107 protein-coding genes and 1 pseudogene (1 of these 108 running past the window's edge) are annotated in these 115,343 nt (G+C 36.1%); 44 read left to right on the top strand and 64 right to left on the bottom strand.

Annotation, left to right across the window (positions count from 1 at the left end):
* Positions 1 to 13: 13 nt before the first annotated feature.
* The 4 genes from HMPREF9456_RS11760 to HMPREF9456_RS11745 are packed head-to-tail and all read right to left on the bottom strand — an operon-like array spanning position 14 to position 1,789.
* Positions 14 to 247 carry a hypothetical protein gene (locus HMPREF9456_RS11760; RefSeq protein WP_006843759.1) on the bottom strand — a complete coding sequence of 78 codons (234 nt, stop codon included), beginning with the start codon at positions 245 to 247 and terminating at the stop codon, positions 14 to 16.
* Positions 234 to 494 (bottom strand): hypothetical protein, encoded by a 261-nt coding sequence (locus tag HMPREF9456_RS11755; protein ID WP_006843758.1) that lies wholly within the window; start codon positions 492 to 494, stop codon positions 234 to 236. Before HMPREF9456_RS11755 ends, HMPREF9456_RS11760 begins: the two co-directional genes overlap by 14 nt.
* Positions 495 to 530: 36 nt before the next feature.
* Positions 531 to 1,532 (bottom strand): hypothetical protein, encoded by a 1,002-nt coding sequence (locus HMPREF9456_RS11750; RefSeq protein ID WP_006843757.1) that lies wholly within the window; start codon positions 1,530 to 1,532, stop codon positions 531 to 533.
* Positions 1,533 to 1,552: 20 nt separating this feature from the next.
* Positions 1,553 to 1,789 carry a hypothetical protein gene (locus HMPREF9456_RS11745; RefSeq protein WP_006843756.1) on the bottom strand — a complete coding sequence of 79 codons (237 nt, stop codon included), beginning with the start codon at positions 1,787 to 1,789 and terminating at the stop codon, positions 1,553 to 1,555.
* 458 nt (positions 1,790 to 2,247) lie between these two features.
* Between HMPREF9456_RS11745 and HMPREF9456_RS11740 the strand changes: the two genes are divergently transcribed.
* From HMPREF9456_RS11740 to HMPREF9456_RS11710, 7 genes are all read left to right on the top strand, one after another.
* Positions 2,248 to 2,535 (top strand): helix-turn-helix domain-containing protein, encoded by a 288-nt coding sequence (locus HMPREF9456_RS11740; RefSeq protein WP_006843755.1) that lies wholly within the window; start codon positions 2,248 to 2,250, stop codon positions 2,533 to 2,535.
* A complete protein-coding gene (locus HMPREF9456_RS11735; protein ID WP_006843754.1) occupies positions 2,528 to 2,824 on the top strand; it encodes a helix-turn-helix domain-containing protein in 297 nt (98 codons plus the stop codon). Before HMPREF9456_RS11740 ends, HMPREF9456_RS11735 begins: the two co-directional genes overlap by 8 nt.
* 334 nt (positions 2,825 to 3,158) lie before the next feature.
* Positions 3,159 to 3,812 (top strand): hypothetical protein, encoded by a 654-nt coding sequence (locus HMPREF9456_RS11730; protein WP_006843753.1) that lies wholly within the window; start codon positions 3,159 to 3,161, stop codon positions 3,810 to 3,812.
* A gap of 1 nt (position 3,813) precedes the next feature.
* Complete coding sequence (locus HMPREF9456_RS11725; RefSeq protein WP_006843752.1) at positions 3,814 to 4,212, top strand: hypothetical protein; 399 nt, start codon at positions 3,814 to 3,816, stop codon at positions 4,210 to 4,212.
* A gap of 3 nt (positions 4,213 to 4,215) precedes the next feature.
* Positions 4,216 to 4,491, top strand: a complete 276-nt coding sequence (locus tag HMPREF9456_RS11720; protein ID WP_006843751.1) for a hypothetical protein — start codon at positions 4,216 to 4,218, stop codon at positions 4,489 to 4,491.
* Positions 4,492 to 4,554: 63 nt separating this feature from the next.
* Positions 4,555 to 7,572: an HsdM family class I SAM-dependent methyltransferase gene (locus HMPREF9456_RS11715; RefSeq protein ID WP_006843750.1), complete on the top strand. Its 3,018-nt coding sequence runs from the start codon at positions 4,555 to 4,557 to the stop codon at positions 7,570 to 7,572.
* Complete coding sequence (locus tag HMPREF9456_RS11710) at positions 7,572 to 8,276, top strand: hypothetical protein (RefSeq protein WP_006843749.1); 705 nt, start codon at positions 7,572 to 7,574, stop codon at positions 8,274 to 8,276. Before HMPREF9456_RS11715 ends, HMPREF9456_RS11710 begins: the two co-directional genes overlap by 1 nt.
* Before the next feature lie 126 nt (positions 8,277 to 8,402).
* On the opposite strand, the gene HMPREF9456_RS11705 is transcribed toward HMPREF9456_RS11710, so the two are convergent.
* From HMPREF9456_RS11705 to HMPREF9456_RS11695, 3 genes are read right to left on the bottom strand one after another with little or no spacing between them, the layout of a single operon-like run.
* The gene (locus HMPREF9456_RS11705; protein ID WP_006843748.1) at positions 8,403 to 8,759 is read right to left on the bottom strand and encodes a virulence RhuM family protein; all 357 of its coding nucleotides are present in this window, start codon (positions 8,757 to 8,759) and stop codon (positions 8,403 to 8,405) included.
* Positions 8,756 to 9,976, bottom strand: a complete 1,221-nt coding sequence (locus HMPREF9456_RS11700) for a site-specific integrase (RefSeq protein WP_006843747.1) — start codon at positions 9,974 to 9,976, stop codon at positions 8,756 to 8,758. The genes HMPREF9456_RS11705 and HMPREF9456_RS11700 overlap by 4 nt, the downstream gene beginning before the upstream one ends.
* A gap of 11 nt (positions 9,977 to 9,987) precedes the next feature.
* A complete protein-coding gene (locus HMPREF9456_RS11695; RefSeq protein ID WP_006843746.1) occupies positions 9,988 to 11,217 on the bottom strand; it encodes a site-specific integrase in 1,230 nt (409 codons plus the stop codon).
* 298 nt (positions 11,218 to 11,515) lie between these two features.
* On the opposite strand from HMPREF9456_RS11695, the pseudogene HMPREF9456_RS17070 reads away from it, so the two are divergent.
* A pseudogene (locus HMPREF9456_RS17070) lies at positions 11,516 to 11,725 on the top strand (tyrosine-type recombinase/integrase); the annotation flags it as partial.
* Between the two features lie 51 nt (positions 11,726 to 11,776).
* Complete coding sequence (locus HMPREF9456_RS11685; RefSeq protein ID WP_006843745.1) at positions 11,777 to 12,280, top strand: ORF6N domain-containing protein; 504 nt, start codon at positions 11,777 to 11,779, stop codon at positions 12,278 to 12,280.
* A gap of 49 nt (positions 12,281 to 12,329) precedes the next feature.
* Here the strand turns inward: HMPREF9456_RS11685 and HMPREF9456_RS11680 are convergent, their stop codons facing one another.
* From HMPREF9456_RS11680 to HMPREF9456_RS11665, 4 genes are all read right to left on the bottom strand, one after another.
* Positions 12,330 to 12,719, bottom strand: coding sequence for a DUF1398 domain-containing protein (locus HMPREF9456_RS11680; RefSeq protein ID WP_006843744.1), 390 nt, complete (start codon positions 12,717 to 12,719; stop codon positions 12,330 to 12,332).
* 93 nt (positions 12,720 to 12,812) lie between these two features.
* A complete protein-coding gene (locus tag HMPREF9456_RS11675) occupies positions 12,813 to 13,175 on the bottom strand; it encodes an MmcQ/YjbR family DNA-binding protein (protein ID WP_006843743.1) in 363 nt (120 codons plus the stop codon).
* A gap of 49 nt (positions 13,176 to 13,224) precedes the next feature.
* Positions 13,225 to 13,794 (bottom strand): type 1 glutamine amidotransferase family protein, encoded by a 570-nt coding sequence (locus HMPREF9456_RS11670; RefSeq protein WP_006843742.1) that lies wholly within the window; start codon positions 13,792 to 13,794, stop codon positions 13,225 to 13,227.
* 74 nt (positions 13,795 to 13,868) lie between these two features.
* A complete protein-coding gene (locus tag HMPREF9456_RS11665; RefSeq protein ID WP_006843741.1) occupies positions 13,869 to 14,582 on the bottom strand; it encodes an alpha/beta hydrolase in 714 nt (237 codons plus the stop codon).
* A gap of 169 nt (positions 14,583 to 14,751) precedes the next feature.
* On the opposite strand from HMPREF9456_RS11665, the gene HMPREF9456_RS11660 reads away from it, so the two are divergent.
* From HMPREF9456_RS11660 to HMPREF9456_RS11650, 3 genes are all read left to right on the top strand, one after another.
* Complete coding sequence (locus HMPREF9456_RS11660) at positions 14,752 to 15,042, top strand: hypothetical protein (protein WP_006843740.1); 291 nt, start codon at positions 14,752 to 14,754, stop codon at positions 15,040 to 15,042.
* Between the two features lie 107 nt (positions 15,043 to 15,149).
* On the top strand, positions 15,150 to 17,111 hold the full coding sequence (locus tag HMPREF9456_RS11655; RefSeq protein ID WP_006843739.1) for an AAA family ATPase: 1,962 nt from the start codon (positions 15,150 to 15,152) through the stop codon (positions 17,109 to 17,111).
* Positions 17,098 to 18,189 (top strand): HNH endonuclease family protein, encoded by a 1,092-nt coding sequence (locus HMPREF9456_RS11650; RefSeq protein ID WP_006843738.1) that lies wholly within the window; start codon positions 17,098 to 17,100, stop codon positions 18,187 to 18,189. The genes HMPREF9456_RS11655 and HMPREF9456_RS11650 overlap by 14 nt, the downstream gene beginning before the upstream one ends.
* A gap of 102 nt (positions 18,190 to 18,291) precedes the next feature.
* On the opposite strand, the gene HMPREF9456_RS11645 is transcribed toward HMPREF9456_RS11650, so the two are convergent.
* From HMPREF9456_RS11645 to HMPREF9456_RS11600, 10 genes are all read right to left on the bottom strand, one after another.
* Complete coding sequence (locus HMPREF9456_RS11645; protein WP_006843737.1) at positions 18,292 to 18,504, bottom strand: DUF3873 family protein; 213 nt, start codon at positions 18,502 to 18,504, stop codon at positions 18,292 to 18,294.
* A 6-nt stretch (positions 18,505 to 18,510) separates the two neighbouring features.
* Complete coding sequence (locus tag HMPREF9456_RS11640; protein ID WP_006843736.1) at positions 18,511 to 18,993, bottom strand: alpha/beta hydrolase; 483 nt, start codon at positions 18,991 to 18,993, stop codon at positions 18,511 to 18,513.
* Between the two features lie 17 nt (positions 18,994 to 19,010).
* On the bottom strand, positions 19,011 to 19,775 hold the full coding sequence (locus HMPREF9456_RS11635; RefSeq protein ID WP_006843735.1) for a DNA alkylation repair protein: 765 nt from the start codon (positions 19,773 to 19,775) through the stop codon (positions 19,011 to 19,013).
* Positions 19,776 to 19,809: 34 nt separating this feature from the next.
* A complete protein-coding gene (locus HMPREF9456_RS11630; protein WP_006843734.1) occupies positions 19,810 to 20,661 on the bottom strand; it encodes a GNAT family N-acetyltransferase in 852 nt (283 codons plus the stop codon).
* A gap of 53 nt (positions 20,662 to 20,714) precedes the next feature.
* A complete protein-coding gene (locus tag HMPREF9456_RS11625) occupies positions 20,715 to 21,248 on the bottom strand; it encodes a GNAT family N-acetyltransferase (RefSeq protein ID WP_006843733.1) in 534 nt (177 codons plus the stop codon).
* A gap of 4 nt (positions 21,249 to 21,252) precedes the next feature.
* Positions 21,253 to 21,639 carry a YybH family protein gene (locus HMPREF9456_RS11620; protein ID WP_006843732.1) on the bottom strand — a complete coding sequence of 129 codons (387 nt, stop codon included), beginning with the start codon at positions 21,637 to 21,639 and terminating at the stop codon, positions 21,253 to 21,255.
* A complete protein-coding gene (locus HMPREF9456_RS11615; protein ID WP_006843731.1) occupies positions 21,636 to 22,082 on the bottom strand; it encodes a GNAT family N-acetyltransferase in 447 nt (148 codons plus the stop codon). The genes HMPREF9456_RS11620 and HMPREF9456_RS11615 overlap by 4 nt, the downstream gene beginning before the upstream one ends.
* Positions 22,083 to 22,165: 83 nt before the next feature.
* Entirely contained in the window at positions 22,166 to 22,663 is a 498-nt protein-coding gene (locus tag HMPREF9456_RS11610) for a DUF7000 family protein (RefSeq protein ID WP_006843730.1), read from the bottom strand.
* A gap of 16 nt (positions 22,664 to 22,679) precedes the next feature.
* Positions 22,680 to 23,024 carry a DUF3795 domain-containing protein gene (locus HMPREF9456_RS11605; protein WP_006843729.1) on the bottom strand — a complete coding sequence of 115 codons (345 nt, stop codon included), beginning with the start codon at positions 23,022 to 23,024 and terminating at the stop codon, positions 22,680 to 22,682.
* Positions 23,025 to 23,127: 103 nt separating this feature from the next.
* The gene (locus tag HMPREF9456_RS11600; RefSeq protein WP_006843728.1) at positions 23,128 to 23,607 is read right to left on the bottom strand and encodes a GNAT family N-acetyltransferase; all 480 of its coding nucleotides are present in this window, start codon (positions 23,605 to 23,607) and stop codon (positions 23,128 to 23,130) included.
* Positions 23,608 to 23,803: 196 nt separating this feature from the next.
* Between HMPREF9456_RS11600 and HMPREF9456_RS17235 the strand changes: the two genes are divergently transcribed.
* Together HMPREF9456_RS17235 and HMPREF9456_RS11595 are read left to right on the top strand one after the other, a co-directional pair.
* Complete coding sequence (locus HMPREF9456_RS17235) at positions 23,804 to 23,983, top strand: hypothetical protein (RefSeq protein WP_147591750.1); 180 nt, start codon at positions 23,804 to 23,806, stop codon at positions 23,981 to 23,983.
* A 35-nt stretch (positions 23,984 to 24,018) separates the two neighbouring features.
* On the top strand, positions 24,019 to 24,546 hold the full coding sequence (locus HMPREF9456_RS11595; RefSeq protein ID WP_006843727.1) for an antirestriction protein ArdA: 528 nt from the start codon (positions 24,019 to 24,021) through the stop codon (positions 24,544 to 24,546).
* Between the two features lie 135 nt (positions 24,547 to 24,681).
* Here the strand turns inward: HMPREF9456_RS11595 and HMPREF9456_RS11590 are convergent, their stop codons facing one another.
* From HMPREF9456_RS11590 to HMPREF9456_RS11520, 15 genes are all read right to left on the bottom strand, one after another.
* Entirely contained in the window at positions 24,682 to 25,932 is a 1,251-nt protein-coding gene (locus tag HMPREF9456_RS11590) for a reverse transcriptase domain-containing protein (RefSeq protein WP_006843726.1), read from the bottom strand.
* Between the two features lie 85 nt (positions 25,933 to 26,017).
* Positions 26,018 to 26,452 (bottom strand): DUF3872 domain-containing protein, encoded by a 435-nt coding sequence (locus HMPREF9456_RS11585; RefSeq protein WP_006843724.1) that lies wholly within the window; start codon positions 26,450 to 26,452, stop codon positions 26,018 to 26,020.
* A 7-nt stretch (positions 26,453 to 26,459) separates the two neighbouring features.
* On the bottom strand, positions 26,460 to 26,996 hold the full coding sequence (locus HMPREF9456_RS11580) for a conjugal transfer protein TraO (RefSeq protein WP_035329848.1): 537 nt from the start codon (positions 26,994 to 26,996) through the stop codon (positions 26,460 to 26,462).
* A 106-nt stretch (positions 26,997 to 27,102) separates the two neighbouring features.
* Positions 27,103 to 28,017 carry a conjugative transposon protein TraN gene (gene traN, locus HMPREF9456_RS11575; RefSeq protein ID WP_006843722.1) on the bottom strand — a complete coding sequence of 305 codons (915 nt, stop codon included), beginning with the start codon at positions 28,015 to 28,017 and terminating at the stop codon, positions 27,103 to 27,105.
* 106 nt (positions 28,018 to 28,123) lie between these two features.
* The gene (gene traM / locus HMPREF9456_RS11570) at positions 28,124 to 29,449 is read right to left on the bottom strand and encodes a conjugative transposon protein TraM (protein WP_006843721.1); all 1,326 of its coding nucleotides are present in this window, start codon (positions 29,447 to 29,449) and stop codon (positions 28,124 to 28,126) included.
* Positions 29,418 to 29,708, bottom strand: coding sequence for a TraL conjugative transposon family protein (locus HMPREF9456_RS11565; protein WP_006843720.1), 291 nt, complete (start codon positions 29,706 to 29,708; stop codon positions 29,418 to 29,420). Before HMPREF9456_RS11565 ends, traM begins: the two co-directional genes overlap by 32 nt.
* 3 nt (positions 29,709 to 29,711) lie before the next feature.
* Positions 29,712 to 30,335 carry a conjugative transposon protein TraK gene (traK, locus tag HMPREF9456_RS11560; RefSeq protein ID WP_006843719.1) on the bottom strand — a complete coding sequence of 208 codons (624 nt, stop codon included), beginning with the start codon at positions 30,333 to 30,335 and terminating at the stop codon, positions 29,712 to 29,714.
* Between the two features lie 9 nt (positions 30,336 to 30,344).
* Entirely contained in the window at positions 30,345 to 31,355 is a 1,011-nt protein-coding gene (gene traJ, locus HMPREF9456_RS11555; protein ID WP_006843718.1) for a conjugative transposon protein TraJ, read from the bottom strand.
* A 2-nt stretch (positions 31,356 to 31,357) separates the two neighbouring features.
* Complete coding sequence (locus tag HMPREF9456_RS11550) at positions 31,358 to 31,987, bottom strand: DUF4141 domain-containing protein (protein ID WP_006843717.1); 630 nt, start codon at positions 31,985 to 31,987, stop codon at positions 31,358 to 31,360.
* 21 nt (positions 31,988 to 32,008) lie between these two features.
* Positions 32,009 to 34,504 (bottom strand): TraG family conjugative transposon ATPase, encoded by a 2,496-nt coding sequence (locus HMPREF9456_RS11545; protein WP_006843716.1) that lies wholly within the window; start codon positions 34,502 to 34,504, stop codon positions 32,009 to 32,011.
* Positions 34,467 to 34,826 carry a DUF4133 domain-containing protein gene (locus HMPREF9456_RS11540; protein ID WP_006843715.1) on the bottom strand — a complete coding sequence of 120 codons (360 nt, stop codon included), beginning with the start codon at positions 34,824 to 34,826 and terminating at the stop codon, positions 34,467 to 34,469. Before HMPREF9456_RS11540 ends, HMPREF9456_RS11545 begins: the two co-directional genes overlap by 38 nt.
* A 3-nt stretch (positions 34,827 to 34,829) precedes the next feature.
* A complete protein-coding gene (locus HMPREF9456_RS11535; protein WP_006843714.1) occupies positions 34,830 to 35,126 on the bottom strand; it encodes a DUF4134 domain-containing protein in 297 nt (98 codons plus the stop codon).
* 159 nt (positions 35,127 to 35,285) lie between these two features.
* Positions 35,286 to 35,921 (bottom strand): hypothetical protein, encoded by a 636-nt coding sequence (locus HMPREF9456_RS11530; protein WP_006843713.1) that lies wholly within the window; start codon positions 35,919 to 35,921, stop codon positions 35,286 to 35,288.
* 1 nt (position 35,922) lies between these two features.
* A complete protein-coding gene (locus HMPREF9456_RS11525; protein ID WP_006843712.1) occupies positions 35,923 to 36,327 on the bottom strand; it encodes a DUF3408 domain-containing protein in 405 nt (134 codons plus the stop codon).
* Between the two features lies 1 nt (position 36,328).
* A complete protein-coding gene (locus HMPREF9456_RS11520; RefSeq protein ID WP_006843711.1) occupies positions 36,329 to 37,090 on the bottom strand; it encodes a ParA family protein in 762 nt (253 codons plus the stop codon).
* Between the two features lie 521 nt (positions 37,091 to 37,611).
* On the opposite strand from HMPREF9456_RS11520, the gene mobA reads away from it, so the two are divergent.
* From mobA to HMPREF9456_RS11465, 11 genes are all read left to right on the top strand, one after another.
* Entirely contained in the window at positions 37,612 to 38,049 is a 438-nt protein-coding gene (mobA, locus tag HMPREF9456_RS11515) for a conjugal transfer protein MobA (RefSeq protein ID WP_026177145.1), read from the top strand.
* On the top strand, positions 38,034 to 39,290 hold the full coding sequence (gene mobB, locus HMPREF9456_RS11510; RefSeq protein WP_006843709.1) for a conjugal transfer protein MobB: 1,257 nt from the start codon (positions 38,034 to 38,036) through the stop codon (positions 39,288 to 39,290). Before mobA ends, mobB begins: the two co-directional genes overlap by 16 nt.
* 10 nt (positions 39,291 to 39,300) lie before the next feature.
* On the top strand, positions 39,301 to 41,310 hold the full coding sequence (mobC, locus tag HMPREF9456_RS11505) for a conjugal transfer protein MobC (RefSeq protein WP_006843708.1): 2,010 nt from the start codon (positions 39,301 to 39,303) through the stop codon (positions 41,308 to 41,310).
* A gap of 83 nt (positions 41,311 to 41,393) precedes the next feature.
* Positions 41,394 to 41,609 carry a helix-turn-helix transcriptional regulator gene (locus HMPREF9456_RS11500; RefSeq protein WP_006843707.1) on the top strand — a complete coding sequence of 72 codons (216 nt, stop codon included), beginning with the start codon at positions 41,394 to 41,396 and terminating at the stop codon, positions 41,607 to 41,609.
* Positions 41,610 to 41,613: 4 nt separating this feature from the next.
* The gene (locus HMPREF9456_RS11495; RefSeq protein ID WP_006843706.1) at positions 41,614 to 42,654 is read left to right on the top strand and encodes a DNA cytosine methyltransferase; all 1,041 of its coding nucleotides are present in this window, start codon (positions 41,614 to 41,616) and stop codon (positions 42,652 to 42,654) included.
* Between the two features lie 10 nt (positions 42,655 to 42,664).
* Positions 42,665 to 45,610: an ATP-binding protein gene (locus HMPREF9456_RS11490; protein WP_006843705.1), complete on the top strand. Its 2,946-nt coding sequence runs from the start codon at positions 42,665 to 42,667 to the stop codon at positions 45,608 to 45,610.
* 2 nt (positions 45,611 to 45,612) lie between these two features.
* Positions 45,613 to 47,247 (top strand): response regulator receiver domain, encoded by a 1,635-nt coding sequence (locus tag HMPREF9456_RS11485; protein ID WP_006843704.1) that lies wholly within the window; start codon positions 45,613 to 45,615, stop codon positions 47,245 to 47,247.
* Positions 47,248 to 47,253: 6 nt separating this feature from the next.
* Positions 47,254 to 48,009, top strand: a complete 756-nt coding sequence (locus HMPREF9456_RS11480; RefSeq protein WP_006843703.1) for an HNH endonuclease — start codon at positions 47,254 to 47,256, stop codon at positions 48,007 to 48,009.
* A 2-nt stretch (positions 48,010 to 48,011) separates the two neighbouring features.
* Positions 48,012 to 48,428, top strand: a complete 417-nt coding sequence (locus tag HMPREF9456_RS11475; RefSeq protein WP_006843702.1) for a very short patch repair endonuclease — start codon at positions 48,012 to 48,014, stop codon at positions 48,426 to 48,428.
* 120 nt (positions 48,429 to 48,548) lie between these two features.
* Complete coding sequence (locus HMPREF9456_RS11470; protein WP_006843701.1) at positions 48,549 to 49,988, top strand: DUF3945 domain-containing protein; 1,440 nt, start codon at positions 48,549 to 48,551, stop codon at positions 49,986 to 49,988.
* Between the two features lie 119 nt (positions 49,989 to 50,107).
* Entirely contained in the window at positions 50,108 to 50,644 is a 537-nt protein-coding gene (locus HMPREF9456_RS11465; protein WP_006843700.1) for a hypothetical protein, read from the top strand.
* 4 nt (positions 50,645 to 50,648) lie between these two features.
* Here the strand turns inward: HMPREF9456_RS11465 and HMPREF9456_RS11460 are convergent, their stop codons facing one another.
* The 6 genes from HMPREF9456_RS11460 to HMPREF9456_RS11435 all read right to left on the bottom strand — a co-directional run bounded on the left by HMPREF9456_RS11460 (position 50,649) and on the right by HMPREF9456_RS11435 (position 57,459).
* Positions 50,649 to 50,927, bottom strand: coding sequence for a helix-turn-helix domain-containing protein (locus HMPREF9456_RS11460; protein WP_006843699.1), 279 nt, complete (start codon positions 50,925 to 50,927; stop codon positions 50,649 to 50,651).
* A 9-nt stretch (positions 50,928 to 50,936) separates the two neighbouring features.
* Complete coding sequence (locus HMPREF9456_RS11455) at positions 50,937 to 52,961, bottom strand: bifunctional DNA primase/helicase (RefSeq protein ID WP_006843698.1); 2,025 nt, start codon at positions 52,959 to 52,961, stop codon at positions 50,937 to 50,939.
* On the bottom strand, positions 52,924 to 53,283 hold the full coding sequence (locus HMPREF9456_RS11450) for a helix-turn-helix domain-containing protein (RefSeq protein WP_006843697.1): 360 nt from the start codon (positions 53,281 to 53,283) through the stop codon (positions 52,924 to 52,926). The genes HMPREF9456_RS11455 and HMPREF9456_RS11450 overlap by 38 nt, the downstream gene beginning before the upstream one ends.
* 245 nt (positions 53,284 to 53,528) lie before the next feature.
* Positions 53,529 to 54,059, bottom strand: a complete 531-nt coding sequence (locus HMPREF9456_RS11445) for a dihydrofolate reductase family protein (protein WP_006843696.1) — start codon at positions 54,057 to 54,059, stop codon at positions 53,529 to 53,531.
* Positions 54,060 to 54,319: 260 nt separating this feature from the next.
* Complete coding sequence (locus tag HMPREF9456_RS11440) at positions 54,320 to 55,159, bottom strand: RteC domain-containing protein (protein ID WP_006843695.1); 840 nt, start codon at positions 55,157 to 55,159, stop codon at positions 54,320 to 54,322.
* Positions 55,156 to 57,459: an ATP-binding cassette domain-containing protein gene (locus HMPREF9456_RS11435; RefSeq protein ID WP_006843694.1), complete on the bottom strand. Its 2,304-nt coding sequence runs from the start codon at positions 57,457 to 57,459 to the stop codon at positions 55,156 to 55,158. Before HMPREF9456_RS11435 ends, HMPREF9456_RS11440 begins: the two co-directional genes overlap by 4 nt.
* 53 nt (positions 57,460 to 57,512) lie before the next feature.
* On the opposite strand from HMPREF9456_RS11435, the gene HMPREF9456_RS11430 reads away from it, so the two are divergent.
* The 4 genes from HMPREF9456_RS11430 (at position 57,513) to HMPREF9456_RS11415 (ending at position 60,103) form a co-directional block, all read left to right on the top strand.
* Positions 57,513 to 57,938: a MarR family winged helix-turn-helix transcriptional regulator gene (locus HMPREF9456_RS11430; RefSeq protein ID WP_006843693.1), complete on the top strand. Its 426-nt coding sequence runs from the start codon at positions 57,513 to 57,515 to the stop codon at positions 57,936 to 57,938.
* Between the two features lie 85 nt (positions 57,939 to 58,023).
* A complete protein-coding gene (locus HMPREF9456_RS11425; protein ID WP_006843692.1) occupies positions 58,024 to 58,560 on the top strand; it encodes a dihydrofolate reductase family protein in 537 nt (178 codons plus the stop codon).
* A 144-nt stretch (positions 58,561 to 58,704) separates the two neighbouring features.
* The gene (locus HMPREF9456_RS11420) at positions 58,705 to 59,022 is read left to right on the top strand and encodes a helix-turn-helix domain-containing protein (protein WP_006843691.1); all 318 of its coding nucleotides are present in this window, start codon (positions 58,705 to 58,707) and stop codon (positions 59,020 to 59,022) included.
* A complete protein-coding gene (locus HMPREF9456_RS11415) occupies positions 59,015 to 60,103 on the top strand; it encodes a type II toxin-antitoxin system HipA family toxin (protein WP_006843690.1) in 1,089 nt (362 codons plus the stop codon). Before HMPREF9456_RS11420 ends, HMPREF9456_RS11415 begins: the two co-directional genes overlap by 8 nt.
* Before the next feature lie 428 nt (positions 60,104 to 60,531).
* Here the strand turns inward: HMPREF9456_RS11415 and HMPREF9456_RS11410 are convergent, their stop codons facing one another.
* On the bottom strand, positions 60,532 to 60,867 hold the full coding sequence (locus HMPREF9456_RS11410; protein ID WP_006843689.1) for a hypothetical protein: 336 nt from the start codon (positions 60,865 to 60,867) through the stop codon (positions 60,532 to 60,534).
* A gap of 264 nt (positions 60,868 to 61,131) precedes the next feature.
* Here HMPREF9456_RS11410 and HMPREF9456_RS11405 point away from each other — a divergent pair, with 264 nt between their 5' ends.
* Complete coding sequence (locus tag HMPREF9456_RS11405; RefSeq protein ID WP_006843688.1) at positions 61,132 to 63,510, top strand: hybrid sensor histidine kinase/response regulator; 2,379 nt, start codon at positions 61,132 to 61,134, stop codon at positions 63,508 to 63,510.
* Here the strand turns inward: HMPREF9456_RS11405 and HMPREF9456_RS11400 are convergent.
* From HMPREF9456_RS11400 to HMPREF9456_RS11390, 3 genes are all read right to left on the bottom strand, one after another.
* The gene (locus HMPREF9456_RS11400) at positions 63,507 to 64,817 is read right to left on the bottom strand and encodes a sigma-54-dependent transcriptional regulator (protein WP_006843687.1); all 1,311 of its coding nucleotides are present in this window, start codon (positions 64,815 to 64,817) and stop codon (positions 63,507 to 63,509) included. The two genes, HMPREF9456_RS11405 and HMPREF9456_RS11400, sit on opposite strands and share 4 nt — an antisense overlap.
* Positions 64,818 to 65,049: 232 nt before the next feature.
* Entirely contained in the window at positions 65,050 to 66,168 is a 1,119-nt protein-coding gene (locus HMPREF9456_RS11395) for an ABC transporter permease (RefSeq protein ID WP_006843686.1), read from the bottom strand.
* A gap of 23 nt (positions 66,169 to 66,191) precedes the next feature.
* Positions 66,192 to 66,932 carry an ABC transporter ATP-binding protein gene (locus tag HMPREF9456_RS11390; RefSeq protein ID WP_006843685.1) on the bottom strand — a complete coding sequence of 247 codons (741 nt, stop codon included), beginning with the start codon at positions 66,930 to 66,932 and terminating at the stop codon, positions 66,192 to 66,194.
* A gap of 428 nt (positions 66,933 to 67,360) precedes the next feature.
* On the opposite strand from HMPREF9456_RS11390, the gene HMPREF9456_RS11385 reads away from it, so the two are divergent.
* The 11 genes from HMPREF9456_RS11385 (at position 67,361) to HMPREF9456_RS11335 (ending at position 82,004) form a co-directional block, all read left to right on the top strand.
* Entirely contained in the window at positions 67,361 to 68,404 is a 1,044-nt protein-coding gene (locus HMPREF9456_RS11385; protein WP_006843684.1) for a linear amide C-N hydrolase, read from the top strand.
* A gap of 464 nt (positions 68,405 to 68,868) precedes the next feature.
* Positions 68,869 to 69,423 (top strand): RNA polymerase sigma-70 factor, encoded by a 555-nt coding sequence (locus HMPREF9456_RS11380; RefSeq protein WP_006843682.1) that lies wholly within the window; start codon positions 68,869 to 68,871, stop codon positions 69,421 to 69,423.
* 138 nt (positions 69,424 to 69,561) lie between these two features.
* Positions 69,562 to 70,575: a FecR family protein gene (locus tag HMPREF9456_RS11375; RefSeq protein ID WP_006843681.1), complete on the top strand. Its 1,014-nt coding sequence runs from the start codon at positions 69,562 to 69,564 to the stop codon at positions 70,573 to 70,575.
* Between the two features lie 11 nt (positions 70,576 to 70,586).
* On the top strand, positions 70,587 to 71,675 hold the full coding sequence (locus HMPREF9456_RS11370; RefSeq protein ID WP_006843680.1) for a DUF3575 domain-containing protein: 1,089 nt from the start codon (positions 70,587 to 70,589) through the stop codon (positions 71,673 to 71,675).
* A gap of 119 nt (positions 71,676 to 71,794) precedes the next feature.
* Positions 71,795 to 73,273: a DUF3868 domain-containing protein gene (locus HMPREF9456_RS11365; RefSeq protein ID WP_006843679.1), complete on the top strand. Its 1,479-nt coding sequence runs from the start codon at positions 71,795 to 71,797 to the stop codon at positions 73,271 to 73,273.
* 236 nt (positions 73,274 to 73,509) lie between these two features.
* Positions 73,510 to 74,781, top strand: a complete 1,272-nt coding sequence (locus HMPREF9456_RS11360) for an Mfa1 family fimbria major subunit (RefSeq protein ID WP_006843678.1) — start codon at positions 73,510 to 73,512, stop codon at positions 74,779 to 74,781.
* 105 nt (positions 74,782 to 74,886) lie between these two features.
* Complete coding sequence (locus HMPREF9456_RS11355; protein ID WP_006843677.1) at positions 74,887 to 75,828, top strand: FimB/Mfa2 family fimbrial subunit; 942 nt, start codon at positions 74,887 to 74,889, stop codon at positions 75,826 to 75,828.
* 29 nt (positions 75,829 to 75,857) lie between these two features.
* On the top strand, positions 75,858 to 78,545 hold the full coding sequence (locus HMPREF9456_RS11350; RefSeq protein ID WP_006843676.1) for an FISUMP domain-containing protein: 2,688 nt from the start codon (positions 75,858 to 75,860) through the stop codon (positions 78,543 to 78,545).
* A 122-nt stretch (positions 78,546 to 78,667) separates the two neighbouring features.
* The gene (locus tag HMPREF9456_RS11345) at positions 78,668 to 79,510 is read left to right on the top strand and encodes a peroxiredoxin family protein (RefSeq protein WP_006843675.1); all 843 of its coding nucleotides are present in this window, start codon (positions 78,668 to 78,670) and stop codon (positions 79,508 to 79,510) included.
* Positions 79,511 to 79,557: 47 nt separating this feature from the next.
* Positions 79,558 to 80,685, top strand: a complete 1,128-nt coding sequence (locus HMPREF9456_RS11340; protein ID WP_006843674.1) for a clostripain-related cysteine peptidase — start codon at positions 79,558 to 79,560, stop codon at positions 80,683 to 80,685.
* A 290-nt stretch (positions 80,686 to 80,975) separates the two neighbouring features.
* Positions 80,976 to 82,004, top strand: coding sequence for a DUF5106 domain-containing protein (locus tag HMPREF9456_RS11335; RefSeq protein WP_006843673.1), 1,029 nt, complete (start codon positions 80,976 to 80,978; stop codon positions 82,002 to 82,004).
* Between the two features lie 10 nt (positions 82,005 to 82,014).
* On the opposite strand, the gene HMPREF9456_RS11330 is transcribed toward HMPREF9456_RS11335, so the two are convergent.
* From HMPREF9456_RS11330 to HMPREF9456_RS11300, 7 genes are all read right to left on the bottom strand, one after another.
* Positions 82,015 to 83,559 (bottom strand): M20/M25/M40 family metallo-hydrolase, encoded by a 1,545-nt coding sequence (locus HMPREF9456_RS11330; RefSeq protein WP_006843672.1) that lies wholly within the window; start codon positions 83,557 to 83,559, stop codon positions 82,015 to 82,017.
* 31 nt (positions 83,560 to 83,590) lie between these two features.
* Positions 83,591 to 84,781: an ABC transporter permease gene (locus HMPREF9456_RS11325; RefSeq protein ID WP_006843671.1), complete on the bottom strand. Its 1,191-nt coding sequence runs from the start codon at positions 84,779 to 84,781 to the stop codon at positions 83,591 to 83,593.
* Between the two features lies 1 nt (position 84,782).
* A complete protein-coding gene (locus HMPREF9456_RS11320; RefSeq protein WP_006843670.1) occupies positions 84,783 to 85,967 on the bottom strand; it encodes an ABC transporter permease in 1,185 nt (394 codons plus the stop codon).
* Between the two features lie 8 nt (positions 85,968 to 85,975).
* Complete coding sequence (locus HMPREF9456_RS11315) at positions 85,976 to 86,965, bottom strand: HlyD family secretion protein (RefSeq protein WP_006843669.1); 990 nt, start codon at positions 86,963 to 86,965, stop codon at positions 85,976 to 85,978.
* Positions 86,966 to 86,995: 30 nt separating this feature from the next.
* Positions 86,996 to 88,468, bottom strand: coding sequence for a TolC family protein (locus HMPREF9456_RS11310; protein ID WP_006843668.1), 1,473 nt, complete (start codon positions 88,466 to 88,468; stop codon positions 86,996 to 86,998).
* 484 nt (positions 88,469 to 88,952) lie between these two features.
* Positions 88,953 to 89,717, bottom strand: a complete 765-nt coding sequence (locus HMPREF9456_RS11305) for a porin family protein (protein ID WP_006843667.1) — start codon at positions 89,715 to 89,717, stop codon at positions 88,953 to 88,955.
* Positions 89,718 to 89,728: 11 nt separating this feature from the next.
* Positions 89,729 to 90,832, bottom strand: a complete 1,104-nt coding sequence (locus HMPREF9456_RS11300) for a PCMD domain-containing protein (protein WP_006843666.1) — start codon at positions 90,830 to 90,832, stop codon at positions 89,729 to 89,731.
* Positions 90,833 to 91,112: 280 nt separating this feature from the next.
* Here HMPREF9456_RS11300 and HMPREF9456_RS11295 point away from each other — a divergent pair, with 280 nt between their 5' ends.
* Positions 91,113 to 91,802, top strand: coding sequence for a response regulator transcription factor (locus tag HMPREF9456_RS11295; protein ID WP_006843665.1), 690 nt, complete (start codon positions 91,113 to 91,115; stop codon positions 91,800 to 91,802).
* Entirely contained in the window at positions 91,799 to 93,139 is a 1,341-nt protein-coding gene (locus HMPREF9456_RS11290; RefSeq protein WP_006843664.1) for a HAMP domain-containing sensor histidine kinase, read from the top strand. The genes HMPREF9456_RS11295 and HMPREF9456_RS11290 overlap by 4 nt, the downstream gene beginning before the upstream one ends.
* A 5-nt stretch (positions 93,140 to 93,144) precedes the next feature.
* Here the strand turns inward: HMPREF9456_RS11290 and HMPREF9456_RS11285 are convergent, their stop codons facing one another.
* From HMPREF9456_RS11285 to HMPREF9456_RS11275, 3 genes are all read right to left on the bottom strand, one after another.
* Positions 93,145 to 94,311, bottom strand: a complete 1,167-nt coding sequence (locus HMPREF9456_RS11285) for a BamA/TamA family outer membrane protein (protein ID WP_006843663.1) — start codon at positions 94,309 to 94,311, stop codon at positions 93,145 to 93,147.
* Between the two features lie 292 nt (positions 94,312 to 94,603).
* Positions 94,604 to 96,679, bottom strand: coding sequence for a RagB/SusD family nutrient uptake outer membrane protein (locus HMPREF9456_RS11280; protein ID WP_006843662.1), 2,076 nt, complete (start codon positions 96,677 to 96,679; stop codon positions 94,604 to 94,606).
* A gap of 19 nt (positions 96,680 to 96,698) precedes the next feature.
* Positions 96,699 to 99,890, bottom strand: coding sequence for a SusC/RagA family TonB-linked outer membrane protein (locus HMPREF9456_RS11275; RefSeq protein WP_006843661.1), 3,192 nt, complete (start codon positions 99,888 to 99,890; stop codon positions 96,699 to 96,701).
* 782 nt (positions 99,891 to 100,672) lie between these two features.
* Between HMPREF9456_RS11275 and HMPREF9456_RS11270 the strand changes: the two genes are divergently transcribed.
* Entirely contained in the window at positions 100,673 to 104,680 is a 4,008-nt protein-coding gene (locus HMPREF9456_RS11270; RefSeq protein ID WP_006843660.1) for a two-component regulator propeller domain-containing protein, read from the top strand.
* Between the two features lie 322 nt (positions 104,681 to 105,002).
* On the opposite strand, the gene HMPREF9456_RS11265 is transcribed toward HMPREF9456_RS11270, so the two are convergent.
* The 8 genes from HMPREF9456_RS11265 to HMPREF9456_RS11230 all read right to left on the bottom strand — a co-directional run.
* Positions 105,003 to 105,842, bottom strand: coding sequence for an SDR family oxidoreductase (locus HMPREF9456_RS11265; RefSeq protein WP_006843659.1), 840 nt, complete (start codon positions 105,840 to 105,842; stop codon positions 105,003 to 105,005).
* Complete coding sequence (gene uxuA, locus HMPREF9456_RS11260; protein ID WP_006843658.1) at positions 105,839 to 107,011, bottom strand: mannonate dehydratase; 1,173 nt, start codon at positions 107,009 to 107,011, stop codon at positions 105,839 to 105,841. Before uxuA ends, HMPREF9456_RS11265 begins: the two co-directional genes overlap by 4 nt.
* 7 nt (positions 107,012 to 107,018) lie before the next feature.
* Positions 107,019 to 109,049 (bottom strand): alpha-glucuronidase, encoded by a 2,031-nt coding sequence (locus HMPREF9456_RS11255; protein WP_006843657.1) that lies wholly within the window; start codon positions 109,047 to 109,049, stop codon positions 107,019 to 107,021.
* Between the two features lie 103 nt (positions 109,050 to 109,152).
* Positions 109,153 to 110,127, bottom strand: coding sequence for a glycoside hydrolase family 43 protein (locus HMPREF9456_RS11250; protein ID WP_006843656.1), 975 nt, complete (start codon positions 110,125 to 110,127; stop codon positions 109,153 to 109,155).
* A 21-nt stretch (positions 110,128 to 110,148) separates the two neighbouring features.
* A complete protein-coding gene (locus tag HMPREF9456_RS11245; RefSeq protein WP_006843655.1) occupies positions 110,149 to 111,300 on the bottom strand; it encodes an endo-1,4-beta-xylanase in 1,152 nt (383 codons plus the stop codon).
* A 25-nt stretch (positions 111,301 to 111,325) separates the two neighbouring features.
* A complete protein-coding gene (locus tag HMPREF9456_RS11240; protein ID WP_006843654.1) occupies positions 111,326 to 112,738 on the bottom strand; it encodes an MFS transporter in 1,413 nt (470 codons plus the stop codon).
* Between the two features lie 12 nt (positions 112,739 to 112,750).
* Positions 112,751 to 114,682 (bottom strand): sialate O-acetylesterase, encoded by a 1,932-nt coding sequence (locus tag HMPREF9456_RS11235; protein ID WP_006843653.1) that lies wholly within the window; start codon positions 114,680 to 114,682, stop codon positions 112,751 to 112,753.
* Positions 114,683 to 114,693: 11 nt separating this feature from the next.
* On the bottom strand, positions 114,694 to 115,343 hold the 3' portion of the coding sequence (locus tag HMPREF9456_RS11230; protein ID WP_006843652.1) for a glycosyl hydrolase 115 family protein. The gene runs 1,870 nt beyond the window's last position; 650 of the gene's 2,520 nt are visible here — the last part of the coding sequence; the start codon falls outside the window, past its right edge; it ends in the stop codon at positions 114,694 to 114,696.

Raw genomic sequence — 115,343 nt, 5'->3', positions numbered from 1 at the left:
CCTTGTGAATACTTTATTTCTTTGGCTCTATGGGAGTGAATATAAAAATTGAAGGCTTGTAAGGTCTGTTATATATATCGGTACTGCTTTTCAGTTTTCGGCTTAATACCTTGACTATAATAGCATCATTCGGTAATTTATTTGTTCTACCAATCGAATACAAAGCACTTAACCTAATATCAACTTTATAAACTTTGCTCTTATAGTTTATTTGTTCGGGGAGGTTTGCTCTTTTAAATGTTTTCATCTTCTTGAGTGATTATATGTTCTTTAGGTATATTTATTCCATAGTTTTGAGCATCCATTTTTAATGATCGTGCTACTTGGGGGTAGTTGGTATCAATCCAATCAAATTCGTCAACAAAATTGTATCTGTCATCTATTCCCATTGCCGTCTCATTGGTCACTAAAACACCTTTAGGGATTGCTATTTTGCCATAATTTCTGAAATTGATTGTTACAGATTCGGCTGTCACTTTTCTATTCTTTTTCATTATATCCTATATTTTGTAGTTATAGTTTTCTGATAATTAATTCAATCCAAAGTAGTACGCTAAGCGTTGCTCCTGCGACTTTGAAAATATCCATCCTGCTAACCTTTTTTCGTTAAAGGTCAGTCTGCTGTTAAACTTTCCTCCCATTGCTTTGAGTTCGTCTTTGATGGCTCTTGTTTCTCCAAATACCGCTACTGCTTTCTCTGAATACTCTACGACTGTACAATTGGCTTTGCTTGTGCCGTTCTTGTCGCTTGGTGGCGGTGGCGTTGTGTCATCGGTCTTTTTGATGCGGATGTTATCTTCATTCCCTGCGGTGTAGGCAAATTCCTTTATCATACCCTCACGGCTGTACATAGAGACTTTTTCAATTATCCATCCATGATACTTGCTCTCTCCTAAATAGTACCCTGCACCCATTGAATACTTTTCCCGATGTTCATAATCTGCGTTGTACTCCGCTAAATAGGCTGTTTCCTCGAAGTTGGATGCATGTTTACGCATTTCAGAAAAGATGTCTCTTTTGTGAGTAGAAAAGCCTAAAATGACAGTCCGTGTTGTTCTTGATGCAAAATAATCGGTTTGGCTGTCACTCTCATCTTGTTTCAATCTTGCTACGATAACGCCCAAAGCATTTTCGGGAAGTATCTCGGCAAAGCGTTTGCTCCCGATTACCTTAATTTCCTCTACTCGTATACGTTCTTTTTCTTTCTCGTCCGCTTCTTCTTTGGCTTTGGCTTGTGCTTCTTGCAGAAGTATTGCTACTTCAAAGCTGTCCATAAATTGAGGGTTGTCGCTGTCGTAATAGAATCCAATGCCAAACTTCTCTTTCAATGGTCGGATAATATCGGCTGTATGAAAATCTTTTGTCGTTAGGTTTATCAATTTGTAAGTGGTACCCCATTGATTTTTTGTAATGTCGTACACTACATAGCTGTGATAGCTATACCCCTCCATTTGGATAACTTGGTTAATATCTACCACTTGCACCGCTTTGTCTATTTCTTTGTTCGCACCTAATAAAAATACCTTTGTCATAACTTTTGTGTATTAAGGGATTATAAATAAGTAAGCATTAGATAAATAAGGGTAATTACAGCACCCAACATCAGCAGGCACGAAAGAATACCCCGAAGCACATCATAGAAGAGATACAAGCCCACCAAAGCCCAAATAAACCCTGCTCCCCATAAAGAGTAACCCACGATAATTAAGACTATTTTCAAAACCCAACCTATGCTAATTGGAAGGTAGAAGGATCGCTGTTTCTTATTTTTTTCTGCTGTTAGTTTCATAATTTCTGACCTTTTTTTTAACGCTATGCCGTATCGGAGCCGGTGAGGAGTATTCGAGTTTCAGTAGCTTAAAAAAGGGTAGTGTTTAGCTGTGCAAGGTTTTGACGAATAAATACGCTCGCCAGGATAGAAGAAGAAGGGAAAGAGGAAGATTTTTCGCCAAACCCTTTAGGGCTTGACCTTGCTGTCAGCGTGAAGAACACGGAATACCTTTGCGACTGAAATCGAATACTCACTAGGCTCTGATGACATTTCGCTTAAAGGGGAAGAAATTATGAAACAGGTAGAAAAAATCCCGGTTACTCTTTCCTGAAGCTATCGAAAGAGTATAAAATGTTTTTAGGCATAGACAAGTATAGACTAAAGCTACCAGCCTATAAATTACTTATGTGTGCTGTAATTTAATGACTTATATTTGCTCCCCCGTAATCATAGTATGAACAAAAAAGTAAATTACTATGGAGATAATGTATATAGAAGCTCGAACATTCGAGGCGATGATGACGCAGTTTGAGCTGTTCGCTCATAAAGTGAATAAGCTATGTGAGGAACATACCAGTAAAGGACTTGAAGATTGGTTAGATAACCAAGACGTGTGTCAAATGCTCAACATATCTAAGTGTACCCTTCAAGGCTATCGAGACAATGGTATGTTGCCCTATACCAAGATTAGTCGGAAACTCTATTATAGAGTAAAAGATGTGAAAAAACTTATTCAAGAATTAGAAATACAACAGCATGGATAATGACATTTTAACGAAGAGGAACGAACGGGTAAAGAAGTTTTTTACTTTGCTCGACAAGATGTTGGATAGAATTGAAATTGTCCTGACCTCCAACAAACCATCGCTCTTCGGAGAACGATTTTTGACTGATATAGAGATGGCTAAGAAATTGAAAATAAGCAGAAGGACATTACAGCTCTATCGTACTGAGGGTAAAATCCCTTACTTTCAATTTGGAGGTAAAACCCTGTATCGGGAATCCGATATTCAGAAGATATTGGATAGAAACTATGTTCAAGAACTGAAATAATGGTTATTGGTTACAACAGAAAACAGGCTTCGAGTTTACTTCGAAGCCTGTTTTCTGTTGCTTATGATGCCCTGCATTAGTTGAGCGTTACATTTTGCAATGGTAACAAAAGTATAGTTGTTATATCGTTTCTGACTGAATTCCCAATAGGCTTGATTCATTTTCCTAAGAATTGAAAATCTGAGTGGATAAGGTTTTAAAAATAGATTTTTTATAAAAAAAAGTTTATGTTATCTTTATCGTAGTTATTCAACTTATGTCAAGTGGGTATGAAAAAAGGTCATTTAATGCTCACATATATCATAGATTGAAAACAATTTATTCAGAATAACTCATGGATGATTTAAGTGTCAATTTAAAAGCATTTTATTTTTCTCCGCAATTTTGGTGGAAAACTTTTGAGCGTGCAATTAATTTAACTGATGCTTTCGGGGAAGAGATAGACTCGAGCTTCAGTTTCAAAAAATGGATACAAACAGGTACTGTAGAACACGACAGTATTTCAATAAACCTAGAACATGATTATAAAACAGATAAGGAGTATACTGAAGCAATAAAAAATGATTATTTCTTCGAGATTATTGGGGTAAATCATTTTGGTCATCAAGTGTCTGCTAAATCATATGAAGACCTATTAGAGAAACATCAAATTAAGGAAGAGATTCCCTTGAAATACTCTTTTAGAATCTATGATTTGAATCAATTTATCTCTATGTATGTTCAACAATGGCTAGTTTTTGATTCTTATTACCATTGGGTTAAATGGCAATTATATTTCGATTTTATTATTTCAAAATTAAATACGCCATCTAAGGAACTCTTTTTGTATATGTGGACTCTTATTTTCAATGAAGTTGAATTTGAACACAATTTATTTAAAGATGTTAATCAGTACAAAATGTTTCGAGATAAATTAGATGATATTAAAAAAGAATCCTCTTATGTTGAAAATGAAATTATAAAAATCAGAAAAAAGAAGAAGAAATAACATGATAGGCGATTATGATTCTGAAACATACAAGATTCTATCAAATTTATTAGGAATTAGATTTGCTAAATATTTAAAATATAGCGGTATCGAGCTTAGAAATATTTATTTAGTGAAAAGTTTAAATTCCAATATTGAATTTTATTTAGTAGAAATCAATGATATTCAAATTCGATTTAGAAAACCAAGTGATTTTATTGCTCATTTCATAAGATTATTAAAGAGTAATATAGAATATTACGATAAAAGATATAAGGAACTTACATCAAGACAAGTTGATGAGTTTACAGATGAAGTTGCATTTGAAATGGAATATAAAAAAGTCGATTGTTATAAAATGAATCAGACTGAATTATTGAAGATTATGCAAGTTCATTACGAAAAATTAAAAGAGAAATAAATTATGAGCCTTTTACAAAAAGTAGAGTCTGTATTATTCCACTTTGGATTTCAAGAATGTAGAAAAAGCAACTTGAATTTCTTAAAATTAGCAGATGATGATTATCTAATAATGAAAGTATTTGAAAAGTATGAAAACTCAGATTTATTCCATGCAAAATTCAGAGCAGGAAGCAACCCTTGCAATTCTGAGCCTTATTGGGAAGAGACTGTAAGACTTGGTTTTACTCCAGAATTGGATGTACAAATAATAAGAGACTTTATCGAAAAATATAAATAATTCATCCAGTAGATAGTATATTATGAATAACTTGTCTTATACATTTAATAATAACTTAGTATAATGAGTGAAGACTCTAACATAGTATTTCACTCAGCCTTAGGTAAATTAGGAATGTCTAGTGATACATCTGGTTTGCGTTTAGTTTCTCAGAGAGCGGACGAAAATGATCCAGATTTATTTCTAGCATTGGAACAAGCTTTTGAATTTGAGGCTACGGCTGTCTATTTTCGATTTTATAATGACAATCGTCCCCCTAAACCCCTGATTTATATTTATGATGAATCCGAACAAAATATTAATAATAATGAAGCAGATATTCATCATAAGTTATGGAATGCAGGAATTGTTCCCTTTTGCTTTATAATTAGAGCATCTCAAATTTTAATATATAACTGTGGGAAAAAGCCAGAATGGGATACAGATGGAAATGATTTTATTACATCACCACATGATTTTATTGACTTGTTAGATGATATACAAAAGAAACTAGACATATATAATGTTCGTCAATTTGACTCTGGTTTATTCTGGGATTCTAATGAAGGTAAGCAATTTAAATATGAAGAAGGGGCCTACGAACAATTGCTATCACAACTAAAAAACGTCAAGTCAAATATTATCTCTCGTGTAGGAAATGAAAATGCTGCACTAGTTAAACGAATCTTAATGATGCTGATACTTATAAAGTATCTTGAGGAGAGAAAAGATGAAGATGGTAATGGAGCACTAAACCCGAATGAATTTTACAAAGCATATAATCCTGATGATCCAACATTGGAAGGTGTTTTGGAGAATGTTGATACATTCGTTAATGTCCTAAAAGAGCTTTCTAGTAAAGAACATTTTAATGGGCAAATTTTCCTTTTAGATGACAATGAATTATCAGCACTAAAAGAAAAAGTAGATCTTACTCTTTTTCAACATTTTGTTAAAGGAGATGTTTCATTTTTCACAGAAGGTAACCAAGGGATAGGACAAATGAGCCTTTGGCGGTTATACCAATTTAATTATCTTCCGATTGAGTTAATTAGTCATATATATGAAGATTTTTTAGCCGATGAAAATGGTCAGAAAAAGAAGGGGGTAGTCTATACCCCTCCATATTTAGTTCAATTCCTTATTGATCAATGTATGCCATTGAAAGATCCTAAACAAAATTTTAAGATTTTAGATCCTGCTTGCGGTTCTGGAATTTTTCTTGTCGGAGCTTTTAAAAGGATGATTCAATGGTGGAGGGTTCAAAATAATTGGAAGAAGCCTAAAAAAGAAAATATTCAGGAACTTAAAGACTTGTTACAAAAGAATATTTTTGGCTGCGATTTAGAAGATGAAGCTGTTACATTATCGTATTTTAGTCTAGGTCTTGCTTTGTTAGATTCTTTGTCACCTCGAGAAATATGGAGAAATGTACACTTTGATGATCTTATTGGTTATAATTTATATCAAGGAGATTTCTTTAAGACATTACATGAAGGGAAGATAAAGTCTGATTTTCATCTCATAATTGGTAACCCGCCCTTTAACTCAGAATTTACCGATTGGGCCAATCTCGTAGATAAAAAAGAAAAAGAGAATAATACTGAACGTCCTGACATACCAGATAATCAAATAGCATTATTATTCTTAGAGCAATCTATCAAATTATTAAGAGTGGGAGGGAATTGTTGCCTAATATTACCTTCCGGTCCTGTTTTATATAATACCAATACACACGACTTTCGGAAATATTTATTTGAGCAATATTATATCAAAGGATTTTTTGACTTCACGTCATTAAGAGCTAAGTTATTTATAGGAAGTAGCTCTAGTGCTAAACCTGCTGTAGTTACTGTATTCGCTGAAAGGGCAGATCATAAAGAAAGGTCTTGTGTTCATAGTATTTTTAGACGAACAAAAGCTTCTGGGGAAAAAATAGACTTCGAAATAGATCATTACGATATACATAAAGTATCTTATAAATCGGCGATTAACCTACCTAGTGTATGGCAAGCTAATTTTATGGGTGGGGGAAGACTTCATCAGTTATTAAATAAGATAACAGATGTTAATATTCAAACGGTCGGAAAATACCTGAATGAAAGAGTTGAGAACAATAATTGGAAGGTTGCAGAAGGTTGGATAGAAGCACCAAACTCAAAAAACATTAGAAGGGTGAAACACCTTTCTTCAAAAGATCGTAAAACAGAAGACGAAATACAGGAGTTTGTAGCTTTAGAAGCTAAATACAAAGCTGGTTGGATTACAGGATATAATTATGTTGAAACAGATGGTTTTACCGAGAATGGTCTTAAATCTATAAAAACCTGTAACATCAAATATTTTTATAGGTCAACGAAAACTAACAAAGAGGTTTTTCAACCTCCTCATTTATTAATTAAAGAAAGTGTAACTGGTAGATCTATTCCGGTAATTTATAGTGATCAATACTTGACCTTTAAAGATAAAATATTTGGAGTCCATTCACCTGAAAGTGACATTGCGGATTTGCAAAAGCTTGGAAATTATCTAAAAGATGAAAATTGTGTCTCTTTGATGTGGTTACTAAGCGGTCAAGTTTTAACTTCGAGAGAGGGTGTTCCTTTGAAAGGAGATATTTTAAATTTGCCATATCCTCAAATACCTCTAGATAATATAGAAGAAAAACTATTAAATGATATAGTTGATTATTACTCTGATTTTAGAAAAGCAGGAGAAAATAGTGTTGTACTAGACTCACTATTTGCAGAAGAAGAGCTAGTCGTCTTTGGAAAATATTATTGTGATATCCTTAATTCCGTTTATGAAAATTTCCAACCCTTCTCTCCAATTATAGGAAAAGAATTTATTGCATATCCATTTGTTTTAGGAGATAAACCTGAAATAGATATACCCTCGTCTATAGAAGAAATTGAATCTAAGCTTAAGAGACTAATAGATAAAAAACAAGGATATAATTTATGGATAAAGAGAATTGTGAAGGTATATCATAAGAATGTTATTTTCTTGTATAAACCTAATCAAAGGAGATACTGGCTACCTTCAATTGCTGTGAGAGATGCTGATGAAACATTTGTTGATCTATTTAGACAGGGAAAATAATGAGAGAGATAAATAATACATTTGGCACATTGAGCAGTGCTCCTGATAATACAATAATCAATAAAATCTATAGTTATTTATCAACGACACTAATTGGTTTTAGAGGGGAAAAGGATGATAATGAAAATGCAATAACGAACAAACTCTGTAAAACTCTAAATTCGAAAAAACCATCCGAATATCCATTCTACTTTCACCATCAAAACATAGAAGATGATAAAGAGAATACATCAACAGATTTTGCTGTATTTGGGACTTATGCATACGCTCAAGAAAATAATATTGAAGATGATTCCCCCTCACTAATTAAATTTGAAGCTAAAAGGCTAAACTCTAAGCTACCTAAAAAAAGGGAGAAAGAATATGTTTGTGGCCAATATCTAAACAATAAATGTGTGACAAATTCAGGAGGTATCGAACGTTTTAAGAATGGACGTCATGGTAAAGATGTTGTTCATGCTGGAATTATTGGATATATCCAAACAGACTCTCCGAAGTATTGGATTCAAAAAGTAAATAATTGGATACAGGAGCAAATTGAGAATGCAAGTGATGATAGACTAACTTGGCTACAAAATGACTTACTTATCATTAATAGCGAAAATGAGACTTTGACTAGCTATTCTTCTATTTCATATCGAGTATATGATGATAATATCCAATTGAAACATTTTTGGATCGATTTTTCAAAACAACAGAACTAGAATATTATTCTAATACTTTCATCAAGTCAATAGTTAGAAGGGCAAACAATTGAGTTTGTATTTAATTAAACAAACAAAAAAGTTCAGCCCTTTAAAATTAAGTTATATTTTATTTACCTTATTGATTTAGTTCAACAACGCCTTCTGCGAAGGTAGTACTAGTGTAGTTGCTATATCATTTTTCATCACCTTATTGAGAATCCATCTACGAAAAGCATAAGTTTTAGGCGATTGCACCCGAAAAGCAATAGCGATTATCATATCCAAACCGTAATAATCGGAGAAGATTTTGGCTCCTTTAACTGTTCCACTCATCGACTGATCCCCTATACAAATACCTAATTCCTCAATAGAACGAATATTCTTCTTTGCCACTTGATAGAAAATTTCAAAAAGTTCGGCAATCTCTGCAATACCCATTCTAACATTTCTTGGAACATGTACAGCTCCATTATCATTTATCTTGATTTTTGTACTTTTCATAGCTCTATCGGTTGAGATGCTTTATTCTTAATTACTTTTCTTCGTTCCATTAGCTTGTCCATATCCTCCGATATTTTATCATCAGTTACTTTCGAGTAAATCTGTGTACTCGAAATATTGGTATGTCCCATCATTTTGCTAATACTCTCAATGGGAATACCAGCCGATAGCATAAGGGTTCCGAACGAATGTCGGCTCATATGGTAGCTGAGATTCTCCTTGATTCCTAAAGCAAAGCCGATCTCATGAACTTCAAACCAAATCTGATCCCGACTTGGTAATGGAAAAATAGGCGCAGTATTATCGATTGTATTGTAAAGCATCAATATTTGTTCTGCTATCGGATGTAGAGGAATAAATGCTTCAACCTTTGTTTTAGCCCTGCTACTTCGGATATATAATTTACCTTCCGCTGTTTTACCTATATTCTGAGGATAGAGGTTATGCACATCAACAAAAGCAAGTCCGGTAAAGGCTGAAAAGATAAATGCTCTGCGAGCCAACTCTTGTCGTTCATAGGGCATTGGAGTCTCCATGATTTTTTTCAGTTCATTTCGGGTAATATGCCGTAATTTAGGAGGATTTTTCTTCTCATACTCCACATCCTCAATTGGACTACTTCTTAACACTTCCTGATCAACTGCAATATAAACCAACCTGTTCAGCCAGCATAGACAGTGATTCACATGGGTTGTAGCATAGCCTAAATCCTTTTTCAGAAAACTTTTGAACGATTCCCCAAACTCTTCCGTAATATCAGAAAAGGCAATATCATCCATCCCCCGTGAAAGGACAAAATCACGCAGGTTGCTCTGGGTTGTTTTTGATTGTCGATAGGTGGATGTTGAATTAATCTCCAGTGAGCGTTTTCTTAGTCGTTCACGCTCCGCTTCACCTGCCTGTAAAAGAGAAGTGGATACAGTATTTACTCCTAAAACTATATTTTTGAGTAATTCTGCACTGACAACCCCTTGTTCTTTAAGAGTCTCTTCATAGGTCTGTTCGATACGTTCCCGAAGTTTATCCAATTTATGATTGGTCGCCCCGTCTCGTACTTTTCCTTTCTTGCTGTTCCAATCGTTCGGTTCACAATAGATTCCGGTTGTCAAAACTGTCTGTTTATTATCAACCGTGATACGGCACAGAATAGGAGTAGTGCCGTCGGTTTTTATTTTACTGCGGTTGATGTAGAATAATATTTTAAATGTACTTCGCATGATCGTTGATATTATAGGGTTAATACTAAATCTTTTGTTGTCTCAATATACTTATCCATATCCTCAAAGAGCTTTTTAGGGGTCACACGGGCATAAATTTGTGTTGTTTTTATGTCGCTGTGACCGAGCATCTTTGATACTGTTTCGATGGGTACACCTGCTTCGAGTGTAATCAGACTGGCAAAGGAATGACGGCTCATGTGATAGTGGAGACGCCCTTTGACATCTGCAAGAATCCGTATGCCTTGCATATTTCTTTTAATCGTTCCGTTATGTATCATTGGAAAAAGTGTTTCCCTATTATCGTCCCGATATTTATCAATCAGGGCAATGGCTTCCGGTAACAATTTGATACGGGCAAGTTGTCCGTTTTTGCCCCGCTTGTATTTGAGCCACCATGCACCATCATCATCTGTTGATAAATTATCTTTGGTGACGGATACCGTATCAATGTAGGCAGTGCCCGTGTAGCAGGAAAACAGGAACATATCGCGTGTAATAACATGTGATCGGCGACGTTCAGGTATTTCTAAATCCCGAATTTTCTCAAAATCTACCCGACTTAGGGTTTTAGGGGTACTTTCTTTTTGTTTGGGTAGCTTGTAATAAGCAAAATAGTTTTTATCCGAGTTACCTTCTTTGAAAGCTATCTTGCAAACTTTCTTTAGGATTGCTAGATAGTGTCGTAAGGTATCAAGTGCAAGTCCTTTATCGTCCAATACAAAAGATTGGAAGTCCCGGATAAACTGTTCGCTTAACTGACCGAAAGCCAAATCGGAAGCATTAAACTTTTCCTTGATAAATTCGGCTACAACTCGTTTTGTATAGAGATGATTGGGAAGTGTTCTTGGGGAACGATCAATGCCAATACGCTCTTTAACGCTTTCGATATGTTTATCGAATTGTTGTAACAAAGTTGTTTGGGCAGACATTGCTCCTTGAAATAAGTTCTTGATGGCTTGGGCATCGAAAAGTTGTTTCCGGTCAATGAGTGTGTCGTAGGCTTCGTTGATGGAAAGCATCAACTTATCCAACTGAGCGTTGGTCGTTATGGCTTCTTTACTTTTTCCATTCAACCGACTTTCACGCGGATTCCATAGCGAAAATGTACAAGAAAGTTTACAACTGAATTGTACCATCGACTTGCCGACAGTAATACGTCCCATTATCGGAGTTTTACCCGATTTGTCAGGACTACTCTTTTTGAGGTAGAGTAATACCTTGAATTTTTCTGTTTTCATACACTTATATTTTTATTGTCCTTTGCCGTTGCAAAACAACGGCAAAGTTACCTGTTATATAAGTGCTCTTTAGTGCGTAATGATAAGCAAATCAATACATAATAAGTTCATTTGTTCGCATCTTGTTACCTGTTTTAATTTAGTAACTGAGCGGTTAACGACTTAGTAACTGAAGTCTGTCTAAGATTTGCTTAGATTCCAATTTTACGAACCTCCTAAATCTAAGCAAATATGCTAATTTAAAGACTGTTACCTGTTGAAGTATTGTGATTTGCGTATATCCCTTTTCTTGTGTTTTTTTCACCTTGCCCGCCACACGTTTGCGACAACCACTACCCTTGCCAAAGGCGTACCAATTGAAACCGTATCAAAGATGCTGGGACATACCAATATCGAAACCACCCAGATTTACGCCCGCATAACCAACAGCAAGATTAGCGAAGATATGAAAGGACTTTCCGAAAGATTTACCGGAATCGAGAAGATATATAAGGAAGTTGCCCTTTAGGTAACGAACAGGTAACGATTTTAGAAGTAAAACATTAGAAATAAATAATATATGGAATTGCAACTCATTCAGAACAAGATTTATCGGATTCGGGGATTACATGTAATTCTTGACAAAGATTTGGCAGAGCTATACGAAGTAACAACTTCCAATCTGAATAAAGCTGTTAAACGAAATATCGGTCGGTTTCCTGACGATTTTATGTTCCAGTTGAATAACCAAGAGTTTAACTTGATATTCCAAAATGGAACATCAAGTTGGGGTGGTACTCGCAAACTGCCCTATGCTTTTACGGAACATGGTGTTGCCATGCTTGCCGGACTGCTTAACAGCCAGAAAGCTATTGAAATGAATATTCAGATCGTACGGGCATTCGTTGCTCTTCGCCAGTATGCTTTGGGATATGCTGAACTGAATCAGAAACTTGAAACATTTATGGTTGAAACAAATTTGCAGTTCAATGATATTTATCAGGCTCTTACTGAACTTGCTGCAAAGAAAGAAGAAGAAAACAAACCAAGAAAGCCTATCGGGTATAGAACTTCAAGCGAGTAAAGAAAAATACTCTGGTGAACCGGTCACAAAAATGACTGGTTCGCCAAAGTTAATGAGGTATATTTTCTTTTAGAATTTCATTTCCTGCTTTGTCGAAATAGATACAAGTCATTGCATTGAGATTAACCACCCATTTTTCAATTCCTGTTTCAGCACAATGAGTGCAGAATGTATAATAATCGGTTTTCCCTTGCTGGTGAATTTTCAAACAAGAGATGAATTTATCCTTATCAACATTGTCAGCAATCGACAGCTCGGAATACTGAGGTTTTGAGGATGTTTTATAGTCATCTTTTCCAAAATATTCGGTGTGGCTATCTTTTACCCATGTTTCGAAAGAGACAACTCCCATTTGCTTTATTTCCTGGATGTATTTGGGAAAATCAGCACCGGACTTCACTTTTTTGTGTGCTTTCTCTATTTGTTCTACTGTAAACATATTTTTTCGGCTTTGTAGTTATTGCTTTAAGCTAAAACAGCCTTGCGAAATAATTGTTCAGCAAATCTTACTCCTATTTCTAAATCAAAAATATTACAATAAACGATACTCTTCCTGTTTCTTTTTGGGAAGTTTTTTTATCACTTCATCTGCTGAATGCTGAATCAATTCTTTGATCAACTCATCAGGCACATCGCTTTCTAATGTAATCCAGTTCCACATAAGAGTTACGAATTTGTCCGGATTTATTCCGTGGTAGCTTTCTCGTAATTCGACTGATCTCTCAGGGTCACATTTCAAGTATGCCTTGAAAATACTATCTTCCGGTTCAATCAAGAGGTATGCAAACACCTTGCTCACAACTTTAAAAACAAGTATCTTCTTGGTTTGTAAGGAAAACTGTTCTTCAGAACCCTTTATGGATAGGCAATATTCGCGAAACTCTTCAATGTTCATAACATCAACAGGTATTCAAAAATAATATACTTCTTTTCTAGATATTCCATTATTCGCTCCAAATACCATTTTTGAACAACTGATACCACTTTTCGATCAGAACAGGATCATAAGAAAGAGCCTTGAATATTTCTTTTGCGAACTCAATAGGAGCAGTACCATTTGCAGTGATGATATGCTGATCTGAATAAGCCTTTTCGTGCTGATAAAGATGTTCACCTGTATAATTTGGAGCGACCATTTTCAAATATTGAAGGTCGTTGCTCGTATGCTTTACATTGTCCAAAAAGCCATTCCGTGCTAAAAATATAGTAGCTCCACAAATTGCTGCAATAGTTATCTTTTTATCATGCACTTGCTTTATAAATGGTAACATATAGTCCAATCCTCCATCCCAAGTAAATCCTCCGGGAAGAATCAAGATATCAATATCTTCTATTTTTATGTCTTTTAGTGAGTATTCGGGTGTGACCTGTAAATAGCTTGCTGATCTGACCGAATTCCCGTCAGCACTAAAGGTTTTTATCTTGAGCTCTTCATTTTTTGCTATTTCAGGAGTTAAATAACCCAGTTCCCAATCTGAATAGCCATCGAAAAGAAATATGTACACATTCTTCATTTTTTCTAATTTTTGAGATTCAATACAAAAGTAACCCTATTGAATGACAACAGTATGTCAGTAGTATTATATTATTACAGATACTTATTCAACCATTCTTCAAAAAAACTTAGTTGCTTCTCTGTACAAAAATAATGTTCGGCATTCTCCAATATGCTAAGATCAGCTTTATATCTTTCAGAAAAATTTTCGACAACATTTCTTGCTGATACTATATCTTTTGAGCCATATAGTATATTGATCGAGGAATTCCAATTGAAATTTATAGGATGTTGTTTTACAAAGGTATAATAATTCCAATCCAATGTTTTTCCTATCGGTAACGGTATTTTTTGTTCTTCTTTCAGTCTTTGTTCGCTTATCTGAAATCCTGACATCATATTTTGTATTATATGTTCCATACTCACGACAGGAGAAAGAAATAGCGTTTTTTGAATCACACATTCACGAAAAGCCAACAAACTGAAATAAGCACCTATACTACAAGCAAATAAAGATATTTCGGCACTCAGTGATTTTGCATAAGAATAAATTGTTTGAAGATCGGATATGCAATTTATAGGATTACATTCATAATTATCATTTTTGCGTTCTCCATGTTCCGGCAAATCAAAACTTAAAACGCAATAACCTTTTGGGATTGCACTTTTAGCAAGCAAGGCTATAACGTTATCTTCTTTGTTTGACAAATCTCCATGAACAGCAATTATAATTCTATTAGAAGAATCTCCCCAAAGAATTGCAGGAATTTTGATATTATTATTGAAAACAATTGTATGTTTTTTCATTTAACAAAAATAATTCTTTATTTTTTCATTGCTTCTGCCCTTAAATCGGCAGGCATTTTTTCAATGGCATAGCGAAAAGCTGTTCGAGGCATTACTGATTTTTTCGACATCACATAGTTGAACACCGCGTTTAAATGCTTCTTTCGGATTTCAGGATCGGCTTTCTTTGATGCTGCGATGGGCTGAATCCAAGTTGCCGGATGAAACAAAAACGACAGTTGTCTTTTATAAAGATATAACATCTATATCTCCTTTTGAGGCTCGTGTTGAGGTGTTGTTACAGTGTGGCGAACTCTACATCTTTTCCACAACAGACAGTATTAAAACACATATAAATACACATATAAATACACATAGCGACGGCAAAAGCGTAAAATCAGAAAAGCCGACTACGGCACAAGATGTTGCAGGGAATATCTGGGACGGATTGGAGAAAACGCTGGTATCCGGGAAGAAATAGAACTGAATAAGCGAGGGCTGATAACTTATTGAGAAACATCTGTCAAGCAATTTTGTCAGGTGTTTTTTTATGGGTATTTTTGCGAAAAAATTAATTAAGCTCTCAATATGAATACAGACGGTAACATATCTTCTCCTCGTGGACGTTATATGCGGATTATCGGGTTAGATTTGAGGATGATGGATAGAACGGTAGGCAAAACATTACAACCAGGATGGTATCCTTTTGGAGATTACCCAGAACCAAAGAATGGATATGTAAATTTATCGCCATTATCTAAGAGGATTTTAGGGCTATACCGTACAAAAACGACACTACCAAATATTAATGTGAGCTGTATTGTGGGTAGAAATGGTTCTGGAAAGAGTTCGCTACTCGATATTATGTATCGAATTTTAAACAACTTATCATATAAACTCGTCTCAGAGAAAGATACACCTATTAAGCCTGAATTACAGTATGCTTATGGCGTACATGCTGACCTGTATTATGAGAGTGACGGAAAACTTTATGCAATTACTTGTGATGAGGAGCAGATGACATTCTATAGAGAATCACATCAGGGTGTGATGAAACCTATTCTAATTTCATCAGGTCATTTCGATGAAATTTTGAGTAAGTTTTTCTACACGATAGGTATCAACTACAGTATTTATGCTTTTAATAAGTATGACTACAAAAGTTACGAACCGAATGAGTTCATAGATGGAGAGTGGTTGGATGGAGTGTTTCATAAGAATGATGGCTATTTAGCACCGCTGACATTGGTGCCTTTTCGTGAAAATGGTATCATTGATGTCAGAAGAGAAAATAATTTGGCACAACAGCGAATCACGGCATTATCAATTTTAGGAATGTCAAAACATAAACAATTTCCAACAGGATACTATCCAAAGACGCTAAGCTATAAAATCAATCTCAATTACAAAGTAGAGAAGCTTGAACGGTTCATCAAGTCGAACCCTCAGTTTAATGCTGAAATGCTGAAATCAATTATTCATCAATTGGAATCGAAATGGGAAAAGCATGTGGGTGATAAACTGGAAGAATTGTATATTGAAAACTCCGATGAATATCAACTGGTATTGTTTTATTTAGCTTATAAAACTTTAAAAATATGCCTAACTTATAATGATTATTTTGAAATTCTTGATGTGAACAAACTGAAACAAATATGTGACAGTGGTTCAGACGCATTCACAGAGTACCAGCAAAAATTTCTTCCTGAAATAGCGGAAAAGATTATTAAAAAAGTACGAGAGCACCCAGACGATCACATCACTTTGAAAATTTTCCAATGTCTTCATTTTATAAATAAAGGTGATAGCCAACTAAAAGGAAAGATAGAGGTCAAAGATTTTATCCAACAATATCAGCCAAAGACTTATGATGATGTAGTGAAACATCTTTATCCACCGTTTTTTGAAACAGACATCTTATTTAGACGAGTTCGTGGACATAAATTGCGTAGTACAGATAGTAGTTGGAATGAAATGATGAATGACTCACAATTTAATTTGTCGAAGATGAGTAGTGGAGAAAAGCAGATGCTTTATGCAATGAGTTATGTTCTCTATCACTTGAAAAACTTACAGAGTGTAAATGCGGATAATTATAGAGTACCATATCATCATATCAATCTGGTTTTTGATGAAGCTGAACTTTATTATCACCCCGATTATCAGCGACGCTTTGTCTCAATGCTCATTGAGAGTCTACACTGGGCAAAAATTGATCGACGAAAGATACGCAGTATCAATATCCTTATCGCGACACACTCACCGTTTGTGTTGACAGACATCCTGACAGAACATACATTATATCTTAAGGAAGGTAAGCGACAAATCGTAAAAGAGCAAACGTTTGGTGGCAACTATTATGATATGTTACGTACAAGTTTCTTTTTTGATAAAACAGCTATTGGCGACGTTTCTGCAAAGGCGGTGAGAAAATGGATTAAAGATAAGAATGAAACAGGTCAAACACCTGAACAAGAAATAATGAATATGGTGGGCGATCCATTTGTGGCTCGTTATCTTGAAAATACAGAGGACGATGTACAGGATTGATACTATAACCGACGATATGCTCGAAGAGCATTTCAATAGATATGCTCCAGAGACGAGACGTCTTATGCTCGAATTACGTGATGGCACAATTTCAATACCAGGAATATTTGGAAGGACAAGACAAATATTGATAAGTTATAAAGTAATTGCAGGAAGCCCAACTTGGCTATTCCTTGATAAATATTCACAAGATGCTAATCTACGAAAGCTACTCTGCGGATCTTGGGATGAATTACTGGAAGTGATAAGGGATGTGGAGAATTGGATTCCTAACTTGGAATGGCAGTATAAAGCGACAAAAGCAAAATATGAAAATAGAGAATATCAAATAGGTGGATTAGATACAGATAGACGTATACTTATTGACCATTTCAATGAAATTATGCGTTGGCTATTTGTGGATAACATGTACGAAACTAATCCGGACACCACTTATTTGGATAAACTGCAATTCATTGAAGAACTCGGTCTGAAGATATGTCCGTATTGTGGGCGACAACATGTCAATGTCGCACACCTTCCGGGATATAGAGTTTCAAAGCCAAACATTGATCATTTCTTACCAAAAAGTTTATATCCGTTTCTTGCAATATCTTTCAGAAACTTAGTCCCCTGTTGTTCTGTTTGCAATGTAGTAGAAAATAAAGGGAATTATGACCCAATAAAACCCACTTTGGGGTTATGTAACCCATATGTATTTGACAATGAAAGTGTTAAATTTTCAGGAACGTTCAATGGCTCTAATGAAATGGACGAGAATTGTTATGACGTGGATATTATATGCAATCCAATAACATTAGATGAAGGTTATAAAAAAGTGTTGAAATTGTTGCCATTTTATCGACAAGAGAGATTAAAAGTGCGAGATATGTACAACAACTTTACCAGATACACCGAAATGTATAAGACTTTTCTTAAAAATCTTGGCGCAAGACAGGTCATTTTAAATAATTTACCTCAAATGGTAATTGGGCATCCATTAGACAATAGAGCCTCAGATAGGGAATACTATAAATTTAGACATGACGTGTTTATGCAATTAGTGAGTATATATGGAATGACTGGGGAGTTGGATTAGCTATTATAGATTTCAGATGAAATTAATCGGCTTTTTGTTACTTTTTCTTCCGCTCAGTTACCGGCTCATGGAAAATAGTAACGGGGGAAAATCGCCCACCAGTTAGTCCGTTTTCATTGATAGCCACTCGTCCCGTTCTTTTCGGCATTCATCCAATGATTTGGCAACCGTAGAAAACAGTTCTCCGTCCGTGTGGCGATAGTCGTATTGGTAATATTCCGTACCTCTGAATGCTCCTGCAATAAATGTTGTGTAATTCTCTTTGCCTTGCTCGCATACTGAGCAACCGTTTTTAGTGATTGAATTTGTTTTCATTGTTACTTAGTTATGTGTTGGTAACGGTATTTTTTGTTCTTCTTTCAGTCTTTGTTCGCTTATCTGAAATCCTGACATCATATTTTGTATTATATGTTCCATACTCACGACAGGAGAAAGAAATAGCGTTTTTTGAATCACACATTCATGAAAAGCCAACAAACTGAAATAAGCACCCATACTACAAGCAAATAAAGATATTTCGGCACTCAGTGATTTTGCATAAGAATAAATTGTTTGAAGATCGGATATGCAATTTATAGGATTACATTCATAATTATCATTTTTGCGTTCTCCATGTTCCGGCAAATCAAAACTTAAAACGCAATAACCTTTTAGGATTGCACTTTTAGCAAGCAAGGCTATAACGTTATCTTCTTTGTTTGACAAATCTCCATGAACAGCAATTATAATTCTATTAGAAGAATCTCCCCAAAGAATTGCAGGAATTTTGATATTATTATTGAAAACAATTGTATGTTTTTTCATTTAACAAAAATAAGTCTTTATTTTTTCATTGCTTCTGCCCTTAAATCGGCAGGCATTTTTTCAATGGCATAGCGAAAAGCTGTACGAGGCATAACTGATTTTTTAGACATCACATAGTTGAACACTGCGTTTAAATGCTTCTTTCGGATTTCAGGATCGGCTTTCTTTGATGCTGCGGTGGACTCACTCATACTTGCGGCTTTCAACACCCAGCCATATCCTTTCTGTACCAGATCGTCTTTGTCGAGCAGAAGAATATCTGCTATTTCAAAAACATCTTTCAGAAACATACCCTTGCGGGCAGGAATAATCAGTGTTACAGCAGCGGCACGCCTAACTAATCGTTTTTCAGATTTAGCCCACTTCTTTAGTTCCGAAATATATTCGGGATACATCATTACAAACTCACCGATAGTATGATTGCATAAGGTATCTGTGTCAGCCCAGTTAGTAAGATAATCGTATACCCAATGTTCAAAGATTTTAAAATCGGCAGGCTCAAATTGTTTGTGCAACGATTCTGCCCACGTACAAGCAATAACAGCTTCTTCCAGATAACCCGATTTCCACAACTCTTCGCACAAATCGAATATCTTCTGTTTGGGAAGATGTTTTATTTGTTGAAGACCATATTTGCCGATCTTGCTCACTTCTCCCATCCTAACACCATGTACTTTAGGAGCTTCACCGGGTTTATGATAGCGGTCAGATCCTGCTTTTGTCTTCTCATCTGCACTATCGATAAGTGCTTGGCGAATATCTGATATTATTTGGTTAGCCATTTGCTCATTTTAAAATTGATTAGACAAACTAATTTTATATTTTTCTTATCATCTCAAATTGCATTCCTTTCATTTCGATGTTCTTTGCTTTCAGAAAACTGCATATAGAATCACATAAGATATCAGTATTGATGATTTTGAGAATTGGGTTCTTATTCAATTTTACCATCTCATTCAATAAAAGAGAAGCAACACCTTTTCTTCTGAACTGTTTGTTAACTGCAATTTGGGTAACATCGCCTGATATAGGTTCGAAAACACAATACCCTACAAGTTGTTCATTAGTAAACACGCCTAAGCAAATAAAATCATTGGCTGCCCGTTGTATCGATTCGAGGCTATTTTGCCACGAAGGATAGAAATCACCGAAAGATGAAAGAGGATTCAATTGTTCGATGCTTATAAACTTAACTGAATAATAATTGGCAAATTCTTTTTCAGAGATATTGATATCTTCATTTTTTTGCATGGAATAATTGAATTCCCGAGATACTTCAAATCCTAGTTTTTTATAAACAGAAACAGCTTTAGTATTATGCTGCAATACTTCCAACAGATATTGTTTAATACCTGCTTCTTGTAGAAACGGAATAGAATATTCAAAGATTTGCGTAGCTAAACCTTGCCCCCGGTATTGGCTCAGCGTTCCGGTTCCCGTATCGTATGATGTGTATAATCCATTGAAGTGACCGATTCCGTTAAGGGTAAAAGCTACTATTTTATCTCTATCAAACGCAGCAAAAGAGAGATCCTTATTAAAGCCCCTTCTTTTTAGCATGGTTCGGAGTTGTTCTTTATTCAATTGTATTTCATAATCTGCAAACGCCTGATTGAAAGCATTGAAAATGATATCGAAGTCTGTTTTGCTCAGAGATTTTATTTCCATGTATTCAATTCTTTTTTTACATAAGTTTATAGTTTGAAAATTTCATTTTCTACTTATTGATTTAATATTCTTTTCCGATAATCACCATCTCCTTTTTTCTTGAACCCATTGCTGATTAATGCCTTTATAGAGATAATATTTTCTTCGGAAGGGTCTGCTGCGATTTCACGTCCGCCTAATGCTACAATTTTTTCTTCCAGTATTTGAATAATCATTTTACCAATACCTTTATTCAAATACTCCTCCTCACCAATCAGGTAGCCAATTTCATAAGTATGATTTTGTTCCGTTACATTCCCATACAGACTTTCAAAATCGTGCCCTTCTTCCTCCAAATCTTTCAAGAAGAAGCAATCGGCATAAAGACAATATCCAATTTTTACATCATTGTGATAAACAATAAAATGCGATAGAAAATCATAATCACCATTTTTATTATTCACTTCATCCAGCCAAGCATCTCTATTTTCCTCGCCATCCGGACACAACCATTTGTATATATATTCCTTATTCAACCATTTCTCAAACAACTGTATATCATGGCTTTGGGTGGGTTTTATTGCAATTTTATTTTTCGATATTATCATAAATTTATTTGTGGGGTTGATAGAAAGACCAATGAGTATGTATGATTTTCCACTGATTCGATTTTTCTAATCTATAAACCTCTGTACAGCTCATTTTGAAGACCATATCATCTCTATGGGCTTCATAGTTGTATGTCAAAACAGCAATCTCTGATGATAGTTGTACAACAGGATTTATCATTTTGAACAAATCGATCTTAACTTTTCCTCTGATAGTGTTGTAGTAATCCTCCAACGATTTTTTACCTTCAAGTTTATTCTCGAAGGCTGGATCGATATAAACAACATCATCTGCCGATAGGTCTATAAAACCATCAGGGTTTCCATTATTCCACAGTTCTAAAGCCTGTTTTTCTAATGCGATAATCGCATCTTTAATATTTTTATTCATTTCAAATCCTTTTTTAGATAAACCATATCAACCAATTGAACACCTTCTTCAAACATCGGATGATCATAATTATCTGTAAAGAAATTCTTGATTCGGTGAGAGGGTTCAAATCCGCATTTTTGATAAAAAGACAAAATCGAAGGGACATCACCTGTACCCAGAATCATCATTTCATATTTCTCTTTGTAGTGGTTGGTGATATAACGCACGAGTGCGACTCCATATCCTTGTCTCTGACATTGCGGGTAAACTGCTATATTTTTGAGTTCGCAAGTGGTACTATTTTCTTGTGTTACCACACAAACAGCTTTTAAATCATCGTCATACAACGCATACACTTCACCACGGTTCAAATAACGATCTATCATAGTCTCCGACTCGTCGCCCAAAAGCAATAAATCGAGAAATTGTTTTTTATTTTCTGTAATATTTCTTATTTCCATAACTACATATTCAAATATTTCTGCTGTTTCTTTTTAGGAAGTTCTTTTATTACTTCGTCTACTGAATGTAGAATCTAAATAATTTACATTGGATGATTTTTAAGAAAATCAATTATTTCTTCTGAATAATAAGCTACCTCTTTTTCTATTTTTGCTGTCAAAGTATCTAAATCATCAAAGTCCGGATTTTCTACCAACACCACTTCGAGTTCTGAATATTTAGGCTTTGATGCTTGTTTTTCGTTCCATTTTGTTTGCTTCAGTAAGTCCCAATATTTTGATTGAACTTCAGTATTTTGTCCCATCAACCAAAGCTCGAAACGCATCTTTTCATGATTCAAAACAATCCCGAATCGTAGCTTTCTCTCCCTCAAAAAGTCGTTGAAAAAATAGAAATATGTATAATCCATATAACCCTGAAAAACATTACCAAAGACAAAATCTTTTGATTGTACTTTGGATAAATGGGTTTTCAAGCTTAGCACATATTTAATCAAGCCTGTATAAGCTTTTTGAATATCTCCTTTTTCAAGTTGCTCTTTATAGATGGCAACATAATCTGCCAGTGATTTCATTATCATATAAAATAATTTGCTTTCAAGTAGTTTTCAAAGATCGAAGATTCTCTTTCGCGTTGGGAGCATGTTGGAAAATAGGAGCAACTATTTGGCAGTTATCTAATTCTTTACAGTCGCCACAGGTATTAAATCTTTTTTCTAACACACATTTACGAATTTCACACATATTGCTGCAATACACAGTTTTCACTCCCTCTGTACGACAACCCAAACAATTTATCATTTCTGACGTGATTGGAGCGTTGTTCAAAACGCTCCATTTTCGGGCAGTTTCTTCTCTTAGTTGATTGTCATTATTGACTGTGGCTATACGGGCATCGCAACTCTCGCAATCCAGTCCACAACAGGCTATTAATTGTTTCATGTTATTTCAATTAAATTTTAAAAATACGAATAAATCCTAAACATTTTAACATTGAAGCATTTGCAATTATAATATCCCTAATCTTCTGATCTATCATAATTCACTATTCAAGTAGAGTTTTGCTCATTTTATAATTGGTGAGATACAATTTATTTGCTTTTCGTTTTTGCTCTTCATCAACCCGAAAACCTTGCTTTTCAAAAAAAGGCTTTGCAGTGATACTTACTTCCGATGTTATTTTTTCGGCTCCTTGTTCCTGTGCATATTTTTCAAGATACTGATAGAGTAAAGTAGCTATTCCCTGATGCTGAAAGTCTGCATGTACAAATAAGGTATGCATATAACCTGCCTCATTAACAGAACCGAAGCCAACAATAACCCCTTCTCTATTTTCTGCCAACACATAATGTTGTTCTTCTAAAAGTTGATGCCAATTAGTCGTATTGTCAGCACAAGAAGCCCAATCTTCTGCTTCGTCTGATGTATAGTCCTTCCTGTTTATGCTCAGAATGGTGTTTTTGTACAATTTATTAAGTTCCGGAATATCGACAATTTGTACTTTGCGTATATTAAATTCACTCATATCAAACTCTTTATTACAAATTCCATCTTTCAATGGAACAACCCTGATACGACATTTCTATCATTGTCGCCGCTTGTTTCTCTTAACAAAGATACATTCATCTGTGGAATAATCTGTCAATCCTTCAAACACATTTAACTGAAGTTCTTCTATATACGTACTATTGCGCTATAATCAGCTTCTTCAATCCATGACTTTGGGAATATTCATAACGGGTCGTGTGTATTCATTGGCAAAGGTGTTTACGGGTCTGTACGGGCTTTCAAGTTCGGAGTCTGCGATTGCTTCTGAAAATCTTCCTGCTGTACTTCGTCCAGAGCGTATTTCCTTCACAAAACTTGACATCCCTAAACCCTACACCCTGAGTCGCCCATGAAAACAATCGACCGAAAGGTCATAAAAATTTGAGTCATGGAAAATTTATCAGAAGCAAGAATTTATGTAGGCACTTACGCCAAGTATAACGAAGGTTCAATCTTCGGAGAATGGATGGATTTAGCGGATTATTCCGACAGTGAAGAATTCTATGATGCTTGTAAAGTATTGCACAGCGACGAGGAAGATCCTGAACTAATGTTCCAAGACTGGGAAAATATCCCATCAGGGCTTATTGGAGAAAGCTGGCTTTCTGAAAATATTTTTGAAGTAATAGAAGCTGTTTCCGATTTGAGTGAAACGCAACAAAACGCATTTTCTGTATGGCTTAACCATACGAGCAGCGATATCGCTTCCGAAAACATTAACGACCTTATTCAATCTTTTGAAGATGATTATCAAGGCGAATACAAAGACGAAGAAGATTACGCTTACGAACTTGTTGAAGATTGCTACGATTTACCTGATTTCGCAAAGACATATTTCGATTATGAAAAATTCGCTCGTGATCTTTTCATGACCGATTACTGGTTTGAAGATGGTTTCGTCTTCAGAATTAATTAATTGCTAATTGGGCGGGGCAACCCGCCCCAAACTATACAAAATGGTTGATGTAGTTACCTGTTGTTTCCTTTTGTGAATTGTGAAAAAGAAAGTCACATTGAAACCGAACTTAATCAGATTAATCAAAGTATTACTTTAAGCAGAAAATTTCTTTTTTCTTCTAATAAATTTAGGCAAAAGGTTAGATAAATCTAAGTTTCTCCAAAAACTATTTGCACCTCTATCATATTGTCGATTTCTAATTTTATTAGCCATTTTTTTACATTGTTTTGGAGCATTATACCTTTCTCCAAATTTCTTCTTTAGTTGAGACTTTAAATATGAATCTATATCTTCAAAATATCTTTCAATATCTAAATAAGAATAAATTGCAATCCATTTTTCAATTTCTTTATAGATATTAGTATATAAATCATGGTTTAGCACTCCATCTTTCATTAACTTTTTAATCCGACCTTTTAAATGACCGACTGTTTCTCTTGAGGGATATATATTAATCCCATCATATTTTATTGAGAGAAATGATATTTCTTTTTCCTCTGGATTAATTATTGCTGTTTTTCCATTATTTAATTCTAAAGGATGAATCTTGAGAGAATAGTTATCTTTTAAATAGCTACAGATTAATTTGTAAACCTTTTCGGCATCCTCTTTTGATTTAATGATTATAATAAAATCATCAGCATATCTAATCATCGAATAACCAGAATCTTTAATAAAAGAATCAAATTGTGTCAAATAAACATTAGAAAGCAATGGAGATAAAGGGTTCCCTTGCGGAATTCCATTACCTACATTTTTAAACAGTTTTCGATACTCTTTTTTTAATCGCCCTAATTTGGGGTTTAATGAATTTCTAATTAATTCATTAATTGAATCGTCTTTTAAGTTGGGAAATACAAGTTTATTTAACAATCTATCTTTATTTACTTCCTCAAAAAAGTTTATAATATCAGCCTTTAGTATCACATTGCCTTTTTGATAAGAGGATTTCATTTTAAGAGTTGCTTCTCTAACACCTTTTCCTTTTTGATATGCAAAACTTACATCTGCGCTTTTTTTTAGTAAAACTGCTAATTCTGATTCTAATAAGATAGATATTGCCTTTAAAACAACTCTGTCTCTAATTTCAGGTATTTGTAATGGTCTATATTCTCCACTATCTTTTTTTATTGCAGCTGCTTTATAAGGCGAAAATTGGAAGTTACCATTTTTAAGTTCTTCACACAATTCAAGCAAATTCGATTCTAAGTTTTGTTTAAAATCGTCAATAGTCAAACCTGATAGTCCACAAGAATCCTCATTTTCTTTTCTTAAGAGACTCCATGCCTTATTTAGAGTATCTGGAGATGCTAATTGTTCTAGTAGTGTTTTTTCTGTACTCAATATCTTTTTTTCTTGCAAAAATACTCATAAAAAAAGACCTAAAAAAGCTTTTCAGGTCTTTCTTAAAATATTCATTTAAAAACATTTACTTCTCTTTTTTATTCTCATTATTGAAAGCAAACGTTAGCTGTACCACCTGCCCGAAGCTGTCTTCAATATATACGTCTATTTGTTGCTGGTCGGCAGATTCGGACGTATAGTATAGGCGGAAAGTTTCACTCGGAAGCGGATACAGATCGTTAGGCTTAAAAACTGTATCGTCTGCCATTTTCAGTATTCCTTTTCCGTCAGGTTGGAAATACCTGATCTGATACTTTGCTTCCTGATAGTATCCTTCCCGATGCAGCTGGAACCGGATTTCAGCCGTTTCGCCTACTTTGATTTTCTTTTGCACAGGCATGGTCGTAACCGTAAATGGATAAGCCTGCTGAACATCCAGCTTGTCATCACAAGAAAACACCAGCAGCATTGCTCCCAGCAAGTACACCCCCATGATTGTTATTCTTAACATCTTTTTCATACTGTTTCTAATTTATAATGAATTTTAGACCTATTCCGAATTGTGTATGGAACTTTCCGATGGATGAGCCGAACAGCATCCGTTCACGAGCATTAACCAGTAATATAATTCTGTCTGCTATGAATGTTTCCAGTTCCAATGTTGCTGCACCGCCATATATGAACCCGTCTTTATTTCGCAAGGTAGAACCGTCATACAGTAATTTTTCTCCCCAGTTGCTTGTTTCGTATCCGGCAAGCGCCGACAATCCGAACGACAAGAAGAATGTTTTTCTGCGGTCAGAAAGAAAATTTACATAATACCCGCCTTCACCCGTAAATTGTGCAACAGGAATATTTTTATCCTTATAGGAAAGAGATTTATTCAGGTATTCTGCTCCGAATACCCATCGGTTCTGATTCTTGGTGTAAGTTGATACTGCTGCCCCAAAATGATGCGTTGAAGCTAGCTTTAAACCATCCACTGTTCCGCCAGTCAGTTGAAATCCCCTTTGTCCGGGAATATATCGTTGTGCGTGTACTTGGTCTGTGAAGACCAGGAACATGACTAACGAAAAAAAGAATGTAATAATTTGCTTGCATAAATTTCTACCACTCGGCAGAATACAAAACTTGTTTTGCTTCTGCTCTCTCTTTTTCGAAATTTTCATATTACTTGATTTTAAGTTCATTGATTACTTTGGCGTTCACTATATCCAAATTTTCTACACGGATATTCTGGTGACGACCACCGTTCTTTTCTACAAGTTCTATTTCAAGTATTTTATCGTCAGGAATCGTAAACTTTGGCAACGTGTAGACTGTGCGCATAGTCTCTTTTCCTTTGATTTCGATTACTTCATTAAAACTGCGCACAGGGTAAAGCACCTGTTCCTGAATAGCTGTACGTTTGGCTAGCTGTTTATCGACAATCTTAAACCGTATAAAATCGGTATTGAATGGAACATTGGAAGAGTTTTTCACTTGTGTATGAACATATAGCATCCCATTATGCGTATAAATACCCTTGACTAAAAACTGAATCCCGAATCGTTTGCATCCCAAATGATGAATTTCTCGGTCGTTGTTTTTATAGATGGATTGCATTATCAGCTTTACCAATAAAGGAGATTCATTGCCCAACTCTCGAAAATAGATATTCATGCGGGTATGTGAATAATCTGTGATGCTTGTTTCTTCGTTTTCCAGAAAGTCTTTCATTTCAATATTGAGTAAATCAGGTTCCTGGGCATATTTCGCATTGAAGGAATAAAAGCTGCCATCTTCGCAGATAACCGAGAAATTGGTTTCTCCGGGAAAGCCTTCTGTTGCTGACTTGACACGGATTACGTTTTCTGCACCATCTGCTTTTCCTGCTATCAGATGGCTTGAACCCAAGTCTACATATTTGACTGCTGACGGGAAGATGATATGTACTGTTTTGGCAAACGTTACCTGAACCCCGTAAGGAATTACCATTTGTGCATAAGGAAGCTTTTGGGTAACTCCCTGAAATAAGTCGTTGCTTTGTGCTTTAACTGTTATCACACTGATAAAAAGTGTGGATAGAAAAAATAACTTTTTCATTATAAATTGATTTGAATGCCGCTCAGAGTAGATAATTCTTTACGGCAGATTAATAACTGAGAATTTTTGTGGTGGGTCGCAGACCATTTTATTACTTTGGTTAAGTTTATTGTTTGGTATACAATAGTATTTGATAGTTCGCTTTCAGCTTGACTTGTACGGTACGCAATTTCTTTGACAGGTATTGCGAACTACCTTGCAGTACGCTTCTTGTCAAATCCGATACGATGGCTGCCCCTGCATTCTGATTCACGGTAAAGCTTGAACCAAGCCCTGCACCGATGTTTGCCATGCCTTCGTTTAGTGCCTGCATTTCAAGTGAGGACGGAACAAACAGCCCCTTTTGTCCGTCCGAATCGTATACTGCCAGCTCCACTGGAATGATATTGCCTTCGTACTCCATTGAAGTGATGCTAATATCCAAACGCTCACCCTGAACTCGTACAGTTCCTGTAATAAGATTGTTTTTTGGAACAATGATGTTTCCTGCTTGTAAAGGTTCTAACAGGCGAATGCGTACATTCTGCCCATCCATTACTGATTGATCTTCATGGATACAAGCAAGGATAGTGTTCTTTCCCATTGAAAGACCTGTCCCCACCGCCGTATTGAATCCGAAATTACGTGGCTGACTGAATGCTGCTATAAATTTCGCATCGCTTGACGGTGTTTGCAATCCGGAGACTGCCGATTCTGTTACAGTTTTTACAGGCAAAGCCTGAACTTTTCCCTGTATGGGGGCAGATGGTGTTATCTGTTTTATTCCCTGTTGCTGTCCTCCGTTCATGTATTTTGCTGCCAGCTCATAGGATTTTTCAAGCAGTGCCAATTGATCATTTGCTGTATTCTGAGTATTATCCCTTTCAAGCAAACGGGCTTCCAGTTCTTCGATCTTTCTTGCCAGTTCTTCCTTCTCCGGATCGTCTTTAGGTGTTTCATAAAAACTCCCCAACTGACGGTTTATATCCTGATAAGCATAAGCCGAAGACTGCACATAAGAACTGCGGGATGAAGAACTACCGTAATGATTTCTATTGGATGTTGCTGATTGCTCTTCTGGTAAATTGGTGCTCAGGCTCAAGTTGTCCGAAGCCTTATTGTCTTCACCTAAAATAAAACCGAAGTCTTGGAGTGAGCGCATCCGCTCTTCCTGCTTGGAACGCATTTGTTCCTGTTCGTAAGCTGTTTTCTTATCCCCGATAATACCATCTTCCTTCGGCAATGGTATATCTGCATTAAAACCGCCTATTTCATCGGGTTTTACTTCATCATTTGATGAAGGTGCGAATATCAGCCACATACAACCAATAAAGGCAAGTATCATTATCGGAAAGATGATTAGTTTCTTACGTTTTTGTAACTCTTGCGGAGTAAGTTGTTTATTCTCCTTTTCTTCCTGTTTATTCAAATTCTGATTCTGTTCCATGTCCATGTAGTTGATTATGGTTAATACTGTCCTTACGTTGGATTTCCAGACGCTCAATGTGTCTTATCTCCATAAATTCCTTTTCGGCACTCTTTTTACCGATGTTATATATGGACGAAACAGTCCAATAGATAGAAAGGATACTGCCTCCGACGATGAAGGTTATGATAAGGATCATCCTTGCATCTTCCGACAGGCATCCGCAAGCGTAGCGCAGCTTGTCGTTCAGCCAGTTCTTCAAATTCATTAATTTCTTCTTGATCATGGCTTATCGTTTCAATACCTGTAAATCTTTGTTTTCCGTAATCTCGAAAGCTTCAATAGTAAAGCCATGCGGGTTGTTATCGCTCCTTACGGAGTTCAGCAATCGGCATCGGGTAATAAGGCTTCGTTCGGTTACGCTGCTTTCCCGAACAATCATTTGACGGGCGAAAGTTTCTACCAGATAAGGATATCGCTCGAAGTTGCATACAACACTGTCTACCTGTACCGCCTGATTGATATTGCCGGAAATGATCCGGTTGTAGTATCCTTTCTCAGCTAAATCCTTATAGTAGTTGAAAGCACTTTTATCCGCCAGAAAAAACGAGCGTTGTATGTTCGATTCAATGGCGTTCTTATCTGGCGACAGAGTAAAGAAGAGTTCATGGAAACGTTTTACGTGTTCCTTTGCTTCTACCGGACGGTTCTGCGACAGATCTTGCGATAGAGCAAGAATCAGCGATTTACCACCATCGAGAACGTAAATCTTTTCACGTTGTTTTTCGGCAAAACTGTACGAACTCCAAAGGGCATAAGCAACAATTCCGGCACACAGGCAGACAAACACAATTCCAAACAGGCGTATTTGCCTAAAGCTGGTTTCTATATTTTTTAATGACTTAAATTCCATGTTCTGCGATTATTTTTTAATTAGTTTTCCTGAGATGTTTCCGGTTGCTGCTCCTGCTGTTGCACCCGCAAGGTTTCCACCCATTCCGGCAGTTTTGTTAATATTCCGGCTCATACCGCCCAATCCGCCAGCCTGAATAATCCAGTTGGCTACGGTCGGAATTGTGAAATAGCCTACAATCCCAATTATCATAAAAATGATATAAACCGTATTGGAACTGTCGGGAATAAAATTAGGATCGTCCAACAGCTGAATGTCTCTTTCGAGCATCAAGACCTGAATACGGGCAAGGATGGAACTGAATAAATCCGATACGGGGAGCCACAAGTATACGCTTATGTAGCGTGTTATCCACTGCGTAAGGGTTGATTGAAAGCCATCATAGACCGATATTGCAAAAGCAATCGGGCCCAATATGGCCAGCACAATCAGAAAGAACGTCCGTATCGTATCAATAACAAGCCCAGCAGCCTGAAAGAGTATTTCCAACAACTCCCGAAACCAGTCTCGAACAGCTTTTTTCATATTATACACGCCCCTCTCCACATACATTCCCATCATGGTTACCATATCGGAAGGCGACCATCCCAGTTCGTCCAGTTGTTTATCGAACTCTTCATTGGAAACAAGAAATGCAGTTTCCGGATTCCGAAGCATGGCTTCATATTCCTTTCTGTCTTTCTGTTCCTGATATTTGTTCATATCGAAAGTTTGCCCTTCAAGTAAATTATGTGTGCCTTTCACTACGGGTGACATCACGCTGTTGATCGTTCCCAGCACTAAAGTCGGAAAGAACATAATACACAACCCGATGGCAAAAGGACGCAGAAGCGGATATACATCTATTGGTTCAGCTCTCGATAATGCCTGCCATACCTTGGATGCGATATAAAACAACGCACCCAGTCCGGCCACACCTTTAGCTACCCCTGTCATGCTACTGCACAAAGGCATCATATCCACATAGAGGTTTTTCAGTATCTCATGCAAATTCCCCCAATCAACGGCTAACAAGGTCATAGTTACCAGTATCTATCGTTAGCATTTCCGTAAAGAGCCATCACCCGCTCTGTATCATTGATTTTCTTTGCCCGCAGGTACGAAACGGAGATGTTTTTACGGGTATAGTAGGAAACCAGATTCCGGTAATTCAAAACTGCATTATAAGCTTTATCTATCCGTTCCATACGTTCGGCATCACTCATGGAAAGTCCGTTTATATTGACTACGTTCTTAAGTTCCATAAGAACATCTGAACTTTCATTCAACAGCTTGGAATAACCAAAGCCAATGGCATTGAGTTCTTCCGGTCGGAAGTTCTTATCAGACAACATAAGTTGGAAATTTGTAACATATATATCTGTAATATCACCCAATAGAAGCACGGTTTTTTGTACCTTCCTGGCATCCTTCACCAGATTGTTTACAGCTTTCAGGGCATCGTAGTATTGCTTTCCCTGTTCGTATAGTTTCTTCGTTTCCCTGAAGGTGTCCAGCGTATTATTCACCGTTTTGGATGTCTGTGCAATCTCCTTCGTTGTATTTACAATACCTTGTGCCAGATTGGTCGGATCAACTACTGTCCATTGTGCGTTTGCTTGACCTGCAAAAAGGCAAAGCAGCAGCACTGACATCATTATTTTTGTTTTCATTACTTTGGTTTTTAATTGATACTAATTTGGGCTACGCTTGCTTTCAGCAAGCTGCTTAATGGCAAGTTCGATGTTACCATCCAGTTTTTCGGTAAGTTGGAACAATTCAAGCTTTTCGCTTTCTTCCGTTGTATAGGTGTAATACTCTTCCAAACTCACTTCAGTAGCATATACAGCGGATTGCACCCCGCCAAGACCGATCCACACTTCTTTGTAGTTTCGTCCCGGATGGTTTGCCATATTGATGGAAAGCACCTGAGACTTTTCCTTTTCGGTTAATCCCAAGAGTGCCTGAATACTGTCGAACTTATTCATGTATTTGCGCTGGTCTAACAGGATCTTGCAGTCGGAGTTGTTGATGATGGATTCCTTTACTATAGGTGAAGAAATTATGTCTTCGACTTCCTGTGTAACCACAATTGCTTCACCAAAGAACTTACGCACAGTTTTGAACAGGTATTTGATGTATTCTGCCATCCCTTCTTTGGCAATGGCTTTCCATGCTTCTTCAATCAGGATTAATTTTCGGATCCCCTTCAATCGGCGCATCTTGTTGATAAACACTTCCATAATAATGATAGTGACGATGGGAAACAGGATTTTGTGGTCTTTAATATTGTCCAACTCAAATACGATAAATCGTTTGGAAAGCAAATCAAGCTGCTTATCCGAGTTCAACAGGTAATCGTACTCTCCGCCACGATAGTAGGGTTCAAGGACATTCAGAAAGTTCGCCACGTCAAAGTCCTTTTCACGAACTTGTTTGGCTTCCAACACTTCCCGATACTCTCCGCTTACATATTCATAGAAGGTATTGAACGAAGGTTCTATCCCTACTTTCAGCTTCTCAATGTAAAGGCTTACAGCATTGGAAAGGGCAACTTCTTCTGCTCGTGTGGGCGGTTCGTTATCCCGCTTCCATAGAGTAAGAATAAGCGTTTTGATGGATTCCCGTTTTTCAATATCAAAAACATTATCATCGGTATAGAAAGGATTGAAAGCAATAGGATTTTGCTCGGTATAGGTGAAATAAACCCCATCAGCACCTTGTGTTTTGAGATTAATCATTTCACATAAACCCAAGTAGCTGTTTCCCGTATCCACAAGCAGTACATGGCTTCCCTGTTCGTAATACTGGCGTACCATGTGGTTGGTGAAAAAGGATTTTCCCGAACCCGAAGGCCCTAAGATGAACTTATTGCGGTTCGTGATAATCCCACGCTTCATGGGCAGGTCGGAAATATCCACATGAAGCGGTTTCCCGGTCAATCTATCCACCATCTTGATTCCGAACGGAGATGGCGAAGAATGATAATTAGTTTCTTCCGTAAAGAAACACAATGCCTGTTCGATGAATGTGAAGAAGGATTCTTCCGCAGGAAAATCACCCGCATTACCCGGAATGGCTGCCCAAAACAAAGTGGGTGTATCCACGGTATTGTGGCGTGGTTTGCATTCCATCAAAGCAAGCTGGCTTCCTACATCATTTTTGATATGCTTGAGTTCTTCCTTGTCATCAGCCCATGCCATTACGTTACAATGGCAGCGAACAGAAGTTAATCCCTGACTGTGCGCTTCGTTCAAATACTCTTCAATCCACTCCTTGTTCACCTGATTGGCTCTACTGTATCGGGACAGAGAGTGCATATTACGGGCTTGCTTCTCAAACTTTTTCAAGTTATCGGCATGATCGTCTATGAAAATATACTGGTTGTACACATGGTTGCAACTCAATAGTACTCCTACAGGTGCAGCAAATGACAATCGACAGTCACTACGGTCTGTCGATAGTTTTTCATATCGGGAATCAGTGGCAATCTTTCCGGGCAGATCTTCTACATCTGAAAGTGTATGCAGGCACAAAATATTATCACCTATACGCATTTCTTCCGCATTGAGTTGGATATCCTTCAGCGTCGTGGTATCACTTTGTGAAAGGGAAAAATACTTTTCCACAATGCCCGCTTTATCTGGCATTCCGGTAATATCTTCTGACGTCAGACGGGTAAGGGTAATAAAACCCGAATCATTCATAATCCGCTCAAACTGCCCGACCAATTCCAAAAACTTTGTCACTGCTTCTTTATCCTGAATCTCTTTCGGAACAATAAAGCCTTTACAAAGCGTATTGAAATTACTCTGCATCCTTGCCCGTTCCTTTGTCGTTTTCGTCAGGAACAGGTAACAGGTATGGTTCAGGAATGGTCGTTCGTTGAAATGCCGTTCAAAGCTACGACTCAGAAAACTTAAATTGTCCTTTTGAATTTCAGGTGTGTAGTTTTCTTTAATAAACCAGTCCTGTTTGTGGATGATAGAATAATCAGGCAACACTTTAATTGCTTTATGCCATGTCGAATGTATCGCTTCGTACTCAACGCCCGTAACAGTAAACAGTTCGGGTAACTGTACACAAAATGCTACCGTAATATCGGCATCTTTGCTGATGATACAATCGTGTTCAGCTGCAAGCAAAGGAAATTTACTCTCCAGTGTCGCTGCTTTCATTATATTTCTCATGCGCTTTTCTTTTATAAGTGAATAGTCGATGTATTGACCTGCGGTTAATGATATAGCGGGGATGGTTTCTGCGGGCTTGCAACTTCATCAAACCGTATGTCCCATATTTATCGTTAAGCATGAATGTCAGGTATACCAGCGTGGATGCGGATACCGCTCCAAACCCGATACAAATCCACTGGTTGATACCAGCCATGTACATGACTACAAATAACACGAACACGGAAAGTAAACCTCCTGCGAATATGAAGAGATACTGACTCCGCAAACCCTTAAATTCTACAGCTCTGCCAATACCTCTGTTTACTGTATAGTCCGCCATAGCTTACAAAAAGAATGAACGCAGGATGGTTGCAGCAACAATCAGGAAGATGCAAGCCCCAAACCAGCTTGCTGCCGTTTTGCCTGTATCTGGATCACCGGATGAAAATTTGTTGTAAACTTTGATACCGCCAATCAATCCCACAACAGCACCAATGGCATATATCAACTTGGTAGCGGGATCGAAATACGATGTTACCATATTGGTAGCTTCAGTAATACCGCCCACACCATTACCCTGTGCGAATACAGAAGTAGCAGCTAAAATGATGGCTGCCGAAAGAAATATTTTCTTTTTCATTATAAACTGATTGTAAAAGTGCCGGAAGGGGTTGGATAGTCCCCGTTCCGGCGGATTAATAATTGAGATTTTTTGTGGTCGGGTCAAGCCCTCTTTTTTATTTTGATAAGTGTAGCTAACCGTACTCTTTTTGCTTCATATATCTTATGTTTAAAGGTCTTACATATAATCATTCATATCGAACGTCGATAAATCTTCGTGGGTAGTTTCCGCAGGCGGAGCAATGAATACATAATCGTACTTTTTAAGCATTTCGGCCACACGCAGCCTGCCCCCGTTAATCTGTTCTATCACCGTATCGTACAAGTTTGTTTGCTCCATAACCGAAAAGGTTTGCACAGCTTTTCGTTCTTCCTCTTCAGCTACATTTGCCGTATGTACAACCTGTACCGCCTGCGCCATTTCTTCAAAGGAGATACCCTGTGCCGATTGAAGTTCTTCATCCATAAAGCAGATAATTTCTTCCTCTTCCGGTTCTTCATTTTCCACATCATCTTCATACTCCATATCAAATTCCACATCCATCGGTTGCGGGGTATCCTCATTGTTTAACTGATCAAAATTAGTGGCATTACTAATCGGTTTAGAAATCTGTCTTTCAAAGGCTTCAGATGACTTTAGTTGTCCTAAACGAAAGCCTGATTTACCTATAATACTTCTGGAATTTGCATTTCTTTCCGGTTCGGGAGGGTTGGTTTTATTTTCCTTCTTTTTGCTATTAAAAAGACTGTTCCGATATTTCCATATCAGTACGATGTAGTACAAGACAATGCCTGCAATGATTAGCTTCCACATATTAAATAGGGTTTTCAAATGTTTGGCGGTACAAATCATTTATTTCGTCCTGAAACTGGTCGAAATGGCGAAGGATGATAGTTTCCACATAACTGCTGACGGTTGCCTTGCGCTCACCTATGGTCGATACTATCTTTATCAATTTTTCGTGTGTGGAACGGCTTACATAAATGGGTTGACGGTCGGGTAATTCCATTTTCTGAAAGTATATTTCCTTGTAATCTCCTGTTGCATTTTTCTTCTTTCGGGACGGCTGCCTGACTTCGGTTTGTGGTACAACTTCCGCAGGTACTTCTGGTTTTTCCTGAACTGTTTCTTCTTTTGGCGGAACTTTCACGGGCAAGCCCTGTGAAATGATTTCCTTCATAAAATCTTCGTCCACCTGTACTTTTTCCTGTTTTGCCATATCAGTATAGTTTTATGATGTATCCTAATTCGGCAATCAACTCTTCGAGATTGCTGCCTTTAATCATTCGCTTGTCTGCGGGGAAGAGTGTGGAACGGAAGATGCTTTGCCGTTCGTTCGAAAGTTCCTTCTTATACCTTTTCGTATCGGGTATAAAGGTTTTCATCAGTGGTAATTCCAACTCTTTGATTGTCTTTTCGTAGATTTCGTACAGGTCGGTCTTTTCCCTGCCATCCACCTGATTCCAAAACAGGTGTAGTTCTTTCAAACGGTAGGATTCATTCTTTACCAGCAAACTGTTTACGGTCATGGCAAAGGACAGGCTGCTTTCCAATACCACATGGTCGGCAGTAATCGGTGTGAAGATGTAATCCATAGAGGCCAACGAGTTGATAATGCCTTCACTGTTTACTGTTCCGGGCAAATCAAAAAATACCACATCCATGTCCGTATCCGATTGCTGGAACTCTTCGGCAGTCTGTATAGCTGCTTCAGGTGTGCTGCACAGTACCGGATAAGCCTTTTTACCGAGTGCTTTAAACTGCTTATAGGCAAGCAGCTTATATCTTTTATCACAGTTCACCTGTTCGCCATCCCGCTTACGCATGGCACTGATGCTGTGTTGCGGGTAGTCGCAATCGACCACTGCCACATTGTAACCTTTCAAATAGTACAGGTAACTTGCCACCAGTACCGTAAAAGTTGTTTTTCCCACTCCGCCCTTTTGGGTAGAGAATGCTACATACAAGGTTTCTTTCTTCATTTCTTTACGTATTGATTGTTTTACTTCGTTACTGACTGACATATTGATATATTGATTTCAGTATGTCTTGATTTCAGGAAATCAGTAAGAAGGTATTTACTTATCCACATAAGTATGGACAGGTTTATTCATTGACTTCAATACCGATTTCGATGGCAAATAAATGGAGAAAAAACATCCGTTTTTGAAAATGGCTTCATATGACTTTATATGGCTTCGCTTGTCCTGTAAAAATCTATGGTACAGTATAATTAATCCCCGTTACTTTGCATCAGTAATTACCTGAACCGATAAAAAAGGCTCCGGTAAATATGTTTTCTGGAGTTCATTCACTTTAAGAAAAACTGCAATCCGTCCTCAGACGGATTTTATTTGCGCCATGCAAATAGCAAGGTGTGTTCAGCGCAGCTTGAAATTCTTTCAGCAGCTCTGAACCCTTGCCCTTGCAGGGAGCAATTTTCTCAGAACTCGAAAAATTGTGGATGTACTCCGAAGTCGTAAACCCTTTAAAAAGTAATGGTATGGAAAAGGAAAAATCGAACGTACCACAGTCAGGTGGCAAAGGACGGAAGCCGAAAGAAGACCCTGCGGTATTTCGCTATTCGGTCAGTTTCAATGCCATCGACCATGCCCGTTTTTTGGCTCTTTTCGAGCAATCCGGGATGCGGACGAAGGCACATTTTATCATCGCACGAATCTTTGGTGATTCATTTAAAGTGATAAAAATTGACAAGGCTACGGTGGATTATTATACACGGCTGACCAATTTTTACGCCCAATTCAGGGCAACCGGAGTGAATTATAATCAAATTGTAAAGGCTCTGAATACCAATTTCACGGAGAAAAAAGCAATGGCTTTTCTCTATAAATTGGAAAAAGCAACGCTGGAACTGGTGGAATTAAACCGGAAAGTAATAGAATTAACACGGGATTTTGAACAGCGATGGTTGCAAAAATAAACGTGGGAAGTTCGCTTTTCGGAGCGTTGGCATATAACCAAAGTAAGGTGGATGAAGAGCATGGCAAGGTGCTTTTCAGCAACCGTATGTTTGAAAGTGAGGATGGAAACTTCAATATCCATCGTTGCATGGAATGTTTTCAGATGCAGCTTCCACAAGACATCAAGACTGAAAAACCGATTATCCACATATCTCTGAATCCGCATCCCGATGATAAGCTGACTGACGAACAGCTTTCGCAAATTGCACAGGAGTATATGGAGAAGTTGGGTTATGGTAATCAGCCTTACATGGTTTATAAACATGAAGACATCGACCGCCATCACCTGCATATCGTATCGCTGCGGGTGGACGAGAATGGCAGAAAGTTGAACGATAAGTTTGAATACCGCCGGAGCAAGGACATCACACGGGAACTGGAACAAAAGTATAGTCTGCATCCTGCCGAAAAGCAACAGCAGAAAGAGCAATACCGATTCCAAAAGGTGGATTATGCTGCGGGCGATGTGAAACGTCAGCTTTCTAATACGCTAAAGGGACTGATTAATACGTACCAGTTTCAAAGCATCGGGGAACTCAAGTCCTTACTGTCAATTCATAATGTACACGCAGAAGAAGTAAAAGGTGAAGTAAGGGGAAAGCCTTTTCACGGTATGGTGTATTCAGCTACCAACAATAACGGAGAGAAACAGGGCAATCCCTTCAAGTCTTCACGGCTGGGAAAATCGGTTGGTGTGGAAACCATCAAGCGAAAAACGGAACAGGCTTCTACGAAGTGGAAAGACGGGAAATTAAAGTCCGTTATCAGCAAAAAAGTAACGGATGCCATGAAGCCCAGTATTTCCCGTGTCGATTTTGAAAAGAATCTGAATAAGAAAGCAGTGGAAGTCTTTTTCAGGCAGAATGCGGAAGGCCGGATATACGGAGTAACATTCATCGACCATGAACATAAAGCAGTTTTGAACGGCTCCCGTTTAGGGAAAGAGTTTTCTGCCAATGTATTCAATGACTTGTTTAGAGAATCCCATGCAAGCGATGGATACGCAAAACAAGTGGTTATCCAAAAAGAACCGTTCTTACCTTCGGCAGAACCATTCGTGCCGTCCGAGTCGCAATCTAATAGTGATGGAAGTTCCATTGAAAGTCTGTTTAGCATTATTCCAGATGGTAGTGATGCTTACCATGAGAACGATCAAGTTCCATATCCTAAGAAGAAAAAGAAAAAACGAAGAAAATTATAAAAGTACAGTTATGTCACAAGAAGATGATTTAAGAGGACTGGCCAAAGTCATGGACTTTATGCGAGCCATCAGTATTTTATTCGTGGTAATCCACATCTATTGGTTTTGTTACCAGTCGTTTGTAAACTGGGGAGTCAATATCGGCGTAGTCGATAAAATCCTGTTGAACTTCCAACGAACAGCTGGATTGTTCAATCATATAATTTATACAAAGATTTTTGCCGTGATATTCCTTGCTCTATCCTGTTTGGGAACAAAGGGAGTAAAGGAAGAGACGATAACATGGAGTAAAATTTGTATGTTGTTAATTGCGGGATTTATCCTGTTTTTTATGAACTGGTGGCTGTTGGATCTGCGTTTATCGCTTGCTGCTATTACTGCTTTTTATATTTCATCACTTGCGATAGGTTACCTGTGCCTGTTGGTGGCAGGTGTGTGGATGTCACGCCTGCTGAAAAACAACCTGATGGAAGATGTGTTCAATCTGGAAAATGAATCGTTCATGCAGGAAACCCGCCTGATGGAAAATGAATATTCAATAAACCTGCCGACCCGTTTCTGGTATAGAAAGAAACAACACAACGGATGGATAAACGTAGTAAATCCCTTCAGGGCTACAATCGTGTTGGGAACACCCGGTTCGGGAAAATCGTATGCAGTGGTAAATAACTATATCAAACAACAAATTGAAAAGGGTTTTTCCATGTACATCTATGATTACAAATTCCCCGATCTGTCGGAAATTGCGTATAACCATCTGCTAAACCATTCGGATGCTTACAAGGTAAAACCAACTTTCTATGTTATCAACTTTGACGATCCTCGAAAGAGTCATCGATGCAATCCTATCAATCCTGCTTCTATGACGGATATTTCTGACGCCTATGAATCGGCTTATACCATTATGCTGAATCTGAACCGTAGCTGGATAAGCAAGCAGGGCGACTTTTTTGTAGAATCGCCCATTATTTTGCTGGCTGCCATCATTTGGTTTCTCAAGATATACAAGAACGGGCAATATTGCACTTTTCCGCACGCAATTGAATTTCTGAATAAGAAGTATGCAGATACTTTCACCATACTCACCTCATATCTGGAGCTTGAAAACTATTTGAGTCCTTTTATGGATGCGTGGGAAGGCGGAGCACAAGACCAGCTACAAGGGCAAATTGCTTCGGCGAAGATTCCGCTTTCAAGAATGATTTCTCCTGCTCTGTACTGGGTAATGACAGGTGATGATTTTACACTGGACATTAACAATCCGAACGAACCGAAGATACTTTGTGTTGGAAACAATCCCGACCGTCAGAATATCTATTCGGCAGCACTGGGATTGTACAACAGTCGTATTGTGAAGTTGATTAACAAAAAGGGACAGTTAAAAAGTTCGGTTATCATTGACGAGCTCCCAACCATTTACTTTCGGGGACTGGATAATCTGATAGCTACCGCCCGTTCCAATAAAGTAGCAGTTTGTTTAGGATTTCAGGATTACAGTCAGCTAACAAGGGACTATGGGGATAAAGAAAGCAAAGTGATACAAAATACGGTCGGAAATATCTTTTCTGGTCAGGTAGTCGGAGAAACAGCCAAAGCGTTGTCAGACCGTTTCGGTAAAGTGTTACAGAAACGCCAGTCCATAACAATTAACCGTCAGGACAAATCAACTTCCATCAGTACACAGATGGACAGCCTTATCCCTGCCAGCAAAATATCAAACCTTACTCAAGGGATGTTTGTAGGAGCTGTCAGCGATAACTTTGATGAACGTATCGAACAGAAGATTTTCCATTGCGAAATAGTGGTTGATAATGATAAGGTAAAGCGTGAAACTGCCTGCTATGGAAAGATACCGGAGATTATCGACTTTCGGGATGTGGATGGTAATGACCTGATGAAAGAACAGATTCAACTTAACTATGACAAAGTAAAGCAGGATATAAAACAGATTGTGATTGACGAAATAGAGCGTATTAAGAATGACCCAGAGCTACAATTTCTGGTAAAAGATAAAGAATAAATATCTTAGTGTTGATAAGTTAGCTATATTGCGTTTGTATTTATGAAAAGGAAACAATAAATTTGCACACAAGAACAATATATATGTCAGAGAGAGCAATTAATCGAATAAAGGTTATTCTTGCAGAGAAAAGATTAACAAATAAATGGCTGGCTGCACAATTGGGAAAAACAGAATCGACTATTTCCAGATGGTGTACTAATGAGAAACAGCCAAACATCGAAACATTTATCGATATAGCAGGTATTCTTGATGTTGATGTTAAAGATTTATTTGTATCAACAAAAATAAAGGAATAGTATAATGAAAAAAAAATATAAAGCAATTGATTTCTTTTGTGGTGGTGGAGGTATGACGTGTGGTCTTCGCTTAGCAGGTATTGAGGTTGTAGCTGGAGTTGATTTTGATAAAGATGCGAAGGAAACTTATGAATATAATAATATCGGTTCAAAATTTATTTATTCTGATGTAACTCAATTACCAAGTGATTATTTTGAAAAGCATTTAAATATTAATAAAAATGATGATCATTTAATACTTGTAGGTTGTAGTCCTTGTCAATATTATAGTATAATTAACACAAAAAAAGAAAAATCTCAGAAATCCAAAGATTTATTATTAGATTTCAGTCGCTTCATTGATTACTATAATCCTGGTTATGTGTTAGTAGAAAATGTACCTGGATTGATGACAAGAAAAGATAGCGTATTACCTGAATTTTTGGAATTTCTTCAAAATAAAGGTTATACATATATTGAACAAAAAATAATAGATATGAGTTATTATGGCGTACCTCAATCTCGTAAACGCTTTTCTCTTATTGCATCAAGAGTAAAACCCATATCACTCCCTCCAAAAGAGGAAAAACAGGCTTTATTGATAGATTACATTTCCCCAGAAAAAGGTTTTCCTGTAATCCCTGCTGGACATAAAGATGTTTCGGATTTCAATCACACAACCGCTGGACTAAATCAAATCAATTTAAAAAGACTTGCAAAAACGGACAAAGATGGAGGAACACGTATGGGATGGAAAAATGATCCGGAGTTACAATTAGCATGCTATATTGGAAAGGATAATTGTTTTAAAGATGTTTATGGTAGATTGTCTTGGAAAAAACCATCATCAACAATTACAACAAAGTTTTTTAATATTTCTAATGGTCGTTTTGCTCATCCAGAACAAGATAGAGCAATATCTTTGAGAGAAGGAGCAACATTGCAAACATTTCCTGAAAATTATATTTTCAAAACAATAAGTATGCAATCAACAGCCAAACTTATAGGCAATGCTGTACCTCCTGAATATGCACGCCGATTAGGAGATGTTATTATAAATACTTAATTAGAAAGATATGCCTCAATTTAGAGCGAAAGCTAGAGCAATAGATTTACTAGGGAAAGGTCAAATTTCAGACTTACCAACTGCAATATCTGAGTTGTGGAAGAACGGATATGATGCTTATGGAGATAAACTGGAAGCATATCTATATATAGAGAATGTTAACAATGTCAAATCTCCGTTCTTTGTATTGTCAGACGATGGAAAAGGTATGTCGAGAGAAGATATACTTGAAAAATGGATTGTTTTAGGTACTGACTCAAAGTCAAGAAATGAACTAGAAGAAAAGGGAGAGGAAACATTATGGAAGGAACCTCGAATAAGAATGGGAGAAAAAGGAATTGGACGTCTATCTGTAGCATATCTCGGCAGTCCAATGCTAATGCTTACAAAAAAAGTTGGACACCCATTGCAGGTTTTATTTATTGACTGGCGTATTCTGGAAAACTATAATTTGTATATTGAAGACATAAATATACCGCTAAGAGCAATTAATCCAGACAGTAATTTTGATGTAGTTTTTAATGAATTAAAAGAAGAGTTTATTGCCAATTTCCTTAAAAAAAAGAATGAAGGTATAAATGAAGGGAATTTAATTAACTCATGGGTAGAACAAAAAGATCTAGCATTAAATATAATTTCGGACATTAAGAATATTCAACTTCCAGACTTCTTTTCTCAAGAATTTGTTACTTCTATTACAGGCACTTCGACAAATATTCATGGCACCAAGTTTGTTGTATTTAAACCAGATGAACAACTGATTATATTGTCTAAATATAACCAAAAAGATTTATATCCAGAGTATGATGCAACGGTGCAGGAAATCAGAAGTAGCTTAAATGGTTTATTTAATGTATTTAAAGAAGAAAATATAGGAGTTTCTACAAAGTTTGTTATTGTAGATGAGAAGGGAGAACGAGATTTAATTTCTAGTCGAGAATTTTTCACACCACATGATTTCAATTTGAGCGATCACTTAATTTATGGAGGTTTTGATGAAGATGGTACATTCTCGGGGAAAATAAAAATATACAATAAGGAAGTTGATCATTCTTTTCGTGCTGTTAGAAAACCAGGCAAAACTCCTTATGGTAAATTTAAGATAAAACTTGGGGTTATAGTTGGTATACCATCCGAATCTTTGCTGACTGAGGAGTTATATAAAGTTTATGATGAAAGGCTAAATTTATTTGGAGGGCTGTATATTTATAGAGACGGATTTAGAGTCCTCCCATATGGGAGGACTGAAACAGATTTCTTACGATTTGAAAACCGAAGATCTAAACACGCAGGAAAGTATTTCTTTAGTCACCGTAGAATGTTTGGCTATATCGAAATATCGCGAGAAAACAATAAAAAGTTAACTGATAAAGCCGGACGAGAAGGTTTTATAAACAATGTTGCTTATAGAGAGTTCAAAGCAGACTTAGAGGCTTTTTTTATTGATCTTGCTAATATGTATTTCGGAACACATGCAGAATCTGATATTAAAAGAACACAGAAAGATGAAATAGAAGAAGCTGCTAAAAATAAACAAGCTGAGCATGAAAAAGAAAAAGAACTAAGGAAACAATATGCTAAGAAACTAAAAGAATATCCTAAGCAGTTATCAGATATAGAAAATGAATTCAGTGTGTTACTAAATCAATTGTTGGATAAACAAGCCGAATCTGATTTGTTGTTTAATGACATCGATCTAATCCTGAAAAAAATTGAAGAATGTAAAGCTAAAATTAGACGTTTGGCTCTGAGTAAACCTATTCGATTTGCTTTAACTGAGAGTCAACAAAAATCTCTTTATAACTACAATAGATATTATGAGAAAGTGATTGAAGAACGAGTAACATCCTCTCAAGAAATAATAGATAAAGCAAGAAATCAATTAAAGGATTATGAGTTATATAAAGAATTTGAAGCTAAATACAGTCAATATCGATCTTTTATATCGAATGTATTTGATGAATCCATTGAGAAAATATCTGGATCAGTTGATAAAATAAAATCAAAAATTCTTGAAGAAAAAAATGATATATATATTGCCGAATTAGACGAAAAATATACAGCTATAAAACCAACATCTTATAATCGAGACGATATTCTACAAAGTTTGAATTTACTTGAGAATATATATAATGATTTAATGAAAAAGGCAAATGAAAGAATTATTCCTTTTTTTAATCATTTAGATCGATTGAGTTTGGATGTAGACGAAGAAGCTCTTACTGGCTATTATAAAATACGTTATGAAGATATAGAAAAACAATGGCAACAAACTAAAGAGTTAGCTCAGATGGGAATTGCTGTTGAAATAATAGACCATCAGTTTAATGCTCTTTACTCACAGGTTGCCTATGCAATTACTCAAATTAACGATCATTTACCAACAGATGAAAAAGCACAGAGAAATTACTTATCATTAAAAACTGCGTTTGAGCATTTGGAAGATAAATACAAATTGATGTCCCCTTTGTATAGAACTACAGGTAAGGTGCGCAAAAATATTGTAGGATCGGAAATCACTACTTATCTTAAATTATTCTTTAATAGTCAACTAAAAGATCGTAATATTACATTAAATTCTTCATTGGCATTTGAACATGCTTCATTCTTTACATATGAATCTATTTTACTACCGGCTTTCGTTAATGTTGTACATAATGCGATTTACTGGCTTACGCCCGTAGAAAATCGCAGAATATACTTAGATTATGTTGATAACTCCAAAATTTTAATTCTTAACTCGGGAGTATCGATTGAAGATTTTTATCTGAATGAAATATTTAATCTTTTTTATTCTAAAAAGCCTAATGGTAGAGGAATAGGTCTTTTTTTAGCCAAAGAAACTCTCAACAGTGTTGGATACGATATGTATGCTACAAATGAACTTGAATATAACAAATTGAATGGTGCTTGTTTTGTTATTGATACAAATTTTTCAAAAACTCAAGATAATTAAATATGGAAGCTTTATCATTTCAAAATGTTGCTCAATCTATCATCAATGAATCAATAAAGTCGGCTATTTTTATTGATGATATGATACCTGGTTTATTTAGCTCCGAAGAAGATAAAGAAGCCATTTGTCAACCTATGTATGAATCTTTTCAGGCTAATCAATGTTCTCTTGATTTTTTTAAATTCACAAAAGATTGGGCTACAAAAAGCAAGTTAATCTTTGAAAGAAAAGATCTGGTTGTGCTAGATTGGGAGCTTGAAAATGAAGTTCCAAAGTATAGGTCTACACTTGAAATAATCGATGGCGCAGTTAGGACAGATAATTTGCACTTTGTTTGTATCTATTCTTTAACACCTAATGCGACTCAGGAAATACATTATAAAATATTAGCCTACTATTGTGGGAATGAAAAGACAAAGGCAATTGCTGATATTACAAGTTTCAAAGAATATGTTGAAAATGAATTAGGTGAAAACACTGATGATATCTTACCTAGATTAAAAGACCTACTTAAAAGAAGAACATTAGGAGCTATAGATAACAAATTGTTTAATACTGAATTCTCTAACTTATTTGGGAAAAATCAAGGGAAAGTACGTGCCTATATAAATAATATTTTTTCTAGTAACAAGGTATTCGACTCTATTATAAGATTTGGATTTGCTCTAAATGAAGAATATTGTTATAGAAGTGAATTTAAAAGCACATATATAGTGTACGATACAAATAGTAATTATTTACAAATAAATAACACTCTCTTTGCAGTATTTGAGAAAAGTAAAAGCAATGCAGATGATTTATATAGTCACTTTTGCCAGGCAATAATAAATTCCAAAGAAAATTTCCTAACTCTTATGAGTTTGGAAATAAGAAATAAAGTTTCTGAAAGATCCTCTTTCATTGGAAAGGAATTAAGTAAAATAAAAGAAAAGGCTTTTTTTCACCATATGGATACTATTGAACCTGAGACTGCTTTTGATGAATATCTTATCGAATTGTGGAAAAATTACAATACGGATTTCCTCTATACTGATAAACCTATGATATTTAACACTCTCAGTGATTATAAAAAAACAAAAGGGACTGAAGATGATGTTGACAATAATGATTTGGCTAAATTAAACTATCATTATAATATACATCATAGTCGTTCTTCTGATAGAAATATTTCATTTGGAGATATGTTTAAAATAGATAAAGAAGGAAACAATGAATATGTATTATGTATTACACCGCACTGTGACTGTTTAAGACCTGACAAAATAAATGGGTTGTATTATTTTGTCAAGGGACATAAAACTTCAATTGACAGAGGATTATCTGACTCAGATAGTGGTTATTTTTCTTTTATTAGAGAAAAAGACGATATTGTTTGTGTTGAATGGACTACTAAACCATTTACTCTATATCTATGTGAAAATCAAAGAAATATATCCAAAGTCAATTCTATAGTATTTGGTGCTGATATCTACGATTTTTTGTTTGTTGGAACAATTAAAGAAAATTACACACAACGAGTAACAAATAAAGCTTTCTCAAATCCGATTAGAGTCGGTATCTCCTTTGTTCGAAGAGAGACGGATGATTCTTGTGAAAAATATATTAAACGTATCTGCCCTCATTTAAAAGAAGACTAAATAAATATGTTTATTATAGAGAAAGAGTATACAAAGAATGACATCTATAACTTGCTAAATGTTCCACTTGAAAGTCAAAAAGGTTCATGGGATACAGGATATCGGAGTTATAATGGAGATATTTATATATTTGCGAACATAGGTACGGCTGGTCGTACTGGTGTTAATCATGGTAATTATTGGGATAAAGACAAATTAGTCTGGTTTGGGAAAGCGACTTCGCATAAAGAACAAAAACTTATTAAAATGATGATATCAAGTGAGGTTAATGTTCACATGTTTTTCAGAAATAATTCGTCAAATGCATTTACATATAAAGGATTAGGACATGCTTTATTATTTGAAGGGGAAAAACCAATAAAAATTGTATGGACTTTTTTAGATCTTACTAAGAAACCTTCTGAACAGAAATTACCAATTTTCGGATTAGATGAGATATATCAGGTTTACAAAGAAGGAAAGAAATCAAAGTCTGAAGTATATTTATATCAAAGAAGTTTATCTGCTAGGAAAAAGTGTATTGAAATATATGGGTGTATTTGCAGTGTTTGTGGATTTGATTTTGAGAAAACATATGGTTTAATAGGACAGGGATTCATTCATATTCACCATATTAATCAGTTATCAGAAATAAAAAATGAATATATTATTGATCCAGAAAAAGATTTAGTACCTATTTGTCCTAACTGCCATTCAATGTTACACAAGCGAAATCCGTCATATACTATTGAAGAGCTAAAATCTCTTATAAACAAAAGTTGAATATGTCAGATATCTATTCAAAATCAAAACGTTCTGATATTATGTCTAAAATCTCAGGAAGAGAAACTATGCCAGAGATTTTAGTACGAAAGTTTTTGTTTTCAAGAGGTTTTCGATTTAGAAAAAATGTAAAAGAACTACCTGGAAAACCTGATATTGTACTCCCTAAATATAAGACTGTTATATTTGTTCATGGATGTTTTTGGCATGGGCATTCATGCAAAAGGGGTAGGTTACCTGAAGCAAATCATGTGTTTTGGCAAGAAAAAATCACAAAAAACATAGAACGAGACTTTCGCAATATAAATGAATTAAATGAAAAAGGATGGAATGTTATTGTCATTTGGCAATGTGAAATAAAAAACAAAGTAAACATAAATAATCGTTTGGATAGATTGATTGAAGAAATCAAAAAATAAGGTCATCTAGCGCCAATCTAAGACATCTGCTGTCACTCGCATGAAAAACGGGTGGCAGTTTTTTTATACTCCATACCTTTAATTTGACAATCAAATATTTACTCATTTAAAATCAAAATCATGGATGTAAATGCAAACAAATCCACTTCAGATGAACAGATGATGGACATTCTTCTTGTCTTAGACAAGGATAAAAAAACAATCAGTGCTGTAAAGGGTATTGACGAAAACGGAGAATTGCAAACCGTTCCGCCCAAACAGGAAAACAACAACCAGTTCCTAAAAGTGGACAAACAAGGCAATGCCTTTGAAAATTTCTTAAAGAATTTCTTTAATCAATTAAAAGACCCTACACGCTTCACTTTCTTTAAAGTTGCTCCCGAAGAAGCGGAAAAGACCGTCAAAGTCATTCAGGAAAACATCAATAATCCTACGCCTGTTGCTGACGAAATGCTGGACAAGCTGCGTGTTGAACTCAAAGAGCTTAAACCCGAAGTTCACAAAGAATCTGTGGAACAGAAAACCTCTGATGCCAACAAGTATTTTATCGACCCCAACAAAATCAATTGGGACGAACTGAAAAACTTAGGCATCACCAAAGAACAGCTTGAAAAATCGAAAGCCTTAGAACCTATGCTTCGTGGTTACAAGTCGCCTTCTACATTCCCGATTGAAGCCAATTTTGGTGTAATTATTATGAAGACAGATGCAAGGCTTTCGTTCCGTCCCGACAACGATGGTAACATTGTATTGGCTATTCATGGTATCCGCAAAGTTCCCGAACTTGACCGTCCGTTCTTTGGTCATCAGTTTACGGATGAAGACAAAAAGAATCTGTTGGGAAATGGAAACATGGGACGGATTGTCGATATTAAAAACTACTGCACAGGAGAACTTATACCTTCTTTCGTCAGTATCGACAAGCAAACAAACGAACTGGTTTCGATGAAGGCTTCTTCGCTCAAACTACCTGATGAAATAAAAGGGGTAAAGTTAGATGAGAAACAGAAAGCAACCTTGATAGAAGGGAAAGCCGTGTGGCTTGAAAACATGATTTCGGCTAAGGAGAAACCTTTTTCTGCTTTGGTTCAAGTCAATGCTGAGAAACGTAGCCTAGAATTTATCTTTCCAAAAGAAACACAGCAACAAGAAGTGTGTATTCCCAAAAACCTTGCAGGTGTGGAACTATCCGAAAAACAGCAGGCTGATTTGCAGGCAGATAAAACAATCTATGTAAAGGGGATGAAAGATGGTCAGGGAGAAGAATACAATGCCTACATAAAAGTAAATCACGAAAAAGGCAAACTGGATTTTTACAAATTCAATCCTGACAAGGCTAAAGAGAAAGCCAAAGAAGTTACCCCTACCAGCGAACACAAAACACAAGTCGCAGTTAATTCTGAAGGTAAGACCAACGAAGCCACGAAGCACATGCAAGAACCTTTAAAGCCCAAACAGGATAAGCCTACAGAAGACCAAATGAAAAAACAGGAAGAGAAGCAAGAGCAAAAAGTCGGAACTGACAAACCTAAGAAATCCCAAGGTCGCAAGATAAAATAAATCAGTATCTTTACCACAGAAAATCTCATTATAAATAGATTTTACGCTATCTGAAATTGAGATTTTTTGTGGTTGGCACCTAGTGGGTACATTGGATGCATTTTTAACACTTTACATATATGGATAAATTATTACATAAGTTATTCTTAGATTCAATAGATACCTTTTTCAAAAATGATATTGATAACATATTATCAGATGTTAATGAAAGGAATCTATGCGCAAGATTGTCTATTTACTTGGAAAGTATGGCAAAAAAGAATAAGATAAATGGCTATTATGCCGATGCAGAATACAATAGAAATCAAGGCAAAGTTAAAACTATATTAGATGAGAATATGGAGGTTGTTACTGTGAATTGTGATGTAATATTACATAGTAGAGGAAATAATACTCTGCAAGATAATCTCATTGCAATTGAAATGAAGAAGTCAAGTAGACCTCAAGAAGAGAAAATCAATGATCGTAAAAGATTAAGAGCTTTAACAAAAGATAGTTATGATAACATTTGGTCTTATGATGGAATGGCTTTACCAGAACATGTTTGTCGTTATATATGGGGATACTATATTGAACTTGATATAAAATCACGGAATTGCATGTTTGAGCAATATAAAAAAGGTGAAAAAGTAACCGAATGGCAAATTAATTTTTAATTTTTCAAAACCGTTCCCTTATCAACTTATGTACATCCGAAGCCTTATAGTAACACCTGCCATCATCCAATTTGATATAAGGTAAAATGCCTTTGGTACGGTAACGCTGCAAAGTACGTAGGCTCACTTTAAGTAAAAACATCAAATCCTGATTATCCAAAAGCTGTTCTCCATCCAAGCAATTACGCTGGGTATTCAGTCGTTCAACTTTTTTGTCTAACATATCGAACCTATCCATCATGCGTTCCATCCAAGCTTCAAAATTTTCTCTATCTATATTCATAACTGCTGATTATATATGTCCTTTGATAAAATAGCTTTGGTTTGATGGGTCTTTGATGATAATATCTTTTTCCCGCATAAACCGGATATAACTTTTTGCTGTACGTTCCTTCACATCCATAATTTGTTGAATTTGCTCACATAAGTCGATGTAAGTAATAAAAGTCTGTTGTTCGAAAATCTCACGGGCAACGCTTACCAGTTCTTTTTCCTTTCGTTTCTCTTTTTCTTCACGGGGCTTTTCACCAATATACAGATGCATACCAGCATCCTTATTCCATGAAAACTGCATTAATGGAACATCCAACGGGCTACCTTCACGAACTTTCAGTGCTTTCACTACGGATACAGTTGGATCATTATCTAACTCTATAGAAAGTATGGCCGCAGCTTTACGTTGCAATTCCGAACCAAGATGTCCCCGTAACTTCAACCCGTTAGGCACGTAGTGAAGTACACAGATAATACAAGTTTGATAAATACCTGCTAATCGGTAAAGCTCATCTACTACACGCAAACTTTCAGCTTCATCATTGGCAGAATGCACTAAGTCGGCAATACCGTCAATAACCACCAATTGTATTCCACCATACTGGTAGTAGAATTTATCCATACTTTGTACGATGGCTTGTAGACGTTCTTTTCGAGACATCCCTGTCAGGCAAAAGGCTTTTAACTCTTCAGGTTTATCTCCCTGTTTTGCTCGTTTAATAAGGTTTGTAACATTTTTAAACAGTTGTACTTCCGATTGTTCGGTATCATAAAGCAACACGGCTTTTCGCTTGATATTCTCACATACATTGATGCCTAGCGTATCAATCTGGATATCTTTTTGACGAATTGAACCTGCTAACAATGCAGCCACATAATTACTTTTACCAGTTCCTTCACCACCAGTGACACACAAGATATTTCCTTGAGTTCCCAACGGCACATCTCCGGCAGAGATGATTTCTTGTGCCTTTTCCGGAGGGTTACTAAAGTCTATTTCGCATGATTTGAGCATAGTCATGGTATCGCTATATAGAGTATCCAAAAACTCAAGAAACAATTTCAAAAAGTCTTTACGACTGTTCCCAATCCTAAAATAATCAGATATATCTTTCTCTTCTTTTATTCCTGAAAGTGGCAATAATAGACGTTTTGCAGTATATTCAGCCAACTGTTTTTCGTGCTTTCGGGAACTTTCAAGTCCTGTTTTATCCACATCATAAAGCAGGACAATATGCTTAAAGCGGAAGGTTAATTTGTAGATAATATTTGCAGGGATGTTTACGGTTTCACTATTGAAACAAATAGCATGAAATCCTTTGGCAGCAAGAGAAAGAACATCTTTCTCACCACCAGTGATAAACAACGTATCCCCTTTTGCGGGTAACTGTTCCAGACCAAAACAGTAGTTGTCCCCAATATCTCCGCCATACAGGAAACGAAGTTGGGAAAAAGGACGATACAGTTTAATGAACCGCTTACCTTTGTATCCGAATATAGGTTCATCTTGGGAAGAAGTAAGCGTATATGGCTTGCCTTCCTGAGTCTCGCTTTGAAATGATTTTACAGAACATACTTTGTACTGAAACAACAACTCCGGACTGATTCCATATTGTTGCCAGAAAAAGAGCTCTTTTGCCGTAAAATTTTGCTCTCGGAATGAATATGTTTTGGACTTCTTTTCCTGTTGATTTGGGAAAGTTTTTACAGGAGGAATATGTGCCGATGCATCTTCTGATATACCCAGCGACAAGTCACGATTTATGATTTTCAGTATTTCAACAAAATCGTTAGCATTGTTGCAATCCAGACCTCTTAATTGTCCAACAAAAAAGAAGCAATCACCACTGTATTGGTCATTGCCGAAGTCTTTCAACTTATAGATACAGCCCTTTCGGTCAAAATAAATATTACAGGATGCTTTTTTATCTTCGTATAGCGGATTGAAGAAATTTCGACCAACACGCCACTGACAGGTAATGTAATGTTTGAAAACATTCAGACCATTACTTGTTCTTTCTAAGATTTCTTCTTTCCTTAACATAGAGTTTGTGATTTGTTACCAGATCATTTAAACATTCCGAATTGCTTCTTATAAGCCGCTCTTCCAGCATTCGCTTTATCTCGCCGATTTTATAGAAATAGCGACCACGAATATTGGAATAGGCAATTGTTCCCGACACCCGAAGTCGTTGCAGTGTCTTATCGCTTATTTTCAGGAATGTGCAAACTTCATAACTATCCACCCATATTTCATCCTCATTAATATTATCTTCTTCCTGCTTATTGAGGATATAGTTTGCAATAGCATTTATTTTAGCTTCCAGCTCTTTGAACGCTTTTGACTCTATCGTAATGACATCCATAATTGTAACTATTTGATATGCTTTGCAAAGATCAGAAGTAATGAAATGCTGAATTCACAAGGTCTTCCCAAGTTGGGGATTTTTTTTTTGCAACGAAGAATAAGTGGTTGATTATATGACTGCAAAAGAGAATTGGTTATCTAAAGAAGTGTATGGCTGATGGATAAATAGCTTTGAATAGAGCCATAAAAACAAAAATCCCAAGTTGGGTGCAACTTGGGAACATCGGTAAAATATCTAATTCTCTATTTTCTTGTATACTTTACTTGTACAACTCCGTTTTCATAGCTTGTACATTCTTTCAAATCCCATTTTGATTCCTGTTGATTAGCGGGGAACAAAGGAATGCCATTTCCAAGCATAACAGGTACTGTCGTGATTATAATTTCATCAATCAGGTTGTTACTTAAGAATAGCGATATGATTTCTCCACCTCCTACAAGCCAGATATCTTTGTCTTGCTTTTTCTTCAGTTCTGATACAGTTTCAATAGTATCATCCGAAATAAAACAGATATTGTCTTTTTGAGGGTTTATTGAATTTCGTGTTATCACATAGGACATCTTACTTTCGTAGGGATAAATTACATCCATATTCAAAATATCCCGATAGGTTTTTCCTCCCATAATTACGCTATCAACAGACTCTAAAAAATCAGTGTATCCATAATTTAAATCAGGGGTAATTGGATATTCCATCAACCAATCCAAATCTCCATCAGCACGAGCAATATAACCATCGATGGATGCTGCTATATATAATTTAATTTTTCTCATTGATGCGATGTTTATATATAATAAAAAAAGTGTGGAACTCGCATTGCTCCGCAACGAGGTACTGGTATACCCGAAGAACGAAACAAGCAAGCCCACACCATACTTTCGTATAGCATGAACATTGCACATTTCGTCTCGTTCTTCTAAAAATTACCAGTTTTCGTTGCGAGACGTTCAGTGAACGTTATGTTATATTCTTAAGGAGAATTACCTCCTGATATATTTTTATTCTTCATGCAAAGATAATTGTTTTCATTGAATTACTTGCTATCCGCCTCATTCATACGATTGATGAGAGCGTTTATCAATTTGTTGAGATAAACTGTACGATCTCCTTTTCGACCTCTAATCTCTAAATAAACATGATATAAATCGCTCAGGTCTACATTGAACATTTTCTCAAATAATGAGGCTAATGTTTTCAGTTCTATATTTCCAGAATTGACACTCTCTGCCGAATGAATAGAGTATATCAATTCAACAAGTGCCACTTTTTTGTCTGTCCACTTTTCTTTAGAGAATAGTCCAAGGGTTTGATTATTATCAAACTGATGCTTCAAATTCAATAGTCTGCAATTCAGATAAGCTGCCAGCATATCATTTGCCAGTAGTTTAGCAACCTTGAAATCAAAGTTGGTAGAGAATAGCGGATCACGCTCAAAATAGAAACTTTCCAGATTCAATTCCATTTCATTTCTCCCTCTCAGAAAATAGTATTCATCCAGTATGGTTTTTCCTGACCGATAATATTGAATGAAATCCGCATTCTTACTACAGAACAGATTAATATGGTCATGCTCTTTTTCAAAGTATGACTGTACTGTGCTATAATTGGATACAGGCAAATTTAGTTCGATCTGATATATTTTCCGGAGATAGATTAACTTGGAAAATAGCTTTGGTTTAGTCTCCTTGAAAAATCTAATTTCTTCAAGTTTTGAAGGAAAAGTATAAGCTGAAACTTCTTTTTTGAGTTTAAGGAATCCTTCTTCCAACAGCAATACTATTTGAGGTACATCTTTTATCACATCAGATATCTCCAATTCTTTTTCTTGAATTAGAGTATTAAGATCTTCCGATATCTGATGTATGTGATTCATTCTTTATATTGTGTAAAGCTATTTTTCAGGTATGTATTCAAATACTTGCCTGTTATTGATTTCCCACAGTTGATTATATCAGCAACTTTCCCATCAAAGACGATTTTGCCTTCATTTTTTTCAGTGACACCAATGTCGATTATCCAGTCGGCTCGGCTAATTACATGAAGATTATGCTCTATGACGATCAACGTGCATCCTTTGTCAAGCAAGCGGTTAAACAATCTCATCAACCTATCTGTATCCGAAGGGTGAAGTCCAGTTGTCGGCTCATCAAACACATAAATTTCTCCTTCTGTTTCCAACGCAGTTGCCAGCTTCACACGTTGGCATTCTCCGCCTGAAAATGTATTCAGCGGTTGCCCCAGTGTAATATAATCCAGACCAACTTCCGATAATCTTTCAAAAGCCGGTTGCAGTTCGCTTCCTTCAAAGAAGGTGGTTGCTTCTGAAACCGTTAACGATAAAATTTCGCTGATGTTCTTGCCTTGAATCATATACTTTAACACTTCCTGTTTAAATCCGCTTCCGTTGCACTGTTCACATGGAGTTACCACATCATCCATAAAAGCAAGGTCGGTATGAATTTCACCCAATCCCTTGCATTGCGGACATGCACCTTCGGAGTTGGAGCTGAAAAGTGAGGGCGAGACTTTATTCTCAGTAGCAAAAAGATTGCGTATGCTGTTCATGATACCTGTATAAGTAGCAATATTGGAACGCCTCTTGCCCTGAAGTGCCGTTTGGTCGATTAGTTTAATGTCGGGATATTTTTCCACAAGCAATTCATCTATCAGTGTGCTTTTTCCCGAACCAGCAACACCTGTGACAACCGTCATAACACCTTTCGGTATCTTTACGCTGATATTATGAAGGTTGTGAAGACTGACATTCGCCAAGTCTAAATGCCCTCTGTGTTGTCGTGGAGCTGTGTTTAGCGCCGTTTTTGTTGATAAATACTTTCCTGTTAATGTGCCTGATTTTTTCAGCCCTGCACAATCACCCTGAAACGTTATTTCCCCACCTGATTTCCCTGCACCCGGCCCAATATCAACAATATGGTCAGCAATGGAAATCACATCGGGATCATGCTCGACAATCAAAATAGTATTGCCTTTGTCCCGAAGATTTAGCAGCAGCTTATTCAATCGGTCAACATCCGCCGGATGAAGTCCTACACTTGGTTCATCAAATATGTAGGTGATATCCGTAAGGCTGCTACCCAAATGGCGAACCATCTTGATGCGTTGTGACTCTCCACCCGAAAGCGTAGATGTTTCCCTGTCAAGACTTAAATAGTCCAAACCAATATCTGACAAATGCTGCAATTGTGACGATAATGCTGTAACTATCGGAGTTGATACCGGAGTTCTTTCTATTCTGTCCATAAATTTAAGAAGTTCTTTTACAGGCATAGCACAGCAATCGGCAATATTCATTCCGAGTATCCGACATTTCAATACTTTCTGATTCAACCTTGCTCCATTACATTTCGGGCAAGTACGTTTCTGAATAATATTTTCAAGTTCTTCCTTGTAGTTTTCGTCAGCTGACTTTGAATTTCGTTTTAAAAAAGTACGTTCCAAGCGAGGTATTACGCCTTCATATTTTGAGGTCTTATGCCATTCGGGAGCTGGATTCTCCAATTTAAGGCTCTTTACATAAAGAAGATTATTCCACTCTTCTTCGGTATAGTCTTTAAGCTTCTTATCATTATCGAAAAGTCCCGAATGTACATAACGTGTCCAACGCCATCCACCCGGCTCAAAGGTCGGAAAGCGAATTGCTCCTTCATTCAGTGAAAGATTCCTGTCAAAGAGTTTTGCAACATTTATATCGTTTACTTTTCCTAATCCTTCACACTCACTGCACATACCTTGCGGATTGTTGAACGAAAAAATATTGGAATAACCCACAAATGGTTTTCCTATTCGGGAGAAGAGCAAGCGGAGCAATGGGTTTATATCGGTTATCGTTCCTACAGTTGAGCGGGCATTCCCTCCGATACGCTTCTGATCTACAATAATAGCCACTGATAAATTTCTCAACTCATCCACATCCGGCTTACCATAATGTGGCAGCTGATTGCGGATATAGCTGCTGAACGTATCGTTGAGCTGACGGCTTGATTCGGCAGCTATCGTATCAAATACGAGAGAAGATTTACCTGAACCTGACACCCCTGTAAAGACAGTTATTTTTCTTTTGGGAATAGCCAACGAAATATTCTTCAAGTTGTTTTCCCTTGCGCCTGATACAAATATTTGACTCTTATCTTCCGGGTTTGAAAAAATATCCATATCTTTGAAGTTAACATGATTAATGATTAACAAAGTTAACCAATATAATTGAAATGGAAAAGTCTTTTGAAGAAATATATACCGATTTTCAATGTGCCATGATTGCTTGGTTCAACAAGTTTTATATGGTTGATGGTATCACTGCTACTCAATACTATATCATGGATATTCTGCGTATGAGTGGTGAAGCGTTGACGACTACCGAGATAGCTCAAAAGATGCACGTATCAAAAGCAGCTATTTCCCGACAAGTGAAAAAGTTGCTTGAGGTTGGGCTGTTGGAACAAAAAAGAGTAGATGAAGATCGAAGAAATGTAAAACACATTATCACGTCTCAAGGCGCAAAATTCATGTCAAATGCGGATAACTATAGGCATTCGATGATTGATATAATTAAATCAGCTTTGACCGAAGACGAACTGAATAATTTTTCGTTCCTATGCGAAAAGATCGTTACGAAAACTAAAACGACTGCATAGAGCAAATATTTAAAGAAATTAAACTCAAATGAAAGTCAATAGTTTGTAAAGAATAAAACGGAATAAAAACTAAAATACTACTGATATGAGCAAAATAGTACTGTATATAGCAACTACTTTAGATAACTTTATTGCCAGAAAAGATGGAAGTTTAGACTGGCTATACGCACTGCCAAACCCAGATAATATAGATCATGGATATAATGATTTTTTGAAAACTATAGGGACAATAATAATGGGAAAAAGAACTTATAATGAGATTATTGGTTTTGGTGTTGATTGGCCTTATACAGGAGTTAATTCTTATGTAGTAACAAGTGATGATAAATTCAAAGTCTCTAGTCCGGATACATATGTTTTGAATGGAAATCTTAACAATTTAATTTTGGAATTAAAAGAGAAATCAGAAAAAGATATTTGGCTAATTGGTGGCGGACAACTTATAACCTATTTTCTAAACAACAATCTATTAGACAGAATGATTCTGACTATAATACCAGCAATAATTGGTGGAGGAATATCGTTGTTTCCTAACAATCCTAAAGAAACGGAATGGGTACTGTCAAATGTAGAACAGTTCAAAACCGGAGTTGTAAATCTAACTTATGACAAAAAATATTAATCTGACAATTTTAGCATAAACTACAATATCTATTCATGATGCCATAATTATTTGATTGCTTGAAAATAAAGATATTTATCAGAATATTCGTATCTTTGTAATTGTGGAAAATAACACAATAAATATAATTAAGATTATTTAATTATGGATATTAACACAATTATAAATAATTCTCCTGATACAATTCAAAGAGGAATAGCAGATCGGGTTAAGGAAAGACGATTAGAATTAAATCTAACGCAGAAGGCTTTTGCCAAACGTGCAGGAGTTGGATATGACGCTTTCCGTAAATTTGAAAACACAGGAGAGATAACACTTCGTAATCTTATTTTATGTGCAATAGCATTGGATGATGCAGAGGCTTTTACAGAACTATTCAATAAAAAATCATATCAGAGTATTGACGACTTATTAAAGACTCAGGAAACGAAGAAAAGAAAGAGAGGATCACGCAATGAATGAGGTAAAGGTTATTGAGGTTTTTATGAACGATACAAAAGTCGGACGAATCGCATTGACACCCGATTCTCTTTGTGCATTTGAATATGATGCTGCTTATTTAGTATCCGGCAGTTCTATTTCACCATTCAATCTTCCTCTCAAAAAAGAAGTATTTATAGCCAAACGGACACCTTTTGATGGAGGCTTTGGCGTATTTGATGATAGTCTGCCTGATGGTTGGGGCAATCTAATTTTGGACAGGTACTTAAAAAGTAAAGGCATTAATCCGCATAAGCTCACCTTACTTCAAAGATTAGCTTTAATAGGCAGCACGGGACGAGGTGCTTTGGAGTATCGACCAGATTACAGTGAATCGGCATTAGATGAGATAATCAATTTTGACAACCTGGCGACTGAAGCAGAGAAAATTCTTACAACCGATTATGAAGGAGACTCCCTTGATACACTGTATAAATATGGAGGATCTTCTGGTGGAGCAAGACCCAAAGTCTTTGTAAAGAGTGGTGGTAAAGAGTGGCTGGTCAAGTTTAAGGCGACAATGGATCCCGCTAATGTAGGAGAAATAGAATACCAATATTCTTTGCTTGCTCAGAAGTGTGGCATTAAAATGCCGGAAACAAGACTGTTTGAAGGAAAGTATTTCGGTGTAGAACGATTCGACAGGACATCGCATGGAAAGATCCATACCGTAAGTGCGGCAGGATTGTTGAATGCAGATTATCGTGTACCATGTCTCGATTACGGAGACCTGCTGCAATTATGCCATATCCTGACCAAAAATATGGAAGAGGTTTATGACTTATTCCGTCAGATGGTATTTAATGTTGTTATTAAAAATCGGGATGACCATGCCAAAAATTTCTCATTCCAATTGATTAATGGGGAATGGAAGCTATCTCCGGCTTATGACCTTTTGCCGAGCAGTGGATTTAACGGATTTCATACCACAACCATTAACAATAATGGCGAACCGACAACGGATGATATGATGACAGTTGCTTTGAAAGTTGGTCTTAACAAACAGCGGTCAACTGAAATAATAGAAGAGATAAATACGATTGTCAGAGAAACCCGGATTTAAATTAGTGCAAGGTGCAAGTCTATCTATATATAGATGCTTGCACCTTGCACTAAACATAAAATATTAATAATCAAGAATATTGTTCTCTCAAAAATAGTTAGTATATTTGAACCTAAGATATATGCAGACAAGCATAGGTCAGAAGTAGACAAAATGGGCGTTTTTTGATGTGTCTAATTCGTTACCTATAGCAAATTTATAGCTTTAATTTATTGACTGGCAGTCATATATAGAGATTGGTTCACTTCCCTCTCTCTCCGCATAATAAGATGAGGAATAAATAAAGATCCTGGAATTCAATAAATTTCAGGATCTTTATTTTCTGTAATATATCAAAAAAGGTTAATTCGGGGGCTGAGAAATAATAGGAAATACTTTTGGTATTTCCTATTATTTACTAAAATTGTCAGATGTAGGTTGGGGGCGATTTATTTAGCAGTAGCTTCTACGTATTCCTTACCTTCTTCATCCAAGATAACAACTTTAATGCTTTCTTCTGATTTTGAAGATAGGGTTACTTTAGTAAGTTTCTTATCTGCGTTGTAGGCAAGAGCTGTAACATTATAAGATTCGGTGTATCCTTGTATTGCAGCTTGTACTTTCTCATTCAAATCTTCGAACTTCACGTCTACATATCCATCATCGTTTGTTTGATTGATAGCAACAACTGCATTATTTTCACTAGAGAAACTTTGTACATTTGCAAAAGCTGATGTTCCAAAAACTATCGCAATGGCTAACATCATAAATTTCATTGTTTTCATGTCTTCTAATTTTTAAATTACTATTAATTAGGTATATAATGTGTAATCTTCAGTTACACTATATAGTTTGCAATAGCTATGCCAAAACAAAGAGGAATATCTTTTGTTTTTGTAATGTGTTTATATATAGCTGTATACTGTGGTTTTCTTTTAGTGAAGAAGAATAATCGAACTGTGGAATTGTGGAAAATTTCTACAATCTAAGTTGTAGAAAACTAAATAGAATCATTATTTGTTCGTTTTATATATAGAAAAGACTAAGGAATGGTAGAAACTCCCGAGAAAAATATAAGATTCAAAGCTGTGTTGATATATTTAATCGTAGCTCTTATTTGTTGCGGAATGCTCATTTATATATATAAACTTAGAGACGATATTGATGATCAAAAAAGAAGTGTTTTGCAATACTATAAGGAGTTGTCACTTGTAAACAAGCTGGTTGATTCTGTAAACGCATCGCAATTGGAAGTGAACCTTTATGTGTCATCGAAACAAGTAAAACATTATAAACTTTTCAATGAAAGGCTAGATATTGTTCGACATTTAATGGATTCTCTAAGTCATATAAATCCACTACATGATGAGAAGCTACAGCAGATCAATAATCTTTTGGTACAGAAAGGTGTGATTGTATCAAATTTGAATAAGCAGTTTAGCAATAAAAACCCAATCGAATCAATAAATCAAGTGTTGAGGGATATTGATCCTGTTATCAAGAAAGATACAGTTTTAGTTACTGCTACCATACAAGATACTATAATCTATTCGGGCCCTAAAAAAGGTTTTTGGAAAAAACTGGGTGAATTATTTTCATCATCAAAAGGATCAGATACTGTAACTTCTATTACTACTGCCAGATTGGATACATTGACCATGCCCAAGAATGATACACTTCATATAGTATCAGAAGTCACAGAAATAGCAGAGCAAGCTAAAGATGATTATGTAAAACGCATTATTTCAATCGAAAATAATTTAAGTAATCTGATTGTAGCAGATCAAGAAATATCTTCTGAGATTACAACATTACTTATTGGTTTGTATAACCAGACCGTACAGACAAGACTTGATGAAATTCAGAAAAGCGAACAACTTATACGTGATAATAATACTTATTCTATAATAAGCAGTATTGTTTCTCTTATCCTCATTTTTATATTCATATTGCTTATAATAAGTGATGTAAATAAGAGTTATAGGTTGCGAAAGAATCTAGAGCAGGCAAACCAAAGAATCAAACAGATTATGGATAGCCGTCATAAGTTATTACTGTCTATCTCTCATGATATTAAAACGCCTCTTAACTCTATCCTCGGAACATTAGAATTAAAGAAATCAAGCAATGATTTTCTTGCTGATGATATCCGTATGATGAAGGATTCGGGAGAATATATTCTTGCACTTTTAGGAAATTTATTAGAATTTTCGAGTATTGAACAAGGTACTTCGAATATATCGAATCGTGTCTTCAATTTACATGACCTGTGTCAGCAGATAGTCGATATGTTTATTCCTTTAGCCAATAAAAAGGATCTAACATTGTCTTATTCATTTGAATTCGATGAGAATTTGACATTGTCATCTGATTCTCTAAAAATCAAACAAATACTAATAAATATCTTATCCAATTCGATTAAGTATACATCTGAAGGCTCCGTTCAATTTGATGTAAAATATTCTAACTCGATATTATATTGCATTATAGAAGATACGGGCGTAGGTATTCCTGAAAATCAGGTTAAAGATATATTTCTACCATTTAGCCGGATAGATCAAAATTCACATTTATCCGAAGGTTCGGGTTTCGGGCTATATGTAGTTAAAGGCTTAGTTGATTTATTTCAAGGGAATATAAAAGTTTCTTCAGAAGAAGGGAAAGGAACAAGAACGGAAATATCTATTCCTGTAAGCGAGGTCTTTGTAAAGGATAGTTTCATTCCTAAGAGAATATTAATGGTAGACGACGATATGTCTTATCTGATTATTATTCGTAATCTGTTGTTAAGCCTAGGGCATATACCATCTACTTGTAATAATATAGATGAATTTGACGCGATACTAGCTGAAATTGATCAATATGATGAAATCTTGACGGATATGGAAATGGAGACTTTTAATGGTATTGATGTTTTAAATAGGATAAAATACAATGGTATAAATATACCGGTTACAATAGTTACGGCCCGAGAAGATGTGGATTATGACGACTTTATAAGGATGGGTTTTAAAGCCTATGTTAAGAAGCCTATATCCACGAATGATCTTAAATTGTTGTTTGGAGGGCAAATAAAAGATGAAGTGAAGGCAGCTTTTAGTTCACTTAATAAAATTCTGGAAGAAGATTCAGATGCTTTACATGAGGTTCTGGTATCTTTTGTTCAATCAACAACAGAAAACGTAAATAGACTTAAACAGGCTCTCCTCAATAGTGATTTTAATACGACTCAGTTTATTGGTCATAAAATGCAGCCGATGTTTACACAACTTGGGGCTGTTGATAAGTTAGATATATTGAAGAAATTAGATGCACATCGTTTAGATGCTACTTTAATGTATCCTGAGTGGGAGAGTGACGTTCTCGAACTTATTGAATATGCCGAGCAGATAATGACTGATGTTCAAAATTATTTGCATTCTCATTAAATATCCATACCATATTGATGCATTTTATTGTAAAGGGTTTTTCTATCAATATTGAGTAGGTTTGCTGCTTTCGTTTTATTTCCCTTTGTTATTTTCAGGGCTTTGAGAATTTGCACCCGTTCATCTATTGGCAATAAGATTTGCTCTGTTTGCTTCGGAATTTGGATAAACTCAGGTAAGAGATCTGGAGTAATTTCTGTTCCTTTTGTAAACAATACTGTTCTACGTATTACATTCCTTAATTCTCGAAGATTTCCGGGCCAGTGGTATTCTCTTAGCATCGACATACATTCTTCCGAAAACCCCTCCACCTTTCGTTCCAATTCTTTATTGGCATCAGTTAAGAAACTATTTGCAAAAAGAACAATATCATCTTTTCGCTCGCGCAAGGGTGGAACTATGAGTGTAAATTCATTTAATCTATGGTACAGATCTTCTCGGAAACGTCCTTCGGTGATAGCTGTTTCCAAATTTTCATTCGTTGCAACTATCATTCTTACATCTACTTTTATGTCTGTGGCAGAACCCACCGGGCGTATTTTTCGCTCCTGTATGGCTCTTAATAACTGAACCTGAACCTCATAAGATAAGTTTCCGACTTCATCAAGAAAAACAGTACCTCCTTCTGCTTGTTCAAATACTCCCTTCTTGTCTGCAATAGCAGAGGTAAATGATCCTTTAAGATGTCCAAATAATTCACTCGGGGCTAATTCTTTTGATAGGCTACCACAATCCACAGCTATAAACTGAGCTTGTTTTCTTTGACTGTAATCATGTATCATTTTAGCCGTATATTCCTTTCCTGTTCCGCTTTCTCCTCTTATAAGTACAGACAAATGTGTTGGTGCTACGAGTTGTATATGCTCATACATTTGTTTAGATAAAGCACTGGTGCCATAAACGATACGTGTAGTAGAAAGGATTTCCTTTGGTATTTGAGTTGGAGTGTGATTTAGAGCTTCGTCTATTTTTGATTTTAGGACTTCCGGGTTTATGGGTTTTTCCATATAATCAAAAGCTCCTAGTTTAATAGCCGAGACAGCACTTTGAACTTCTCCGTAGCTCGTCATAACAATAACAGGAGTATTAATTTTCTTTTCTCTGATCCAAGTCAGTAACATTATACCATCTCCATCAGGAAGTCTTAGATCTGTGATAATTAACGAGAAATCAACCTTTAATAAATCTTTTTTAGCTTCTTCTACAGTCGATCTAACCAATGGGTCAAATCCATTTCTATTAAACCATTTTTTTAGGACAATTCCGAATGTATTGTCATCTTCAATAATTAAAACTTTGGAAGCCATTATTCTTATCAGTTAGAGGGATATTCTCTCAAAATTATTTGTTTTTATTTTCAGACGAAAAGCTTTTATTCATAATTAACACTAATGAATAAAATGCTATTAAATCCACTGTTAAATCAAAGTTGTATAAAACAGCATATAGTTAAAGGGTATCAATACCCCTTTAACTATATTATTAGATTAATATTAATTATAGGTTTCTGTAAATGAGGTTTATATATGAATGTGTGAATCAATTCCATTTAAAGAGTTTCATACCTATAACGAAACAGATAATTCCAAGAGCCGATAAAGAACAAGTCGGATAGATCACTTCCATCCATCCTGCTCCCTCATTAAAAATACTGCGAATTCCATCGGTTAGTGCCGTTAGAGGAAGTAACTTAATTGTACTGATGCTCCATTCCGGGAAATTATGGTAACTAAAGAAGATACCAGATAACAACATCATAGGCATTTGTACAGCATTAATCCATCCAGTACCTACCTCCGTTTTAGTAGTACGGGATGCAACTAAGATGGCAATTCCAGTAAATGCAAGGTTGCCGGCCAAAAATAAAACAATCAACGCTCCGATGTTTCCTTGGATATGAATGTCGAATATTAGCCATGCAAAAAACAGAAGAATCAGAGACTCAACTACATTCATGAGAATACGCACAAACATCAATGCAAACAAGAAATTCGATTTCTTCATTGGTGTCGCAACCATCCGTCTTAACAATTTCTGAGATCTTCGTTCGATAATTGTATAACTAACTCCCCACATGATAGAGCTCATGAGCCCGAAAGCAATTAGCCCCGGTATGAGGAAGTCAATGTAACGAACACCCAGTAATGTCAATGGTTGAATATTGGTGTTTTCAGCATTCATGCTTGAATCGGGTGATTTTACCAATGCCGAAAGTTTCATATATGCTAATTGAGACTGAGAGTTGAGCGGGTCGAAATGATAAATGGCTTTTCCTAACGAATCTGTAACAATCACATCTGCTTCACCCCTCTTTAAGGAGATGATAGCCGAATCCCAGTTGCTTTGAGAGAACTTAAATACGGTATTACCCAGTTCTTTGTTGCTAATTTTCCAATTTAGGACGTTCCCTTCTTTACTCTGTCCATTTTTTCCATAAATATTGAGAAGTGAATCTAATTCGGTTTTATTCTTCTCAACAAGTATAACATTAAATTTTGATTCTGTTTGTTGTGTAAAAGCCAAACCCAATCCAATGGAGATGAGTACAGGAAAGATCATACCCCAAAAAAGAACTTCCGGTTCACGGATTGTTAATAGGAATTGGGTCTTGAAGAGTTGATATAGTTGATTTGTTCTGATTGATTCTTTTATTGACATAATTGAAAGTATATAAGTGTTATTTACAATACAACATTTCCGTTCTCTCGAAGAGCTTTACCTGTGAGGTTGATAAATAATTCGTCGAGGTTACGGGAATTTTCATCCAACAATTCTTCAAGTTTTCCCTCTTTTAATATTTTTCCTTCATCAATAATGATTATATGGTCACAAAGAGATTCAGCCTCTTCCATATAGTGTGTTGTCAGGATAAGAGTGGTTTCCCCTTTGTCTTTTAATTCTTTCAGAATATTCCAAAGATCAAGTCGTGAATGAGGATCGAGTCCGGTAGTAGGTTCGTCCAAAAAAAGAATCTGCGGTGTATTTAGCAGTGCTACTCCTAAAGCAAGCCGCTGCCGCTGTCCTCCGGAGAGTGTTCCCACCATAGATTTTCGTTTACTTTCCAGCCCGGTGAGCTCGATAATTTCATTTGCTCGTTTCTCGCCAAGTCGGAAGAAACTGGCAAACAAGCATAATGTTTCAAAGACAGTAAGCTTGTCTGAAAAGCGTGTCTCTTGCAACGATAGACCTATTATTGCCCGAAGTTCCTTTTCATTCTTATGCCAATTTTTACCCTGCAACAGAATCTCTCCCGAATCAGGCTTTTTTAAACCCTCCATCATCTCAACCATTGTTGTCTTTCCTGCTCCGTTAGGTCCAAGCAAAGCCACAAATTTTCCGGGTTGTATTCCAAAAGAGATACCTCTTACGGCATGTACATCCTTAAATGACTTATATACGTCTTTTACTTCTATCTGATACATTATTCTAATTTATTTACCTGCCTATTTATTATTAAGTGATAAAAGTAATAACGAATTTCATCACTACAAAGTTTTGGTATCTGGTAATCTATTTTGCTTATGGCTCTGAAATCATCTTTATAGCCATATTAAAGTTAACGATAGTTGATGCTAATTGTTTGTTATTGTATGTTTCAGTAAGAATATTTGGGAGGTACTGTATTTGTGATATTCAATACCGCTTTAGAAGCTGCTACGAATAATCAAATTTTTATCTCTAAAGAATATTGTTAGAAAAAGATTAGAGCCCTACTCTTTAATTCTAATATTTTTATAATGATCTGTTTGATATGTATTTATGTCGTAGTATCTACCTTTGCAGTATCAAAATTAGAAAACAATATTATAAAATCAAAAATAGTTTAAATCACAATTAAAAAATTAAAGAAATGAAAAGAATTTATTTATTTATCGTAGGCTTTATCTGTTTGGTAACAATACCGAAAGCGAATGCATGTACACGTGTCGTTTATACCGGAGATAATGGAATGGTAGTAACCGGTCGTACAATGGACTGGAAAACGGAAATGCATAGTAATATATGGGTTTTCCCTAGAGGGATGGAAAGAAGTGGAGAGACTGGAAGCAATTCTTTAAAATGGACCTCTAAATATGGTAGTGTAGTAACATCTGCTTTTGAAATAGCCAGTACCGATGGTATGAATGAGAAGGGTTTAGTTGCAAATTTGTTATGGTTGAACGAGTCTGTATATCCGGCATGGGATAAGAGCAAGCCGGGACTAACTATAGCTGCTTGGGTGCAATATATGCTCGACAACTTTGCTTCCGTGGATGAAGCTGTTTCTTTTGTAGGTAAAAATTCTTTTCAGGTAGTTTCTGATAAGATGCCTGATGGTTCGAGATTGGCAACATTACACCTTGCTATTTCTGATGCTACAGGCGATAGCGCTATTTTCGAATATATAGATGGAAAGCTTAATATCTACCATAGCAAGGACTATAATGTAATGACCAATTCTCCAACTTATGATAAACAGTTGGCCTTGAATAACTATTGGAAATCTATTGGTGGATTGACTTTTCTTCCGGGTACTAATCGTGCTGCCGATCGTTTTGCGAGAGCAAGCTTCTATATCGATGCACTTCCTAAAATAGGAGATGAGAAATTAGCTGTGGCCAGCGTTTTCAGTGTTATTCGTAATGCCTCTGTTCCTTATGGTATTTCTACACCCGATAGCCCTGAAATTTCTACGACACAATGGAGAACTGTATCGGATAGTAAGAATCTGACTTATTTCTTTGAATCGAGTTTGACTCCGAATACATTCTGGGTAAATCTTCAAGATATGAACTTGTCTAAAGGTGCTCCTGTACTTAAATTATCTTTAGCAAACGGTGAAACTTACAATGGAAATACAATAAATAACTTCAAGGTTTCACAGCCGTTCAAATTTCTGGGTGTGAATGATTAAGAAATAAAGATTGAAAAGCCCATTGAAGAAATGGGCTTTTCATTTGTATTCTGCATGTAGTTTATTTCAATGAATTTTGGTCTTTATCCAATAAATATATTACCCGCCTTTTGGCTCTGATTTATACTGATTTAGCATTAGATGTTATATTGCTTTATTCTCGAGCCGTTTTTATCATAAAGTGCAATATTCTTATCTCTCTTAAGAAAATTAGATTTGCACTTGTTCTAAAAGGGTTTACGCTACCAAATACCGATATTATTTTTTCGGTATATAACTGTATAGATTTTTTCTCTTCGGAAAAAGTCATGGGGGGCTTATTCCATTTTATACCGACAATCGGACATTAAGAAGTGTAAAATATTTATTCATAGACCGTGCGTTGCTACTATCTTATTCGTTTGCTCTTATTGAGGAGTATTTATGATAAATCAATTAATTTCTATAAATAATCTAATTATTCTTTGGAGAATCAGATAACATACAAACTATTGGAAGCTTTACAAAAAGGGAACCATAAAGCATTTGAAACTATATTTCTGAAGTATTTTCCGAAAGTAAAGTATTACATAAATGGCTTTGTCAAGTCTGTAGACGTTGCAGAAGAACTAACTCAGAATGTATTTGTCAAAGTTTGGGAGAATCATGATTCGTTTACGATAACTTCTAAGGGTGTTAAAGGCTTTGATTCATATATATACACGATTGCCTATCGACAAACGATCGATTACATCCGAGGTAAACAGATTCGCGAATCATTTTATAATGAACGAATAGTATTACCCTTAGACATAGTAAACGCTGAGGATGAGTATATAGCAAAGGAAACGATGTTGTTGGTAGAAATGGAGATAGAAAATATGCCTGAAAAGCAGCGAACTATATATAAGATGAGCAGGACTCAAGGGATACCGAACGATAGGATAGCCGAACAGCTAGAGATAAGTAAAAGAACAGTCGAAAATCAATTGAGTTTAGCAATGAAAAAAATTAGAAATGTTCTATCATTTTTCTTTTAAAAAATAATTTTACAATGATCATATTATTAGAATATTATGTAACGAAAGAGAGAAAATTACTTTTTTGACCGTGCGTAGATACAAGCTAGATCGTTTTTAATACAGAACGTGAAAGTAAAGCTCAACAAAAAATAGAAAATGGATAATACACCAACTAAGCTATATTATAAGCTTATAAGCCGGTTCTTTGAGAATAGATACTCCGAGAAGTTGGAAGATAAGATACATGCATGGCTGGTTAATCCTGACAATTCTGAAGAAAAGCAAAAAGCTATGCACAGGCTCTGGGATTCATTAGATAACCAGGAAGATTTATCTTCTAAACAAGAATATGAAAAGATTACAAAAAAACTAGGTTTTAACAAGAAGAAAAGAATAAGCCAACGCCCTTATTACTGGCTTCGTGTAGCAGTAGTGTTTTTACCTTTAGTCCTATTGATAGGAATATATAATTTGACGAATGGTGTGCAGAAAGAGAAAGATAATCAGATGGTTGTCGTTGATGTCCCTTATGGCAAACATGAAAAGGTAGGGCTAGCTTGTGGTTCGCAGATATGGGTAAAATCGGGGAGTAGAATTAAATATAATGAAAATTCGAATGACAGCGCAAGAATTATTAATCTGGAAGGGCAAGCTTATTTATCAGTAACAAGGCAGAAGGACATACCATTTATAGTACGCACAAAATATCTAGATGTAAAGGTCCTTGGAACCCAATTTAATGTATCGGCATATCCTGACGACCAATCAACTGTTGTAACACTAAATAAGGGTTCGATTGCTATCCGAACTATTGACAATAAGGAATTTAAATTAAAACCGAATCAGCAGTTTGTATTAAATAACACAACCAAAGAAGGGTTCATACGTGATCTGGATATAAATGTAGTTAAAGATATTGCGGATTGGACGAATGGGAAGATTGTATTTAATAATGAAACACTAAAAGCAATTGCCTTAACGCTTAAACGAGAGTTTGATATTGATGTAGAAATTGATAAAGATGTCGATCTCAACAGAAGTTATACGGTAACGATAGAGCAATCGGATAATTTAACTGAAATAATAGAGATATTCAGATGCTTGGATAATAGCTTATCCTATAAAATAGAAAATAATAAGGTATATATAAGTAATAATAAGACAGAATAACCAACTAAAAAATGCAATTATATAAGAAAATGTATCCACTAATGTATGGATATAGGCTTTACATGCTCAAAACGATATTTTTTTTACTTTGTCTATATACATTGCCAACGCTATCAGCACAGGAGAATGGTCTGACAGTTGTAGGGCAAAATATTTCGGTGAGTGAAATTCTATCTCAGATAGAATCTCAAACAAAATATTCTTTTGCTTTTGTAAACTCCAACTTTAACACAAACCGCAAGATAACAATTAGACTGCATGACGCTGATCTGAAAGCTGTTTTAGATCAGTTGTTGGCAGATACGGACTATACTTATACTATACGGAAGAATCTTATTTTTTTATCTCCGACCAAAACTGCGAAAAGAAAAGAAAACCTTGTTCACATAAATGATACTAAAGAAAGTCCGACTTTATCTGTTGAAGTGGACAAAGAGTTGAATGAAGAAATAAAAGTGATACCTCTTGATCTTTCATTATTACCTGAGAGCAAGAATGTGACTTTGAAATCGATAACCTCCGCAAAAGATTCTTTGGATTTGAACAAAACGGTTGATCTTCTGAATAATATGACAGATTGGAGACCAACTCAGGCGAAGACTCCTCTATGGGCCGTAAAAAGTAACTTGTTGTTTGATATGACTAGCTCGATTGCTTTTGGGACAGAGGTTAAAGTAGGAGAGAGATACAGCCTAGACGTGTCTTTTAGTTACAATCCATGGGAGTTTAATGTTAACAAGAATATGAAACATATACTTGTACAGCCTGAGATGCGGTATTGGTTATGTGAACCTTTCAATGGTCACTTCTTCGGATTACATGCTGTTTATGCTCATTATAATTTGACGGGGATTCCATTCTCAGATTATATGAAAAACAGTCGTTTGCAAGGAGACTTATATGGAGTTGGATTTAGTTACGGATATCAATGGAGTATGTCTAAACGTTGGTCGCTCGAAGGGAATTTTGGAGTGGGCTATTTACATGCTGATTATGATCGATATGCTTGCAAGAGTTGTAAAAAGTTTTTAGGCACCGAGAGCAAAAACTTCTTTGCACCCACTAAGGCTTCATTATCTGTGATTTATTTTATTAAGTAAGAGTTTGCATTAATCAAGGGTCAATAAAAATCAGCAGACATACCTCTACGTATGTTTGACTAATAAAACATAACAAATATATATCTAAAGCCTCTAATGAAAGGCTTAAGTAAAATCATATGAAACGAATATTAATATTTATACTATTTACAATCATTGTATTAAGTGTTTCTGCAAAGGAATATCCGGGACGAATTATTTTTATAAGTAACGAGGTAAAAGAAGTCAATGATAGTCTTCATGTATACTTTAAAGTAAATATTCGTGCAGGTGCTGTCAATGATTGTACTGCGATGTATTTAACACCTCAGTTGCTCTCGAATGGATCAGTTATGGCGTTTCCTTATGTGCTTATTTCCGGAAATAAGAAATACAATCTAATCGAAAGATGGAAGTCTTTAAATAAAGATAAGGTTGAAAATATTATTCCCTATACAACTATTATCATTAATCAGTTTACAGATACATTGCTTACTTATGATTTCAAAGTTCCGTATGAGATGTGGATGGATAGTGCACATTTGGTAATCAAGCAAGAACTAACAGGGTGTAGAAATGAAAATCACTTCTTTACTTTTATGATGAACAATAAGGTAAAAGTACAATCTCACACTCCTTATCAGGTAAATCCTTTAGTCTCTTATATAGAGCCAAAAACTGAATCTAAAATACTTAAGATACAGGGCGAGGCGTATCTTGATTTTCAGGTAGGAAAATCTGTTATTCTTCCGCAATATAGGCATAATCAGAAGGAATTAGAAAAAATAGATGCTTTGGTGAAAAGTATTATTAATGATTCTGATTTAAGAATCAAAAGCTTACTTATAGAAGGTTATGCTTCTCCGGACGGTTCTTATGCTGCGAATGATCGTTTATCTTACACACGAGCAATAGCCTTGAAAAACTATATGAAAGATAAATTTGGTTTTTCGGAAAGCTCCTTTCGAGTAAGTAATATTGCTGAAGATTGGGATAGGCTTAAACAGCTGATACTTCAATCAAATATTGCATACAAGAATGAAATAATAGAGATTATAGATAATGCAGATATTTCTGACGGATACAAATCTGAACTGACAAAACTAGCGAACGGTGTTCCTTATAGACAAATGTCGGACGAATTATTTCCTCAGTTGAGGCGTGTTGAATATAATATAAATGTGGCGGTTAAAGATTATACACTTGATCAGGCCAAAAGTTTATTTCGAAAAAAAGACTCACAACTCAATCAACTCGAACTTTATGAAATAGCTCAAAGCTATGGTGAAGGGAGTAAAGAATTTGTAGAGATATTAGCTGATACTATTCCGAAGTATTATCCCGGCGATCAAACGGCAAATAATAATGCAGGTGCTGCTCTTATTTTAATAAATGAATTGTCTCTAGCCAAAAGAAATCTGTTAAATGCAGGCGCTAATCCATCCTCTTTAAATAATCTTGGCGTCATCTTTTTGAAAGAAGGAGACTTGGATAAGGCTGAAGACTTATTCAAGAGAGCTTTAATGGGAGGGGTTACAGAAGCAAATCACAATCTGAATGAGTTACAGATGAAACTAGAAGATAATCTCAAAGCGGAACGATATAATAAGTATAAATGAGCGGTTTTGTTAATGTGTTGATAATCATTAGAAAAGTATTAGAATTCTAGCTGCTAATTCTAACTTTTTTATAATGAGGTATATAAAATGATCCTCATCTGATATACCTAGCTTTGTACTATAAATTAAAGTGATTGATAATCTCGATTCAGAAAAACCGAAAAAGATTTATTCGATAAATGATTTATAAAGAGAGAATCCATAAATAATTAATTAATTCAAAAACAATTTAAAAAATGAAAGTATTTTTCAACTATTTAATTGCAACTTCAGCTCTGATAGCTGGTTTTTCAAGTTGCTCCAATGATGATGACCTAACAGGTAAGGGTGGAAATCCCACTCCTAATGGTAAAGCTACAACTTTTACTCTTTCGATAGCTCAACCAAAAACTTATGCAGTAGATATGAATGCTACTGCGGATGAAAATAAGATGACCTCAGTAGATGTTTTTATCTTTAACGATAGCGATGTCCTTGAAAAACGGGAGCGTTTGGCTAGTTCAGACTTTTCTTCGTCTACAGATAATGAGTACACAGCTAACAGGACAATTGCGACAACAGTAGGAGCAAAAAAAATCTATGTGGGTGTTAACTTATCCGACGAATTAGCAAGAGATGTTGCAAGTAGAGGCTTGACAGCAATATATCAAGTTTCAAGCGCAAATGATTTAATGAATCCTGCAAACGGTTTTGCTATGTTCAGTAAAGTTGCGTCAAACCCTACTTTTGTAGAGGAAACTGATGCTACTGCTGCTACAGCAAATAAAGTATCAGCAACTGTATCTCGTTTATTAGCAAAGGTAGCCGTAGAAAAAGGCGCAGGATTGCAATATAATGTATTGGGAGGAACCGTATCCGATTTACAGTTCTCATTAAGTAACATTACTAAGTTGTATTATATGCTTCCTAGTGCTTCAACATTTAGTCCAATCAATACGCTAGCAGATTTTTATAAAGAAAATAGTTATAAAGCTGTAAATGCAAATGGTACAGCAATTAAAACAGCAAATGTATCGTATGCTTTGGAAAATGCATCTGCTCAGAGCCTTGAAGGATATTCAACTTATGCTTCTATCCGTGCTAAATTCTTACCAAGTAAAGTCGTGAAATTAGCTATAGCCGGAGATGGTGCTAGCGGATTGGTTAGTGAAACAGCTCCGGTTAATCCCCAAACATTCTATGTTGTATCAAATGCCGGTGTTAAATATTATTTTATAGATCAAACAGATGCTGCTGCTTACGATGCTACAATAAATGGGATCACTCCAACTATGAGTACCTATCAAGACGGATATTGTTTTTACAAGGCCTATTTGAATCCGGCACACAATTATAATATTTTCCGTAACAATCTTTACAAAGTAAATATTACTGCAATTAATGGCTTAGGACAAAGTGGAGACAATATAGATAACCCGGGTCATGAAATCTCTAAACCAACTAATATTACAGTTGATATAGTGGTTGAGCCTTGGGCAGAAAATACTCAGGATAGTGAAATTTTATAATTCTAACATTAAAAGAAAATAGTTAATACCGGTATCGCAAAGCAATGATACTTTGCGATACGGATTAACTTAATAAAAAGATTCTCTTATTGATAAATATTTATAATGAAACACTTGAAATATATACCGCTATTATTTCTGATTCTGTTAGTTTCAATACAATTTTCTTGTATTGACCAGAAGCTGGAAGATTGTCTTCCCGAAAATAAAGATATACGTGTATATTTTGAATACACACCTCGAATCTACTCAGGCACTATTCTGGATACAAAAGAAGTAAAGGATGTAAAGCTTTATATATTTGATAAAGATGGCAACTTTATACAAGAAAAGCATGATGCTCAACCATCCTTTGGGACAGATTATTACATGACTATTTCTCTTCAGCCAGGTACATACACTTTTGTTTCATGGATAAACTTAGAAGATCCATATAAACAAAACAGCTACTCGAATTTAGATGAAAGACGAGTATATATTGAAAAAGATAAAGATGATACTGTGCGAGTAAATCCCCCGGCATTATTTCATGCCTACCGAACATCGTTAGATGTAAGAGATGAGCAAGATCAGAGAGTAGGATTATCTCTTACAAGAAATACAAATACAATAAATATTAAGACGAAAAATTTCGTACCAAACAGTAACGATTACAGGCTCATAATATCAGCTCGTAACGGTATTTATAAATTTGACAACTCATTCGCTTCCGATACGGAAGAGGTTCATTATACAAGTTCTCTGCTAATTGGTGGAGATCAACAATTGTCAGGTTCTCAGAATATACTCAGATTGAGTAAAGACCGTAAAGATCCTATCCTGAAAATTCTAAGTCCTATTACCAGCCAGATTGTCTATCAGGCCAACCTGATGACTCTTATAGAAAAAGTGAATGAAGGTGGAGAGGTGATAGATATCGAAAATACACATACATATGACATTCTATTGACATTTGCTCGTCCTTATGTTCCCGGGCAATCCAATATGGATATAACGGTTACCATCAATGGATGGGTAGTAAATATGGATAATACAGAATTACAATAACTCATAATAATATAGAAAACAGATAATCGATGAAGCAAATATTCTTTTATATACTACCATTACTTTTGGTACTAATCGGCTGTCGTGACGATTATGAAGAAGGAGATCACTTTCCTGTTTCTAAAGAAGGTAAAGTACAAGTACCATTTAGCATAAGTATGCCGGCTCAATTGCCTAAAACCTACGCATTGGATGAAAACGATGAAAATGAAGTTAGATCTATTGACATATTGGCTTTTAAAGTAAATGGCAATGACGAAACCTTTGCTTATCGAGCACAAGCCGATCAAGGTTCGATAGTCGATGATGGAGTTAATAATAAGAAAAAGTTTGTTGTTACTCTCTTTAAAGATGGCTCTCAGACATACCGGTTCGTTACTTTGGCTAATGCTAAAGATGAGTTGGATAATACTTTTGCCGGAGGTATTACAGTTGGTACGTCGAAAGAGGCCATAATGCAACAATTGCAACTTACAGATATAAACAAATGGAATGTAAATAATGGAACTGCCGGATATTTACCGATTCCTATGTGGGGAGAAACCCCCAATAGTATAATAATTCAAGATAATACTACAATTACAGACTTGAAGTTATTACGAATGGTTGCCAAAATTAATGTCAAAATAGACCCTTCAATAAGCGAGAATAGTTTTGCTTTATCAAGTGTGTCTTTATACAACTATTATAGCGCGGGAAGGATTGTTCCTGATGCGGTAAATCTTGTGACAGGTAGCAGCTCAACCGTAGAAAAGCCCACGGTAATAGGTACGACAACTAAAGGACCTATCGACTATGAAGGCTCTAGTATAGTTACGAACAATAGTATTATTAATAACATATATACTTTCGAATCTACAGTACCGAAGACAGCTTCTGAAGTGAACCTGAGTAAAGTAACAACTTTAGTGCTAGGAGGCAAGTATAACGGTTCTACCGAGGTTAGTTATTACCGTGTTGATATCGTTAGTGGAAAGACTTATTTAGATATACTACGAAACCACCTATACACAATTAATATAACCAAAGTGAAATCGGCGGGGTATCGTACCAAAGAAGATGCATTCAACTCTCGTCCTATCAATATTGAGGCAGAGGTTGTTGTTTGGGACGAAGCTGCTATCGGCAATATTGAATTCGACGGACAGTTTATGCTTGCAGTTTCTCAAGGAAAGTTTGATTTTACAAAAAGTGCTTATACTACATTTAGTGATGATAATACAGTAAGCATTAAGACAGACTACAAAAGTAATGATGGTAGTGTACAGGGGTGGAAAGTAACTTCTATCATCGATGATAGTGGTAATCCTATAAACGATTGGTTAAAAACTTCGGTGAATAAAGGTGACGCTAATGTTACTACTGATATGCAACTGATTCTAACAGAAAATAATTCGGGGGCAAATCGACTGGGATATATTACTATCAGTGCCGGAAGACTCGCGTATAAAATTGAAGTGAGGCAAAGTATGGTTCCTCCACTCGAACTGAGATTGAAGAATTTGAACGGTGAAGAAATCAATGAGCTTATATTTGAAAGTCAAACTGCAGGTATAATTCCTGCTAGTCAACAATTTGTAGCTTCATGGATGCCTATTGATAGGGAGTGTAGTTTAACTTATTTAGGCTTGGCTGGAAAGCCTTTTAGCTTTGGATCAGGTTCTGATACTCCCGGATTGAATGGTGTACTTAATACTTCTGCTGGAGGCACAGGAAAACAAACCTTTACGATTTTTCCTGCAGCTTTGACTCAGGCCGAAATAGATGCGAGTCCTCTTATAGAGAAAGCTTCTAAAATTGACTTTACTCTATCTAATGGTGCGGGCTTCACTACCAAAACGATCTATTTACGCCAAATACGTTATGGGTTACAATCTGTGCTAAACCAATATTATATCTTAGATAATTCACAACAAAGTATGAGGATAAAGTCGAATAGCTTATGGAAAATCAGAAGCGTTAGCGACGCTCAATCTTTGTTAGTATCATTTGATATGAACCAAAATGGAGGCTACAACGTGGCAGATGGCGATCTTTTATTATTTACATTAAGGAAACCGCTTGCTGAGGCCGATCTTTCCTCAGAAATAATATTTACATTTTTTGATCCGGCGGGCAAATATCAGGATGTGCAAGTGAAGATTAAGCCTGTAGCTTGTGGTATAAATGGTGTAGCTGTGCCTCTGAAAATAGGTAATAACAATTATTTAACTCATATGTATGGAGATAAGTGTTGGATGGTTGAAAATTCTAGAGAAGGAATCCCTATTACCTATAAATATGAGGGAACCGTTTCAGGAGGTAGTACGAGTTCTGCTTATGTAACTTATAGACCTACAAACTCTCCTGCTCAATATTATTATGGAGATGCTCGAACTCAAGCTTGTCCGGCGGGTTGGCATCTTGCAACACTTACAGAAGCAAATGCTTTGAGACAAATCGTAAATACGGCTATCAGTCAGAACGATGAAACAAAAGGTGCTCAGTATTGGGCAGGACCTAAAGCAATAGGATACCAATCAACTTCTGCTAGTGCAGCCTTAACAGGGGGAGCTTTCAATATTTCTCCGACTTATTACTGGAAAGATTGGTCAGAAAAAGGGTATTGGTGGATATCAGGATCTTATGCGATTGTAGGTACTAATGCAAGTTTGGGTGCTCCAACAACATCATACAACACTACAGCCTTCTTAGGTGTGCGCTGTGTACAAGATTGATGTAAATTAGTATATAAGGCATAGGTAAAGAGAGTGTTGGTCGTTATGCTTTGATAATTAGATGATTAGTGTGTATTGCTGGTTTTTTGTAGAAATTAATAAACAAAGAAGAATAAACTAAAATGAATAAAATAAGCTTACTTATATTAGGCACACTCCTGCTATTGGTGGCAACTATTACTTCTTGCGAAAAAAAGGGTCAACATTATATAGAGAAAATAATCGAAAAAATGGAGAACGGAGGCACATCCGAAGAAATTGTAGAAGTAGAACTTTATACAATTGATTCACTCAACTTTGTGTCACTCGATTCGCTTGGTCTCACAAAACAATATATAAATGCCTGGATAAAACTGTACGTAGATAAAAGTGCTACAGAAAAGTTAGTTAAAGATTCTAAGAGACTGATAGATCGCTTGGGGAAACAATTTCCCGAAGATATAGAGACTTTTATAAAAATCATTGCTCATAATGATGTCCTTACAGAATATTCAGATGCTACTGCTTCTATTGTTGCTTATGCTTATGGAATAGATGTGCCGGCTGAAGGATACAGTGAAATAGCAACACGTCTTCTTGTATCTACAAGACTTCCCGGCAATAAGGCTCCTCAGATTGAAGGATTGCAATCTATGGAGGGGATAAATTCGACAATAGTCTTATTTTACGATGGTAGTTGTGGAATTTGCCAACATTTATTGGATGAGCTGGCAGATAACTACAGTAAATTGACAGAAAAAGGAGTCAGAATTGTGACAATATCTGCAGATGGGAGTAATGAAGCTTTTGAACAGAATATCCAAAAATACCCGTGGCCAGATAAATTGTGCGATTACCAATCGTTTAGCGGTATAAACTTTAAGCGTTTTGGTATAGCAGCTACTCCTGAGATGCTAGTGGTAGATAAAGATGGAATGGTAGTAGATCAGTATAGAAATTTGCAAGAAACAAAATTATTGGATTAGATTATTTCTGTTTGATTACATTCCATTCGATAATATATAAATAAAAAATGAAGACAATAATAAAAATAGCTTTAATCATTTTTTCGGGGATATTATTTGTATCCTGTGAGAAAGACGAAAATACATCTGTTGTAACTTCTAACAAACATGTAATCCTACTTTATTTGGGAGGCGATAACAATTTATCCTCCGAAACTTACCAAAAAATAGAGGCTATTAGGCAAGGCTGGAAAGGCGGCGCCGATAAAAAGCTGTTGATATATACGGATTCAGCCGATACGACCCCGTCATTAATAGAAATAGCCACAGAGAACGGGCAAAACATAAAGAAAACAATCTATAATTATAGCGAAGAGAATTCTGCAAGCAAAGAAACTCTGTCTCGTGTTATAAAAGAGGTGACCGATCTTTATCCCTCTTCATCATACGGCCTCATCATTTTCTCACATGCTTCAGGCTGGTTACCTCAGGCTACATTAACAAGCCCAAGGTCTATTATTATGGATAAGAAACATGAAATGGAACTGGTTGATTTTGCTCAGGCCATTCCTAATAATACTTTTGATTACATCATTTTTGAGGCTTGTTTCATGGCTGGTATAGAAGTCGCCTACGAACTAAAAGAAAAAACAAATTATATTTTGGCATCCTCAGCAGAAATCATATCTCCTGGCTTTACCGCAATTTACCCTAATAGTATAAATAATCTTTCGGGTTCCTTAGAGGGACTTAAACAGTTTGCAAAGGATGCTTTTTCTTGGTTTGATAATAAAACGGGTTATATGCATTCGGCGACATTTTCTCTCATTAAAACGTCCGAACTTGATAGGTTGGCTGGCTGGCTTAAAGAGAATTACAATCCGACTAAGCAAGTTGATATAAATACAATTCAACATTTCGACAGATATTCTTATAGTCTATTCTTTGACTTCGAAGATTATTACAGTGCACTGCTTGAAACAGATGCACAGAGAGATATGTTAAAGAATTTGGTTTCCAATTGTGTTTTATGGAAGGAATCCACCTCATCCTTTATGAAGGATTATAACGGCTTTGATATAAGAAAACATTCGGGGTTGACGGTATATATAGCCCAAAAGCAATTCTCTTATTTAAATACAGAATATAAAAACTTGAAATGGTATAAGGCTTCAGTTAATGTAGAATTAGAATGATAATTAACATTCTGGCACAAATATCATATCCGAATACAGGCGAGTCTCAAGCCTGTGTGTAGTTTTGTAAAGTTTGCGGCCATGTGGATTGGGATAATTCGCATGGCTTTTTTTATATCAAAAACGAATATTATTCAATAACAGATATCAATAATACTGAATTTGATTCTTTAAGAACAGGTGAATAATTAACTCGATATATTTTATTCATGGAAAAACAAAAAATATTATTTTTACTGTAATTGTCTTTAGATATATGATAGTTAAGGAAAATATATAAAAATAGAAGTATGACAAGAAAATATAGTATAATTAAAATTTTATTATGGGTTATTTATCCAATAGTCATTCTGTTAATACTAGGGCTTCTATTTATGACATGTACAAAAAAAGGGTCTGAACAAAATAAGAAAATGGATGAGCATGAACTCGGATTAACACCAAAAATATTTCGTATGGTGACTATGCCTGACGCACTAACCCAAGCTAATGAAAGAGCTGATTATCTATTGTCTCATTATTGGGATAACTTCGATTTTGCCGACACCACCTATATTCATTTACCCGAGATTACAGAACAGGCATTTGTAGATTATATTAATATATTTCCTCAAGTAGACAATGAAAAGGTCTACTCTTCGATATCGAAGATGTTAGAACAGTCTATAAGCCAAGATAGGACGAACAAAGTATATTCATATTTTCTGGATTTGTATAAGAAGTATCTGTACGATGCAAATTCACCGATGCGGGATGATGAATATTATATCCCCGTTGTTGACTGCATTCTTAAAGATACGATTAATGATATGGCAACGAAAGAGCGTGCAAAGTTTTCCTTAATGATGATGCAAAAGAACCGTAAAGGAAATGTTGCGACAAATTTCACCTATACTCTTCAATCAGGGAAACAGGGTACACTGCACCAGATAAAGTCTGAATATACTTTATTGATGTTTTACAACCCCGATTGTCATGCTTGCTCAGAGACGATTTCCTACCTGATACAATCAAAAATAGTCAATACTCTTCTGGCTGAAAGACGGTTGAATATTCTCGCTTTTTATCCGGATGATGACTTGAGTATTTGGAAGAAACATCTTGCAGATATTCCCGAAACATGGATAAATAGTTATGATCAGAAACAGATGCTGAAGAATAAGTTATTATACGATTTGAAGGCAATACCCTCTCTTTATCTTTTAGATAAGGAAAAAAGAGTATTACTTAAAGATGCTAATGTAACAGACATTGAACTCTTTCTGAAAACGAAGGTATCATCATCAATGATATATGATAATGATACCTCCCAATTTTGATTTAAAGTTTTTAATAAGTCCTCATTATTTCTTTAAAATACCATTGCACTTTTCCGAAATTTTCGAGTGAGATGTATTCATTCTCATTGTGAATTGTTCGCTGTTCGTATTCATTTAGTTCAAGAGGTAAAAGACGGTAGATATGATCGCTTACAATCTGATATTTGTAAGCATCAGTTCCTCCTATAGTGATATATGATGTTACTATTGCTTCAGGATATATTTGTGTGATTTTCTCTTTTATCACCTCAAATCCTCTAACGTCTATAGGTGAGATACCCGAAGGTTCGCGTTGGGATATTACTTCTATATTAACGTCGTAACCCTCACATATTTTTTTTACATGCTCCATGACATCAGCAACTGAGTCTCCGGGTAGGATTCGGAAATTTACAGTTACTACTGATTCTGATGACAATACATTCGGTGCATCACTTCCCTTTGCCATTGTAACAGCAGTTGTTGTTCGCACTAGGGCATTCGATGCCGGAGTTTTCTCCATAGTTTTTAATAATAACGGTTTCAGTATCCATTGGTTAGCTATTGCCATGCGAGCGAAGAAATTCATTTCATTACCTATATTATCAAAAAAAGATGCTATCGGAGAAATTATACGTGCCGGAAATTGATTTTCATTTAGTTTTTCTATTATCTCTGCTGCATATATCAATGAACTTTTAGCCGGAGGCATGGAAGAATGGCCGCCAATGCCTTTAACTGTTAGTTGTAAAGTAAGAAACCCTTTCTCGCCGATACCTACCAGAGCCATAGGTTTTTGAATCATCTCCATAGCCGAACCTGGACTTGCAATAATACCACCCTCATCGTAAACAGCGTCGAACCTTAATCCTTTTTGTTTAAAATAGTCTGCAATTTTAAGAGCCCCTTGATACCCACTTACTTCTTCATCGTGCCCGAAAGCGAACCAAATATCTCTTTCCGGCTGAAATCCTTCTGCTATAAGATTGTCAGCACCTTCCATCAGAGAAAATAGCATGACTTTCATGTCAAGTGTACCACGGCCGTATATGCGTCCATTTGCTACTGCACCGGAAAATGGAGGATAATCCCATTTATCCGAAATAGACTGAATGGGAGGTATGGGCTTGTCATTTATTTGGAAAACAGTATCGCTTGTATCCATTGTTGCGGGGTCATAGCCGATTACTGGAACCACATCATAATGAGATAGAAATAGAATAGGCTTCAAACTACTATCTTTTCCTTTCCAATGAAACACTAGCCCATATGTATTGATGCTGTCGGTTTCCATTACTCTATACACTTCAGGATATGCCTGAGCTAGATATTCTTTAAACTCATCGAATGGTTTAAAGTTTGTTTGATTATAAGATTCATTACTGATTGTAGGAATACGTATTCCACCTGCAAAACGATGAATTGCTTTTTCGGAAGGCTGTGTGTTTACTGCTTCTTTATCACTGGAGTCATTTGCCGTATTTCCAAATCTATAGGTAATGGTTCTTATTATAAAAACGAAGGCAAAAATCGCTATTAAAACCAATAAGAAGAGAATAATTTTTTTTGTTTCCATATTTTGATTTTTAGGGTGTTGTTTTTATTCATTATGCAATAATCGATTCTGCTTTAGCCTTCTTAATATTATACCTGTAGGCTAAACAAGCAGTAATAAAGTAAACGAAGCACTGTATCCAAAGCGTTATATATTCAGTTTTGATATCAGCCAATGAGGCTCCCATCGAGTTTACTTTTATATAAGCCAACACGCCCGAAGGAGCAGGAATAATATAGTGTACAGCTTGCCAATACCAAGGCATTAATTCGAGTGGATAAGATATTCCCGAAAGGAAAACAAGCCCTACAGAAAAAAAAGCTACCATAAGAATAGGACTTTCAGAATCGGTATAGAAAAGAGAGCATGTAAATCCAAAAAAACAAGATGCCAAGAAAAATGGGATTAAAAGCATTATAATTTCCCAAGCATTACCAATATCGGGAATGCTGAATATTTTAGGTAATAATCCTATCAGAAAGTATGCAAATACGGTATAGATCATACTGTAAACAAATGTTTTACTTAATATTACTAAAGCCATATTTCCAAATCTCAAACCGTTTTTTTCATAATAAAGAATTGACTTTTCGTGACGTTCGTTTCCTGTTATCATACCTATCACCATCATTAATGTCTGAAATATGATAACAATAAGCACCGCCGGAATAAGGTAACTTCCATATCCTTCTGTATAATTAAACAAATGAGAACCAACGATGTTTACGGTTTGTGACTGTGACATTGCATAAAGTGTTGTTAAGGGAAGAAAAACTACCATGTCGGAGCGGTGGCGTGCATCAAGCTCAAGCATTGCGCCAACCGTAGCTTCTTGGATGGATGCAAAATTGAGAAAAGCACTCGTATTTCCCATCGCTAAAAACACAGATTGTTGCCCACGTCCCATTCTTGTTTCAAAATCCTGTGGAATATAAATAATACCTACCGTTTCTTGCTTTTTCATCAATTCCTCCGCACTATTAATATCCGTAGAGAAGCTATGTATTGTTACCTGTGGAGAGGCTTCGAGCAACCTTGTATATTCACGGCTCAATGGTGAGTGAGACATATCGACAACGACTATAGGCGCATTGCGAATAAGGTTTGGCTGATACATGTAATTATATAATAACCCGTAAATAAATATACCTCCAATGAGTACCAACAAGATAGAATAGCTGGTAGCTATCGTTTTAAACTCTCTGATAATATATGTGGATATTATATTCAATTGTTTTTTCATTTTATTCAATGTCTTGATATTTATGACTTAATGTTGCGTTTTTTAAATGAGGTAATATTAGTAGAGCCAATAAGATATATATGAACAAGATACTTATATGTTGCCATGAATAAGCAAATCCATAGTTGCCGTATAAAATATTCTGATTGATCTCGATAAAATGTCTTATTGGAAAAAGAAACGAAGAATAATAAACTGCCGGAGGCATAGCAAAAACAGGGAATGTTACACCCGAAAGAGTAGCTCCTAGAGAGCCAACCATTGATGCAACACTTATAATGATGCTCAAGGCGGGAAAAAGCGAAAATATAAATACGCCGAAAGCCTGAGTGGCAATAATAAATAACGCAGTAATCAGATTTATGGATAGAAAGCTTGCACTCAAGGGAATGTTTAATATGTTGAACATCACAAAATTGCCCAAAATAGCCATAATAATATACATAATGGTATAAGGTAGCAGTTTGCCTGTAACCGCAACAAATATATTCGTATCAGCTGTTTTGAGCCACTCATCAGCCGTTTTAAACTTAATTTCAGATCCTAAAGCATACATTGTTACTAGTATGATAATTATTTGCAACAGGACAAAAAAGAATGGATTCGTCAGATATATAGAATAGTCTAAGGATGGATTGAATAAAGGATGAGCCTCAAAATTGACAGGTAAGACAACACTTTCGATCCTGTCTTGAGCTGTTCCCGCAGCTGTTCCTGCACCTACCATAGGTGCTAAAGATACTTCTGCCAGAACTGCTTCAAGTGCGGCTTCCATTTCTACACCTACACTCAAAAGAGCATAATGAATATAATATGGGATAGTAGCATCACGTTTACCAAGTAGATCAGATTCAAGATTTTTGGGAATAACAACATATGCATATATCTCCTTTTTCACAGTGGCATCTCTTGCCTCTTTCGGATCTGAATAGTATTTTGCGATTTTAGCAGTAGGAATAGTACTCAATGTACGGCTTATTTGTCGCGAAGTAGAAGTCTGATCCATGTCTACAATACCTATTGGTATGTTTTCCATACCACCCGAGCCAAAGATTGTATTCATAAAGAATATACAAAACAGAGGAAGAATTATACATACTCCAAAGTATAGCCTTCGTGATGTTATTCTTGCCAGTTCACGTTTGAGGACAAGAAAGAATGCATTGTTTGTTTTTATTGTTTTCATTCAATGGCTTATTTACTCATTGTTACAAGCACCGACATTCCCGGACGAAGGTCTGAAACCTTCTCTGTAGGGCGTGCTTTTATTTCAAAAGTCCTCATGTCATACGAGCCGCTCTGTTTCGTAGATTTCCATGTAGCATAACTCCCTAATGGGCTTACATAATATATTTCGAATTCGATTCCTTGCTGATTGATAGATGGAACATCACCTTTGAATTTTTCCCCCATTCTGAAGTGCGGCATGAGGTCTTCCCTTATGTTCAATACTACATAGGCATCGTCAAGTACAACGAGTGACATGATAGGTGTTCCGGGGCCCACTAATTCTCCACGCTTAGGATAAACAACCGCAATTTGTCCCGATTCAGGCGCAATTAATTTTGTATCCTCTAAAAGGGAGGCAATCTCCTTTACTGTACTTTTGGCAGCATTGACTATAGACTTTGAACTTTCTCTGTCTTGTTTTCTCGCTCCGTCCTTTGCCATTTGGTACTCTTGGTAGGCTGCTCTTTCAGCAGCTTGTGCTGCTTTATATAATGCTACTGTTTCATCAAAACGCTGCACTGTTACTACGCTATCTTTGTAAAGCAGTTCGATTCGGTTGTAAGTCGTTTTTGCCAATTCGAGGTCCGACTTTGACTTTTCCCATACCTGACGTACTGTCTCTACAATTTGCTTGCGAGGGCCTTCCTCTATTTTTTGATTTTCAAAAATCGCTACATTACCCAATGCATTTACCTGATCATATTTTGCTGAGAATTCGGGACTATTTATAATTACGAGTGTATCTCCTTTCATTACGTTTTGCCCTTCTTCTGCATAAAACTTATCGATACGTCCCGGTATCTTTCCTGATATACGGATTTCTGTAGCCTCTATTTGTCCTTGCAATATTTCGGGTTTGTTTCCCAAAGAAATAATTCCAACAGTAGTGATAATAACCACTAAAATAAGTACCACTATAAATGCTATTGCTATATATTTTTTATTTTTATCCATAACTGTATAATTAATATTTTTTTAAGTGTTTTATTTTAAAAGGATGTGACTTTCGTCCTTACCTGATAGGCTGTATTGATGGAATGTTTCAGGTATTCCACATACTGCTAATAGATTTATCAGACCTGAATCGAACTGGTAGTAAGCCATTAGAGTTGCTATACGTACTTTTGAAAGTATTAGCTCCGCGTCAATTACTTCGGATGAAGATGCCATACCTTCGATAAATGCTCTTTGCCGTGAACGTACAAGTTCCATACTCATCTCCATTGTGGTTTTAAGAGCTGAAACGTTCACCAAAGCTGATTGGGTTTGATTATAGAACTTATCTACGGTTAGAGTTATATCGTCTACAATCTTTTCCTTCTCTGTTTCTAAAATGACGCTCTTTATTTTTGCTTGCTTTATTTTTTTCTCTCGATCGAGTCCGTCGAATATATTCCATGAGAAACCAACGCCTACCATTGTTCGTGGGGCTATATTTTTAGGAATTCCATTCGAATAGAGCGTTTGCTTTCCGAACAATTCTATATTCGGTAAATAGGCTGACTTAGCTATTTTTACTTCGTTTTTTTGAATGTATTGTTGTGTCATCAATCCATTCACCAAATAGTTTTTTTCTAGAATAAGATTCTTAAAATATATAATCTCCGGCAGAGATTCGTCAATAAACATGGGTGTGGTAGTGAGGATTATATCTTCTGACTCTATTTTTGTTAGTGTTTTAAAGGTGTTTTTTATTATTTCCAAATCTTTCACTGCAATTTCAAGTTCTCTCTTGGCCTCATCTCTGTTTACCTGAAAGAATAATCTTTCCGCTTTATTTATCATTCCGTTGGCTTCGAGTTTCAATGCATTTTGGTAATGATGTTCCAGAGCATCATATGTTTCTTGTTTTACTTCTACTATTCTTTGTCCTAGACGCAAACCATAATAAGCTTCAACTAAAAGGATTTGTTGGTCAGCACTTATTTTCTCTTTATTTATTTCAGCAATATCTACCATTAATTTGCCTATTTTCCCGGCATATATTCGTTTTCCTCCAGTGAAAACCGGCATGGTAACAATAGCATCAACACTTGTCATATTCTGAGGTAAAATAGGAACGCTGAAAGAACTTTTGCCTAAATTGTTAAGGATAGAGGATATAAACTGTTCATTTGGATCAATAGAGTGAATAAAATCTGTAGTCGGATTTGTGAATTGAGATAATGATTCTTTCACTTCTATATCACTCACCATATGCGTATATGCTCCGGTTGCCATTACTTGTGGGTACCAAAAAGAGTTCAATCGCTGTTGTTCATTTTTAGCCCATTCCATTTCTTTATTTGCAATCTTCAATGTTTTATTATCTCTGTTCATCAGTTGATAAGCCTCTTCAAGGCTTATCTGCCTTTGTTTCTGTTGTGCTGATAAAGAAGCTGCTGAAAGAAACAAAATAATACATGTGATAGTAATTGGGAGAGTAAAAGTTCTTTTGGTAATATAAACTAACTTCATATTAATTGACTATTATAATTTTTAATATTAACTCTTTACTTTGATCTTCGTGTTACAAAGGTAGAGGGAGTCAACTGTTTATTTATCAGAAGTTTCATTACAAAAGTATTAGAATTGAATTTTGGTTTCTAATGTTTTTCTAATGCTTGTATAATAGCCACAAATATGAGTGCTGGATGGAAGTTTGATAGTCTGTATTATTCGTTGAAAATATGTGGATTTAATGACGTAAGCTCGTCTATTATAGTCCGTATTATAAAGTAAATATTGGATGAAAGCGAATGGCGAATTTTGGATATGAAAAACGAGCGTAGGTCTAGTCCTATTGAGTATAATTTTCTCTGATTACCTCAATTAAGAAACATTACATTGGTAGTTTTTAATCTAAATATTTAAAGAACTTCAATCTGAGAAATTATTGTTATTTATAATTTAGATACAATGTTTTTATAAGTATCGAAGGGTTGTATTAAGTTTTAGTTCATTAAAACCCATATCCAAAGCCTAAATTTAGATATATAGGGTACATATTAAACTTGATTACATCGAAGTTCTTCTTAAATACATCATTTAGTCCCCATGTTAGGTCTGCATATATATTCAAGTGATTAGAAGCCTTCCATTGTCCACTAAACTGCAGACCCCAAGACAATTTACGCAGATTCTCGGAAAAATCATATGTAGCTTCAGTTACCTTAATTTTTTCACCCGTTGGATCTCCATCTCTTAGATAACCGTCATATACATGACCGTTAAAGGTACCATCTAATAAGTAAGAGATAAAGGCTCCACCTTTAATTCTCCATTTATCTGACAGCTTATAATTTGCCACGGCTGGAACTGTAATATAAGAATTGTGCACTTTAGTAACGACGTAGCCTGTCCATGCTCCCTTCATAGCACCTTGGTCTTTCTCGACCATTTCCATATTATAATTCTTGACCCTAGCATCTGTTTCCATTCCTTTACTTTCAAGCCTTAGCCCGATTTCTAAACCCCATTTATCAGTAAGCCATTTTGTTGAGCTTCCTTCGATGGCTATGAGTAGTGTAGGCTTATAACTTTCCATCGAGCGAATTTCGACCGGCATTGAAATAGGAGAGATTCCCCCAACACTAAATCCTGCTTTTATTTGATACTCGATCCCTTTCTCTGAAGACCATAAAATACCTTTTGTGCGATCGGCCTGTCCCCATAAAATAGTAGGGATGAGTATAAGTATAAAATTCAGGCAAATTAGGTTTTTCATAAATGTTTATTTTAATTATCTTCGTGAATCAGTTCAACTTCATCTATCAATAGAGTACTGCCAACAGCACCTCTGAATGATCCTCCTTCTATACTCGATGTAAAAATAATAGATACATTATATTTGCCTTGTTCCAGTTTCATCGGGTCTATTTCTTTTCCGGGAAGATCATTGAATGGTAGGTCAAAGAAAGTCCAATCGCTACTTTCTTTTTTATCTTCATCCTTAAATCGTGCTATTGAAATAAGATTCGGACTCGTTAATGCATCATAACCTGTGAGGTATTTAGTCTGTTCATCGGTTTCATACAATATTGCGTAAATATCAAAACTGTCTTTAGCGTTTGGGTTTTTCTTTCCGTCCTTCTCAATAAAAACAGGGCCGGCTTTGTATTGATAATATCCTTTTAAGCGGATAGGTACAAAATCGAATGGAACACCGAAGCGTGTTGCTCCTAGCGGATCCTCCATTGCAGATAAAGTTTTAAAATCTCCAATAAATAAATTCCCTGCTGCAAGTCTCATATTTGATAATGCTCCTAATAACCCGGTAGATTTGGTTTCCAATTTCAGGCAATTACCGCTTTTTCCGAAAGGATACGGCGTTGTCGGATAATCCTGTGGTTGCGAATTTCCTGACACAATAGCAAATCCTCCGTTACCACTTGCCCAAAAATATATCTTCTGGTTGTTTGGCAATACTTCATAGAAGACATAATATCGTTCAGTATTATCTAATTCAGCATGTTCGAAATCGTATTTGGTACTGATGCTATTTTGTGTACAACTTACAGTATATACCTTTTTCCATATTCCATCCTCCGAAGTAACAGTATATGTTTGAGGATGAGTAAAATCTCTTTCAGTTCCACTCAGAGGGTCTATTGTAGCACCAGGGGTTAGGGTAAATTCGGGGGCAAGTCGTGTTATATCTGCTGTTTGTTTGATCATCATGGATATGCGATCATTTTCGATTCTGGGATCCATTTTCAAAACTCCTCCCGGTATATTGCAGGTTTCGATATCAGCCTCCGAATTCAACGCTTCATCCTTAAAACATGATGTAAAAAGAAATATTGCAATGAAGAGTATGAGTAAAAGTTGGGTGCGTTTCATTGGTTATTTTTTATATAAAAATATATACAATTAATTAACAAAGATTAGAGTATTTTGTTTTATTTTACTATGTGATTTTCTCAATAAATTCTATCGACTATAATACGAAGTGGTGGCTATCTTAAAGCGCGAAATTAATTATAAAAAAAATCAGGTAAATATGTTTTTATATTTGTATTTGATAAATCCTCTATATACGTATTCTTTTGCAGATTTGGAAGCAAAAGGTTACCCAAAACTTTAAATACAGATTATTGTTAATACATTAATAGCATTACGAATGAAAAAGATATTGGTAGTAGAAGATGAGCTGAGGATTGCCGAACTTCTTAAAAAAGGGTTGGAAGAATTTGGCTATATTGTTACCTTGGCTTTTGATGGTGAAATGGGAAAACGCCTTGTTAATAATCATATATATGATTTAATAATTACAGATGTAATTCTACCACATATCAATGGCTTCGAACTCTGTAAGGAGATAAGGGCAGTTCATCCCGAGATTCCAATTATTATGCTTACGGCTTTAGGCACAACAGATGACAAACTAGATGGTTTTGATTCAGGTGCGGACGATTATATGGTAAAACCATTTGACTTGAGAGAGTTAAATGCTCGCATAAGTATTTTGCTAAAAAGAAAAAATGGGGTATCGGCAACGGTTAAAACTGATCATTTAGAATATGCCGATATAAAATTAAATTTAGATAATAAAACCGTGACGAGAGGAGATCGAGAGATGAGACTTACACCAAAGGAGTTTAACTTGTTACAATATATGATGCTCAACCCCGAACGTGTACTTTCGCGAACTGAAATCTCTGAAAAGGTATGGGATACTCATTTCAATACGGGAACTAATTTCATTGATGTTTATATAAATTACTTAAGGGTGAAGATTGATAAAGGGTTCGATTCGAAACTTATACACACACGTCCGGGATTAGGTTTTATACTAAAAAGTGAAGAATGAAAATACGTACAAGGATAGCCCTTCGTATTACAGCTGTGATAACTGCTGTAATGTTTGTATTTGTTGCACTCAACTATATTGTATCCACTAGGGTAAGGATGCAGGAATTTTATGTAGATCTAAAAAAGGAAGGTGCTGCAAGAGCCGAGCTTTTTTTTAAAGCAAAAGCTATCCAGAAAAAATTAGATAAAATAGATGTTTCTATATATGATATTAATTACAAACTTCTTTATACCGACGCAGATAAAATTTCTAATAGAAGTGAGGAAATAGCAACTATCGTAAAAGATATATTTGAAACAAAAGAAGACTATATAGAAAATGAAGGGAAATTCCAGACCATTGGATTTATCTTTACTCATCAGAATGTAAATTATGCAGTTATCACATCTGGACATGATAACTATGGACAGATCAAAATGCAAAAATTGGTCCTTTATCTTCTTATATTAAGTTTGGTTTCTTTACTTGCGGCATGTGTCCTCGGATACTATCTCGCAAAATCCGTTTTAAAACCTGTAGGAACTATTTCGGATAGAATGAAAGATATAACAGCGAATAAACTTCATTTACGACTGATCGGATATAATGAGAAAGATGAATTTGGAGAACTTGCAGCATCATTTAATAAAGCATTGGATATAATAGAGGCATCTTTTGAATCTCAGAAAATGTTTGTCAGCAATGTATCTCATGAACTTCGTACACCCTTGGCAACTCTTATCGGAGAGATAGATCTATCACTATTAAAAGAACGTACGGCAGAAGAATATAGAAATACTTTAATAAACTCGCGTCAGGATACAAACAAACTGATAAAACTACTTAACGGTTTACTCGATTTGGCAAAAGCCAGTTACGATGAAAACAATATGTCTATGAATCCCGTAAAGATTGATGAGGCAGTCTTAGAAGCTGTAGAATTAGTCTTGAAGGGGAATCCTGAATATGATATTAAGCTTATTTTCAATCAGGGTATTATGGAAAATAGAGAACTATCTATTATTGGAAATGAGTATCTCTTAAAGACAGCCTTTGTCAATCTAATGGAGAATAATTGCAAATATTCGCACAATAAAACCTCTACTGTTGAAATCTCTCTTATTGGCAAAAGAGTTATTTTACGATTCTCGGATACAGGTATAGGTATCCTCGAGGATGAGCTAGAACATCTATTTACTCCATTTTTCCGGGGAACAAATAAAAAATATGTACAGGGGAATGGTATAGGTTTAGCTTTGGTGAAAAAAGTAATAGTTCTTCATAAAGGAATAATAGGTATTCATTCTGTAGTAGATAAAGGAACCACTTTTACGATTGAGTTTACTCTGAGCTAAGAATACTAAAAAGCCTCATTTATGTTAATATAAAATGCAGATTGACCCTTGCCTATACCATAATCAATTCGAAGGTTAGTTCTGTCTTTAACTCTAAAACGATATCCAAGTCCAAAAGTTGGCAAGGTTTCTTTCATTTTGAAATCGCTTAATTTAGGGAAAACATTTCCTGCACCTACCCACGCAACCATACTACTTCGTTTGTAAATGTGCTGTCTTAACTCAATTTGTGATTCTACGAAGTTTTTATCTCTGTATTGTCCTGTATAGTATCCACGCATTTGGCTTGCATCTCCTGCTTGAGCCATCAGGTTCCAAGGAACATCCCCCCTGTTGAATTGCCCTCCAAGATCAAAAGCAACAATAGTTCCCTTATTGAGTTTTTTGTAATATCTGAATGTCATCTCTGTTTTATTAAAGCCAGAAGTGTTACTAGAGAAATTTGGATAGAATATATCTCCGATTTTTATATAGATTCCCTTATGAGGTTCTGTAGTATTATCTCTGGAATCATAAATTAAAGTCATTCCGGCACCTATCACTGTTATTTTTCTTTTCTCTCCATTCAGAATACTCATATCATCAAAATATTTACCCCTTATATCTCGAGCATTTGTCATCAAACCTATGGCAGTATGGTTATCTATTTTCTTGAATAAATTGACTTTTACTTGCATATCTTGTATGTTATAATCTGTGTAATATGAATTTCTTCCTGCATTATAACCAACTCCCCAATATTGGGAAGGTGTATCAGAAAAAGAAATATCCGAATCTATCCAATATCTCTTTTTTTGGAAATAAATACTACTGCGTATTCCAAGAGCATAAGCTCCTGAGGAGGTTGCATTAATATATAAAGATATATTAGATGGATCATTATCCTTCTCACAACCGTTTAGGCGAAATAGCCCTGAGCCTATAAGCCCCATACCAACCTTAGTTTCATTGGTATAATAAGGGCCTCCGATTACAGAATAGTTAAAAGATTTGTCTGATGAAGTTTGATCGGATTTTTGTAAATATTGGAAAACTGTATTCTCTATATAATTAATTGCCGGTTTTATAAAACCTTTATTTTCAACTATAATTGTGTCTTCCTCGATATTTGTCTGTGCATTCACTGTTATTACTATTCCTACCAGAAGAATAAGTATTATTTTGTATCGCATAAAATTTATTAGGGATTTATTTTTCGGTTTATTCACGATACAAAAATAGGGTATCTCCCCTGTTTATTCTTCTTGTTTTCAATTAGAAAGTTATTAAAATCAGATGTTTGATTCTAATGATTTTCTGTCTTTTATTAAAATAATATTTAAGGAGTTTTTGCTAGTCTAAGGACGGACAATCGTTTTATGAGAGCTTTTCAAATTCTTTTCCCAAAAAAGAAAGCCCCGAATTCTTATATAAGATTCGGGGCTTTTCCAAAATAAGTTATGCTTGAAGAATAATTACATTTCTTTAATATCCGTAATTCTGTCCATTTGGATCCATTGGACTTACTCGGTCTAAATGTTTTTGAGGTATAGGTCTGAATCGGTGGAACGGTTTAACATTTGGTGCAGCAAAAGAATTGCGCTCTTTGAGCATTTTGACAAAGAAATCAGCTCCATTTCTTACTAAATATTCAAAACGATGTAATTCACCTTCTGTCTCTTTACCGTTTTCGTCAAGGAAGAATACTAATCTTGCATCATCGGTCATAGCACTGATAAAGCCTGCTGTAACTTTCATTTCATCTACTGTCGATTTTTTTCTGTCAGCGTAGTTACCTCCATCATATTTCCAATAATGTGAATATTTGCTTTCTCCTTCTTTCCATGCAGCGCGTTCGCGGACAATATTTAGAGCTGCGGCCGAATTTGCATAATCACCTTTCATAGCCAAAGCTTCAGCTAATAAGATATATGTTTCTCCTAAGCGGTAGCAGAAATAATCTCTAAACCCTGCTTGGTCGTTGGTTGATGCTCGACGACTATCTAAATATTTTATTAGGGTAGGGAAGGTATTTGTTATTCCGTCTCTGATACCTCTATTTCCAATCTCGGTTTTTGTAATAGATTGCATTGGTATATACCAGTAAGGTTCCATAGAACGTGCTAAAGCAAGCTTCTCAGAACGAGTTCCACTCTGGAAACGTTTATCCAGATTCTCTACAGAAAATACGATTGCTGTATCGCCTACCGCATAACGAGGTGACCCTTCAGTTTTACCTATCGACGTCGGATCAAAGGTTCCTGCGGCATTCGTGAAAGATTTCCAACTCACATCAGCCGAAGGTGTCTGGTTGGCATAATATACCCATACATGAGACTTATAAAGACGAGAGTCTATTAGTTTACCTTGTTTAGAACTTGCATAATATTGTGGCCCGTAGAGTCCGTTATCGGCATACAAGAAAGGAGTTGGAGATGTACGTCTCCATCCGCGACCTGTAATTAAATCACGCCCTATTCCCATACTAGTACCTCTACTTACACTTTCTGTTCCTTTTCCATTTTCTGTAACCATAGGCATACCGTCAGCCTGTGTAGTAAACATCATATGCAGCCAGTTACCACCATCATTAACTTTGTCTGGAGTTTGGTTATTATAAAAATGGTTGGTTGAGAACTGTATGCTAAAAAGAATCTCAGGACCAGCATAATCACCTGGAGTAGGACCTCCTGTTTTAGGGTTAAATCTCCATAAGTCAGCATAGTCGGGGCTAAGAGTATGATTACTACCACTTCCTGCACCTGTACCAAAATTACAAACTGCACTTGCATATTTTATCGCCAAATCTAAATCGTCTGCAGTTGCACCACGATCTTCATTCATTTTAGGGTCAGACTGACTTTGTGTATATTTTTGACAATAACGGAACATATGCGATTTAGTTAGTAAATGTCCTGCAGCACCTTTACCCACGCGACCATAATCACCTGTTACTTTACCTTGTGCATCAGCCCACGGAAGTAAATTCCATGCTTCTGTAGCATCATTTATGATTTGTGCCCAAATTTCTTTTTGAGGCGAACGTACAAAATTGAGCTTTGGTGCATCAACAGGCTCTAGTACTAACGGACAATCACCATAGTGTATAGCCAGTACGTAGTAATAATAGGCACGCAAGAACAACAACTCACCTTTTCTTATGCTCTTGATATCGGCGGCCATAGTTGTATTTGATTCTATGTGCTTTAACCCTAGATTAGCTCTAGCTACGCCATTGTAGCAATCTGTCCAAAAGGCAGAAAATGTCTCATTCGAGGGATTCATTGCCGATGTATATAAAGCAAAATCCGTACCTCCATCTCCTCCTATTGTGTACATATCTGTACCTATCTCCTGAAAGATTATTCCTGATGGAGTATTCGATGTTGAAAACATTCCTCGTCCGTTTTGGTAAGCTGATACAACCAACGCATTAAGCCCTTCGTTGGAATTGTAGTAGGTATAATTCGTATTATATCCTTTTTCTTCCAAAAAATCTGAGCAGGATGCCATAATACATCCGAATATTCCAATTGTAATTATATATTTTAAGGATTTCATGTTTCTTATTATTTAATTGTTAAAATGTTAAATTTACGCCAAACATATAATTTCTTAGGGTTGTAGGTTCACTATAAGATTCGTGTTTGCGAGCATAGTCTCTTGTAGCTTTAACCGAACCTTCAGGGTCGTTGTTTGGATAACTTGTAAAAGTGAACGGATTCTGTAATTGTGCGTAAAATCTAGCTTTTTCAACACCAACAATTCTTGTAAGACTGGCCGGTAAAGTATACCCTAATGTAATATCCGATATCCGCACAAAGTCCCCCTTGTTATACCAATATGCTTCTCTATGTGGTTGGTCAGCATCTCCTTTTGTAGGTTTTCTGAATCTGCTCTGCGTATTTTCAGGTGTCCAATAGTTTACAACCCGTGTGTTCATACGACCATCGTGTCCTACTCCGGGATCGCTATAAATTGTATGCCCAAACATTCCATACATAAATATATAAAGGTCGAAATTCTTATAATAGAAATTATTCCCCATACCAAGATTCCATTTTGGCATTTTTTGTCCGCGGAAATCACGGTCTTTTTCATCGATTTTATAGTTTCCATCTAGGTCAACAAAACGTAAATCACCGGGTTTGTAAGAGTGTCCGTTTGCATTGAATTTTGCCATTTCTTCCATGTCCTCTTTTGAGTATCCCCAAACGTTTTTAGTATTTACATAATCGTAATATGTATCAACGGGGTGTCCTACGAACCACATATTTGCTACATCTTTTTCTAGGCCCGATGCTAATTTTACAATTTTTTCTTTATTCATCGAAAACTGTAAAGAAGTATTCCATTTGAAGTCTTTTGTTTCAAAGTTTACCGTGGATATGGCTACTTCAATCCCTTGATTTTCTGTTTCTCCGATGTTTGAAAGAATTTGACCAAATCCCGATACTTCAGGTAATGCACGGAACATTAACAGATCTTTTGTCCTTTGCTTGTAAACATCAACGGAACCGGAGATACGCCCTCTTAATATTCCAAAATCAACTCCGAGGTTGTATTGTCCTGTGGTCTCCCATGTTAATAGTGGATTAGATAGTGAATTAGGTGCATAACCTATAGCGCCGATCTCTCCCCATGTGTAGCGGCTACTAGAAATCTGTCCTATCGTTTGGTATGGATTAACAGCAGAGTTTCCTGTCTTTCCATAACCTAAACGAAGCTTCAAGTTAGAAACTACTGGTATATTATTTTTTATAAACGCTTCATCGGAAATGCGCCATGCAAAAGATGCAGATGGGAATGCAACCCATTTATGACCTTCAGCTAGACGAGAAGAACCATCACTACGGATAGAGGCTGTTAACATATAACGATTATCTTTGAACCCATAGATAGCACGACCCATCCATGACATCATTGACCATTGCGTGTAACCACTTGTAGCAGATTGTGTACTTGCTGTTCCTAGATTGTAGTACCATTGAGACTCAATTGGTAGACCCACACCGCTTGCCGTAACAGGTTCATCAATTGATTTCTCAACAGATTGTACTCCTGTTAAATTAATGCTATGTTGCCCAAACGTTTTGTTATAGCTAAGTATGTTCTCAAAGGTCCAACTTCTTTTAAACTCCAGATTTTGATTGGCTCTGGCATGACCAAAACCTTGTTGCGTAGAGGCAGAAGCGTAAAAAGCTTGCTCTTGTCCACTATAATAATTTGTTCCGAAATTAGCTCGGTATGATAATCCATTGTCTAATGTTATTTGAGCATATAGGGTTGCATCAATCTGATTTCTTTTGGTTTTTCCTTGATTTCCAGTAAAGTCATAGAAAGGATTCCATAGCATACCTTCTCCTGTTGGATGTGGAACTAACCCTAGAGCAGGATCTCCATTTTTTGTAACATCACCTCCATTACCGTAATCACCACTACCGCCCGGAGTATAATAAGGAGTCCCTAATGGGTTCCAGTTTCCTCCAACTCCAGTACCATTGAAATATTCCCAATAAGCGAAGTTTGTAGTGGCTCCCATATTTATATGTTTACCAAGTTTTTGGTCTACGTTCATACGTAAGGTATATCTTGTTCGAAAAGATCGTGGGGTAATTCCTTGATTATCCATAAACGACCCGGATAGGAAGATTTTGGTATCCTTACTTCCACCACGTATGCTTATGTTATGATTTTGTGATATTGCCTCATCTCTGTATCCTGCCATTTGCCAGTTGAATCCGCGAAGCATAGATGGATTATATGTCCCACTTTCCCATGCTTTGCGTACAGACTCAAGGACATATCCGGATTGATCACGCGTAATATATTCCATTTTTTGATCATATTCCCAATTTGGAGTCATGGACGGGTATGCCGAAGTAGGATCTAAGGTATATCCTCCTTGTCCATCATAGATATATTTACGATCGGCTTCACGTAGATATTCTATATATTCCGCTGCATTTCGCACTTTCCTCATATTATCTATTTTACCAATAGTAACATAACCATTATATTCTACATTAACTTTTCCTTCTTCCCCCTTCTTGGTCGTTACAAGTATAACTCCATTTGCTCCACGAGATCCATATATTGCTGTTGCTGATGCATCTTTTAAAACTTCGATCGAAGCAACATCCGATGGGTTGATTACGCTTACACCACTGGCCGATGGTATTCCGTCAATAACGAATAACGGATCATTGGTCGCTTCAATTGAGCGATTTCCTCGTATACGAATCATTGGGTCGGCATTAAGATCTGCTCCCGCAACCATCATCCCTGCTACTTTTCCACGCAGCGCTTCTTGTATGGTTGTTGGTGCTGTTGCAATCAAGTCTTCGGCTTTCACTTGAGATATAGCCCCTGTAAGGTCTCGTTTCTTTTGCACACCATAACCAATAACCACAACTTCGTCTAATCTCTTGTTATTTTCTTTTAAAATAATTTGGATATTATTTTTGTTCGAAACATCAATTTGTTGTGTTTCCATTCCGATGTATGAGACTATGAGGACTTGCTCTCCTGAGGTAAGTTCAATATTAAATTCTCCATCTGTATTTGTTACAGTTGCATTCGTTGTATTCTTTTGTACAATAGAAACTCCAATGAGTGCTTCCTGTGTTTCATCTAAAACTTTACCATTTATTGTTCTACCTTTTTGCTGTGCTAAAGTCGGTAAACTATATAAAATACCTAATAGTAATATGACTAAAAACGACTTACTCTTGGTTAGAGAAGTAGGTTTATATAAAAATGTATTTTTCATTATAACAATTTTAAGTATTAAAAATTTAATTGTTTTATTAGCAATATCTTCTTTATAAGAAGCTTGATGTTATTTCTTTTTTGTTACATGTTATTTCATAAATATATAATTTAATGTTTTGTATTTTTCATCACTTGTTGTTTTATTCTACAGAAGCTTTTAGAATTTGATAGGAATTCTACATAGACTTAGGCTAATCAGTAAAAAAGAAATTTTTATAAAACACTATCGATTTAGATTCTCAAAATAACAGCTTTCAGCCATTATCTTTTTAGGTTAAATTTTCCCAAAGTTCAGTTGTAATAGATTTGATTTTTAGCAGCTTTTTCATAATATAAAATATTTTATAACAAAAAGAATCACTCAGCGATAGTTATAAAAACTATACACCAATCGTTATATCCTTCTGAACACAGTTCAGATTCCACTATAATATTTATGCAATATATACCGGCGCTTATGCAAAAATACGTTAAACAAATCTAGAAACTAGCATGGATTATTGTTTAATGAAACTATCTTCTATTTGTTTAAAATTGTTGTACCAAAATCTATTTTGTCGCATATTGTTTTGTTTTTGTCGCATCCTAAAATCTTTAATATTACCTGGGTTGGAAAAAGCAATAGTTTGTTATATAATTGTTTGATTTATATTGTGTTGATGGTTTGTTTGTGTGTTGGGTTATACTTGTTGAGCTCATTGTTAAGGAATGGTATTATTGATGATGGATAAGAAAGTTTCTCTTATAAATAGTATCTTTGTTACAATCTAAACTTAAACCATGAAATACGTATACCTTTTATCTATATTGTCATTCTTTTGCCTAAGTAAACTGTCAGCGCAGCACAATCGCCCTTTCACTATGAAAGATTATAGAATGACAGAACTATCCTCAAATCTTATCAATAAAATAATTCAGGATTCTGATGGTTATATATGGGTTGCAACTGATTACGGATTAAATAAATTTGATGGAATAAAATATACTCAGTATTTGCACCTAGAAGAGGATAGTACTTCTTTGTTAAGCAATAATGTTAAAACATTGATAATCGATAAGGATGGTATACTATGGATCGGTACTAACAAGGGAATTCAATGTTATAATTCTTTAGAGAATTCTTTTAAAACAATAAGTTTCCCTGAAAATTTATCTCTTCACGTTTCCAATATAATAGAGTTGCATGATGGTCAGATGTGGGTGACGACAGCAGGTAGTGGAGTCTTTTCTATCAACAGAGATAACCTGACAGCAGAGCCTCTCGTAGAGGTTACACGTTTGACGGGCGATTTTATTGCATATGTCTATCAGGATAAAGAAAAATATATTTGGTTTGGAATTAATGACAAAGGGCTTATTCAAATGAATCCTGTCACAAAAAAAACGAAGAAATTTACGACTCCGAATATTCCTTCTAATTCTATCATTTGTATGCTTGAAGATGACAACGATAGATTGCTAATGAGTACATCAAAATCAGTGAGTTATTTTGAGCGAAATATTCAAAAGTTTATACCCTTAGAATGGGATGGACAACCTGGGTATGGAATTACCGATATGATGCTAAGTCATAATGGAACTGTATTTATTAGTACTACAACTAAAGGGCAGGGAGTGAAGTATATCGATAAGGTTAGCCGAAAAGTTTTAACATATACAAATCCTACAAATAGTATAGCAATTAATACTGCAAAGATCTATACACTATTAGAGGATCGTGATAAAAATCTTTGGTTGGGCTGTTTTATGAAAGGGTTATTAGTAATTCCTAATAAATCGACTCAATTTAATTTTTGGAGTATCATAAATAGTCAAAATCAATTAGGAAATCTAATAACATCAATATGTAAGGATCATGAAGGCTATATTTGGGGCACTGTAGATAGAGTAGGAGTTCTTAAACTAAATAATAAAGGAGAAGTTGTAAAACAGTTTACTGATGTTGATGATATAATATCTATAGTGGAAGATTCAAAAAATAATCTTTGGATTGGTTCTTATAGTAAGGGGCTTGCTAAGTTGGATCGTAATACAGGCAAATGTAATTTCTTGAATATCCCTTATTCTGGCTATATGAAGACAATAAGGGAAGGTCGGGATAATTTACTATATATATCAACTTTTGGAGCCGGATTTATTCAATATAATCCTCAAACAGGTGTTCACAAACAGTATAATATGCGGCAAGAGGACCCGCAAAAGGGTAGGCTTGGCAATGATTGGATTACTTCTATCCTATGTGATTCCAAAGGGTTAATATGGTTTGCCCATTATAAAGGGGTGAGTTGTTTTGACCCATCTCAAAATCGTTTTATTCCTATCAAGCATGATAGTATTTTATCAAATCAGATATGTTTGTCTATTATGGAGAGTAACGATGGCAATATATGGTTAGGAACATATAATGGACTTTTCTCTATAGATAGAGCTACTCAGGATATAAAGAATTACACAGTAAAAGATGGGCTGTCGAGTGACGTTATTTGTGGCTTGGCTCAAGACAAAGAGGGGAATATTTGGTGTAGTACCTTTCAGGGTATTAATCAAATAAAAATAAAAGATAATAAAATAATAAACTATTATATAGGGAATGGATTATTTGACAAGATTTATAATAGAGGTGTTTATTTTCAGGGTGCTGATGGGATTATTTATTGGGGAGGGAATAATGGAATAACTTCTTTTTATCCTGAAAATATTATTACGCCCAGTTATGAACATGAGATATTGACTACTAATCTGTATGTCCATAATCAGTCTGTGAATATTAATACATTATCAGGAGGGAAACATATAATCGATTCGGAGATACTATCAGCGAAAGAGTTTAAATTTTCGTATGAAGACAACACTTTCACTTTCGAATTCTCGACTATGGATTTCATTGACCCGGAGAATATATACTACGAATATAGATTAAAAGAATTAAGTAGCGAGTGGAGTTCAACACTACCGGGAATTAATCAGGTAACATATAATCATCTTAATCCCGGAAAATACACATTAGAAGTTAAGGCCGGTAAATTTGGTGCTTTTTCTCAGCCGAAGCAGTTTTCTATCATTATATCACCTCCCTGGTATAAGAGTACATGGGCATATGCATTTTACTTATTTCTCATTCTTATCTTTGGAGTATTGATTGTAAATCTTATTCGGAAGAAAAGAAATGAACAGATAAATGAATCAAAGCTTCAGTTTTTTATTAATATATCTCATGAAATAAGATCTCCTCTGACCTTGATAATAAGTCCGATGGAAAAGCTTTTGAAAAGCAGTTTCGATATAGAAACCATGCAAACTTTGCAAAATATGCATCGGAATGCAAATAGGATATTGGGACTAGTTAATCAATTGCTCGATATCAGAAAACTGGATAAAGGACAAATGAAGTTGAGGTTCAGTAAGACTGATATGGTTGGTTTTATTAAGGAGTTGTTTAATGTGTTTGAATACCAATCGGTAAAAAGAAATATTCAGTTTACTTTCCAACACCAAGATGACAACTTAGAAGTGTGGATTGACCAGAATAACTTCGACAAAATATTGATGAATATATTATCAAATGCGTTCAAATATACTCCTGACGGTGGCGAAATAGCTGTCTCATTAGCTATAGGGGTCGACAACAGTGTTTGGGGACCACTTCAGAAATACATGGAGATATCAATCGTTGATTCGGGGATAGGCTTAGAAGAAGGGAAGATAGAAAAAATATTTGATAGGTTCTATCAAGGACAAAATCAGGAAACGTTTACTACTGTAGGGTCGGGGATAGGACTAAATCTTGCTCGGACACTGGTGCTATTACATTATGGTGCTATCACAGCTAAAAACAGGGAGGGTATTGCAGGCAGTTGTTTTACTATTCGCATACCTTTAGGAAATCAGCATTTGAGAAAGGATGAAATCTCAGATCAGGCACCAGATAGTCGTCCGTTGTTGAGCCAGAGGAACTTTATAGAAAATGTTACAAATGAAAAATCCGATACGTATAGGCGAAGAACTAATTATAAAATTCTAATTATCGATGATGAAGAAGAAATAAGAGATTTTCTTTCTCAAGAATTGGGTGAGTTATTTAAAGTAATTACGGCTGTAGATGGAGTTGATGGATTACAAGTAGCGATAGATCGACTGCCTGATTTAATTATTTCTGACGTAATGATGCCCAATATGGATGGTTTAAATTTGTTGAAAAGGCTAAAGAACAATAATAATGTAAGCCACATACCGATTATTCTTCTAACATCGAAAGCCGAATATCAAGATCGTATACAGGGATTAGATCGGGGAGCAGACGCCTATTTGTCGAAGCCATTTAATATAGAAGAATTGATCGTCACAATAAATAATCTAATTTTAAATCGGAGGTTACTTAAAGGGAAATTCTCTGGAGCTCAGGATCAAGAAGATAAAATAAAACCTATTGATTTCAAATCAGGCGATGATATCTTAATGGAACGTGTTGTTACAGTGATAAATGAGAATATAAGCAATACCGAGCTCAATGTAAACATGCTGGCATCTCAAGTTGGTCTTAGCCGATCGCAGCTACATCGGCGGATGAAAGATATGACCGGTATAGCACCCGTAGACTTTATTAAGAATATTCGACTCAAGCAAGCTGCTAATCTACTCAGAGAAAAAAAGATGGATGTGTCCTTAGTTGCATATTCTGTCGGGTTCACAAATCAATCTTATTTTTCCACAATGTTTAAGAAACTCTATGGCATTTCTCCTACTGAGTATATAATGAAATCTCAGGATGAAGATGATGCTGAAAAATAGAATTAATATAAACCTCAAGAACTGCCTTGAGGTTTTTTCTTGCTATCGAATAAGAGTCGTACAGATCTTTCGAAATTTAGTTTGCCAATTTATTTAACCCCAAGTAGATATACCCAAAAAGTGACAAAGGTGACAAATGTAACAGGTTATTGTATATATTTCTTTGTTACTTTCTCTTTCGACTAACCTATATATAGATAAATAATCCTGCCAAGAATAACATTAGCAGGATTAAATCTTTTATAGAAGATTATACAGTTGGTTTTATAATTTGCTTTTGTATTACAAACCAAAAAGGATGATTGTACTACAATCTAAATATTTAAACGCCACTATAAGCACTAAACCCGCCATCGACAGGAAGCACAGCTCCGGTTATAAAACTAGCTGCATCACTACATAGAAACTGTACAACTCCGTTTAGTTCTGTAATATCACCAAAACGTCCCATTGGGGTTTTAGCCAATACCTTTCTACTCCTTTCTGTTAAAGAACCATCGGGATTGATAAGTACAGCCCGATTTTGTTCTCCGATAAAAAATCCCGGAGCAATAGCATTTACCCTGATCTTATCTCCATGTTTTAGAGCCATTTCGGTAGCCATCCACTGTGTGAAATTGCTTATCGCTGCTTTTGCTGCCGAATAGCCAGGGACACGACTTATTGCAGAATATGCAGCCATGGAAGACACATTTATAATACATCCGCTTCCTTGTTCGGCCATAACTTTTGAAAATATCAGACTTGGGAAAACGGTACCGTCCATATTGAGTTTTATAACTTTTTCCCAATCCGTTGTTTTCATTGTATAAAAATCCTGATCTGGAGCTAAAGTTGCTCCCGGAACATTGCCGCCTGCGGCATTGATGAGAATATCTAATTTACCATATATGCTGAGTATTTTGTCTCGGCTTTCTATCAGCTGATTTTCATCCATCACATCGCATTTGATGAATAAAGATTTACCTCCATTGTCATTAATTTCCTTAACAAGCGCATTTCCTTTGTCTTCGTTACGTCCTAGTATTACAACATTTGCGCCTTGTTCTGCAAGGTGTCTGGAGATACTACCACCTAATACTCCGTAGCCTCCTGTTACAATTGCAACTTTTCCTTTTATACAAAAGAGGCTCTCTTTTATTTTTGTATTAATATCTGTCATCTGTTCAATTCGTTTTTTATGGTTTCTATCACTCCATCCATCTGTGCTAGGGCATACATGCGTCCATAGAATGAGTATCCCGGATTATAACCTTTATCAGCATCATCGAGCATTAGTCTGCCATGATCAACTCTCATGGGGAGTAACGGATTTTCCTTTTCAAAAATACAGGCTAATTCTATTAGATGTCCCCGCCCTTCGAGATGTGGTGCTTCGATAAAATTGCCATCCGAAAGAATATTTGTACTTCTTAAATGTACGAAGCGTGTACGCGATACAAATTGGCGAGCCAATTCCGGAACATTATTGTGTATTCCTGAGCTGAGTGATCCTGCGCAAAATGTAAGTCCATTATGTGAGTTATTAACAGCATTTAATATCCATTCAATATCATCTCTGTTAGAAACAATACGGGGTAAACCCAATACCGGATATGGTGGATCGTCAGGATGAATACACATATTAATATCGTATTCGTCACAGATAGGCATTATACGCTCTAAAAAGTATTTTAAGTTTTCTCTTAATGCTTTTTGATCTGTTCCATTGTACAATGCTAGAAGTGTTTTAAAAATAGCGACAGGGTTTTTATCCCCGTCCTTTATATTACCATTGATAAAACCTTGTGTCTTTACAATGATAGTGTCTATCAACTGTTCTTTTTCATGTTCTGTTATAACCTTATCCAGTTCGTAGACCTTATCCATTTCTTCTTTTGAGTAATCCTCTTTTGCACTCTCACGTTTAAGGATCATGCAATCAAAGTAAGCGAAGCGTGTCTTATCAAAATAAAGAGAGAAAGTACCGTCAGACCACGGGTACATGAGATCTGTGCGAATCCAGTCTATAACGGGCATAAAGTTGTAGCAAACAGTCTTGATACCGGCTTCTCCAAGATTCCGAAGACTTGTAATATAATTATCTATCAATAAATCTCTATTATCTCCTCCATATTTAATAGCTTCGCTAACAGGCAGGCTTTCTACAACTGACCAGCACAATCCGGCTTCTTTTATATAGTTATTCAGATCATTAATTGCTTCCGACGACCATACTTCACCGTTCGGTATATCATGCAATGCGGTAACAATTCCTTCGACTCCGATTTGCCTTAACATAGGCAGCGTAATCTTATCTTTTTTCCCGAACCACCTCCATGTCTTTTTCATTTTCCAGTTAATTATGGTGTTTCATATCTAGTTTTATTTTCATTAGGTCATCGAGTTCATATATGGGACGTTCAAGCTCATAGGGGATAGGCTTTTTTGAGAATGTCTGGAAGTACAACAAACAAGCATCTCTCCACCATACGGCATCTCGTGCCTGAATTTTTAATTTGGATTGAACCTCTTCGAAACGTCTGTAGTCTATATATTGCTCCATTCTATCCCAAACCTTCTGATACTCCCTTACTTGTTGTACACCCGAATCATACTTATAACAAAGAGCATCCCACATCGTTTTACCGTCATTCATCTTATAATTCCAGGGAACATGATGAAACCACATGAGTAGATTCTCCGGACAGGTTGATATGTCATTATAAATATTATTCAAAGGAGTGAAATACTGCGACACAGCATCACTACCCGTTATTGTACGATTAAAACCGAGCCCTATGCTATCCGCTTTGTGATAGTATACAGAAGTCCAGTCTTCTCGACCTGCTTCCGACAACCAAGGTTCAGGTCCGTAATGATGGTTTTCGGCAAAAATATGGTGAAGTCCCAACGGCATCATATAGTCAACAATGGTTTCCCTGGAATTTAGCATCATATTTTTTACCAGCTCAACAAATTTGCTATTATCGGAGAATGTCATTCTTATCCATTCATCAGCTATTTGGTTTGAAGAAAGTTGGTGGTTCCAAGCCAATCGTCCGAATGCATACCAGTTTGCCTGTGCAAAATGATGCCCACACCAGTTTATATCTTCGCCTATATTAGCTACTGCCGATATGGCCGTTGTTTTAGCCGGACGTAATGTTCCGTCTGTTATTTTGGCTACCGTAGAGCCCTGCCCATCAGAATATGTATCGCTGTCAAGAGTTTCCTTAAACAAAGGAGCCAGATATGCAAGGTGGTTAGAAAAACCGAGATACTCTTGTGTTATCTGAAATTCTACCATTGCCGGAGTCTTACGCAGTGCACCAAACAACGGATTGAATGGTTCACGCGGCTGAAAATCGATAGGGCCGTTCTTTATCTGAATAATGACATTATCCCGGAATTGTCCATCTAATGGTACAAACTCCTGATATGCCTGTTTTGCCCGGTCTTCCATGCTCGGATTATATACAAACGCTCGCCACATAACTATACCCTTGTATGGCTTCAGTACATCGGCTAACATATTTGCTCCATCGGCATGAGTTCGTCCGTAATCTTGCGGTCCGGGTTGACCTTCAGAATTAGCTTTTACCAGAAAACCACCAAAGTCGGGAATTAGTGAATAGATCTCTTTGGCTTTGGCTTTCCACCACTTCTGTACCTCCGGGTTTAATGGGTCAGAATCGGATAGACCTTCCAATACCTTAGGAGAAGAGAAATTTACAGAGAGGTAAACTTTCAGCCCATACGGACGAAAAATGTCAGCTAAAGCTTTTACTTTTTCCAAATAATCTTTCTTTAGAATATTGGGAGAAGCATTAACATTATTCAAAACAGTACCATTGATACCTACTGAAGCATTTGCACGAGCATATTCTTTATATCGTGGTGAAAGTGTATTAGGCAGTTCGTCCCATTTCCATAACGAATAACCCGCATATCCACGTTCGATAGTTCCGTCCAGGTTATCCCAGTGATTGAGGATACGTATATCATAAGAGGGCAGTTCTTCTATATTTAAAGTAGTAAGGTCTGCTCCTGTTTGTTGCAATCGTAATAAACAATATGATCCATATAGTAGCCCGACATCAGAACCTGCTGAAATAGTAATTTTCCGATTATTAGACTTAATACTATACCCATCTTTAAGATGCTTGAGTTTTTTATTTAACTGTAACTCTACGGTCTGTCCTTGCCAATGATTTGATAATTCATCCAAAGCAATATTGATAGTAGGGCTACTATGTGATGATAGTATCGATTTCTCTTTTTGCTTTGTTTCAGGGTAGCGTAGCCATAAGCGGCTCCCGTCTTCTGCCCATGATAAAAGAGATGATAAAACAAAAATAATAAAGAGCGAAATGTATCTGATTGTCATATTAATCCTTTTAATATTAAATACAAGGGCGAATATTCATTCGCCCTTGCCAGAAAACTAAGAGTCCAAAAAATTAACCTAAAACCTTTAAACCTAAAATAAACTAATAGCTTTCTAACCCTTCTATTGTTTTAATTGTTCCGTCATTGTTATATTCCAATTCGATAGCTTTCATACTTCTAAGCCATGTTTTTCCGCCCGAGGGTACGGAGTCATGATGGAAAAGATACCATTTGCCTCTGTATTCGACAATGCTGTGATGCGTTGTCCAGCCGACTACAGGAGTGAGTATAACACCACTATAAGTGAAAGGCCCGTATGGATTGTCACCTATAGCATAGCATAGAAGGTGCGTATCTCCTGTGGAATACGAGAAGTAATATTTGCCGTTATATTTATGCATCCATGATGCTTCAAAGAATCGTCGATTGGTGTCACCTTGCGTCAATGGATTGCCATGTTCATCAAGAATAATTACATCTCGAGGCTCTTCGTCAAATTCGAGCATGTCATCTCTCAGACGTGCAACTTTTCCACACAAAGCGGGTTCGTTGTCGGCCGGAAAAGAAGCGCACTCCAATGCTTTATTTTTGCGATAGCGTTGTAGCTGCCCGCCCCAGATGCCTCCAAAATAAATATAATATTGTCCGTTTTCTTCAAATACACAAGGGTCTATACTATAACTTCCTTTTATTGGGTTATCCTGTGGTATAAATGGCCCGTAAGGTTTATCGCTAACAGCTACTCCCAAACGGAAAATATCATTTTTGTCTTTCATTGAGAAATATAAATAATATTTGCCGTCCTTAAAAGCCGTATCGCTATCCCATAGCTGACGACCAGACCAGGGAATATTTTCCACTGAAAGAACAACCCCATGATCGGTTACCTCTCCGTTTTCCACATCTTCTAAAGAGAAGACATGATAATCTTTCATATTAAAATGATCCCCGTTGTCATTTTCTGCAATGCCACTTTCCCAATCGTGGGAAGGATAAATATAGATCTTACCATCGAACACATGTGCAGATGGGTCAGCCATATAATCCTTCGGAAATAAATATCGTGCTTGTTTCATTTTTTTATTAGATAATGATGTTTATTTTTTCTCTTCAAGAAGACCAGCCATCTTGATAATTTCCTGAACAACAGGTTTAGCCTTGTATTGTCTGTCAAACAATAAAGGATAGTCGGTACGGCCTTTCATTGGAAAATCGTTTTTCCATGAATCTACATCGCTTACACCCCATAAGGTGACACGGGTTATTTTTTCCTTATTATCTATAAAGAGCTTAAAGAAACTTCCCATACGTTCAGTCCATGCTACTGAAACGGAATCTGGTAGTCCGGTTGTATATGGATTCATTTTCTGATTATATGCTTCTATATCAGAGATGTTTGCGCCTGTATTTCGACGAGGAGAGGGTAGGGCACTAAGATCTAACTCTGTAACCATAACCTTTACGCCTGTTGAAGTATAATCATCAATGGTAGCTTGATATTCCTCCAGACTTGGTCCATCCATCCCAAAATGCCCTTGCATACCTACAGCGTCGATTCGTATGTTTTTTTCTTTAAACGATTTTATCAAGTTGATAATAGTTTCACGCTTGCCTTTATGCCATTCGTTATAGTCGTTATAATACAGTTCAGCATCAGGGTCAGCCTCATGAGCATATTGGAAAGCCAAAGGAATGAACTCTTCTCCCAAAATTGTATAAAACTTGCTTTTGCGATATGATCCATCTTCCATAATAGCTTCATTTACCACATCCCAACCTTTTATACGTCCTTTATAACGAGATACTACTGTCATGATATGCGTTTTCATGCGTTGCTTAAGAACTTCTGCAGATACGTCTTTTCCGTCATTGTCAACAAAGAACCACGATGGAGCTTGCGAATGCCAAATCAGACAATGTCCTGTGATATAAAGATTGTTTTGTTCTCCAAATTCTACAAACTTATCAGCATCTTCAAAGAAAAACTCACCCTCTTTTGGTTGTAGGAACATGCTTTTCATACAGTTTTCTGCTACTATGGCATCGAATTCGTTTTTCACGATATTTATCGATGCGGTATCTATTCCATGTATTTGAGTTACATTAAGAGCTGTACCTATATAGAATTTTCCTTTTAGAGCTCCTTTTAGTGACGGTTCATTTTTTATTTCTTTATTACTTTTTGCGCTACAGGCAAATGCTGTCATCAGCAATAAAGAAATGAGAAAATAATAGATGTTTTTTTTCATACTAAAATGTTTTATGGCGTTATTTTTATTTCAAATGTCTCTCTTCAATTTCCATGTTTATTTTGTCGATTACATTATCTTCCAGCTCATATCGGGATATGATGAACATGGCCAAAAGAAGAAGTATTGCAGGGATTACAGCAACAAGCCATAAAATACCTTGTTCGGCAAATGCTGATTGTGTAACTTGGTTGTCTTTGTCGAATTCGACAAAAGCCAATACAAGTCCCGGAACAACACCACCTAAGGCCATTCCTGCCTTATAGAAGATACCTGTCAAAGCATTGACTATGCCCGAAATTCTTTTTCCTGTTGTATGTTCTCCATACGAGATTACTTCCGGAACTAGAGCCCACATATAGCCCGTAGCAACAATTATTCCTGTCGATTTGATGAATTGGGCAATAAATACCAGCCAGACTTGGGTCTTAAGCGCAGGTATTACCGAAATGGCATATAACAACCCCATACCGATAATAGCAACCGTTAGAAATACATAGAACATTTGCTTTTTACCTATTGCTCGTTTGATGGCAGGTACCATCGGCATAAAGATAAAAGCAGGGATAGATCCCAAAGCCATAAAGTATGGAAGCATATCGGGTGCCTGCACGTTGTAAATCATATAATACGACCCGGCCGAATTGCCGATTGCCATCATTGCAAAAGCGGTGATGAAGAAAAAAGCTAGTATTCTCAGAGGACGATTATGTTTAAATTCTATCCACAAGTCCGAAACTTTTACATTTTCTGTTTCTTTTTCAGCCATTACTACCCGTTCTTTAGTCTGAGTAAAACAGAAAATTAATAAGGCTAATCCGGCTATGGCATAAATCGTCATTGTGATAAACCATGCGTTCGCTGATTCCGGCGAATTAATTTTTCCGTCAGAAGAGAAGATCTTTACAAGAATAGGTATTCCATAACCTACCGCCAATCCCCCAAGATTTGCCATAAACATACGTACCGAAGTAAGTTTGGTGATTTCGTCTGTATCGCGTGTAAGTGAGGCGTTCAACGCTCCATAAGGAACATTTATAAGGGTATAAAGCATCGATAAACCAACATACGTGATATAGGCATAAAGCAATGACCCCGAAAACCCATTCCAGAAACAAAGGATGGCAAAGCCGGTAAGGGGTATGCCTCCAAGTACCAGATAAGAACGGTATTTACCTAGTTTCGGATTGTGTTTATCTACAAATGCTCCGACTATAGGATCCCAGATTACGTCTACAATTCGCACTATAAGAAACATGACCCCTGCTGCGGCAGCAGAAATGCCAAATACATTTGTGTAGAAAATGAGAAGGTACATCGATACCGTCTGATAGATAAGGTTTTGGGCTAAATCGCCCGAGCCGAATCCAATGCGTTGTATTCCTGATAATTTGTAAAATCCTTTTGATTCGGCTTTACCTTGTGATGTTGATTCCATTGTATGTTTTATTTATTTTTTAATTAATTCAACTTGGAATGAAGATGCGGGAAGACCTTCCTTATTCTTCAGGTTGGCTCCTTCGGGATTGTCAGCCCAGCCATATCGTACGGATACAGGTTGTTGCACCTGATTGCTCCATACTTTTATTGTCTTTTTGTTTAGTACAGCCGCTTCAGCCCAAACATACCTGTTATCTGCTCCTGCAATAGAGAATCCGTTAAGCACCTGATTGGAATATAAGCCTGATCCTACAGAAGAGAAAGTGAGAACGATATTATTTCCTTTAACCTCGAAGCTTTCCAATTGGGGGCCTCTGCTTACAATTGAGGTGTCACCATAAGCTACACGTTGAGCTTCTAAAGCCAAACGATGACCTACTCCTTTTTTGTTTTGCGGGTGGATATCGTTCCAGTCACCGAGTCCTAATGTGACAGCCATACCTGTATATGGTAAACTTAGAGCTTTTCTTTGCGCTTCTCTAAGTTTTGCCATGCCACTCTCCGATGGATATTTGTTTGCTCTGTTAAGTTCCGGCAGTTGAGCGTATATAAATGGTAGTTTCGATTCATTTCGTTGGATTCTCCAATCGTTTATCAGATCCTTAAATAAGGCTTCGTATTCTTTTGCCCTGCTGACGTTGGACTCTCCTTGATACCAGATTACACCTTTGATCTTATAGTTGTTTGATGGCGCAATCATGCCGTTATACAGTGCGGTGGGTTTATCCTGATAAGAAGTATAGCCACCTTCTATAGGTAGATTTTCTACTCCAATACGATATTTCCATTCTCCTGTCAAATCGATTGCTCTGTCGCTCAGAATCATTTTATATGGTTTTTCTTCCATAAATGCACCACCTCTATTGGTAACAACTCGTATAGCAACCGTGTTTTTTCCGGCTTTAAGTATACCTTCAGGGACATTATAGATGCGAGGTGGGTATTGATAACTTGTTGTACCAACAAATTTCCCGTTAACAAAGGTTGAGTCCGAATCTATTATATATCCTAAGCGTAAGATTGCCGCTTGGGTTGCTTCATCTTTTGTTAGTTCAATTTCTTTGCGAAACCAGATGACACTTCTATTTATTTCCATGTCTTTTTCTCTCCATGAGCCCGGGAGATAATAATCTTTCCATTCCGATATATCGATACCTTCTTTATGCCAATTTCCTGCACCTTTGTCAATTGGTCTCGCTTCAGACCATTTTTCAAGTCTTTCTTTTTGTTCTCTTTTTTTAGTATCTTCGATAAAACCCACTGTTGCAAACTTTTCAGCTTCAGCATTGAGCTCAGGATATTTCTTTATAGTCTCGCCACTAATCCATGCTTCAACAGGAGTGCCTCCAATGGCAGTACTTATAAGTCCTATTGGAACTTTGTACTTGTCATGCAGCTCTTTTGCAAAAAAGTATGCCGTGGCTGAAAATTCCATGATGTTTTCCTGTGAAGCATCTTTCCATTCACCTCCTTTATAATCAATGAGAGGCTCGCCGAATGCATAATTGTTTGGCATACGGAAAAGTCTTATATCTGGATTATTAATCTCTTTTACTTCTTCACGGTACAAATCGAGTGTTCGTCTGATCGGTAATTCCATATTAGATTGCCCAGAACATAACCAGACATCTCCAAATAAAATGTCTTTAACTATGATGTCATTGATCTGTATTTCGGAGGGTTCCCCTGCTTTTTGTGCAGGTAAAATAACTGCCCAATCTCCATTTTTGTCGGCTTTTGTCTTATATATTTCTCCTCGAAATTTTACAATTACAGATTCTCTAGGTGATGCCCAGCCCCATACTTTGACAGGAGTATCTCTTTGAAGGATCATCCCATCGCTAATCAGACGAGGTAATTTTACTTTCGCATTTGACTGTATACCAAAACCCAAAATGAATACTACAATCAAACAGAATTTTACAATATTTTTACTTTGCATATTATTAAACTTTATTTCAATTCGCTTTTAGGTGCACCCAAGTAGGACGGTTTCAGACCTCCAGTATCTATTAATATTTTTTGTAGAACAATGCCTGGTTCTAATACACGGAATCGAAGAGTGTGTTTTCCTTTCTCCGTTATCGTATGCTTTGTGGTCGATTTAATTATCGCTTCTGCCTGCCATAGACCAAGCTCGCCTTTGTAATGTCCGTTGAAATTTACGATTTGTTCATTCCTACCATCAAATGAGATTGCATAACGAAGCCCTTTATTCGCATTGAAGTTCAATGTCGGAGAAAGTAATAGATGTACATTAAAGTCTCCAGTCGATTCGAAATCAATGTCATACTCGAGATAGATATTATCATTTTCTTTTGGATAGATATTTTGAGGGAAAGTAGTCATGGCTGATTTTGTCTTCCCCATATCCGGTATCATCTCCCAATGTATCTTGTCTGAATTATTCAAGCGACTGTAATTGCCCGCTTCAATAGAAACATAACCGTTTTTTTCGACAAAAACTTTCTCTTTGTAGTCTGTTGTCTGCATTATGTATTCTACCTTAGGCATAATACTTTTAGGCGGATTGTTCCAGCTTGTATATCCTATACGCACCTGATCCATCATATGCGACCATTTACCTCCTGCTATAGTCTGAT

Source organism: Dysgonomonas mossii DSM 22836 (assembly GCF_000213575.1).
GTDB classification, from domain to species: domain Bacteria; phylum Bacteroidota; class Bacteroidia; order Bacteroidales; family Dysgonomonadaceae; genus Dysgonomonas; species Dysgonomonas mossii.
Note: the sequence above shows the minus strand (reverse complement) of the source record. Positions and strands in the feature narration are given on the sequence as shown.

Bases quoted from the DNA above. Each gene is read 5' to 3' on its own strand.
- HMPREF9456_RS11395 (WP_006843686.1), bottom strand. From the start codon at position 66,168: ATGTCAATAAAAGAATCAATCAGAACAAATCAACTATATCAACTCTTC.
- HMPREF9456_RS11475 (WP_006843702.1), top strand. From the start codon at position 48,012: ATGTCAGATATCTATTCAAAATCAAAACGTTCTGATATTATGTCTAAA.
- HMPREF9456_RS11695 (WP_006843746.1), bottom strand. From the start codon at position 11,217: ATGAAAACAGAAAAATTCAAGGTATTACTCTACCTCAAAAAGAGTAGT.
- traN (WP_006843722.1), bottom strand. From the start codon at position 28,017: ATGAAAAAGTTATTTTTTCTATCCACACTTTTTATCAGTGTGATAACA.
- uxuA (WP_006843658.1), bottom strand. From the start codon at position 107,011: ATGAAAAAGACATGGAGGTGGTTCGGGAAAAAAGATAAGATTACGCTG.
- HMPREF9456_RS11255 (WP_006843657.1), bottom strand. From the start codon at position 109,049: ATGACAATCAGATACATTTCGCTCTTTATTATTTTTGTTTTATCATCT.
- HMPREF9456_RS11615 (WP_006843731.1), bottom strand. From the start codon at position 22,082: ATGGAAATAAGAAATATTACAGAAAATAAAAAACAATTTCTCGATTTA.
- HMPREF9456_RS11400 (WP_006843687.1), bottom strand. From the start codon at position 64,817: ATGGCTTCCAAAGTTTTAATTATTGAAGATGACAATACATTCGGAATT.
- HMPREF9456_RS11580 (WP_035329848.1), bottom strand. From the start codon at position 26,996: ATGTTCCTGGTCTTCACAGACCAAGTACACGCACAACGATATATTCCC.
- HMPREF9456_RS11370 (WP_006843680.1), top strand. From the start codon at position 70,587: ATGCAATTATATAAGAAAATGTATCCACTAATGTATGGATATAGGCTT.
- HMPREF9456_RS11295 (WP_006843665.1), top strand. From the start codon at position 91,113: ATGAAAAAGATATTGGTAGTAGAAGATGAGCTGAGGATTGCCGAACTT.
- HMPREF9456_RS11535 (WP_006843714.1), bottom strand. From the start codon at position 35,126: ATGAAAAAGAAAATATTTCTTTCGGCAGCCATCATTTTAGCTGCTACT.
- HMPREF9456_RS11540 (WP_006843715.1), bottom strand. From the start codon at position 34,826: ATGGCGGACTATACAGTAAACAGAGGTATTGGCAGAGCTGTAGAATTT.
- HMPREF9456_RS11565 (WP_006843720.1), bottom strand. From the start codon at position 29,708: ATGATCAAGAAGAAATTAATGAATTTGAAGAACTGGCTGAACGACAAG.
- HMPREF9456_RS11630 (WP_006843734.1), bottom strand. From the start codon at position 20,661: ATGGAAATAAAATCTCTGAGCAAAACAGACTTCGATATCATTTTCAAT.
- HMPREF9456_RS11355 (WP_006843677.1), top strand. From the start codon at position 74,887: ATGAAACACTTGAAATATATACCGCTATTATTTCTGATTCTGTTAGTT.
- HMPREF9456_RS11345 (WP_006843675.1), top strand. From the start codon at position 78,668: ATGAATAAAATAAGCTTACTTATATTAGGCACACTCCTGCTATTGGTG.
- HMPREF9456_RS11740 (WP_006843755.1), top strand. From the start codon at position 2,248: ATGGAGATAATGTATATAGAAGCTCGAACATTCGAGGCGATGATGACG.
- HMPREF9456_RS11585 (WP_006843724.1), bottom strand. From the start codon at position 26,452: ATGAAAAAGATGTTAAGAATAACAATCATGGGGGTGTACTTGCTGGGA.
- HMPREF9456_RS11730 (WP_006843753.1), top strand. From the start codon at position 3,159: ATGGATGATTTAAGTGTCAATTTAAAAGCATTTTATTTTTCTCCGCAA.
- HMPREF9456_RS11700 (WP_006843747.1), bottom strand. From the start codon at position 9,976: ATGCGAAGTACATTTAAAATATTATTCTACATCAACCGCAGTAAAATA.
- HMPREF9456_RS11420 (WP_006843691.1), top strand. From the start codon at position 58,705: ATGGATATTAACACAATTATAAATAATTCTCCTGATACAATTCAAAGA.
- HMPREF9456_RS11720 (WP_006843751.1), top strand. From the start codon at position 4,216: ATGAGCCTTTTACAAAAAGTAGAGTCTGTATTATTCCACTTTGGATTT.
- HMPREF9456_RS11655 (WP_006843739.1), top strand. From the start codon at position 15,150: ATGAATACAGACGGTAACATATCTTCTCCTCGTGGACGTTATATGCGG.
- HMPREF9456_RS11545 (WP_006843716.1), bottom strand. From the start codon at position 34,504: ATGAGAAATATAATGAAAGCAGCGACACTGGAGAGTAAATTTCCTTTG.
- HMPREF9456_RS11270 (WP_006843660.1), top strand. From the start codon at position 100,673: ATGAAATACGTATACCTTTTATCTATATTGTCATTCTTTTGCCTAAGT.
- HMPREF9456_RS11350 (WP_006843676.1), top strand. From the start codon at position 75,858: ATGAAGCAAATATTCTTTTATATACTACCATTACTTTTGGTACTAATC.
- traM (WP_006843721.1), bottom strand. From the start codon at position 29,449: ATGGACATGGAACAGAATCAGAATTTGAATAAACAGGAAGAAAAGGAG.
- HMPREF9456_RS11320 (WP_006843670.1), bottom strand. From the start codon at position 85,967: ATGAAAACAATAAAAACAAACAATGCATTCTTTCTTGTCCTCAAACGT.
- mobC (WP_006843708.1), top strand. From the start codon at position 39,301: ATGTCACAAGAAGATGATTTAAGAGGACTGGCCAAAGTCATGGACTTT.
- HMPREF9456_RS11235 (WP_006843653.1), bottom strand. From the start codon at position 114,682: ATGCAAAGTAAAAATATTGTAAAATTCTGTTTGATTGTAGTATTCATT.
- HMPREF9456_RS11470 (WP_006843701.1), top strand. From the start codon at position 48,549: ATGGATGTAAATGCAAACAAATCCACTTCAGATGAACAGATGATGGAC.
- HMPREF9456_RS11240 (WP_006843654.1), bottom strand. From the start codon at position 112,738: ATGGAATCAACATCACAAGGTAAAGCCGAATCAAAAGGATTTTACAAA.
- HMPREF9456_RS11280 (WP_006843662.1), bottom strand. From the start codon at position 96,679: ATGAAATCCTTAAAATATATAATTACAATTGGAATATTCGGATGTATT.
- HMPREF9456_RS11275 (WP_006843661.1), bottom strand. From the start codon at position 99,890: ATGAAAAATACATTTTTATATAAACCTACTTCTCTAACCAAGAGTAAG.
- HMPREF9456_RS11285 (WP_006843663.1), bottom strand. From the start codon at position 94,311: ATGCGATACAAAATAATACTTATTCTTCTGGTAGGAATAGTAATAACA.
- HMPREF9456_RS11760 (WP_006843759.1), bottom strand. From the start codon at position 247: ATGAAAACATTTAAAAGAGCAAACCTCCCCGAACAAATAAACTATAAG.
- HMPREF9456_RS11685 (WP_006843745.1), top strand. From the start codon at position 11,777: ATGGAATTGCAACTCATTCAGAACAAGATTTATCGGATTCGGGGATTA.
- HMPREF9456_RS11440 (WP_006843695.1), bottom strand. From the start codon at position 55,159: ATGAATCACATACATCAGATATCGGAAGATCTTAATACTCTAATTCAA.
- HMPREF9456_RS11290 (WP_006843664.1), top strand. From the start codon at position 91,799: ATGAAAATACGTACAAGGATAGCCCTTCGTATTACAGCTGTGATAACT.
- HMPREF9456_RS11660 (WP_006843740.1), top strand. From the start codon at position 14,752: ATGCTGCGATGGGCTGAATCCAAGTTGCCGGATGAAACAAAAACGACA.
- HMPREF9456_RS11750 (WP_006843757.1), bottom strand. From the start codon at position 1,532: ATGACAAAGGTATTTTTATTAGGTGCGAACAAAGAAATAGACAAAGCG.
- traJ (WP_006843718.1), bottom strand. From the start codon at position 31,355: ATGACCTTGTTAGCCGTTGATTGGGGGAATTTGCATGAGATACTGAAA.
- HMPREF9456_RS11640 (WP_006843736.1), bottom strand. From the start codon at position 18,993: ATGAAAAAACATACAATTGTTTTCAATAATAATATCAAAATTCCTGCA.
- HMPREF9456_RS11530 (WP_006843713.1), bottom strand. From the start codon at position 35,921: ATGTGGAAGCTAATCATTGCAGGCATTGTCTTGTACTACATCGTACTG.
- HMPREF9456_RS11610 (WP_006843730.1), bottom strand. From the start codon at position 22,663: ATGATAATGAAATCACTGGCAGATTATGTTGCCATCTATAAAGAGCAA.
- HMPREF9456_RS11625 (WP_006843733.1), bottom strand. From the start codon at position 21,248: ATGATAATATCGAAAAATAAAATTGCAATAAAACCCACCCAAAGCCAT.
- HMPREF9456_RS11645 (WP_006843737.1), bottom strand. From the start codon at position 18,504: ATGAAAACAAATTCAATCACTAAAAACGGTTGCTCAGTATGCGAGCAA.
- HMPREF9456_RS11500 (WP_006843707.1), top strand. From the start codon at position 41,394: ATGTCAGAGAGAGCAATTAATCGAATAAAGGTTATTCTTGCAGAGAAA.
- HMPREF9456_RS11425 (WP_006843692.1), top strand. From the start codon at position 58,024: ATGAGCAAAATAGTACTGTATATAGCAACTACTTTAGATAACTTTATT.
- HMPREF9456_RS11245 (WP_006843655.1), bottom strand. From the start codon at position 111,300: ATGAAAAAAAACATCTATTATTTTCTCATTTCTTTATTGCTGATGACA.
- HMPREF9456_RS11710 (WP_006843749.1), top strand. From the start codon at position 7,572: ATGAGAGAGATAAATAATACATTTGGCACATTGAGCAGTGCTCCTGAT.
- HMPREF9456_RS11715 (WP_006843750.1), top strand. From the start codon at position 4,555: ATGAGTGAAGACTCTAACATAGTATTTCACTCAGCCTTAGGTAAATTA.
- HMPREF9456_RS11725 (WP_006843752.1), top strand. From the start codon at position 3,814: ATGATAGGCGATTATGATTCTGAAACATACAAGATTCTATCAAATTTA.
- HMPREF9456_RS11675 (WP_006843743.1), bottom strand. From the start codon at position 13,175: ATGAACATTGAAGAGTTTCGCGAATATTGCCTATCCATAAAGGGTTCT.
- HMPREF9456_RS11430 (WP_006843693.1), top strand. From the start codon at position 57,513: ATGGAAAAGTCTTTTGAAGAAATATATACCGATTTTCAATGTGCCATG.
- HMPREF9456_RS11665 (WP_006843741.1), bottom strand. From the start codon at position 14,582: ATGAAAAAACATACAATTGTTTTCAATAATAATATCAAAATTCCTGCA.
- HMPREF9456_RS11490 (WP_006843705.1), top strand. From the start codon at position 42,665: ATGCCTCAATTTAGAGCGAAAGCTAGAGCAATAGATTTACTAGGGAAA.
- HMPREF9456_RS11525 (WP_006843712.1), bottom strand. From the start codon at position 36,327: ATGGCAAAACAGGAAAAAGTACAGGTGGACGAAGATTTTATGAAGGAA.
- HMPREF9456_RS11620 (WP_006843732.1), bottom strand. From the start codon at position 21,639: ATGAATAAAAATATTAAAGATGCGATTATCGCATTAGAAAAACAGGCT.
- HMPREF9456_RS11485 (WP_006843704.1), top strand. From the start codon at position 45,613: ATGGAAGCTTTATCATTTCAAAATGTTGCTCAATCTATCATCAATGAA.
- HMPREF9456_RS11735 (WP_006843754.1), top strand. From the start codon at position 2,528: ATGGATAATGACATTTTAACGAAGAGGAACGAACGGGTAAAGAAGTTT.
- HMPREF9456_RS11650 (WP_006843738.1), top strand. From the start codon at position 17,098: ATGTACAGGATTGATACTATAACCGACGATATGCTCGAAGAGCATTTC.
- HMPREF9456_RS11450 (WP_006843697.1), bottom strand. From the start codon at position 53,283: ATGGATGTCATTACGATAGAGTCAAAAGCGTTCAAAGAGCTGGAAGCT.
- HMPREF9456_RS11455 (WP_006843698.1), bottom strand. From the start codon at position 52,961: ATGTTAAGGAAAGAAGAAATCTTAGAAAGAACAAGTAATGGTCTGAAT.
- HMPREF9456_RS11605 (WP_006843729.1), bottom strand. From the start codon at position 23,024: ATGAAACAATTAATAGCCTGTTGTGGACTGGATTGCGAGAGTTGCGAT.
- HMPREF9456_RS11745 (WP_006843756.1), bottom strand. From the start codon at position 1,789: ATGAAACTAACAGCAGAAAAAAATAAGAAACAGCGATCCTTCTACCTT.
- HMPREF9456_RS11385 (WP_006843684.1), top strand. From the start codon at position 67,361: ATGAAAAGAATTTATTTATTTATCGTAGGCTTTATCTGTTTGGTAACA.
- HMPREF9456_RS11670 (WP_006843742.1), bottom strand. From the start codon at position 13,794: ATGAAGAATGTGTACATATTTCTTTTCGATGGCTATTCAGATTGGGAA.
- HMPREF9456_RS11330 (WP_006843672.1), bottom strand. From the start codon at position 83,559: ATGGAAACAAAAAAAATTATTCTCTTCTTATTGGTTTTAATAGCGATT.
- HMPREF9456_RS11465 (WP_006843700.1), top strand. From the start codon at position 50,108: ATGGATAAATTATTACATAAGTTATTCTTAGATTCAATAGATACCTTT.
- HMPREF9456_RS11300 (WP_006843666.1), bottom strand. From the start codon at position 90,832: ATGAAACGCACCCAACTTTTACTCATACTCTTCATTGCAATATTTCTT.
- HMPREF9456_RS11405 (WP_006843688.1), top strand. From the start codon at position 61,132: ATGGTAGAAACTCCCGAGAAAAATATAAGATTCAAAGCTGTGTTGATA.
- HMPREF9456_RS11365 (WP_006843679.1), top strand. From the start codon at position 71,795: ATGAAACGAATATTAATATTTATACTATTTACAATCATTGTATTAAGT.
- mobA (WP_026177145.1), top strand. From the start codon at position 37,612: ATGGAAAAGGAAAAATCGAACGTACCACAGTCAGGTGGCAAAGGACGG.
- HMPREF9456_RS11375 (WP_006843681.1), top strand. From the start codon at position 69,562: ATGGATAATACACCAACTAAGCTATATTATAAGCTTATAAGCCGGTTC.
- HMPREF9456_RS11325 (WP_006843671.1), bottom strand. From the start codon at position 84,781: ATGAAAAAACAATTGAATATAATATCCACATATATTATCAGAGAGTTT.
- HMPREF9456_RS11595 (WP_006843727.1), top strand. From the start codon at position 24,019: ATGGAAAATTTATCAGAAGCAAGAATTTATGTAGGCACTTACGCCAAG.
- HMPREF9456_RS11600 (WP_006843728.1), bottom strand. From the start codon at position 23,607: ATGAGTGAATTTAATATACGCAAAGTACAAATTGTCGATATTCCGGAA.
- HMPREF9456_RS11310 (WP_006843668.1), bottom strand. From the start codon at position 88,468: ATGAAGTTAGTTTATATTACCAAAAGAACTTTTACTCTCCCAATTACT.
- HMPREF9456_RS11360 (WP_006843678.1), top strand. From the start codon at position 73,510: ATGAAAGTATTTTTCAACTATTTAATTGCAACTTCAGCTCTGATAGCT.
- mobB (WP_006843709.1), top strand. From the start codon at position 38,034: ATGGTTGCAAAAATAAACGTGGGAAGTTCGCTTTTCGGAGCGTTGGCA.
- HMPREF9456_RS11435 (WP_006843694.1), bottom strand. From the start codon at position 57,459: ATGGATATTTTTTCAAACCCGGAAGATAAGAGTCAAATATTTGTATCA.
- HMPREF9456_RS11550 (WP_006843717.1), bottom strand. From the start codon at position 31,987: ATGAAAACAAAAATAATGATGTCAGTGCTGCTGCTTTGCCTTTTTGCA.
- HMPREF9456_RS11250 (WP_006843656.1), bottom strand. From the start codon at position 110,127: ATGAAACAAGCACGATATTTATTTCCGAAGGATTATATGGCTGACCCA.
- HMPREF9456_RS11390 (WP_006843685.1), bottom strand. From the start codon at position 66,932: ATGTATCAGATAGAAGTAAAAGACGTATATAAGTCATTTAAGGATGTA.
- HMPREF9456_RS11495 (WP_006843706.1), top strand. From the start codon at position 41,614: ATGAAAAAAAAATATAAAGCAATTGATTTCTTTTGTGGTGGTGGAGGT.
- HMPREF9456_RS11335 (WP_006843673.1), top strand. From the start codon at position 80,976: ATGACAAGAAAATATAGTATAATTAAAATTTTATTATGGGTTATTTAT.
- HMPREF9456_RS11340 (WP_006843674.1), top strand. From the start codon at position 79,558: ATGAAGACAATAATAAAAATAGCTTTAATCATTTTTTCGGGGATATTA.
- HMPREF9456_RS11680 (WP_006843744.1), bottom strand. From the start codon at position 12,719: ATGTTTACAGTAGAACAAATAGAGAAAGCACACAAAAAAGTGAAGTCC.
- HMPREF9456_RS11520 (WP_006843711.1), bottom strand. From the start codon at position 37,090: ATGAAGAAAGAAACCTTGTATGTAGCATTCTCTACCCAAAAGGGCGGA.
- HMPREF9456_RS11705 (WP_006843748.1), bottom strand. From the start codon at position 8,759: ATGAAAAGTACAAAAATCAAGATAAATGATAATGGAGCTGTACATGTT.
- HMPREF9456_RS11480 (WP_006843703.1), top strand. From the start codon at position 47,254: ATGTTTATTATAGAGAAAGAGTATACAAAGAATGACATCTATAACTTG.
- HMPREF9456_RS11755 (WP_006843758.1), bottom strand. From the start codon at position 494: ATGAAAAAGAATAGAAAAGTGACAGCCGAATCTGTAACAATCAATTTC.
- HMPREF9456_RS11410 (WP_006843689.1), bottom strand. From the start codon at position 60,867: ATGAAAACAATGAAATTTATGATGTTAGCCATTGCGATAGTTTTTGGA.
- HMPREF9456_RS11415 (WP_006843690.1), top strand. From the start codon at position 59,015: ATGAATGAGGTAAAGGTTATTGAGGTTTTTATGAACGATACAAAAGTC.
- HMPREF9456_RS11445 (WP_006843696.1), bottom strand. From the start codon at position 54,059: ATGAGAAAAATTAAATTATATATAGCAGCATCCATCGATGGTTATATT.
- HMPREF9456_RS11315 (WP_006843669.1), bottom strand. From the start codon at position 86,965: ATGGATAAAAATAAAAAATATATAGCAATAGCATTTATAGTGGTACTT.
- HMPREF9456_RS11635 (WP_006843735.1), bottom strand. From the start codon at position 19,775: ATGGCTAACCAAATAATATCAGATATTCGCCAAGCACTTATCGATAGT.
- traK (WP_006843719.1), bottom strand. From the start codon at position 30,335: ATGGAATTTAAGTCATTAAAAAATATAGAAACCAGCTTTAGGCAAATA.
- HMPREF9456_RS11265 (WP_006843659.1), bottom strand. From the start codon at position 105,842: ATGACAGATATTAATACAAAAATAAAAGAGAGCCTCTTTTGTATAAAA.
- HMPREF9456_RS11460 (WP_006843699.1), bottom strand. From the start codon at position 50,927: ATGAATATAGATAGAGAAAATTTTGAAGCTTGGATGGAACGCATGATG.
- HMPREF9456_RS11305 (WP_006843667.1), bottom strand. From the start codon at position 89,717: ATGAAAAACCTAATTTGCCTGAATTTTATACTTATACTCATCCCTACT.